This window comes from Streptomyces sp. NPDC087422 (assembly GCF_044744145.1).
In the GTDB taxonomy this organism is placed as follows: Bacteria; Actinomycetota; Actinomycetes; order Streptomycetales; family Streptomycetaceae; genus Actinacidiphila.
On sequence record NZ_JBIUXT010000005.1, the window covers coordinates 510,780 to 622,352 of the forward strand.

The 111,573-nt window shown below is 71.5% G+C and carries 104 protein-coding genes and 3 pseudogenes (2 of these 107 running past the window's edge); 59 read left to right on the top strand and 48 right to left on the bottom strand.

Features of this window, described 5'->3' with window-relative positions:
- From ACIO6U_RS19350 to ACIO6U_RS19370, 5 genes are all read right to left on the bottom strand, one after another.
- Window positions 1-431, bottom strand: partial view of a glucose 1-dehydrogenase gene (locus ACIO6U_RS19350; RefSeq protein WP_355347616.1) — the 5' portion only. The gene continues 337 nt to the left of window position 1, outside the view; the window shows 431 of its 768 coding nt (coding positions 1-431); its start codon is at window positions 429-431; its stop codon lies beyond the left edge, outside the window.
- Window positions 428-1,138 (bottom strand): nucleoside/nucleotide kinase family protein, encoded by a 711-nt coding sequence (locus tag ACIO6U_RS19355; RefSeq protein ID WP_355347614.1) that lies wholly within the window; start codon window positions 1,136-1,138, stop codon window positions 428-430. The genes ACIO6U_RS19350 and ACIO6U_RS19355 overlap by 4 nt, the downstream gene beginning before the upstream one ends.
- Window positions 1,135-1,920, bottom strand: a complete 786-nt coding sequence (locus ACIO6U_RS19360) for an ATP-binding cassette domain-containing protein (RefSeq protein WP_391128062.1) — start codon at window positions 1,918-1,920, stop codon at window positions 1,135-1,137. Before ACIO6U_RS19360 ends, ACIO6U_RS19355 begins: the two co-directional genes overlap by 4 nt.
- A gap of 137 nt (window positions 1,921-2,057) precedes the next feature.
- Complete coding sequence (locus ACIO6U_RS19365) at window positions 2,058-3,071, bottom strand: ABC transporter permease (RefSeq protein ID WP_355347608.1); 1,014 nt, start codon at window positions 3,069-3,071, stop codon at window positions 2,058-2,060.
- Entirely contained in the window at window positions 3,068-4,096 is a 1,029-nt protein-coding gene (locus tag ACIO6U_RS19370) for a substrate-binding domain-containing protein (RefSeq protein ID WP_355347605.1), read from the bottom strand. The genes ACIO6U_RS19365 and ACIO6U_RS19370 overlap by 4 nt, the downstream gene beginning before the upstream one ends.
- Before the next feature lie 178 nt (window positions 4,097-4,274).
- Here ACIO6U_RS19370 and ACIO6U_RS19375 point away from each other — a divergent pair, with 178 nt between their 5' ends.
- On the top strand, window positions 4,275-5,507 hold the full coding sequence (locus tag ACIO6U_RS19375) for an ROK family protein (RefSeq protein WP_401720582.1): 1,233 nt from the start codon (window positions 4,275-4,277) through the stop codon (window positions 5,505-5,507).
- Window positions 5,508-5,523: 16 nt separating this feature from the next.
- On the opposite strand, the gene ACIO6U_RS19380 is transcribed toward ACIO6U_RS19375, so the two are convergent.
- The gene (locus ACIO6U_RS19380) at window positions 5,524-6,078 is read right to left on the bottom strand and encodes a TetR/AcrR family transcriptional regulator C-terminal ligand-binding domain-containing protein (protein WP_355347598.1); all 555 of its coding nucleotides are present in this window, start codon (window positions 6,076-6,078) and stop codon (window positions 5,524-5,526) included.
- A gap of 75 nt (window positions 6,079-6,153) precedes the next feature.
- On the opposite strand from ACIO6U_RS19380, the gene ACIO6U_RS19385 reads away from it, so the two are divergent.
- A complete protein-coding gene (locus ACIO6U_RS19385) occupies window positions 6,154-7,452 on the top strand; it encodes an MFS transporter (protein WP_355347595.1) in 1,299 nt (432 codons plus the stop codon).
- Window positions 7,453-7,519: 67 nt separating this feature from the next.
- Here the strand turns inward: ACIO6U_RS19385 and ACIO6U_RS19390 are convergent, their stop codons facing one another.
- Genes ACIO6U_RS19390 through ACIO6U_RS19405 form a run of 4 tightly spaced genes read right to left on the bottom strand, consistent with a single transcriptional unit; the run spans window position 7,520 to window position 12,236 of the window.
- Window positions 7,520-9,124 carry a glycoside hydrolase family 3 N-terminal domain-containing protein gene (locus ACIO6U_RS19390; RefSeq protein WP_401720586.1) on the bottom strand — a complete coding sequence of 535 codons (1,605 nt, stop codon included), beginning with the start codon at window positions 9,122-9,124 and terminating at the stop codon, window positions 7,520-7,522.
- A gap of 7 nt (window positions 9,125-9,131) precedes the next feature.
- Window positions 9,132-9,968, bottom strand: coding sequence for a carbohydrate ABC transporter permease (locus tag ACIO6U_RS19395; protein WP_355347589.1), 837 nt, complete (start codon window positions 9,966-9,968; stop codon window positions 9,132-9,134).
- Window positions 9,965-10,945: a carbohydrate ABC transporter permease gene (locus ACIO6U_RS19400; RefSeq protein ID WP_401720589.1), complete on the bottom strand. Its 981-nt coding sequence runs from the start codon at window positions 10,943-10,945 to the stop codon at window positions 9,965-9,967. The genes ACIO6U_RS19395 and ACIO6U_RS19400 overlap by 4 nt, the downstream gene beginning before the upstream one ends.
- Window position 10,946: 1 nt before the next feature.
- Window positions 10,947-12,236: a sugar ABC transporter substrate-binding protein gene (locus tag ACIO6U_RS19405; protein WP_355347582.1), complete on the bottom strand. Its 1,290-nt coding sequence runs from the start codon at window positions 12,234-12,236 to the stop codon at window positions 10,947-10,949.
- Between the two features lie 264 nt (window positions 12,237-12,500).
- Here ACIO6U_RS19405 and ACIO6U_RS19410 point away from each other — a divergent pair, with 264 nt between their 5' ends.
- A complete protein-coding gene (locus ACIO6U_RS19410) occupies window positions 12,501-13,523 on the top strand; it encodes a MurR/RpiR family transcriptional regulator (RefSeq protein ID WP_401720593.1) in 1,023 nt (340 codons plus the stop codon).
- Between the two features lie 186 nt (window positions 13,524-13,709).
- Here the strand turns inward: ACIO6U_RS19410 and ACIO6U_RS19415 are convergent, their stop codons facing one another.
- Both ACIO6U_RS19415 and ACIO6U_RS19420 read right to left on the bottom strand, forming a co-directional pair.
- The gene (locus ACIO6U_RS19415) at window positions 13,710-14,177 is read right to left on the bottom strand and encodes a MarR family winged helix-turn-helix transcriptional regulator (RefSeq protein WP_401720596.1); all 468 of its coding nucleotides are present in this window, start codon (window positions 14,175-14,177) and stop codon (window positions 13,710-13,712) included.
- A 142-nt stretch (window positions 14,178-14,319) separates the two neighbouring features.
- Window positions 14,320-15,333, bottom strand: coding sequence for an AraC family transcriptional regulator (locus ACIO6U_RS19420; protein ID WP_401720599.1), 1,014 nt, complete (start codon window positions 15,331-15,333; stop codon window positions 14,320-14,322).
- A gap of 59 nt (window positions 15,334-15,392) precedes the next feature.
- On the opposite strand from ACIO6U_RS19420, the gene ACIO6U_RS19425 reads away from it, so the two are divergent.
- Window positions 15,393-16,145 (top strand): SDR family NAD(P)-dependent oxidoreductase, encoded by a 753-nt coding sequence (locus tag ACIO6U_RS19425; RefSeq protein WP_401720601.1) that lies wholly within the window; start codon window positions 15,393-15,395, stop codon window positions 16,143-16,145.
- Between the two features lie 139 nt (window positions 16,146-16,284).
- Here ACIO6U_RS19425 and ACIO6U_RS19430 read toward each other — a convergent pair whose 3' ends face one another.
- Window positions 16,285-16,473: a hypothetical protein gene (locus tag ACIO6U_RS19430; RefSeq protein WP_401720953.1), complete on the bottom strand. Its 189-nt coding sequence runs from the start codon at window positions 16,471-16,473 to the stop codon at window positions 16,285-16,287.
- An 85-nt stretch (window positions 16,474-16,558) separates the two neighbouring features.
- Window positions 16,559-17,239 carry a TetR/AcrR family transcriptional regulator gene (locus ACIO6U_RS19435; RefSeq protein ID WP_401720604.1) on the bottom strand — a complete coding sequence of 227 codons (681 nt, stop codon included), beginning with the start codon at window positions 17,237-17,239 and terminating at the stop codon, window positions 16,559-16,561.
- A 123-nt stretch (window positions 17,240-17,362) separates the two neighbouring features.
- Between ACIO6U_RS19435 and ACIO6U_RS19440 the strand changes: the two genes are divergently transcribed.
- From ACIO6U_RS19440 to ACIO6U_RS19465, 6 genes are all read left to right on the top strand, one after another.
- Window positions 17,363-18,286: a zinc-binding dehydrogenase gene (locus tag ACIO6U_RS19440; protein ID WP_401720607.1), complete on the top strand. Its 924-nt coding sequence runs from the start codon at window positions 17,363-17,365 to the stop codon at window positions 18,284-18,286.
- An 859-nt stretch (window positions 18,287-19,145) separates the two neighbouring features.
- Complete coding sequence (locus tag ACIO6U_RS19445) at window positions 19,146-20,216, top strand: LLM class flavin-dependent oxidoreductase (RefSeq protein ID WP_401720610.1); 1,071 nt, start codon at window positions 19,146-19,148, stop codon at window positions 20,214-20,216.
- Window positions 20,213-20,872, top strand: a complete 660-nt coding sequence (locus ACIO6U_RS19450; RefSeq protein ID WP_401720612.1) for an NADPH-dependent F420 reductase — start codon at window positions 20,213-20,215, stop codon at window positions 20,870-20,872. The genes ACIO6U_RS19445 and ACIO6U_RS19450 overlap by 4 nt, the downstream gene beginning before the upstream one ends.
- 135 nt (window positions 20,873-21,007) lie before the next feature.
- Window positions 21,008-21,526 carry a glutaminase gene (locus tag ACIO6U_RS19455; protein ID WP_401720615.1) on the top strand — a complete coding sequence of 173 codons (519 nt, stop codon included), beginning with the start codon at window positions 21,008-21,010 and terminating at the stop codon, window positions 21,524-21,526.
- Between the two features lie 32 nt (window positions 21,527-21,558).
- The gene (locus ACIO6U_RS19460; RefSeq protein WP_401720617.1) at window positions 21,559-21,792 is read left to right on the top strand and encodes a hypothetical protein; all 234 of its coding nucleotides are present in this window, start codon (window positions 21,559-21,561) and stop codon (window positions 21,790-21,792) included.
- 86 nt (window positions 21,793-21,878) lie between these two features.
- Window positions 21,879-22,721, top strand: coding sequence for an alpha/beta fold hydrolase (locus tag ACIO6U_RS19465; RefSeq protein ID WP_401720619.1), 843 nt, complete (start codon window positions 21,879-21,881; stop codon window positions 22,719-22,721).
- A gap of 107 nt (window positions 22,722-22,828) precedes the next feature.
- Here ACIO6U_RS19465 and ACIO6U_RS19470 read toward each other — a convergent pair.
- A pseudogene (locus tag ACIO6U_RS19470) lies at window positions 22,829-23,104 on the bottom strand (MarR family winged helix-turn-helix transcriptional regulator); the annotation flags it as partial.
- Between ACIO6U_RS19470 and ACIO6U_RS19475 the strand changes: the two are divergent.
- Window positions 23,069-23,422 carry a VOC family protein gene (locus ACIO6U_RS19475; protein ID WP_401720934.1) on the top strand — a complete coding sequence of 118 codons (354 nt, stop codon included), beginning with the start codon at window positions 23,069-23,071 and terminating at the stop codon, window positions 23,420-23,422. The pseudogene ACIO6U_RS19470 and the gene ACIO6U_RS19475 overlap by 36 nt on opposite strands.
- 100 nt (window positions 23,423-23,522) lie before the next feature.
- Here ACIO6U_RS19475 and ACIO6U_RS19480 read toward each other — a convergent pair whose 3' ends face one another.
- Window positions 23,523-24,722 carry an anhydro-N-acetylmuramic acid kinase gene (locus ACIO6U_RS19480; protein ID WP_401720622.1) on the bottom strand — a complete coding sequence of 400 codons (1,200 nt, stop codon included), beginning with the start codon at window positions 24,720-24,722 and terminating at the stop codon, window positions 23,523-23,525.
- A gap of 125 nt (window positions 24,723-24,847) precedes the next feature.
- Between ACIO6U_RS19480 and ACIO6U_RS19485 the strand changes: the two genes are divergently transcribed.
- Window positions 24,848-24,997 carry a hypothetical protein gene (locus tag ACIO6U_RS19485; protein ID WP_401720624.1) on the top strand — a complete coding sequence of 50 codons (150 nt, stop codon included), beginning with the start codon at window positions 24,848-24,850 and terminating at the stop codon, window positions 24,995-24,997.
- Complete coding sequence (locus ACIO6U_RS19490; protein WP_401720625.1) at window positions 24,985-25,500, top strand: response regulator transcription factor; 516 nt, start codon at window positions 24,985-24,987, stop codon at window positions 25,498-25,500. Before ACIO6U_RS19485 ends, ACIO6U_RS19490 begins: the two co-directional genes overlap by 13 nt.
- Before the next feature lie 33 nt (window positions 25,501-25,533).
- Here the strand turns inward: ACIO6U_RS19490 and ACIO6U_RS19495 are convergent, their stop codons facing one another.
- The 3 genes from ACIO6U_RS19495 to ACIO6U_RS19505 form a co-directional block, all read right to left on the bottom strand.
- Window positions 25,534-26,439, bottom strand: a complete 906-nt coding sequence (locus ACIO6U_RS19495; RefSeq protein WP_401720937.1) for an aminoglycoside phosphotransferase family protein — start codon at window positions 26,437-26,439, stop codon at window positions 25,534-25,536.
- A gap of 147 nt (window positions 26,440-26,586) precedes the next feature.
- A complete protein-coding gene (locus ACIO6U_RS19500) occupies window positions 26,587-27,480 on the bottom strand; it encodes a virginiamycin B lyase (RefSeq protein WP_401720627.1) in 894 nt (297 codons plus the stop codon).
- A 204-nt stretch (window positions 27,481-27,684) separates the two neighbouring features.
- Window positions 27,685-28,551, bottom strand: coding sequence for a haloalkane dehalogenase (locus ACIO6U_RS19505; protein WP_401720630.1), 867 nt, complete (start codon window positions 28,549-28,551; stop codon window positions 27,685-27,687).
- A 91-nt stretch (window positions 28,552-28,642) separates the two neighbouring features.
- On the opposite strand from ACIO6U_RS19505, the gene ACIO6U_RS19510 reads away from it, so the two are divergent.
- Window positions 28,643-29,137 carry a MarR family winged helix-turn-helix transcriptional regulator gene (locus ACIO6U_RS19510; RefSeq protein ID WP_401314568.1) on the top strand — a complete coding sequence of 165 codons (495 nt, stop codon included), beginning with the start codon at window positions 28,643-28,645 and terminating at the stop codon, window positions 29,135-29,137.
- A gap of 35 nt (window positions 29,138-29,172) precedes the next feature.
- Here the strand turns inward: ACIO6U_RS19510 and ACIO6U_RS19515 are convergent, their stop codons facing one another.
- Entirely contained in the window at window positions 29,173-29,703 is a 531-nt protein-coding gene (locus ACIO6U_RS19515; protein WP_391052441.1) for a GNAT family N-acetyltransferase, read from the bottom strand.
- 182 nt (window positions 29,704-29,885) lie between these two features.
- Between ACIO6U_RS19515 and ACIO6U_RS19520 the strand changes: the two genes are divergently transcribed.
- Entirely contained in the window at window positions 29,886-30,329 is a 444-nt protein-coding gene (locus tag ACIO6U_RS19520) for a glutaredoxin domain-containing protein (protein ID WP_355347549.1), read from the top strand.
- Here ACIO6U_RS19520 and ACIO6U_RS19525 read toward each other — a convergent pair.
- On the bottom strand, window positions 30,319-30,804 hold the full coding sequence (locus ACIO6U_RS19525; protein WP_391164260.1) for a GNAT family N-acetyltransferase: 486 nt from the start codon (window positions 30,802-30,804) through the stop codon (window positions 30,319-30,321). The two genes, ACIO6U_RS19520 and ACIO6U_RS19525, sit on opposite strands and share 11 nt — an antisense overlap.
- A 268-nt stretch (window positions 30,805-31,072) precedes the next feature.
- On the opposite strand from ACIO6U_RS19525, the pseudogene ACIO6U_RS19530 reads away from it, so the two are divergent.
- A pseudogene (locus ACIO6U_RS19530) lies at window positions 31,073-31,192 on the top strand (TetR/AcrR family transcriptional regulator); the annotation flags it as partial.
- Between the two features lie 64 nt (window positions 31,193-31,256).
- Here the strand turns inward: ACIO6U_RS19530 and ACIO6U_RS19535 are convergent.
- Window positions 31,257-32,180, bottom strand: coding sequence for an NmrA/HSCARG family protein (locus tag ACIO6U_RS19535; RefSeq protein WP_401720634.1), 924 nt, complete (start codon window positions 32,178-32,180; stop codon window positions 31,257-31,259).
- A gap of 109 nt (window positions 32,181-32,289) precedes the next feature.
- Between ACIO6U_RS19535 and ACIO6U_RS19540 the strand changes: the two genes are divergently transcribed.
- Window positions 32,290-32,856 carry a TetR family transcriptional regulator gene (locus tag ACIO6U_RS19540; protein WP_391052431.1) on the top strand — a complete coding sequence of 189 codons (567 nt, stop codon included), beginning with the start codon at window positions 32,290-32,292 and terminating at the stop codon, window positions 32,854-32,856.
- Window positions 32,857-33,094: 238 nt separating this feature from the next.
- Here ACIO6U_RS19540 and ACIO6U_RS19545 read toward each other — a convergent pair whose 3' ends face one another.
- Window positions 33,095-33,517 (bottom strand): winged helix-turn-helix transcriptional regulator, encoded by a 423-nt coding sequence (locus tag ACIO6U_RS19545; protein WP_391052430.1) that lies wholly within the window; start codon window positions 33,515-33,517, stop codon window positions 33,095-33,097.
- A 101-nt stretch (window positions 33,518-33,618) separates the two neighbouring features.
- On the opposite strand from ACIO6U_RS19545, the gene ACIO6U_RS19550 reads away from it, so the two are divergent.
- The 6 genes and pseudogenes from ACIO6U_RS19550 (at window position 33,619) to ACIO6U_RS19575 (ending at window position 41,091) form a co-directional block, all read left to right on the top strand.
- Window positions 33,619-34,470 carry an alpha/beta fold hydrolase gene (locus tag ACIO6U_RS19550; RefSeq protein WP_391052428.1) on the top strand — a complete coding sequence of 284 codons (852 nt, stop codon included), beginning with the start codon at window positions 33,619-33,621 and terminating at the stop codon, window positions 34,468-34,470.
- 350 nt (window positions 34,471-34,820) lie between these two features.
- Window positions 34,821-35,189, top strand: a pseudogene (locus tag ACIO6U_RS19555) (hypothetical protein); the annotation flags it as partial.
- Window positions 35,190-35,324: 135 nt separating this feature from the next.
- Window positions 35,325-37,202, top strand: a complete 1,878-nt coding sequence (locus tag ACIO6U_RS19560) for a chitobiase/beta-hexosaminidase C-terminal domain-containing protein (RefSeq protein ID WP_391164289.1) — start codon at window positions 35,325-35,327, stop codon at window positions 37,200-37,202.
- A 180-nt stretch (window positions 37,203-37,382) separates the two neighbouring features.
- Window positions 37,383-38,246, top strand: coding sequence for a DMT family transporter (locus tag ACIO6U_RS19565; protein WP_401720941.1), 864 nt, complete (start codon window positions 37,383-37,385; stop codon window positions 38,244-38,246).
- Window positions 38,247-38,416: 170 nt separating this feature from the next.
- Complete coding sequence (locus ACIO6U_RS19570; RefSeq protein WP_401720639.1) at window positions 38,417-39,748, top strand: NtaA/DmoA family FMN-dependent monooxygenase; 1,332 nt, start codon at window positions 38,417-38,419, stop codon at window positions 39,746-39,748.
- Window positions 39,749-39,765: 17 nt separating this feature from the next.
- The gene (locus tag ACIO6U_RS19575; protein WP_391164256.1) at window positions 39,766-41,091 is read left to right on the top strand and encodes an NtaA/DmoA family FMN-dependent monooxygenase; all 1,326 of its coding nucleotides are present in this window, start codon (window positions 39,766-39,768) and stop codon (window positions 41,089-41,091) included.
- Window positions 41,092-41,187: 96 nt separating this feature from the next.
- Here the strand turns inward: ACIO6U_RS19575 and ACIO6U_RS19580 are convergent, their stop codons facing one another.
- The 6 genes from ACIO6U_RS19580 to ACIO6U_RS19605 form a co-directional block, all read right to left on the bottom strand.
- Window positions 41,188-42,192 (bottom strand): aldo/keto reductase, encoded by a 1,005-nt coding sequence (locus ACIO6U_RS19580; RefSeq protein WP_401314591.1) that lies wholly within the window; start codon window positions 42,190-42,192, stop codon window positions 41,188-41,190.
- A gap of 48 nt (window positions 42,193-42,240) precedes the next feature.
- Window positions 42,241-43,359, bottom strand: coding sequence for an ABC transporter substrate-binding protein (locus ACIO6U_RS19585; RefSeq protein WP_355347519.1), 1,119 nt, complete (start codon window positions 43,357-43,359; stop codon window positions 42,241-42,243).
- A gap of 65 nt (window positions 43,360-43,424) precedes the next feature.
- Window positions 43,425-44,207 (bottom strand): ABC transporter ATP-binding protein, encoded by a 783-nt coding sequence (locus tag ACIO6U_RS19590; RefSeq protein ID WP_401720643.1) that lies wholly within the window; start codon window positions 44,205-44,207, stop codon window positions 43,425-43,427.
- Window positions 44,191-45,093, bottom strand: a complete 903-nt coding sequence (locus tag ACIO6U_RS19595; protein WP_355347516.1) for an ABC transporter permease — start codon at window positions 45,091-45,093, stop codon at window positions 44,191-44,193. Before ACIO6U_RS19595 ends, ACIO6U_RS19590 begins: the two co-directional genes overlap by 17 nt.
- Before the next feature lie 90 nt (window positions 45,094-45,183).
- A complete protein-coding gene (locus ACIO6U_RS19600) occupies window positions 45,184-46,797 on the bottom strand; it encodes a rhodanese-like domain-containing protein (protein ID WP_401720647.1) in 1,614 nt (537 codons plus the stop codon).
- 26 nt (window positions 46,798-46,823) lie between these two features.
- Complete coding sequence (locus ACIO6U_RS19605; RefSeq protein ID WP_401720650.1) at window positions 46,824-47,600, bottom strand: SDR family NAD(P)-dependent oxidoreductase; 777 nt, start codon at window positions 47,598-47,600, stop codon at window positions 46,824-46,826.
- A gap of 439 nt (window positions 47,601-48,039) precedes the next feature.
- Here ACIO6U_RS19605 and ACIO6U_RS19610 point away from each other — a divergent pair, with 439 nt between their 5' ends.
- The 4 genes from ACIO6U_RS19610 (at window position 48,040) to ACIO6U_RS19625 (ending at window position 53,385) form a co-directional block, all read left to right on the top strand.
- Window positions 48,040-48,969, top strand: coding sequence for a LysR family transcriptional regulator (locus ACIO6U_RS19610; RefSeq protein WP_355347507.1), 930 nt, complete (start codon window positions 48,040-48,042; stop codon window positions 48,967-48,969).
- Between the two features lie 202 nt (window positions 48,970-49,171).
- Window positions 49,172-50,380, top strand: coding sequence for an acyl-CoA dehydrogenase family protein (locus ACIO6U_RS19615; RefSeq protein ID WP_401720652.1), 1,209 nt, complete (start codon window positions 49,172-49,174; stop codon window positions 50,378-50,380).
- A gap of 247 nt (window positions 50,381-50,627) precedes the next feature.
- Window positions 50,628-51,596, top strand: a complete 969-nt coding sequence (locus tag ACIO6U_RS19620) for an SDR family NAD(P)-dependent oxidoreductase (protein WP_401720655.1) — start codon at window positions 50,628-50,630, stop codon at window positions 51,594-51,596.
- Between the two features lie 130 nt (window positions 51,597-51,726).
- Entirely contained in the window at window positions 51,727-53,385 is a 1,659-nt protein-coding gene (locus ACIO6U_RS19625) for a DHA2 family efflux MFS transporter permease subunit (protein ID WP_391052099.1), read from the top strand.
- A gap of 1 nt (window position 53,386) precedes the next feature.
- Here the strand turns inward: ACIO6U_RS19625 and ACIO6U_RS19630 are convergent, their stop codons facing one another.
- Genes ACIO6U_RS19630 through ACIO6U_RS19650 form a run of 5 tightly spaced genes read right to left on the bottom strand, consistent with a single transcriptional unit; the run spans window position 53,387 to window position 57,297 of the window.
- Window positions 53,387-54,469, bottom strand: coding sequence for a serine hydrolase domain-containing protein (locus ACIO6U_RS19630; RefSeq protein WP_401720658.1), 1,083 nt, complete (start codon window positions 54,467-54,469; stop codon window positions 53,387-53,389).
- Window positions 54,466-55,398, bottom strand: coding sequence for a DUF6895 family protein (locus ACIO6U_RS19635; RefSeq protein ID WP_401720661.1), 933 nt, complete (start codon window positions 55,396-55,398; stop codon window positions 54,466-54,468). Before ACIO6U_RS19635 ends, ACIO6U_RS19630 begins: the two co-directional genes overlap by 4 nt.
- Window positions 55,398-56,381, bottom strand: a complete 984-nt coding sequence (locus ACIO6U_RS19640; protein WP_355347490.1) for a DUF6895 family protein — start codon at window positions 56,379-56,381, stop codon at window positions 55,398-55,400. The genes ACIO6U_RS19635 and ACIO6U_RS19640 overlap by 1 nt, the downstream gene beginning before the upstream one ends.
- Window positions 56,378-57,094: a hypothetical protein gene (locus ACIO6U_RS19645; RefSeq protein WP_391164248.1), complete on the bottom strand. Its 717-nt coding sequence runs from the start codon at window positions 57,092-57,094 to the stop codon at window positions 56,378-56,380. Before ACIO6U_RS19645 ends, ACIO6U_RS19640 begins: the two co-directional genes overlap by 4 nt.
- 14 nt (window positions 57,095-57,108) lie before the next feature.
- Window positions 57,109-57,297, bottom strand: coding sequence for a hypothetical protein (locus ACIO6U_RS19650; protein ID WP_391052108.1), 189 nt, complete (start codon window positions 57,295-57,297; stop codon window positions 57,109-57,111).
- 431 nt (window positions 57,298-57,728) lie between these two features.
- Here ACIO6U_RS19650 and ACIO6U_RS19655 point away from each other — a divergent pair, with 431 nt between their 5' ends.
- From ACIO6U_RS19655 to ACIO6U_RS19665, 3 genes are all read left to right on the top strand, one after another.
- Window positions 57,729-59,948, top strand: a complete 2,220-nt coding sequence (locus ACIO6U_RS19655) for an NADP-dependent isocitrate dehydrogenase (protein ID WP_401720665.1) — start codon at window positions 57,729-57,731, stop codon at window positions 59,946-59,948.
- 223 nt (window positions 59,949-60,171) lie between these two features.
- The gene (locus ACIO6U_RS19660) at window positions 60,172-61,254 is read left to right on the top strand and encodes a Dyp-type peroxidase (protein ID WP_401720668.1); all 1,083 of its coding nucleotides are present in this window, start codon (window positions 60,172-60,174) and stop codon (window positions 61,252-61,254) included.
- A complete protein-coding gene (locus tag ACIO6U_RS19665; RefSeq protein ID WP_355347477.1) occupies window positions 61,251-62,069 on the top strand; it encodes a family 1 encapsulin nanocompartment shell protein in 819 nt (272 codons plus the stop codon). Before ACIO6U_RS19660 ends, ACIO6U_RS19665 begins: the two co-directional genes overlap by 4 nt.
- Window position 62,070: 1 nt before the next feature.
- Here the strand turns inward: ACIO6U_RS19665 and ACIO6U_RS19670 are convergent, their stop codons facing one another.
- Window positions 62,071-63,123, bottom strand: a complete 1,053-nt coding sequence (locus ACIO6U_RS19670; RefSeq protein WP_401720671.1) for a phosphotransferase family protein — start codon at window positions 63,121-63,123, stop codon at window positions 62,071-62,073.
- A 221-nt stretch (window positions 63,124-63,344) separates the two neighbouring features.
- Here ACIO6U_RS19670 and ACIO6U_RS19675 point away from each other — a divergent pair, with 221 nt between their 5' ends.
- Window positions 63,345-64,247, top strand: a complete 903-nt coding sequence (locus ACIO6U_RS19675) for a ribonuclease BN (RefSeq protein WP_391052115.1) — start codon at window positions 63,345-63,347, stop codon at window positions 64,245-64,247.
- An 11-nt stretch (window positions 64,248-64,258) separates the two neighbouring features.
- On the opposite strand, the gene ACIO6U_RS19680 is transcribed toward ACIO6U_RS19675, so the two are convergent.
- Window positions 64,259-65,821 carry an alpha-L-arabinofuranosidase B gene (locus ACIO6U_RS19680; protein ID WP_401720674.1) on the bottom strand — a complete coding sequence of 521 codons (1,563 nt, stop codon included), beginning with the start codon at window positions 65,819-65,821 and terminating at the stop codon, window positions 64,259-64,261.
- A 605-nt stretch (window positions 65,822-66,426) separates the two neighbouring features.
- Between ACIO6U_RS19680 and ACIO6U_RS19685 the strand changes: the two genes are divergently transcribed.
- Entirely contained in the window at window positions 66,427-67,584 is a 1,158-nt protein-coding gene (locus tag ACIO6U_RS19685; RefSeq protein WP_401720677.1) for a site-2 protease family protein, read from the top strand.
- A 60-nt stretch (window positions 67,585-67,644) separates the two neighbouring features.
- Entirely contained in the window at window positions 67,645-68,202 is a 558-nt protein-coding gene (locus tag ACIO6U_RS19690) for a hypothetical protein (protein WP_401720680.1), read from the top strand.
- A gap of 157 nt (window positions 68,203-68,359) precedes the next feature.
- Here the strand turns inward: ACIO6U_RS19690 and ACIO6U_RS19695 are convergent, their stop codons facing one another.
- On the bottom strand, window positions 68,360-68,983 hold the full coding sequence (locus ACIO6U_RS19695; protein ID WP_391052128.1) for a hypothetical protein: 624 nt from the start codon (window positions 68,981-68,983) through the stop codon (window positions 68,360-68,362).
- Window positions 68,984-69,464: 481 nt separating this feature from the next.
- Here ACIO6U_RS19695 and ACIO6U_RS19700 point away from each other — a divergent pair, with 481 nt between their 5' ends.
- A complete protein-coding gene (locus ACIO6U_RS19700) occupies window positions 69,465-70,019 on the top strand; it encodes a hypothetical protein (RefSeq protein ID WP_391052131.1) in 555 nt (184 codons plus the stop codon).
- A gap of 81 nt (window positions 70,020-70,100) precedes the next feature.
- Window positions 70,101-71,261 carry a cation:proton antiporter gene (locus ACIO6U_RS19705; protein ID WP_355347453.1) on the top strand — a complete coding sequence of 387 codons (1,161 nt, stop codon included), beginning with the start codon at window positions 70,101-70,103 and terminating at the stop codon, window positions 71,259-71,261.
- Window positions 71,262-71,340: 79 nt separating this feature from the next.
- On the opposite strand, the gene ACIO6U_RS19710 is transcribed toward ACIO6U_RS19705, so the two are convergent.
- Both ACIO6U_RS19710 and ACIO6U_RS19715 read right to left on the bottom strand, forming a co-directional pair.
- On the bottom strand, window positions 71,341-73,725 hold the full coding sequence (locus ACIO6U_RS19710; protein ID WP_355347450.1) for a phosphoketolase family protein: 2,385 nt from the start codon (window positions 73,723-73,725) through the stop codon (window positions 71,341-71,343).
- 280 nt (window positions 73,726-74,005) lie between these two features.
- The gene (locus tag ACIO6U_RS19715; protein ID WP_401720684.1) at window positions 74,006-75,133 is read right to left on the bottom strand and encodes a universal stress protein; all 1,128 of its coding nucleotides are present in this window, start codon (window positions 75,131-75,133) and stop codon (window positions 74,006-74,008) included.
- A gap of 325 nt (window positions 75,134-75,458) precedes the next feature.
- On the opposite strand from ACIO6U_RS19715, the gene ACIO6U_RS19720 reads away from it, so the two are divergent.
- From ACIO6U_RS19720 to ACIO6U_RS19735, 4 genes are all read left to right on the top strand, one after another.
- Complete coding sequence (locus ACIO6U_RS19720; RefSeq protein ID WP_401720687.1) at window positions 75,459-76,151, top strand: CBS domain-containing protein; 693 nt, start codon at window positions 75,459-75,461, stop codon at window positions 76,149-76,151.
- Window positions 76,151-76,582, top strand: a complete 432-nt coding sequence (locus tag ACIO6U_RS19725; protein ID WP_355347441.1) for a cyclic nucleotide-binding domain-containing protein — start codon at window positions 76,151-76,153, stop codon at window positions 76,580-76,582. Before ACIO6U_RS19720 ends, ACIO6U_RS19725 begins: the two co-directional genes overlap by 1 nt.
- 209 nt (window positions 76,583-76,791) lie before the next feature.
- The gene (locus tag ACIO6U_RS19730) at window positions 76,792-77,502 is read left to right on the top strand and encodes a response regulator transcription factor (protein ID WP_355347438.1); all 711 of its coding nucleotides are present in this window, start codon (window positions 76,792-76,794) and stop codon (window positions 77,500-77,502) included.
- A 101-nt stretch (window positions 77,503-77,603) separates the two neighbouring features.
- Window positions 77,604-78,671: an Acg family FMN-binding oxidoreductase gene (locus tag ACIO6U_RS19735; RefSeq protein WP_355347435.1), complete on the top strand. Its 1,068-nt coding sequence runs from the start codon at window positions 77,604-77,606 to the stop codon at window positions 78,669-78,671.
- Between the two features lie 127 nt (window positions 78,672-78,798).
- On the opposite strand, the gene ACIO6U_RS19740 is transcribed toward ACIO6U_RS19735, so the two are convergent.
- The 3 genes from ACIO6U_RS19740 to ACIO6U_RS19750 all read right to left on the bottom strand — a co-directional run bounded on the left by ACIO6U_RS19740 (window position 78,799) and on the right by ACIO6U_RS19750 (window position 82,310).
- Window positions 78,799-80,568, bottom strand: coding sequence for a GAF domain-containing protein (locus tag ACIO6U_RS19740; protein ID WP_401720692.1), 1,770 nt, complete (start codon window positions 80,566-80,568; stop codon window positions 78,799-78,801).
- 78 nt (window positions 80,569-80,646) lie between these two features.
- Window positions 80,647-81,270 (bottom strand): FAD-dependent oxidoreductase, encoded by a 624-nt coding sequence (locus ACIO6U_RS19745; RefSeq protein WP_401720695.1) that lies wholly within the window; start codon window positions 81,268-81,270, stop codon window positions 80,647-80,649.
- A gap of 167 nt (window positions 81,271-81,437) precedes the next feature.
- The gene (locus tag ACIO6U_RS19750) at window positions 81,438-82,310 is read right to left on the bottom strand and encodes a universal stress protein (RefSeq protein WP_401720698.1); all 873 of its coding nucleotides are present in this window, start codon (window positions 82,308-82,310) and stop codon (window positions 81,438-81,440) included.
- 388 nt (window positions 82,311-82,698) lie between these two features.
- On the opposite strand from ACIO6U_RS19750, the gene ACIO6U_RS19755 reads away from it, so the two are divergent.
- From ACIO6U_RS19755 to ACIO6U_RS19765, 3 genes are all read left to right on the top strand, one after another.
- Window positions 82,699-83,589: a D-alanyl-D-alanine carboxypeptidase family protein gene (locus tag ACIO6U_RS19755; RefSeq protein WP_401720701.1), complete on the top strand. Its 891-nt coding sequence runs from the start codon at window positions 82,699-82,701 to the stop codon at window positions 83,587-83,589.
- A gap of 207 nt (window positions 83,590-83,796) precedes the next feature.
- Window positions 83,797-84,213, top strand: coding sequence for an ATP-binding protein (locus ACIO6U_RS19760; RefSeq protein WP_355349754.1), 417 nt, complete (start codon window positions 83,797-83,799; stop codon window positions 84,211-84,213).
- Between the two features lie 305 nt (window positions 84,214-84,518).
- Window positions 84,519-85,508 carry an LAETG motif-containing sortase-dependent surface protein gene (locus ACIO6U_RS19765; protein WP_401720704.1) on the top strand — a complete coding sequence of 330 codons (990 nt, stop codon included), beginning with the start codon at window positions 84,519-84,521 and terminating at the stop codon, window positions 85,506-85,508.
- 98 nt (window positions 85,509-85,606) lie between these two features.
- Here ACIO6U_RS19765 and ACIO6U_RS19770 read toward each other — a convergent pair whose 3' ends face one another.
- The 3 genes from ACIO6U_RS19770 to ACIO6U_RS19780 are packed head-to-tail and all read right to left on the bottom strand — an operon-like array spanning window position 85,607 to window position 89,153.
- Window positions 85,607-85,957, bottom strand: coding sequence for a UBP-type zinc finger domain-containing protein (locus tag ACIO6U_RS19770; protein WP_355349748.1), 351 nt, complete (start codon window positions 85,955-85,957; stop codon window positions 85,607-85,609).
- Entirely contained in the window at window positions 85,954-87,474 is a 1,521-nt protein-coding gene (locus ACIO6U_RS19775; RefSeq protein WP_355349745.1) for an ATP-binding protein, read from the bottom strand. Before ACIO6U_RS19775 ends, ACIO6U_RS19770 begins: the two co-directional genes overlap by 4 nt.
- Window positions 87,471-89,153 carry an FAD-dependent oxidoreductase gene (locus ACIO6U_RS19780; RefSeq protein ID WP_355349742.1) on the bottom strand — a complete coding sequence of 561 codons (1,683 nt, stop codon included), beginning with the start codon at window positions 89,151-89,153 and terminating at the stop codon, window positions 87,471-87,473. Before ACIO6U_RS19780 ends, ACIO6U_RS19775 begins: the two co-directional genes overlap by 4 nt.
- A 345-nt stretch (window positions 89,154-89,498) precedes the next feature.
- On the opposite strand from ACIO6U_RS19780, the gene ACIO6U_RS19785 reads away from it, so the two are divergent.
- Together ACIO6U_RS19785 and ACIO6U_RS19790 are read left to right on the top strand one after the other, a co-directional pair.
- Window positions 89,499-90,305 (top strand): VOC family protein, encoded by an 807-nt coding sequence (locus ACIO6U_RS19785; RefSeq protein ID WP_355349769.1) that lies wholly within the window; start codon window positions 89,499-89,501, stop codon window positions 90,303-90,305.
- Window positions 90,306-90,407: 102 nt separating this feature from the next.
- The gene (locus ACIO6U_RS19790; RefSeq protein WP_355349739.1) at window positions 90,408-90,662 is read left to right on the top strand and encodes a hypothetical protein; all 255 of its coding nucleotides are present in this window, start codon (window positions 90,408-90,410) and stop codon (window positions 90,660-90,662) included.
- 143 nt (window positions 90,663-90,805) lie between these two features.
- Here ACIO6U_RS19790 and ACIO6U_RS19795 read toward each other — a convergent pair whose 3' ends face one another.
- The gene (locus ACIO6U_RS19795) at window positions 90,806-91,669 is read right to left on the bottom strand and encodes a GH25 family lysozyme (RefSeq protein WP_401720709.1); all 864 of its coding nucleotides are present in this window, start codon (window positions 91,667-91,669) and stop codon (window positions 90,806-90,808) included.
- 363 nt (window positions 91,670-92,032) lie between these two features.
- Between ACIO6U_RS19795 and ACIO6U_RS19800 the strand changes: the two genes are divergently transcribed.
- From ACIO6U_RS19800 to ACIO6U_RS19850, 11 genes are all read left to right on the top strand, one after another.
- Complete coding sequence (locus ACIO6U_RS19800) at window positions 92,033-92,566, top strand: TerD family protein (RefSeq protein ID WP_355349733.1); 534 nt, start codon at window positions 92,033-92,035, stop codon at window positions 92,564-92,566.
- Window positions 92,567-93,113: 547 nt separating this feature from the next.
- Entirely contained in the window at window positions 93,114-94,103 is a 990-nt protein-coding gene (locus ACIO6U_RS19805; RefSeq protein WP_355349730.1) for an urea transporter, read from the top strand.
- 120 nt (window positions 94,104-94,223) lie between these two features.
- Window positions 94,224-94,529 (top strand): urease subunit gamma, encoded by a 306-nt coding sequence (locus tag ACIO6U_RS19810; RefSeq protein ID WP_355349727.1) that lies wholly within the window; start codon window positions 94,224-94,226, stop codon window positions 94,527-94,529.
- Window positions 94,526-95,371 (top strand): sirohydrochlorin chelatase, encoded by an 846-nt coding sequence (locus ACIO6U_RS19815; protein ID WP_401720713.1) that lies wholly within the window; start codon window positions 94,526-94,528, stop codon window positions 95,369-95,371. The genes ACIO6U_RS19810 and ACIO6U_RS19815 overlap by 4 nt, the downstream gene beginning before the upstream one ends.
- Window positions 95,372-95,414: 43 nt before the next feature.
- The gene (locus ACIO6U_RS19820; RefSeq protein WP_355349721.1) at window positions 95,415-95,882 is read left to right on the top strand and encodes an urease subunit beta; all 468 of its coding nucleotides are present in this window, start codon (window positions 95,415-95,417) and stop codon (window positions 95,880-95,882) included.
- Window positions 95,882-97,606, top strand: coding sequence for an urease subunit alpha (ureC, locus tag ACIO6U_RS19825; RefSeq protein ID WP_401720717.1), 1,725 nt, complete (start codon window positions 95,882-95,884; stop codon window positions 97,604-97,606). Before ACIO6U_RS19820 ends, ureC begins: the two co-directional genes overlap by 1 nt.
- A gap of 74 nt (window positions 97,607-97,680) precedes the next feature.
- A complete protein-coding gene (locus tag ACIO6U_RS19830) occupies window positions 97,681-98,379 on the top strand; it encodes an urease accessory protein UreF (protein ID WP_401720944.1) in 699 nt (232 codons plus the stop codon).
- Window positions 98,380-98,459: 80 nt separating this feature from the next.
- Window positions 98,460-99,089, top strand: coding sequence for an urease accessory protein UreG (gene ureG, locus ACIO6U_RS19835; RefSeq protein ID WP_355349715.1), 630 nt, complete (start codon window positions 98,460-98,462; stop codon window positions 99,087-99,089).
- Window positions 99,086-100,150 (top strand): urease accessory protein UreD, encoded by a 1,065-nt coding sequence (locus tag ACIO6U_RS19840; RefSeq protein ID WP_401720721.1) that lies wholly within the window; start codon window positions 99,086-99,088, stop codon window positions 100,148-100,150. The genes ureG and ACIO6U_RS19840 overlap by 4 nt, the downstream gene beginning before the upstream one ends.
- A gap of 79 nt (window positions 100,151-100,229) precedes the next feature.
- Complete coding sequence (locus ACIO6U_RS19845) at window positions 100,230-101,585, top strand: ammonium transporter (RefSeq protein ID WP_391164221.1); 1,356 nt, start codon at window positions 100,230-100,232, stop codon at window positions 101,583-101,585.
- Between the two features lie 79 nt (window positions 101,586-101,664).
- Window positions 101,665-102,996, top strand: a complete 1,332-nt coding sequence (locus tag ACIO6U_RS19850; RefSeq protein ID WP_401314455.1) for an ammonium transporter — start codon at window positions 101,665-101,667, stop codon at window positions 102,994-102,996.
- Window positions 102,997-103,134: 138 nt separating this feature from the next.
- On the opposite strand, the gene ACIO6U_RS19855 is transcribed toward ACIO6U_RS19850, so the two are convergent.
- Window positions 103,135-103,341, bottom strand: coding sequence for a cold-shock protein (locus ACIO6U_RS19855; protein ID WP_188280047.1), 207 nt, complete (start codon window positions 103,339-103,341; stop codon window positions 103,135-103,137).
- A gap of 307 nt (window positions 103,342-103,648) precedes the next feature.
- Here ACIO6U_RS19855 and ACIO6U_RS19860 point away from each other — a divergent pair, with 307 nt between their 5' ends.
- Window positions 103,649-105,970 carry an FUSC family protein gene (locus tag ACIO6U_RS19860; RefSeq protein ID WP_401720725.1) on the top strand — a complete coding sequence of 774 codons (2,322 nt, stop codon included), beginning with the start codon at window positions 103,649-103,651 and terminating at the stop codon, window positions 105,968-105,970.
- An 85-nt stretch (window positions 105,971-106,055) separates the two neighbouring features.
- On the opposite strand, the gene ACIO6U_RS19865 is transcribed toward ACIO6U_RS19860, so the two are convergent.
- Window positions 106,056-107,930 (bottom strand): arabinofuranosidase catalytic domain-containing protein, encoded by a 1,875-nt coding sequence (locus ACIO6U_RS19865; protein ID WP_401720728.1) that lies wholly within the window; start codon window positions 107,928-107,930, stop codon window positions 106,056-106,058.
- A gap of 293 nt (window positions 107,931-108,223) precedes the next feature.
- Between ACIO6U_RS19865 and ACIO6U_RS19870 the strand changes: the two genes are divergently transcribed.
- The 3 genes from ACIO6U_RS19870 to ACIO6U_RS19880 form a co-directional block, all read left to right on the top strand.
- On the top strand, window positions 108,224-109,267 hold the full coding sequence (locus ACIO6U_RS19870) for a LacI family DNA-binding transcriptional regulator (protein ID WP_355349695.1): 1,044 nt from the start codon (window positions 108,224-108,226) through the stop codon (window positions 109,265-109,267).
- A gap of 274 nt (window positions 109,268-109,541) precedes the next feature.
- A complete protein-coding gene (locus ACIO6U_RS19875) occupies window positions 109,542-110,822 on the top strand; it encodes an ABC transporter substrate-binding protein (RefSeq protein ID WP_401720731.1) in 1,281 nt (426 codons plus the stop codon).
- A 5-nt stretch (window positions 110,823-110,827) separates the two neighbouring features.
- Window positions 110,828-111,573: the 5' portion of a carbohydrate ABC transporter permease gene (locus ACIO6U_RS19880; RefSeq protein ID WP_401720734.1), read on the top strand. Its footprint extends 172 nt past the window's final position; 746 of the gene's 918 nt are visible here — the first part of the coding sequence; it begins with the start codon at window positions 110,828-110,830; its stop codon lies off the right edge, out of view.

A 111,573-nucleotide genomic window follows, 5' to 3' on the forward strand; every position in this document is an offset into this window, starting at 1 on the left:
TTGACGATCGATCCGGTGCCGCGCTCGACCATCGACTCGCCGACGACCTGGCTGACCTTCCAGACCGCGTCGAGGTTGGTGGCCATCACACGGTCCCAACTGTCGTCGTCGATGGTCAGGGACTCGCCGTGGATGCCGATGCCCGCGTTGTTGATCAGGACGTCGACCGGGCCGAGCTCCGCGGTGACCCGCTCGTTCATGGCCACGATGTCCGCGCGGCTGGTGACGTCGGTCCTCGTCGAGATCGCGGTGGCGCCCAGCGCGGTGAGTTCGGCGACGGCCTCGGCGTTGCGCGCCTCGTCCCGGCCCGCGATGGCGACGGACGCGCCCGCTTCCGCCAGCGCGGTGGCGATGGCCTTGCCGATACCGCGGTTTCCGCCGGTGACGACGGCGACCTTGCCGTTCAGCCGGAACTGGTCCAGGACACTCATGCCGATTGCTCCTCGGTTGACGTCGGCGCTGACTGCGCGTCGGGCACCCGGACGATCCGGTCCGCGCGGGTGCGGGTTGCGTGAATGAGTTCTGCGTTGCGCTGGTCGGAGCCGTGCGACCGCTCGTACGCCTCCGCCGCCGACCGGCCGTACCGCATGTGCCGGGCGATCAGCCGTTCCATGCGCACGTCCTCGTCGGGGTCGACGTACCAGCACGCGTCGAGCAGCGGCTGTACGGCTCCCCACCGGGGCCCGTCGACCAGCAGGTAGTTGCCCTCGGTGACGACCAGCGGGACGTCACGGGGGACGGGCACCGCGCAGGCTATGGACTCCTCGATGGCGCGGTCGAAGAACGAGGCGTAGACGACCTCTTCGTCGCGGGCGCGCAGCCGGCGCAGGAGGTTGATGTAACCGGCCGCGTCGAAGGTGTCGGCGGCCCCCTTGGAGGCGTGGCGGCCGAGCCGGTGCAGTTCGGCGTTGGCCAGGTGGAAGCCGTCGAGGCTGACGAGCACCGCCTGGTCACCGAGCGCGTTCACCAGGGCTTCGGCGAGAGTGGACTTCCCGGAACCGGGCGCGCCCGTGATTCCGAGGATCCGGCGCTGCCCGGAAGTGATCAGCGCCCGGGCCGAGTCGATGAGGGCGTCGTAGTCCGCGCCGTCGGCCCCGGGATTGTGCTGGGGGTCGGCGGCCGGTCCTGGGGGGTTCAATTTTCGCCTTTCGAGAGATCCGTCGGTGCCGCGTGCGCGCCCTGCGGGGCGGAGTCCCCGGCGGGTGCTTCCACGCCCACGAGGGTGTCCGGCGCCTTGGCGCCGGTCATGACGGCGACGGCTTCTTCCATGCTGGTGTCGTTCTTGTCGACCAGGGCGATACGCCGCCCCAGCCGGTGGATGTGGATCCGGTCCGCGACCTCGAAGACGTTCGGCATGTTGTGGCTGATGAGCACCACCGGCAGGCCGTTGTCGCGGACGCGCAGGATCAGGTCGAGGACCTGGTTCGTCTCGCGCACGCCGAGCGCGGCGGTCGGTTCGTCCATCACCACGACGCGGGTCGCCCACGCGGCGACGCGCGCCACCGCGACGGCCTGCCGCTGCCCGCCGGAGAGCGTCTCGACCTTCTGCCGGATGGACTGGACGCGGATGCCCAGGTCGGCCATCTGCTGGGCCGAGCCGCGGCGCATGGCGCCCTTGTCCAACTGCCGGAAGACCGTGCCGAGTACGCCGCGACGGCGCTGCTCCCGGCCGAGGTAGAGATTCTGCGAGATGTCCAAGGCCGGGGCCACGCCCAGCTCCTGGTACACCGTCTCGATGCCCGCCCTGCGCGCGTCGAGCGGGCTGCGGAACTGCACTTCCTCGCCGTTCAGACGCAGGGTGCCGGAGCCGGGGACGACCGCGCCGGTCAGCGATTTGATCAGCGTCGACTTGCCCGCGCCGTTGTCCCCGATGACGGCCAGGATCTCGCCGGGCCGCAGGTCGAAGTCGGTGTTGTCCATGGCCACGACGTGGCCGTAGTGCTTGGTGAGGCCGCGGCCCTCCAGCACCTTCGGCTGGGACCCGGACTCGGCGGGCTGGGACCCGGTGGGGGTGTACCTGCCGGGAGCGGATCCGTCGGGCAGGGATGCGGAGTGCGTCATCGCGACTGCCTCCTTCGTACGAGTTGGTCGACGCCGACCGCGACGACCACCAGGACACCGGTGGCGACCTGCTGGTAGAGCGAGTCGATACCGGCCTGGGTGAGGCCGTTCTGCAGCACGGTCACGATCAGCGCGCCGATGAACGTTCCGATGACGCCGCCGCGACCGCCGAACAGGCTGGTGCCGCCGATGACGACCGCGGTGATGCTGTCGAGGTTGGCGGTCGAGTAACCGCTCGGGTCGGCGGTCGGGGTACGGCCGAGCGCCTGCCAGGCGGCGAAGACGTAGACGACCGCGGCGACCATGTACACCCCGAGGAGCAGGCGCTTGACCTTGATCCCGGCGAGTTCGGCGGCCTTGTGGTTGTCACCGAGTGCGTAGACCCGCGTGCCCCAGGAGGTCTGTCCGAGGGCGTAGGCCAGGACGGCGGTGAGGCCGATCCAGAGCATCACGCCGTAGGTGATCGTCACCCCGCCGACCGTCACACCGTTGTTGAGGCAGGTCAGCAGGCTGGAGTTGATCGGGTACGTCTGCGACGAGGTGTAGAGCCGGGCCGCCGCGGCCACCACGGACATCACGCCGAGGGTGACGATGAACGGTGGCAGTCTCAGCAGCGAGACCAGCGCGCCGTTGACCGAGCCGACCGCCACGCACACCACCAGGCCGACCAGCAGCGCCAGGGCCGGGTTGTTGTGGACGGCGATCTTGCCGATCACGACAGAACCGAGCACCATGATCGCGCCGTTGGCCAGGTCGATGCCCGACGTCAGGATGATCAGGGTCTGTCCGAGGGCGAGGGTGCCGACCACGACGGACTGCTGGGCGATCAGCGACAGATTCTCCGAGTTGAAGAACGTGCTGGTCGACAGCGTGAAGACGATCACCGCGACGATCAGGGCGGCGAGCGGTCCGGCGATCTGGTTGCCGGCGAAGGCGCGGAGCAGGCTGCCGCGCGAGATCCCCGTCTCCAGCGCCTCCGCGTCCGCGTCATGCGTCGTCGTTCCTGTCACTTCGGACCCCAGCAGTGGTCGAGGCCCCAGGCGGAGGTCTCGGAGGCGATGCCCTTGACCGGCTTGTCGGTGATCAGGACGGTGCCCGAGTCGGTGACGCCGGCCTTCGGCTTGGTGCCGTCCTTGATGTAGGCGGCGGCGGCCTCGACGGCCATCTCACCCATCTTGCTGGGGAACTGCATGGCGGTGGCGCCGATGACGCCGTTCTTCACGTCCTGGACGCCGGAGCACGCGCCGTCGACCGAGACCAGCGTGGTCTTGCCCGCGAGGCCCTTGTTCTTGATCGCGGTGTAAGCGCCGTGCGCGGTCGGCTCGTTGATCGTGTAGACGACGTTGATGTCGGGGTGGGCCGACAGCAGGTTCTCCATCGCGGACTGCCCGGTGTCGATCGTGCCCTGGGTGAGCGCGGTGCCCGCCACCTGCGGCGACTTGGCGGTGATGCCGTAGCCCTCGAGGAAGCCGTCGTGGCGTCCCTTGGCCGGACCGTCGGACAGGTCGAAGTCGAGCATCGCGATGTGCGGGTCCTGCGGCGAGGACGCCTTGGCCCACTGGCCGATGAGCTTTCCCGCGGCGACGTTGTCGGTCGCGTAGGTGGCGTCGGCGGCGCTCTCCGGCGACAGCGGCGAGTTGACGGTCATCACGAGGATGCCCTTGTCCCTCGCCTGCTTCACCACGCCGTTGAGCGCGGTCGCGTTGGCCGGGGTGAGCACGATGGCCTTGACCTTGTTGGCGATCATGTTCTCGATGGCGGTCACCTGGGTGGCGGAGTCACCGGGCACCTTGGCCTCGGCCTTCATGACCTTCCAGCCCTTGGCCTTGGCGGCGGCCTCGGTCGCCTTCTCCAGGGTGCCGAAGAACGGGTTGCTCAGGTTCAGCTCGACGATGCCGATCGTGACCGCTCCGCCGGAACTGCCGGTGGTGCTGCCGCTGCTCGAACTGCACCCCGCGACGGCGAGGGCACAGGTTCCGGCCAGGGCCATGACTCCGAGCTGTGCCGGTCTGCTGGCCCATCGGGTGATCTTCATGGGGTTCCTCCTGGATGCGGGGCCGTTAACTCGGCCAGTCGGCAGAGCACGGGGCGATGACAGAGATATTTCGCAATGTTTCACTGGCTGTCAAGCAGAAATATTTATCTTTTGTCTTTCCACCGACAAAAGAACGTGCTTCACTAAGCTCTGGCCGACGTCCGAGACCGGGAGTGAGATGACTGCGACGACCAGTACGACGACAGGCGGCCCGTCACCGTGGCGGGCCGACGAGGGGCCTGGAAGAATCCTGGAACTCATCACCACGGGCCAGGCCCGCACGCGGTCCGCCCTCACCCAGGTCACGGGCCTGTCCCGGTCCACGGTCGGCCAGCGGCTCGACGCGCTGTTCGCCGCCGACCTGATCCGCGAGGGCGCGGAGAACGTGCCCTCGCGCGGCCGGCCGTCCAAGACGCTCCAGCTCAACCACGCGGCGATGCTGATGATCGGCGTGGACATCGGCGAGGAGCGGACCCGTATCGCGGTCACCGACCTCAACACCAACATCCTGGTCGACCGGGTCGAACGACTCGCCCTCGGCGAGGGCCCCGACGTCCTGCTCGACAAGATCACCGAGACCGTGCGCGACATGATCGTCCAGGCCGGACTGGGCGACATACCGGTGGCGGGCATCGGCCTCGGCCTGCCCGCGCCCGTGGACTACGACGCGGGCAAGGTGCTCGGCTGGTCGATCATGTCCGGCTGGGACGGCTACGACATCCGCGGCCACCTGCGCAGGACCTGGCAGGTCCCGATCCTGATCGACAACGACGTCAATCTGCTCACCCTGGCCGAGCACCGGCGGTTCTGGCGCGACGAGCCGCACCTGCTCTACATCAAGGCCGGTACGGGGGTCGGCAGCGGCATGGTGATCGGCGGCCAGATCAACCGCGGCGCCCAGGGCGCGGCGGGCGACATCGGCCACGCGCACGTCGGCGGCTTCGGCGACCCCCAGTGCCGCTGCGGGAACCTCGGCTGCCTGGAGGCCCTGATCGGCGGCTGGGCCCTGGCCCGCGACCTGCGCAGCCGCCAGCACAGCGACAGCCACGACGCGCGCTATGTCGTCACCCAGGTCAAGCGCGGCGACACCGAGGCCGTCGCCAGCCTGCGGGCCGCGGGCCGCGTCCTCGGCGAGATGGTCGCCTACGCCACCAGCCTGCTCAACCCCGACGTCATCGTCCTCGGCGGCATGCTCGGCACCACCGGCGACCACCTGCTGGCAGGCGTGCGCGAGGTGATCTACCAGCGCTCACTCCCGCTGGCCACCCGGCAGTTGCGCATCGTGCCCACCCGCTACAAGTCCCGCGCCGGGATCGCGGGCGCGGGCTATCTCGTCCGCGACCACGTCCTGAATCCCGCGACCCTGGACATCACCCTGGCCGCCGGAGGCTCCCCGATCGCGGTGACGTGACCCCCGGCCCCCGCGGCTACGTGGTCGCCAGCAGCGTGGCGACCAGGCCGCGCGCCCATGCGCTGGAAGCGGGGCGGGCGCTGAAGATCGCGCGGTAGTACAGCGGGCCGAGCAGCGTGTCGACCGCGCGCTCCAAGGACGGGACCTTGCCGCCGCGCGCCTGCTCGCGCTCGATGATCGCGCGGAGCTGGTCGTGCCGGTCGGCCGTGCACGCGCAGCCGCCCTCCGGGCCCGAGCCGATCGTCGCGCGCATCAGGGCCAGCACGTCGGGGTCGGCGAGGTCGGTGGCGACGTCGCCCATCCACCGCTCCAGGTCACCGGCCAGCGAGCCGGAGTCGGGTACGACGATGTCACCGCTGAACCTGCTGGTCGCGACGTCGGCCAGGAGCTGCGCCACCGAACCCCAGCGCCGGTAGACGGTGGTGGGGTGCACCCCGGCGCGCGCGGCGACGGCGGGAATGGTGAGCGCGTCGCCCGGTTCCGTGGCGAGCGATTCCTCGACGGCTCGGTGCACTGCGGCCCGTACGCGTGCGGAACGGCCACCGGGACGGGTCTGGACTGCTTCGGTCATGAGGAAATTATCGCACCAATCGCTGCGTTAGCATGAACGTCGCTAACGCAACGATCACTGCAATCGGAGAGTCGTATGACCGGCGCGCTGACGCCCCAAGAGAAGAGCCCCGCGTCCCCGGGTGTCACGTCCCGGGGCGCCGAGCCCGTGGCGATACCGGGCGCGGGGAACGGCTCCCGGCGGCGCGGCCTGAGCCGTCCCGTCGCCTTCGCCGCCATCGCCGCGATCTTCATCCTGTTCATGGCGGCGTCGAGCGCGCCGTCCCCGCTCTACGTCGTCTACCAGCACGAATGGAACTTCTCCGCGTCCATGCTGACCACCGTCTTCGCGGTGTACGTCGTCGGCATGATCGGCGCGCTGCTGGTGCTCGGGGCGCTGTCGGACCACATCGGCCGCCGCCCCGTCCTCGTCTCGGCCATCGCGCTCGAAGCCGTCGCGATGCTGCTGTTCATCGTCGCGGGAGACGTCTCCGTGCTGCTGGTGGCCCGCTTCGTCCAGGGCATCGCCACCGGCGCGGCCATGACGACACTCGGCGCGACCCTGGTCGACCTCAACCCACCGCACGCACCGCACCGCGCCGGAGTCATCAGCGGCGCGGCCCCCACCTTCGGCCTCGGCGTGGGCGCGCTCGGCTGCGGCTTCCTCGTGCAGTACGGCCCGCACCCGACCCGGCTGGTCTACGTACTCCTGCTCGCCGGTCTGGTGCTCGCGGGCCTGCTCGTCTCCCTGCTGCCCGAGACCTCGCAACGGCGGCCCGGCGCGGCGCGCTCGCTGCAACCGCGCCTCGGCGTCGCCCCCCGGCTCCGCGCCGACCTCGTCGGACTCGTGCCGATCCTCGTCGCGAGCTGGGCGCTGGGCGGTCTGTACCTCGCGCTCGGCCCCTCGGTCGCGGTGGGACTGTTCGGCCTGTCCAGCCACGTCATCGGCGGACTCGTCGTCACCCTGCTGTGCGGACCGGCCTCGATCACCGCCTTCGCCCTGCGCGGCTGGCCCACCGAACGCACCCTCGCGCTCGGCGCCGCCCTGCTGGTCACCGGCACCGCCGTCGGCCTGGCCGGAGTGCAGGCCGAGTCGGTCACCACGGCCGCCCTCGGCACCGCCGTCGCCGGTGTCGGCTTCGGCGCCGCCGGTCTGGCCAGCTTCGGCACCCTCGCCCGGATCGCCGAACCGGCCGAGCGCGGCGAACTCTTCGCCGTCGCCTTCGTGATCTCCTACCTCGCGTTCAGCATCCCCGCCGTGGTCGCCGGATTCGCCACCACCGACGTCGGCCTCCACCGCACCGCCGTCGTCTACAGCGCGGCCGTCATCGTCTTCGGCGCCCTCGCCCTGATCGCCCAACGCGTCCGTATCAGCCGCACGGCGGCGAACGCGTAGCACCGACGCGCGGCGCCCACCCGCAGCACCCGCGGTCCTCGGCCCCACGGCCGAGGACCGACGGGCGTCAGCGGGTGAGCAGCGCGGCGACCGCCCGGGCGGTGGGGAGGGATTCGCCGTGGGTGAAGACCGCGTTGACCGCCTCGGGCAGGACGTCCTCGGTGCCCGGCCAGCCGAGGCACACGACGACGGCGCCGGGGGAGAGGGCCAACTGCCGTGCGAGCGCCGCGTCCTGGGCGGGATCGCTGCCGGGCGTGCCGACCAGGACCACATCGGCCGGGATACCGGGGGAGGCCGTACCGTCCTGCGCCTCGCCCGGTGTCAGATCCCCCTGCTGGGCCCGGCCCTCGACGGTCGCCGTCCGCGCGAAGACCGCCTCGACGGTCGAGCCGGGCAGCCGTTCGAGCAAGGCGTCCGCGACCAGGTCGGAGAGCCGCCCGGTCGCCACATTGCGCCGCCTGCGCACGTCCACGACGCGCACCGCCCCGCTCAGCGAGCCGGCGACCTGTCCGCGTACGCGCAGCGCCCGCCGCGCCGCGGCGGCGTTGGCGTCGGTCACGTCCGACGTCACCGAAGCTTCCGAGACGTCACCGCCTCGGGCCCCTCGGGCCCCTTGAGTCCAGTCCGCGAGGGCGTGGACGCGGGCCGCCGCCTCTTCGAGCCGGGCCACCGGCAGGCGGCCCTCGGCGACCGCCCGCGTCACCGCGTCCAGCACCGCGCGGAATTCCTCCTCGTCGGTGGGCGTGCCACCGGTCAGCGGCAGGCCCGGATTGCCCAGGCACACCAGATCGACGCCCGCGGCCAGCGCCCGCACCGCGCTCTCGGCGAAGCCGATGGTCTCGGCGATCGCCAGCATGCTGATCGCGTCGGAGACGATCACGCCGTCGAAGCCCAGACCGTCGCGGAGCAGGGCGACGACGGCGGGACTGACCGTCGCCATCGCGCTGTCCAGCGCGGGGAAGACGATGTGCGAGGTCATCACGCAGCGCACCCCGGCCGCCACCGCGCCCGCGAACGGCACGAGGTCCCGGCTCCGCAGCGTCTCCAGATCGACCGCCACGACCGGCAGGCCCACGTGCGAGTCGACCTTCGTGTCGCCGTGGCCGGGGAAGTGCTTGGCGCAGGCCGCGACCCCCTCGGCCTGCATCGCGGTCACGAACGCGGCCGTGTGCGTGCCGACCAGACCGGGGTCCGCGCCGAAGGAGCGCACCCCGATCACCGGGTTGGCGGGGTCGGAGTTGACGTCCGCCACCGGCGCGAGCGCCAGGTCGATGCCCGCCGCCCGTACGTCACGGGCGATCCCGCGCGCGACCGCCGCGGTCAGCGCGAGGTCGTCGGCGCGGCCGAGCACCGCAGCTCCGACGTGCGGAGAGCCGCCGCACACATGCAGCCGGGTGACACCGCCGCCCTCCTCGTCCATCGCGATGACCGCCCGCCCGGCCGCGTGGATTCGCTTTGACAGCGCCGCGGTCTGCTCGGGCGACTCCAGATTGTGCCCGAAGTAGCAGACGGAGCCCAGGCCGTCGCGCAGGGCGTCGAGCAGCCACGGCGGCGCCGACGTACCGGTGAAGCCCGGCATGAGAACGGCGTGGACCAGTCGCCGGGTCCGCTCGTCCACGGCGGGCGCCGTGCTCGTGGTGCTCCCGGAGGCCCCGGTGTTCACAGATGACATGGAGTCCTCACTTCACGGCGCCGGCCACCAGGCCCATGGTCAGCCGTCGTTGGGCCAGCACGAAGACGATCACGACCGGAATCGTCACCAGCGTGGAGGCCGCCATCAGGCCGCCCCAGTCGTTGGTGTTCTGGCCGAGGAACTCCGCGAGGCCGACGCCGACGGTCATCCTGTTCTGGTCGGACAGGAAGGTCAGCGCGAAGGTGAACTCCTCCCAGGCCAGGACGAAGGAGAACGCGCTGGTGGCGATGAGTCCCGGCACGACCAGCGGCAGCAGGATCGAGCGGAACATCCGCCACCAGGAGCAGCCGTCCAGGTAGGCGGCCTCCTCCAACTCGACCGGCACCGCGGCCACGAAGCCCCGCAGATTCCAGATCGCGAACGGCAGCGCGAAGGCCGTGTAGACAACCGCCAGGCCCAGCAGCGAGTTGAGCATCCGCAAGTCCTTCATCTGAAGGAACAGCGGGATGACCAGCGCCTCGGCGGGCAGCATCTGCACCACGAGGATCAGCACCAGCACGGTGGTGCGCAGCCGGAACCGGAAGCGCGCCATGGCGACCGCGCCGAGCAGCGCGAGCACACCCGAGGCGACCACCACGATCACGGTGACGATCGCCGAGTTGACCATGTAGCGGCCGAAGCCGCCCGAGGCCCCCGAGGACATCACCTTCGAGAAATGCCCCATCGTGAAGTGCGTGGGGAACAGGCTGTCCGTGCCCGAACTCGCCCGCCCGTTCAGGGCCGTGGAGAGCATGAAGTACACCGGGAACAGCGTGAACAGCAGGACCAGCGCCGTGGCCGCGAACTTGCCGGTCCTGACCCAGTTGGAGGATCTGGCAGTCATCGGATCTCATCCTCTTTGAACAGCACCCGCAGGTACACCGCGGTGATCGCCAGCAGTACGACGGTGAGCAGGACGGCGATGGCCGCGCCCAGCCCGTACTGGTTCTGGTTGATCGCCTTCATGTAGGACCACACACCGAGGTTGAGCACGTCCGGGTTGGAGCCCGCGCCGCCCGGCATCAGGTAGATCTGGGTGAAGACCTTGAAGTCCCAGATCGTCGAGAGCACGGTGACCACGGCGAACACCGGCCGCATCACCGGCACCGTGACGTGCCAGAACCGCTGCCAGGCGCTCGCGCCGTCCAGCCGGGCCGCCTCGTGCAGTTCCTGCGGCACCGTGGTCAGCCCGGCGAAGACGGTGATGGCGACGAACGGGTAGCTGTGGTGGATCACGTTCAGCTCGGCGATCGAGTAGAACGACAGCCGGTCGGTGAACCAGTTGTACCCGTCGGGACCGAGCAGCCCGACACTCTGGAAGACCCGCCGGGCCAGGCCCGAGTCCGGATCGAAGATCCACACCCAGACATAGGTGCCGGTGACCGCAGGCAGCGCCCACGCGATGAGCGCGGAGGCGATGACGGCGGCACGCGACTTGGGACCCAGGGTCTGGAGCAGCAGCGCCACCAGCGTCCCGAAGACGATGGTGCCTGCGACGGCGACCAGCGCGAAGAGTACGGTGTTCGGCAGCACGGTGTGCCACAGATACGAGCCCGCCAGCGCCTCGCGGTAGTTGTCCACACCGATGTACGTCGGGTGGCCGGAGATGATCTCCTTCAGGCCGTAGCGCTGGAACGACAGATAGGTGACGCGCACGATCGGGTAGAGCAGCAGCGCCGCGATCACGGCCAGCGGCGCGGCGAGCAGCAGCCACGGCCGCAGCCGGGCCACGAGCGGCGGCGTGCGCCGGACCGGACGGCACGCGTCCTCCGCGAGTGCGGGGACGGTGCGCACGCCGTCGGTCACGGTGACGTCCTCCACGTCAGCTCCCCTGGAGCGTCTTGGTGATGGAGTCAGAGGCTGTCGTGGTGGCCTTCTGCACCGAGGTGCCGGTAAGGATCGACTGGAGCATCTGCGTCACGGTCTGGTCGCCCTCGACGGCGCCCCACTGCGGCGCGCTCGGCACGTTCTTGCCCGCTTCGAGCATCGTCTTGGCGAACGGCGCCACCAGCGGGTCGGGGCTGTTGGCGTACTGCTTGAGCTGCGTGGTGGTGCTGGGGAAGTAACCCGCCTGGTCCGCCCACTGCTTGCTCAGGCCGCCGGTGGTCATCATCTTGATGAACTTCCAGGCCAGATCGGGGTTCTTGCTGGTCTTGAGGACCGCGAGGTTGGAGCCGCCGAGGAACGCGGGCGCGATGCCGCCGTCCTTGCCCGGGATCGGGAAGGCGCCGATCTTGTCCTTGAGGGTGGGGTCGGTGGCGACCGCGGTCTTCGGGGTCCAGTTGCCCTGGATCACCATGGCGGCCTTGCCCTTGACGAAGGAGTCGAGCAGGTCGGTCTCCTTCCAGGTCGAGGCGCCGACGCTGGAGGAGTCGTCCTTGAGCGCGAGGTTGGTGTAGAACTCCAGGCCCGCCCGGGCCTGCGGCGAGTCGAGGGTGCCGGTCCACTTGCCGCCGCTGTCCTTGGCGAAGTCACCGCCCGCACCCCAGATGAAGGGCGCCGAGGCGTACGAGCTGGCGCCGGCGATCGGCATGGGCATCATGTCGGGCTTCTTCTGCTTGAGCGTCTTCACGGTCTGCTCGAGCTCGGCCCAGGTGGCCGGGGTCTTCAGGCCCAGCTCGGTGAAGACGTCCTTGCGGTAGACGATCGCCCGCACACCGGCGTACCAGCCGACGCCGTACTGCTTGCCGTCGTAGGTCGCAGAGTCCTTCAGGGCGGGGATCAGGTCCTTGGAGATGCCCGCGGAGTCGATCTGCTGGGTGAGGTCGGTGAGCCCGCCCGCGGCGGCGAACTCCGGGGTCCAGGTGGTGCCGATCTCCGAGACGTCGGGACCGCCGCCGCCCGCGAAGGCGCGGACCAGCTTGTCGTGGGCGTCGGCCCACTGCACTTCCTGGATCTTCAAGGTGGCGCCGGTCTCGGCGGCGAACTCCTTCTTCGCCGCGGCGTAGAAGGCCGTCGCGTCCGGGTTGGTGCCCTTCATGACCCACCAGGTCAGCGACTTGCCGTCGGCCGAGGAGGGGGAAGAGGAGGACGAGCCGTCGTTCCCGCACGCGGTGAGCAGGAAGACGGCCGCGGTGAGCCCGGCAATGCCTGCCTTGCACATAGATCTCATCGAGCTGTGTCTCCTTCGCGGTGCGGTGCCAGAGGTGTCGGACGGGGACCCCGGCGGCGCCGTCCCCCGTACGCGCAGCCCCGCCCGCCGGGCGTACGGCATGGCCGGACGGTCCGGCTGCGGACCGCCCTTGGGCTGCGGTGATTCGGCAAGTATGGAGATGACGGCCTGACGCGTCAATAACTACCGCGAGCGGCGGTCATAGTGTTCGTTTTTAACATCATCTCCGGGCTACGCTGTCGCTGACGTCATCTGGAGGAAGCCATGGCCAAGCGCGCACTGTTGCCCGTGCCCACCGCGCAGGACGCGTCCGCCGCGGTCCCTCCGACCGCGGCGGCCCCTCCCGTCTCCGGCGTCACGGCGCACCGGGCCCCCGACGACACGCGCGCCGGTGACGTACTGGTCAGGATCCGCGGCGCCGTCCCCTCCCTCCAGCCCGCGGAGAAGCGGGTCGCGGCGGCGATCCTGAGCGATCCGGCCGGGGCGGCGCGGCTGTCCAGCACGGCGCTGGCCGGGCAGGCGGAGACCTCGGTGACGACGGTGATGCGCTTTTGCCGGACGATCGGGCTGCGCAATTACCCGCACCTGCGCGTGGCGCTGGCCGGAGCGGCGGCGCGCGAGGACGCGCAGAGCGCGGACCGGCTACGGGCCAGCGGCGACATCAGCGAGGCGGACACCCTCGCCCAGGTCGTGGACAAAATCGTGTACAACGAGGCGCGGGCGCTGGAGGAGACCGGCGCCAACCTCGACCTCGACACCCTGGAACTGGCCGTACGGGCGATATCCCAGGCCCGCAGGATCGACATCTTCGGCATCGGGGCGAGCGGCTTCGTCGGCCAGGACCTGCACCAGAAACTGCACCGCATCGGCCTCATGGCGTTCATCTGGACGGACGCGCACGCGGCCCTGACCGCCGCCGCCCTGCTCGGCAAGAACGACGTGGCGGTCGGCATCTCCCACTCCGGCGCCACCGTGGACACCGTCGACCCCCTGGAGGCCGCCGCCGAGCGCGGCGCGACCACCATCGCCCTCACCAACTTCGCGGGCTCGCTGCTCACCCGGTCCGCCGACCTGGTGCTCACCACCGCGGTCCGCGAGATGCCCCTGCGGTCCGGCTCGACCGCCAGCCGGATCGCCCAACTGGCCGTGGTCGACTGCCTGTTCGTCGGCATCGCCCAGCGGTCGTACGACCGCGCGACCGCCGCGCTCGCGCAGACCTACGGCGTGGTGCACCAGCGCCGCTCCCACCCCCACCCCGGCCGACGCGCGTCAGCCGAGGACCACTGACCCCGCCACACCGCTCGACTCGCCCGCCGCCACCGCCCTGCCGCCTTCTGCGCCGACGCCCTCCGTGCGCGGTACTGCCCTCAGCCCAGCGCTCCGGGCCCGGCTCCGCGGCCATCCGAGCACCCTTCGAAGCACCTGACGAGGCCATGGCGGCCGGGCAGGACGTGAGCTGACGGTGACGCCCGGTCAGTCCGACTGCTTCTCGATGTGGTCCAGGATTCTCTTGGAGATCAGAGCGAGCGTGCTGAGCTGACTCGGGGTCAGGGCGTCGACGAACAGGCGCCGTACGCGCTCCACGTGCATCGGCGCGGCGTCTTCGATCGCCTTGTAGCCGGCGGGAGTCGCGACGACGAATGCTCCACGGCCGTCGTCGGGGCATTCCTCCCTGACGGTGAGCCCGCGTTTCGTCATCCGCGAGACCTGGTGGGACATCCGGCTCTTCTCCCACTCCACGGATTTGGCCAGATCCAGGAACCGCATGCGCCCCCCGCCCCTTTCGGTGAGGCTGGAGAGCACGATGTAGTCGGACGCGGACATTCCGGAGTCGGTCTGGACGTGGCGGGACAGCCGTCCGATGAGGGTCTCCTGCATGCGGATGAAGCTGTCCCAGGCGGCCTTCTCTTCCGGCTCGAGCCAGCGTGGCGTCACGTCCATGCGCACAGTCTATCGATGTTGTTGACATCTCACCTGCTCCCGTGGCAAGCAGGACGCGACCCGATGTCCCCACGTCAGGCCCGCGGATCCGCCGTATGAGTCGCGAGTGCGGGCGGTGTCGGCTGAGCGTGGGACGGCTCCTTCAGTTTCCGTTCGCGGCCGAGCGTGATGACCGCCGTTCCTGGTTCCGGAACTGTGCGGGCGATGAGCCGACGACGCGGCGGAACGCGGTGCTGAACGCGCTCTCGGACCGGTAACCCGTGGCGCGCGCCAGCTCGGAGATCGACAGAGTGTCGCGGGCGAGGGCGTCGCGGGCGAGGCTGATGCGCCATTGGATCAGGTACTCCAGCGGCGGGACACCGACGTGGCTCTTGAAGGCATGGGCGAACGCGGAACGTGACATGTGGCTGATCTCGGCGAGCTCCTTGAGGGTCCAGGAGTGGGCCACGTCCGCGTGCACGGCGCGCAGGGCGGCACCGATGCCGTCCTCGTTCAGGGCGCCCAGCCAGCCGGTGGGCCGGTCGGTCTGACCGGCGTGGGCGCGGAGCATGTGCACGAGCAGGATCTGCGCGAGGTGGTTCTGCACCAGCGGGCCACCGGCGGCGGTGATCCCGACCTCGGTGGCGAGGAGATCGATCAGCCGGGCGAGCCGCCCGCCGTGAGGATCGCCGGCGCGGACGATCACGAGCGGCGGCAGAAGATCGGTCAGGAGTGCCGCGTTCCTGTCGTCGAACGCGATGTGCCCGACGCAGAGGTAGAGGTCCTCCTCGGCCTCCGGGCCGATCCGCACGAATCCGTCGTCGGCGCCCGCCCACACCGGCTCCGCGGGGCGCGGGCTTGCGTCGAGCGTGCTGGCCAGCACGTAAGGCGGCGGGTTGCCCAGCATGAAGGTGTCACCCTCCCGCAGGAGCACCGGCTCGTGCCCTTCGAGGATCAACCAGCACGTGCCGCGTACGAGGCCCCCGACCCGCACGTGAGGAAACGTGTCGAAGCGCAGAGCCCACTTTCCCGAGGCCCGGAGATTGGGCCCGATCACCGTGCGGGGCCGGAGCAGGCTGATCGCGTCGGCCACCGGATCGCCGAACCCGAGCATCGACGACATCTCCTGGACGATACGTAAACAATGGAGGACTATCCGTGATTGATCGTACTCCACTGCTCCCGCAGCATCGATGTCGTACAGATGGGCACCGGGACGGTGAGGGAGACATCCACATGGGACAACTGGAAGGCAAGACGGCGGTGGTCACCGGGGGCAGCACGGGTATCGGTCTGGCCACCGCGGTACGGCTGGCGGACGAGGGCGCGTACGTCTTCGTCACCGGCCGCCGCGCGTCCGAACTGGAGGCCGCCGTCAAGACCATCGGAGCGGACCGGGCCACCGCCGTCGTCGGCGACATCGCGAAGCCGGAGGACCTGGACCGGCTCTACGCCGCCGTCCGGGCGCGAGGCAACGGTCTGGACGTGCTCGTGGCGAACGCGGCGATCGGCGCGTTCGTGACACTGGAACAGACCACCGAGGAGCACTTCAACCAGACCTTCGGGGTCAATGTCCGAGGCACGCTGTTCACCGTGCAGAAGGCGTTGCCGCTGCTCAACGACGGAGCGTCGGTCGTCCTGGTCGGCTCGACGGCCGGCGACCGCGGCGTGGAAGCGTTCGGCGCCTACGCGGCGTCGAAGGCGGCCGTCCGGTCCTTCGCGCGGACGTGGTCCAACGAGCTCAAGACCCGCGGCATCCGGGTCAACGTGGTCTCGCCGGCATGGATCGAGACGCCCGGGGGCACCGCCGCCTTCGGCGACGAGGAGACCGCCCGGGCCGTCAAGGAGAACGTCGCCGCGACCGTGGCCAAGGGCCGCATGGGCCAGCCCGAGGAAGCCGCCGCGGTCGTGGCCTTCCTCGCCTCGGAGCAGAGCAGCTACGTCGTCGGCGCGAACATCTACGTCGACGGCGGCACCAACCAGATCTGACGTGGACGGGACGATCCCGAGGTCGCCTTCGGCGTCTCAGCCGACGAGCCCGTACGGAAGCGCCACCGGGCGTGCGATGTCGGCCCCCAAGGCCGAAGCGGCCGAGACGTGCGGCGGATCGACAGCGCGTCGGGGTCGGTCACCAGGTCGACCAGGAACGGTCCGTCGTGCGAGAGCGCCCGCCTCCGCAGTACCCCTGCATCTGCTCGGAGGTGCTGATCATCTCGCGGTATTCGCCGCACTCGACGAACAGCCGTTCCAGGTGCTTCTCCTGGAAGAAACCGGTGCCGATCTGACGGGACGGGATGGGTGAGGCGAGTGCCAGCACGGGTGCGCCGGAGCGGTGCGCGTTCCTGGTGCGAGCCGAGCCACGGGCCGGGCGGTGGGAAGGGTCGGCGTGAACGCGTGAGCGATCAGTCTTGAGGCGCCTTGAGTTCGAGACTCGCCGGGAGCGCGGCGACGGTGCGGTTGAGGAGAAGGACGAGACTCTCCGCGCTGTCGCCGTCCTCCGGGCGCCGCATCCAGACTCGTTGGGCGTCACGCGAGGCGACGAGGAAGAGGTCGAGCAGGAGCCTGGGCCTGGGATCGTCCGCATCCGAGATGCCCAGGACCGGTGCCAGGGTGCTCAGCGCCGCCAGAACGGCCTCGTCGCAGAATCGGAGATTGTGCGCGGTGAACGACGGGTGGACGGCGTCGAGCCCGAGCGCAAGGAGCGTGAGCCGGGTCCAGTTCGCGTCCCGAGCCGCACATTCGCGGATGGAGGCGACCAGGGTGTCGCGCAGGACGGAGAGGACTGTCGCGTCGGCGTCGCGGGACTGCGGCTCCGAATCCAGCCGCCGCAGGAACTCGCGCCACAGATCCTGCAACGGCGTCATCGCCGCGTCTTCCTTGCTGGTGAAGTACCGGAAGAACGTGCGCTTCGAGACGCCCACCTGAAGGCACAAGTCGTCGAGCGTGACAGCATCCGCGCCGTGAAGGGTGAAAGACTCCAGCGCATGGACCACCAGGTCCCGGCGGGTCTGCGCCTTCTTGCGCTCCCTGAGTGTCTCCGGCCGGGCTCCGCCCTGCCCTCCGACCGGTCTGGCGCCATCCACGCGTGCAGCCTACCGTGAAACCCTCGATGTGCCACTTGGTAGCATGTGCCTCTCAGGGGCACATTGAGGAGGGCTTCCGTGAGGGCACTGATGGTCGACCACACACGCGGTACGGCGCTCCGGGTGGGCGAGGCCGAACCACCTCGGCCCGGCCCTTCCCAGGTCCTGGTGAAGGTAGACGCGTTCTCGCTCAACCACGGGGAGATCGTGACCGCGCGCGAACTGCCCGACGGTGCCATTCCGGGGTGGGAAGCGGCCGGACATGTCGTCGAAGCCGCACGCGACGGCTCCGGGCCCCCGGTGGGTACGCCTGTCATCACACTCGACGAGGCGAACGGCTGGGCCGAGTACAGGGTCGCGGACACCGCGATGACCGGTGTGGTTCCCCGGGACGCGGATCTCGGCGGAGTGAGCACCATCCCGGTCGCCGCCAACAGTGCTCTGCGCGCGCTACGGCGCATCGGCCCCATCCTCGGCCGAACCGTCATGGTCACGGGCGCCACCGGGGGAGTCGGACGCTACGCGGTGCAACTCGCGCGCATGGGCGGGGCCACGGTCGTCGCCGTCACCGGCTCGGCCGCGCCGTACGCCGACGAGCTGCGCTCTCTCGGTGCCGCCGAGGTGGTCTCTCGCCCCAGTGAGTACGCCGGATCCGTGTACGGAGTCGTCGAGTGTGTCGGTGGCGCGCTCCTCGTGGAGGCGTTCGACCTTCTGGAGCGGGACGGGGTGCTCGTCGCCCTGGGGCACGTCGCTCCCGAGCCGGAGTCGTTCCCGCCGGGTGCCCTCATCGCCGGCCCGGCGCGTCACAACCGCAGCATCGTCACCTTCCACCAGCTCGACGGCGCTCCGCTGCCTCCCGACCTCAGCTGGTTGAGCGAGCGGGTCGCCATGGGGGACCTGACTCCGTCAGTGGCGTGGCGCGGCTCCTGGCACCGCGTCGACGAAGCGATCGACCGGCTCCTCACGCGCACCCTCCACGGCAAGGCGGTGGTCGAAGTCGGTCGCACAGAGGCTGACGGAAGCATCCGGCCGACCTCTGGCGCGTGAGGCGGGCGGAGTCGTTCGCGGCGCTGATGACGAGAACTCAGCCGAGCGGTGTCCCCACTGCGCGGGCCGGGGCGCCGGTCGTGTCACTGACCGCAGGGCCCCGCGTGGTCGCAGTACGGCTGGAGGCGGCTCTGACCGCAGCCGCACAACACGGCCCTGTTCTCAGCGCGCACCCCTTGCGGCGTTGTTGGCGGTGGTGATGTGCGGCAGTATCCACGCGCTGGCGGGATAGACGAGCCCGGCCGCGCCCGGGCCTCCCGGATTGGTGAACAGCACACCCCGGCGCCTGGACGGCTGATCACTGGCCAGTCTGGAAACCGCGATCTCGATCTGGCGACCGTCGGGCCGGCTGTAGTCCAGGGGGACGTGCAGGGTTCCGCACTCCAACCGCGGCGCGGCGGCTTCTTTCGGGCACGGTTCCCACTTCAGGGGTGCCGCGGTGTCCTTGGGCGTGTCCGTCGTCGCCGCGGAAGCGGCCGCGAGCGCGGTCGCCGCGATCGCGACGACGGTGAGGGTGAGAGCGAGTACCTTCCGGCGGGGCCGCAGCGGCCCCCGCCGGTGGGAGGCACGGCCATGCGGGCCCGCGTCAGGCGGGGAATCCTCGTCAGGGGCCGGAGGTCTGTGCCCGGCCTCCCCTCCATCCACTGCTGGCGAGGGTGTCGCACCGGAATCTAGTTGACATCTCAACCATGAGAGTGACATGGTTTACATGTCAACTAAAGCGACGGCGATGCGGTCGCTGCACCTGACCGGCGGGGAATCCGCGCACAGGTCGCCCGGGACGGATGTCCCGCCCGGCGGTCACGAACCACGCATCGCCATGCCCCGACCCGACGAAAGCGTTGAGCGAGTGAGCACGATGGACGTTTCGCAAATCGAGTTCGGCATCGACAGCTTCGGGGACCGGCCCCGGGACGACCAGGGCGTCATCGTCTCGCACGCCCAGGCCATCCGCGCCGCGGTGACCGAAGCGGTCCTCGCCGACCAGGTCGGTATCGACGTCGTCGCGTTGGGCGAGCACCACCGACCCGAGTACGCGATCTCCAGTCCCGAGACGGTGCTGGCGGGCATCGCGACGGCCACGAGGCGCATCCGGCTCGCCTCGGGCGTGACCGTGCTGTCCTCGGACGACCCGGTGCGGGTGTTCCAGCGGTTCGCCACGGTCGACGCGCTCTCCAACGGCCGCGCCGAGGTGATCCTCGGGCGCGGTTCCTTCACCGAGTCGTTCCCGCTGTTCGGGTACGACCTCAAGGACTACGACGTGCTGTTCGAGGAGAAGATCGACCTTTTCCATCGACTCCTGGACGAGAAGCCCGTCACCTGGGACGGCACCACGCGTGCCGCCCTGCGCGATGCCGACGTGTACCCGAAGACGGAGTCGGGACGTCTCAACACCTGGGTAGGGGTGGGCGGGACACCGCAGTCCGTGCTCCGCACCGCGCGATACGGCTTCCGGCTCATGCTCGCCATCATCGGCGGCGCTCCCGACCGGTTCGCTTCCTACGTGGATCTCTACCGGCGTGCCAGCGACGAGTTCGGCACAACGGCCCAGCCGATCGGGACCCATTCGCCCGGCTTCGTCGCCTCCACCGACGAAGAGGCCAAGGAGCTCTTCTACCCCGGGTACAGGGAGATCCGCGACCGCATCGGGAGGCAGCGCGGCTGGCCGCCGCTTCGCCGGGAGGAATTCGACGCGGAGGTGGACCGCGGGTCGCTGTACGTCGGCTCGGCCGAGACGGTCGCGGCGAGGATCGCCCATGCCGTACGAGTCCTGGACGCGGGCCGGTTCGACATGATCTACTCCGCCGCCGGCACCGTTTCGGCCTCCGCGCGCCTGCGTTCGGTCGAGCTGTACGGCACCCAGGTCATCCCTCGGGTCCGTGAACTTCTGTCCGAGCGGCCCGCGGCCTCGGCGGGAGCCACGCGATGACTGACCCTGTCACCACGGTCGGAATCCTGGGAGCCGGGAAGGTCGGCACTGTCCTGGCACGCCTGGCGGTCGCCGCCGGCTATCGAGTCCTGATCTCCGGGTCCGGCGACCCCTCCAAGGTCGCGCTCACCGCCAGGGTCCTCACGCCCGGAGCGACCGCCGTATGGCCGGCCCGGGCCGCCGATGCCGCCGACGTGGTGGTCCTGGCCCTCCCGCTCGGCAAACACCGTGACCTCCCGGTCACGGAGCTGAAGGGCAAGCTGGTCGTCGACGCGATGAACCACTGGTGGGAGGTCGACGGTCCCCGCGACGAGATCCTCCCGCCCGACACGTCGTCGAGCGAGGCCGTTCAGCGGTTCCTGACGGGCGCACGTGTCGTGAAAGCCCTCAACCACATGGGCTACCACGATCTCGAGGACGGGGCCCGTCCGGTCGGCTCCGTCGGACGCAAGGCCATCGCGATCGCCGGGGACTCGCCCGAGGATCTCGCCGTCGTCGCTGACCTGATCACCGCACTCGGATTCGACCCCCTCGCCATCGGCGGCCTTGCGGCGGGCGTCCGGCTCGAGCCGGGAACCCCCGCCTTCGGAGCCAACGTCGACATCGACCAGCTTCGCGCGCTCACCGCCGCCCCCGAGTCCGGCACGGCTGCTTGAGCACTCGTCGCAGAAGAACAGCGGCGCCTCGACCGGACCCGAAAACCGCGGTCACCTCGTCGCCTTCCGCGCGGAAGGACAGTCAGACAAACCGTCGTGCGGCGGTGCCCGACGCCGATTGCGCATGGAGGACGAATGCGGCCGATCATTCCCGACTATCGGGCAGAGGCACTGCGCCCTCTCAATCCCATGATCAACGTTGGTGCGATCACCGTGCACGCACTCGCCGGCGCGGTGAACCTGCTTCTGGCGGAGCGCGTGGCCTCACCGAGGACCCCGAGGCCGTCGTGGACGGTTGCATCCGGCAGTGTTCCGTACTCGTCACCACGCGGGGTCGGCATTCCGGCGAAGAGCGGGATGGCAGGGGGCCTGATCGGCGCGCTCCCCGGACAGATCGGCATGGCCACGTTCTCACCACGCCTGGATCGTCACGGGAACAGCGTTCGCGGGGTGTCCCTGTTCGAACGACTCTCCGGGGGCATGGGCCTGCGTGTGATGGAGGTCCCCGCCGCCGCGCGTGCGGTGGTGCGGTCCCACCATGACGTGGGCAGCGGACCGAACGCGCTCCGGTTCCTGCGACTGCAAGGCCGCATCGGCTTCGCCGCGGCCGAGAGGGTCGTTCAGAAGCCATGGCCGTTCCGCCTTCGGCCGTAAGGGTGGCCTTGGACCTGACGGGGGTCCATTCGATGGACGACGCGGCGCGGCGCGTGCTGCTGGAGGTCGTGCGTCGGCTGACGCTGAGTGGTCACGAGGTGTATCTCGCCGACCCGGAATCGATCATGTCCGATCCCGATCCCGGCGACGGTGGCCGCGTCACCGTCGTGGACACCGTGGACCAGGCCGTGCGTCCGCCGAGGGGCGGCCCGGCACGGGAAGCGGTCGGCGGCGGAGCGGGGAATCATCCGACTCGCCGCCGGTGAAACGGAGTTCTCGCACAGAAATCGAGCCATCGGGCTCAAAGACACGGGTCGGCGTTCGGTTCGTCGGCCGGAAAGGGAAAGAGACCATGGGTTACATCACCGTCGGCACGGAGAACAGCACGCCGGTCGAGCTCTACTACGAGGACCAGGGTTCCGGGCAGCCGGTCGTCCTGGTCCACGGCTACCCGCTGGACGGGCACAGTTGGGAACGTCAGACGCGCGAACTGCTGGCCCAGGGTTATCGGGTCATCACCTACGACCGCCGAGGCTTCGGCCAGTCCTCGAAGGTGAACTCCGGTTACGACTACGACACCTTCGCCGCCGATCTGAACACGGTCCTCGAGACCCTCGACCTGCGGGACGTCGTCCTTGTCGGTTTCTCGATGGGCACGGGGGAACTCGCCCGCTACGTGAGCCGGCACGGTCATGAGCGTGTCGCGAAGCTCGCCTTCCTCGCCTCGCTGGAGCCGTTCCTCGTCGCTCGCGACGACAACCCCGACGGCGTGCCGCAGGAAGTGTTCGACGGCATCGCGGCGACCGCGAAGGCGGACCGGTACGCCTGGTTCAAGCAGTTCTACGCGGACTTCTACAACCTCGACGAGAACCTCGGCACCCATATCAGCGAGGAGGCGGTGACCGGTAGCTGGAACGTCGCGGTCCTCAGCGCTCCGGTGGCCGCGTACGCCGCGGTCCCGGCATGGATCGAGGACTTCCGCGCCGATGTCGAGGCGGTCCGTGCGAGCGGCAAGCCCGCGCTGATCCTGCACGGAACGAAGGACAACATCCTCCCGATCGACGCCACTGGCCGCCGATTCCACAAGGCGCTCCCCGAGGCCGACTACGTCGAGGTCGAAGGAGCACCGCACGGCCTGCTCTGGACCCACGCCGACGAGGTCAACACCGCGCTGCGCGACTTCCTCTCGAAGTGACGGTGGCCTGACGGACGCGGCGCGGGAGCCGAGGCGCTGGAAGGCGTGGCCGGGAGCCGCGTCTCCCAGACGATGTTGCGTCAACCAGCGCCGCATGGGCCGTCGGCTTAGGTGTCGCGCAGGGAATGGATCATGCTTTGCAGGATTCGGAACGCGCCTGACTGCTCGGTGTCGGTCAGGCCGGCCAGCATTCTCACCTCGACGGAACGGACGGCCACGGTCGCCTTCTCCAGGCTCCGTCGGCCGCGCGGTGTGAGCCGCGTGGGGAGGACCTTCCCGACGGGCGCCGCCGCGGGCCTGGTCACGTAGCCGTCCCGTTCCAGGGTCTGGAGCAGCACGTTCATCGACTGCCGTGTGACGAACGCGCCGCGCGCGACCTCGGCGCCTCACAGGCGTTCTACGAGCAGTACCTCGGCCTCGTCCGCTCGCAGGCCGGACCTCCGCACGCCGTCGTCTTCGAGACGAAGCCGATCGCGTTCGCACTGCGCGACATCGTTCCCGGCACCGATCTCGCGTCCGTCGCCCAGCCCGGCATCGGTGCCGCGATCTGGCTGCACGCCACCGACGTCCAGGCCGTCCACGACGCTCTCGTCGCCGACGGTCACACCATCGTCTCCGCGCCGATTGACGGCCCCTTTGGCCGGACGTTCACCTTCGCCGACCCCGACGGCTACCAGATCACGCTCCACGACCGCGCCTGATCGGCCGCTCATCGGCGCACGCCTCAACGGCGGTACGCACAAGGCGATGCCGCCCAGCGTGTCCCCCCGCGGGCCGTCGGCCGTCGCCAGGCGGTACTGGTCAGACCGGCGGCAGGACGGCGAGGCGGCGCGGGCTCGGGGCCGGTTCCGGCAGCCGGAGCGGCGCGTCGCCCGGAGTGATCCGGCCCAGTACCCGCGGGGTCGCGGAGCCGGTCGCGCCGGGGACCACACCGGGAATCCCGTGCCAGGTGAGGAAGCCCAGCAGCGCCATCAGATACGCCTCCTTGTCGCCCGCGGGCAGCCCGCGCTCGTCACTGGTGACGAGGACCGCGGGGCTCAGCCGCTCGCGCAGCGCCGCCATCAGCGCCGGATTGCGCACCCCGCCCCCGGAGGCGACGACCTCGGTGAGCCCGTACCGGCGGCAGGCGTCCGCGACGGTCACGGCCGTCAGCTCCGTCAGCGTCGCCATCAGACCCTCGTCCGACACCGGCGGCAGCCCCGCGCACCGCGGCTCGACGTAGTCGGCCCTGAACAGCTCGCGGCCGGTGGACTTCGGCGCCTCCCGCCGGTAGTACGGCTCGTCCAGCAGCCGGGCCAGCAGGTCCGGGCGTACGGTCCCGGCCAGCGCGAGGCGGCCGTCGAGGTCGCTCCCGGCCCGGCCCCCGGTGACGCGGTGGGCGGCGGCGTCGAGCAGGCAGTTGGCCGGGCCGGTGTCGAAGGCGACGACCGGCTCGTCCCGGCCGCCGACCACCGTCACATTGGCGATGCCGCCGAGGTTCAGCGCGGCCCGGCGGGTCGGTACGGTCCCGGCACCGGCCGACGTGTCGTCCGCGAGCCACAGCGCGTCCAGCGTGCTGGCGAGCGGCGCGCCCTGGCCGCCCGCCGCGATGTCGCGGGCCCGTACGTCCGAGACCACCGGCAGCCCGGTCGCCTCGGTGATCCACGCGGGCTGGCCGAGTTGCAGGGTGCCGAGGGCGCGGCCGTCGGTGATCCAGTGGAACACCGTCTGGCCGTGCGAGGCCACGAGGTCGGCCCGGCCGCCCGAGAACCGCTCGATCGCCCTGACGACCGCCGCCGCGGACGCCTGCCCCACCAGCGTGTCCACCTCGCACACCTCGGCAAGCCCGACAGCGGACGGCGGCAGCAGCCCGAGCAGCCGCTCCCGCGTCTCGGGCGGCCACGGGTACTCCTCGGCCCCGAGCGGCCGCAGCGTCAGCACCTCCCCATCGAACCCGAACTCACCGACGGCGACATCCAGGCCGTCCATCGAGGTGCCCGACATGAGACCGACGACGATCACGTGACTTCTCCAGGAGTGCGGGGTCTGCGGTCGCCCCAGTATGAGCGGACGTGTCCTCCCCGCTCACCCGGGGCTCCGCGCCGTCACGCGGCCGACGCGCGCGGCGGCACGAGGGCCGAGGCGGCGTGGACGAGCGGACGGCGAGCGGGGAGCACGGCGCCTCGGGTCTGCTCGGCACAGGCCGCCGGGTCGCCGCGCTCGACGGCGAGGTCACCGTGTCCAGTCCGGTCGGCGGACCGACCGTCATCCAGGCGGAGTTGCCGTGCGCGTGGTGATCGCCGAGGACAACGCGCTGCTGCGCCAAGGGCTCGTCCTGCTGCCCACCTCCTCGGGGCACGAGGCGGTCGACGTCGTCGGCACCGGCCCCGAGGCGCTGCCCGCGCTGCTCGAACACCGCCCGGCCATCGCCGTACTCGACGTCCGGATGCCGCCCGGCTTCCGGGACGAGGGCCTGCGCGCGGCGTGCGAACGCGAAGTCCTCGCACTGATGGCGGAGAGCCACGACAACACCACCATCGCCAAAGCCCTCGTGGTCACCGAGCGTTCGGTCAGCAAGCACATCGGCAATGTCTTCCTGAAGCTCGGACTGCCGCCTGCCGCCTGCCGCCTGCCGCCGAGCGACAGCGGCCACCGCCGGGTGCTCGCCGTACTGGCCTACCTCGAAGGGCGGGCGGAGGGCTCTTCGACCCGGCCGCCGCGGTGGGCAGCGGACGTCGAGGACGCTGACGGGCCCTGCAGTCAGGCCGCCCGGCCGACGTCGGGCTCGTCAAACCGCTGACTCCGGTCGTAGCAATGCGGCCCTGTGCGGGACCTAGCCGGTGAGGGCCTGGGTGATCTGGCGGGTGGTCTGTGCGGCGACTCGCGGATCGTCGGCGGCGTAGGACACGTAGGCGTTCAGGCCGGTGGCCAGTGCCCAGCCGCGACCGCGTGTCCAGGTGGCGTCGTCCACGCCGAGCGTGGCGCGGAAGGCGGCCCGGCTCCCGGCCGACATCAAGGTGAAGGCGACCATCAGATCGCAGGCCGGGTCACCGAGGGCGAGGCCGCCGAAGTCGATGACCGCGCTGAGGCGGCCGTCGACGGTCAGCAGATTGCCGGTGTGGAAGTCGCCGTGCACCCAGACCGGCGGCCGGTCCCACGCGGGGGTGCGCAGCGCCGCGTCCCACAGGCCGGTCATCGCCGCCGCGTCGAAGGCGTCGCCGACCGTCGCGACGGCGGCCCGGGTCGCGCGGTCCCGCGCGGCCAACGGGCTTGCCGCAAGGCCCGTTGGCCCGTCCGCGACCGCTTCCGGCGGCGCGAATCGCTGTAGGGCCAGCAGGAACTCCGCCAACTTGACCGCAGCGCCCACCGATTCGCCGAGCCGCTCGACGGTGGCCACCTCGCCGTCCAGCCACCGGGTGACCGCCCACGGCCACGGATAGCCGAGGTCGGGTCGTCCGACAGCTACGGGTACGGGGACGGCCAGCGGCAGGTGCGCGGCGAGCCGGGGCAGCCACCGCGCCTCCTTCGCAGCCTGGCCGATGGCGCCGCGGTGGCGGGGCAGGCGGACGGACAACTCGCGGCCCAGTCGGTGGATCACATGATCGGAACCGGCCGCGCCGAGCGGTTCCAGGGGAAGCCCGGCCCACCGCGGGAACTGTCTGTCGACCAGCCGTCGTACCAGCGCGGTGTCGATCGCGGGGCGGAAGTCCGCGGCGTCCGGGGTGTGCTGCGTGGTCAGGACGGCTCCTTGAAGCGATGCGATCGATGTGGCTCGGCGGTCGCTGACGGCCGTGACTGTTCCAGCGGGCGAGGCGCGGTCCGCCGACCGGATTTTCCGCGCGGGCCGGTGACGACCCGCCCCGCCCCGCCGAGGCGGCGGTTCACCTCAGGGCGCGAGCCGTGCGACGGCTCCCACCTCCAGGGCCGCCCAGACAGCGCCGTCCGGACCCACGGTGATGCCGTGCGGCTCCGATGAGGCGGTCGGCAGGTCGTACGCGGTGATCTCGCCGCTCGCCGCGCGGTGACCGATGCGGTTGGCTCCCCATTCGGTGAACCAGCAGTCCCCGACGCCGGCCGCGACGACGGCGTGCGGTTTGGCCGTACGGTCGGGGAGCGGGAACTCCTCGATCCGCCCGTCCGTCGTGATCCTGCCGATCTGCCCCGCCGCGATCTCGACGAACCACAAGGCGGCGCCGTCACTGGCGATGCCGACCGGCGCGGCACCTGGAGTCGGCAGGGGGTACAGGTCGACCGCGCCCTCGACGGTGATCCGGCCGATCGCGTTCGCCTGGTTCAGCGTGAACCACAGCGCCCCGTCCGGGCCTTCGGTGATCGCCGAGGGACAGCCGCCCTGTACGGGAAGGGCGTACTCGGTGATCTCTCCCTCGACGGTGATCCGGCCGATCCGGTCGGTGTTCATCTGCGTGAACCACAGCGCGCCGTCGGGGCCGGTGGTGATGCCGAAGGGGCCGCTGTCGGGCGTCGGCAGCAGGTAGGACCGCAGTGCGCCGTCGGTGCCGACGCGGCCGATCGCGTTCGCCTGGTTGAGCGTGAACCACAGCGCCCCGTCCGGGCCCGCAGTGATGACCGTGGGGCGGCTCTCGGGCGAGTCCAGCGGGAATTCGCTGAATTCCCCGTCGAGGGTGAGACGCGCGACGCTGCCGCTCTGCGCGAGGGTGAGCCACAGGGCGCCGTCAGGTCCTGCCGCGATGCCGTAGGGGCCGGCCTCCTTGCCCGCCACGGGGATCTCCGTGACGGCCGGGCCTTCAGAACGCTGCACGGCGAATCCTCCTGCGGAAGCGAATGCGGGTAGCGCATACGGACGGCGGATACGGAGGGGGACGCCGATACGGTCGCGGCTCGACCGACGTCCGTGGCCGGTGCGGTCCCCGTCCCGATCACCCCCGCACCCTGCTGACACGGGGCCACCGGGCGCAACTGATTTCCTGTACGGGCCCGGCGCGGGAACGGCCGGGCAGCGCGCTCAGCGGCCGGTGACCACCGCGTGCCGCCGCGCCCACGCGGTGATCGCGTCCGCGATCGCCTGCGGCTGGTCCTCCGGGGCGTGGTGCCCGGCGGGACCGCAGTGCCGGGTCTCCAGGGCCGCGATGTTCGCCGCGCACCAGTCCGCCGTCTCCGGGCCGATCAGCAAGGTGGGCGAGGAGTCGAAGGTGAGCAGCAGTTTGGGGACCTGATCGCTGCTCGCGAGCCACTTGTCGTACTGCTCGACGCGCTCGGTGACATCGGCCGGCTCGCCGTCCAGCGGCAGTGAGCGGGCCCACGCGAGGATCGGGCGGCGGCTCTCGGGTGTCGGGTACGGCGCCCGGTAGGCCCGCAGGTCGTCCTCGCCCACCGGGTGCAGCACCCCGCCGGTGAAGGCCGACTCCAGGAAGACGTTCCGGTCGAGCACCAGGGCTTCGCCCTGCGGCCCGCGCATGGTCTCGGCGCGCGAGCGCGGTCCCTCGCCCAGTTCGCTCCAGGACATCGGCCGCACGATGGTCTCGAAGAAGGCCACACCCAGGACCCGGTCGGGGTGGCGGGCCGCCCAGTCGAAGGCGAGGGCCCCGCCCCAGTCGTGGCCGACGAGCACCACCTTGTCCAGGTCCAGCCGGTCGAACCACGCGTCCACGTAGCGCGCGTGGTCGGCGAACCGGTACGGCACGTCGGGCTTGCCCGAGCGGCCCATGCCGATCAGGTCGGGCGCGAGCAGGCGGGCGGGCAGGTCGATCGCGGGCAGCACCTTGCGCCACAGGTGGGACGAGCCGGGATTGCCGTGCAGGAAGACGACGGGAGTGCCGCTGCCCGTCTCCTCGTGGAACATCGTCGAATCGAGCACCTTCGTCACGGGCATGACGCTTCTCCGCATCGCTAGTCACACTAACGGTTATCTCGTGTCGAAGATAATCCGTTAGTGGCACTAATGCAAAGGGTATGATCGCGGCATGAGCAACGGCGCACGTGACACGGCACCCCCGACCGCACCGCAGGCCACCGTCGCGGCCACTCCGGCGCGGCTGCGGAATCTGCGGACCCGGCTCCTGTCGCTCGCCGCGATCCGCTCGGACCGCCTGGTGAACGAGGAGCTGACGCGGGAGGGCGCCCGCAAATGGCACTACGCGGTGCTCGCCACCCTGGAGGAGTTCGGGCCCGCCAGCCAGGCCGAACTGAGCGGCCGTACGGGCATCTACCGCAGCGACATGGTCGCGGTCGTCAACGAACTGGCCGAGAGCGGGCTGCTCGAACGCTCGCCCAACCCCGCCGACCGTCGGCAGAACATCATCGCGCTCACCGGGCCGGGCCGCCGCCGGCTCCTGAAGCTCGACGGACTGCTGACCGAGGTGGAGGACCAGGTGCTCGCCCCGCTGTCCGAACCGGAGCGCGCCGAGCTGGCCCGGCTCCTCACCGCCGTCGTGGACCACCACGGGCAGCACATGTGAAACCGGCCCGTGCCGCGCCCTCAAGCGGCTCCTGGCTACGGCTTCCAGTCCGCGGCCAGGAGCCCGAGCAGGACCTCGTCAAGGAACTCGCCCATCACCCACGCGGACGAGCGCAGCACGCCCTCGCGGACGAAGCCGTTCCGCTCGGCGGAGCGCAGCATCGCGTCATTGTCCGCCAGTGTCTCGATCTGCAACCGGTGCAGGCCGCGCACGACGAAACCGTACTGGCACAGGGCCGCGACCACGTCCGTCCCGTAGCCCTTCCCGCGAGCGGACGGCAACAGGCCCAATCCGATGTGCGCCGACCGGTTGTGGGTGTCGATACCCCAGAGCGTCGCGGTGCCGACCAGGGCGCCGCCGTCCAACTCCACGACGGAAAAGGCGACGTGCCCCTCCTCCTTGTCGTCCACGAACAGCCGCGGATCCTTCGACTCGGGCGAGACCGGCCGCCACGGGCCGCCCTCCGCTCGCGCGGCGTTGACCACGTCGTTGTAGAGCTCGGTCCGCAGGACCGGGATGTCATCCGCGTGCCGAGCCCTCAGCCCGACCTTGTTCCCCTTGAGCATGCACGTTTCCTATCCGAGCCCGTCGGCCGACGGCAAACCGAATACCGGCGTCATCGACCGAAGGCGACGCGTCGCGCGCGAGGCCGACTCCGGTTGTCCGGTTGTCCGGTTGTACGGGGGTACGCGGGCGAGCCGCGGTCTGGACCGCGAGGCGGTTCACCGCACCGATAAGCTGCCTGATCATGATGCGTGCGTGGTTCCTGCCGATGCTGCTGGTCCTCTGCGGCGTGGCCGCCGCGACCGGGCTGATCCTCGGCGGGAGCCCCGGCCGGGCCGCGACCTTCCTGCTGGCCTTCGTGCTGCTCGCGGGGCTGAACTCGCCTCTGGTCTTCCCCCGGTCGATCGGCGCGTCCGAGGCGCAGCGCCTCAGCGCCGCCGACGGCCGGCCGATCGTCTACTGGCGGCCGGGCTGCAAATTCTGCCTGCGCCTGCGCTTCCGACTCGGCCGCAGGGCCCGCCGGTTGCACTGGGTCAACATCTGGCGTGACCCGGCCGCGGCGGAGGCGGTGAGGGCGGTCAACGAGGGCAATGAGACCGTCCCGACCGTCGTCGTCGCGGGCCGGCCGTACACCAACCCCGATCCCGCGTGGGTGCGCGAACAGCTCTCCCCGTCCGCTACGGCGTGAGGGCGCGGCGGTACGTCAGGCCGGGGCGGCCGGAGAACTGGTGCTCGCCGACGACGGTGAAGCCCGTACGGGCCAGTACGGCTCGGGAGGCCGCGTTGTCGAGGGTGGTTCCGGCGCGCAGGACGGTCAGCCCGTAGTCGGTGGCGGCCGTGCGGCACAGTTCCCGTACCGCCCAGGTGGCCAGGCCCCGGCCCGCGGCGCGTTCGGCGATCCGGTAGCCGAGGTCGGCGCCGCCGTCGGCGACGTCGACGAGATTGATCCGGCCGAGGACGTCGCCCTCGGTGCCGGTCACGACGTGGAAGTAGCAGGCGCCGGTCTCCTGCTCGGCCAGCCGGTCACGGAGGTGGTCGTCGAAGCGGGCGAAGAAGTCGTCGCCCCGGTCGGGGATCGTCGCGGCGAAGTAGGCCCGGTTCTCCCGCTCGAAGGCGAGCAGCGCGGGGGAGTGGTCCGGGTGGAGCAGTTCGATCTGGGGCATGGCCAGGAATATAGGCAGTTGGGCCGCCGCGCGGCCTGTGGTTTTCCGCCGGCCGAGGCGCGCGGGGCCATCGCGGGTCGGTCACGGCTCACGCCGCGGGCCCCGCAGACAGGTCGCCAGGAGGCGGCGGCAGGTGCTGTCCCAGCCCGGGTCGGACCGCCGGAGCATGTGCGCTCCGGCTGGGCAGGACGAGTTCTTCGCCCTCGTCGGTGGGCCGGTCGCGACGCGGACCCAGCCGCCGCAGCCGCTCGACGCGGCGGCCCAGGCCGCTCTCCTCGCCCCGACCCTGATCGGCGCCGGCCATCTGCTGTTCGCCGACCGCGACGGATCGCCGCCGACACCCGCCGCGATCCGCAAGGTCGTCGCGGCCGTCCTCCCCGGCGCCTGAGGGGACGGCTCACCGCGGGCTCCGGCCGGTCGCGGTGCGGGCCCGCTCGCCTCGCGGGCGCGGGTCAGGCCGCGGCCACCATGCGCTGCCGCGCCCACTCCTCGAAGCCGGTGAGCGGGATGCCGAGCTCCCGCGCGTACTGCGGGCGGCCCGGCTGGTCGACCGCGTTGAGCCATTCATGCGAAGCGCCCATGGCCGGCATTCCGGCGGCGAGCGCCTCCTGCTCTGTCATGTCCGGCGCGGGCAGGTGCGTGCCCAGGGCCCGCGAGAGGACGTCGGCGATCTGAGCCATCGACAGATAGTCGCCCGCCAGCTCCAGTTCGACCCGGTCGAACCGCTCCGGATCGGCGAAGGCCGCCGCGGCGGCGCGGCCGATGTCGTCCACCGCGATCAGCGACAGATGGGTGTCCGGCCTGAGGACGCTCACCAGGCCGCCCTCGATGCCGCGCGGGAACAGGAACGCCATGGACGGAAGGAAGTTCTCCATGAAGAAGCCGGGCTTGAGCAGCGTCCAGTGGGGGAAACCCGCCGCGCGGACCGCGTCCTGGATCGCGCTCTTGGCGCCCAGGACGGGTTCCATGTAAGGCCAGCGGCCCTCGGCCCAGCCGGGCGTCTCGGTGTGCTGACCGGCGCCGGTCACGGAGGTGTGCACGAACTGCGGCACTCCTGCGGCCTTCGCGCCCTCGACGAGGTTGACGCCTTGCGTCACCTCTCCCTCGAAGTCGAAGCTCTGCGCCGTCATCTCGGGCATCTGTACGGAGAAGACGGCGCGGACTCCCTCGGCGGCCCGGACCACGGAGCCGCGGTCGCGCAGGTCGCCGGTGACCAGTTCGGCGCCGAGCGCCTCGACGGCCTTGGCCCGGTCGGCGGCCGGGTCGCGGACCAGGGCGCGGACGGGGACGCCGGACGCGAGCAGGGCGCGGGCGGTGGCGCCGCCCTGCCGGCCGGTGGCGCCGGTGACCAGGACCGGTGCGGGGCGTGCGGACATGATGCTCCTCGGGTGCTCGTGCGGGGAGACGCTAAACGGCGGGGCCCGCCGTTTCTCTTCCGGGTACGATATGGCGGACCCCGCCACTTGGCAACCATGGAGGTAGGCCATGCCGGATGGCCAGCGCGCTGATGCCCGGCGCAACTACACGCGCATCCTCGCCGTGGCCCAGCAGGAAGTCGCCGCGCACGGCGCCGACGCCTCGCTGGAACAGATCGCCCGCACGGCGGGAGTCGGCTCCGCGACCGTGCGGCGGCACTTCCCCACCCGCCAAGCGCTGCTGGAGGCGGTCTCCCGGGAGCGGATCGAGGCCCTGCGCGTCCGCGCCCACGAGCTGACCGGCGAAGGCGAGAGCCGCGGCGCGCTGCTGGAGTGGCTCGGCGACGTCCTCACCTACTGCGTCTCCGCCCGTGGCCTGGCCACCGCGCTGTCCTACAACGCCGCCGGAGTCGACCCGGTGCACAACAACAGTTGCTCGGCCACGCTCGAAGAAGCGGCGGGCCCGCTGCTCCGCCGCGCCGCGCGGGACGGCGCGGTGGCCAAGGACGTCACCGCCCTCGACCTGATCACCCTGCTGGTCGGCATCGCCCTGGCCACGGAGCACGCCCCCGACCCCGCCGCCCGCGCCCGCCAACTCTTCGACCTGTCGGTGGCGGGCCTGAGCCCCCAGCGCTGAGCAACGGCGCCTGTCACCGTCGTCCGCGCGGGCGCTAGGTCAATACGACGAGGGCGTGTCCGGCGGATCGGGAACGGCCCCTTCGGCGCCTGGCACGCACGCCCGTCGCGTTGCCGGAATACCCGAATGGCTCCGCTGTGCGGGCATCCCGGCGCCTTCCGCTCAGCGGGTCCCACCGGCCGGAGTCCGGGGGAGCACCGGTCGCCGCCTGGACCGCCCATGATCCGCCGGACAGGCCCTAGTCGGGAGACGGCCCGTCGGCGAGCCGGTTGTTGCGGTCGATCTCCGGCATGTGGGTCTCGGCCCAGTCGCGCAGGGCGGCGAGGGGGTGTTCGAGGGACAGGCCGAGGTCGGTGAGGCGGTAGTGGACGGCGGGCGGCACCGTCGGTTCCACGCGGCGCGTGACCAGGCCGTCGCGGACCAGACTCTGCAAGGTGGCGGACAGCATCTTCTGCGAGATGCCGGGGATGCGGCGCCGCAGTTCGGCGAAGCGGACCTCGCCCGGAGCCTGCTCGGCCAGCGTCTTGACCGCCATCGACGTCCACTTGGTGCCGATGCGGTCGAGCAGTTGGCGGGTCGGGCAGCGCGGATCCAGCAGGTCACCGCGGTCGCCGGGCCGCGGCCCGTACGTGCCCGATGCGTCGGGCCCGGACGTGGTCACCTGGGGCTCACCACCTGAGGGGAAAGTGCCGTCTTGGGCGGACCAGGTTAGTTCCCTAGCGTGATCTTGTCACCATTGGTTACCACTCCTGGAGTCCCGTCATGCCCGAACTGCGCCGCGTGCCCGTCAACGGTGTCGAACTGAACGTCGCCCTCGCCGGATCGGGTCCCGCCGTCCTGCTGCTGCACGGCTTCCCGCACACCTGGGAGGTGTGGACGGACGTCATGGCCGATCTGACCGGCCGCTACCGCGTCATCGCGCCCGACCTGCGCGGCTTCGGCGCGAGTGGTCCTGCCCCGTCCGGGTACGACGCGGGCACCCTGGCCGAGGACGCCGCCGCGCTCCTCGCCGCGCTCGGCGTGTCGTCCGCCGCGGTGGTGGGCATCGACGCGGGCGCCCCCGCGGCCTTCCTCCTCGCCCTGCGCCACCCCGGCCTCGTCCGCCGCCTGGTCGTCATGGAATCCCTGCTGGGCGCGCTGCCCGGCGCCGAGGACTTCCTCGCCGCCGGACCGCCGTGGTGGTTCGGCTTCCACCGCGCGGCGCCCGGCCTCGCCGAGACCGTGCTGGAGGGTCACGAAGCCGAGTACGTCGACTGGTTCCTGCGCTCCGGCACGCTCGGTGAGGGAGTGCGCCCCGCACTTCGGGACGCGTTCGTGCGCGCGTACACCGGCCGCGAGGCGTTGAGCCGCGCGTTCTCGTACTACCGCGCCCTGCCCGAGAGCGCGGCGCGGATCGGTGAGGCGGTCGCCGCCCACCGCCTGACGGTGCCGACGATGGCCCTGGGCGCCCAGCCGGTCGGCGACGTGCTCGCACGCCAACTGCGCCCGCTGGCCGACGATCTCACCGCACACCTCATCGAGGACTGCGGCCACATCATCCCGCTGCACCGGCCGCGCGCCCTGCTCGCGCTCCTGCGCCCGTTCCTGGCCCGCGACGACGCGGGCAGGGCGTGACCGGGGCGGGCGTGAGCGGGGCGGGCGTGAGCGGGGGGCAGGGATGACCGCGGACGAGGCGTGACCTGGGCGGCGAACCACGGATCCCACGTCTCCCGCACGCCCCACTCGAATCGTTCACTGTGTGAATCCGGTGCATGTGCTTGACGGCTCGCCATGGCCACTTGACACTGCCTTACGGATTCGGGATTACCGCCATCCGCAGATTGAGAGCGTTTTCAAGAGACTGAATCAAAGGGCCAAGGCGGGACCTTGGCTCTGAATGTGCAGTGCCGAGCGCGATCCACCCCCACATCTCCGCGCTGACCCTGGTGTTCACTTCGCGAACCCAGGCGAAAGGACCCCCACACATGCGCAGATCCATCCTCCCGGCCCGTACCGAGGGCACGCCGCGTCGGCAGCGACGCGTGGTCGCCCTGCTCGGGGCCCTCGTCCTCGTTCTGGCCGGGATCATCGGCCTCACCCAGACCGTCGGAACCGCCTCGGCGGACGCGTCCGACTACACGCAGAGCGTCGCCCAACTGAACTCCACGCAGGCGCAGATCACGTTCAAGCCCACCACGGCCGCCGCCTACGTCGACGTCCACTACCTGGTCAACGGCGCGAATCAGCAGAACGTCCGGATGACCAACAACGCGGGCGTCTGGACCCAGACCGTCAGCTCGCTGACCACCGGCACCGTGCTCGACTACTGGTTCACGTACGAGAAGAGCGGCCCGCAGTACGACACGCCGCACTTCTCGTACACCCAGGGCAGCGGGAGTACGACCGGAGGCGGCACCGGCGGCACCGGAACGACCGTCGCCACGCCGACGTTCAGCCCGGCGGGCGGCACCTTCAGCTCGGCGCAGAGCGTGACGATATCCGACGCCACTTCGGGCGCGAGCATCCGCTACACGCTGGACGGCTCCACGCCGACCGCCTCCTCCACGCTCTACAGCGCGCCGCTGAACATCTCGGCGAGCACCACGGTCAAGGCGATCGGCATCAAGTCCGGGTCCACCAACTCGGCCGTGGCCACCGCCAGTTACACCATCGGCTCGACCTCGGCGAGCTGCCCGACGCAGTCGGACACTCCCAACTTCGGGTCGAACGTCCACATTTACGACCCGTCGATGTCCAGCGCCACCATCCAGGCGCAGCTCGACGCGCAGTTCGCGCAGCAGAAGGACACCCAGACCGCGCAGTTCAGCAACAACCGGGTCGCGCAGCTCTTCAAGCCGGGCACGTACAACGTGTCCGACAACGTCGGCTTCTACACCTCGGTGGCCGGTCTCGGCCAGAACCCCGACGACGTCACGATCAACGGTGACGTCACCGTGGACGCCTTCAACGCCTCCGACGCGGGCAACGCGACCCAGAACTTCTGGCGGTCCGCGGAGAATCTGGCGATCAACCCCTCCAGCGGCACCGACCGTTGGGCCGTCGCGCAGGCCGCGCCCTTCCGCCGGATCGACGTGCACGGCGGGCTCGCGCTCTACCCGGCCAGCTACGGCTACGCCAGCGGCGGCTACATCGCCGACACCAAGGTCAGCGGCCAGGCCGCGTCCGTCTCGCAGCAGCAGTGGTACACCCGCGACAGCAACCTCGGGAGCTGGGCGGGCGGCGTGTGGAACATGGTCTTCTCCGGCGTCAACGGCGCCCCGGCCAACACCTTCCCGAACCCGCCGGAGACCACGCTGGCCACCACCCCGGTCTCCCGTGACGTGCCGTACCTGTACGTCGACAGCGCGGGCAAGTACCGGGTCTTCCTGCCGTCGCTGCGCACCAACGCGTCCGGACCGAGCTGGGCCAACGGCAGCACCCCCGGCACCTCGCTGCCGATGAGCCAGTTCTACGTGGTCAAGGCCGGGGACACGGCCGCGACCATCAACACCGCCCTGTCCCAGGGCTGCAACCTCTTCGTCACCCCCGGCGTCTACCACCTCAACCAGACGCTCAACGTGACCAAGGCCAACACCACCATCCTCGGCATCGGCTACCCGACGTTCGTGCCCGACAACGGCGTGAACGCCATGCAGGTCGCCGACGTGGACGGCGTACGCCTCAAGGGTCTGCTCTTCGACGCGGGCACCACCAACTCCGCCGCGCTGCTGACCGTCGGCCCCTCCGGCTCCACCGCGAGCCACGCCGCCAACCCGACCACCATCCAGGACGTCTTCTTCCGGATCGGCGGCCAGGTCGCGGGCAAGGCCACCACCAGCCTCATCGTGAACAGCGCCAACACGATCATCGACCACATCTGGGCCTGGCGCGCCGACCACGGCAGCGGCGTCGGCTGGACGTCCAACACCGCCGACACCGGTCTGATCGTCAACGGCGCCAATGTGCTCGCGACCGGACTGTTCGTCGAGCACTACCAGAAGTACGAGGTCGTCTGGAACGGCCAGGGCGGCAAGACGATCTTCTTCCAGAACGAGATGCCGTACGACCCGCCGAACCAGGCCGCCTGGGTCAACCCCAACGGGCAGAACGGATACGCCGCCTACAAGGTCGGCGCGAACGTCACCACCCATGAGGCGTGGGGGCTCGGCAGCTACTGCTACTTCAACGTCAACCCGGCGGTGAACAGCTACCACGCGTTCGAGGTGCCCAACACCTCCGGCGTGAAATTCCACAGCGCGCTGACCGTCTCGCTCGGCGGCGTGGGCACCATCACCCACGTCATCAACGACACCGGAGCGGTCACCGCGTCCAACACCACCCCCAGCAATGTCGTGTCCTATCCGTGACCCGCTGATCCCCTCACCGTGAACCCACGGTGACGGCGGCCCGGTGCTCCCGCGCAGGCGGGAGCGCCGGGCCGCCCCCGCGAACGGGTGAAGCCGGGCCCGTGACCCCCACCCGCGTGTGCGTCGGCGCCGCGCGCCGCCTACGCTGCGCCAGGGGAGTTACGTCACGGGAGGCCGACCCTGCTGGTGCTGTGTGTGTTCTTCGCGTTGCTCGGTGCGGCCAGCAACGCGGTGGGAACCGTCCTCCAGCGCAAGGCCGCGCTCGCCGTGCCGCCCAACGACGCGATGCGCCCGCGTCAGATGATCGCGATGATCCGGCAGCCGGTGTGGGTGCTCGGCATCTGCGGAGTGGCGGGCGCCGCGGCCTTCCAGGCCCTCGCCCTGGTGGCGGGACCGCTGGCCCTCGCGCAGCCCGTCTTCATCCTGGAACTGCCGCTCGCCCTGCTCTTCAGCGTGCCGCTGCTCGGGCGCGCCCTGCCGCGCGCGGGCTGGAGCGGCGTCGCCTGCATGGTCGCGGGTCTGGCGCTCGCCCTGGGCACCGCGGCGCCGGGCGGCGGCGGCGCCCAGGCGTCCATGGCGCACTGGGTGCCCGCCGTCCTGCTCTGCGTGGGCGCCATCGGCTGGGCGGTCGTCATCGCCCGCCACCGGCCCTCCGGCGCGCCGAGGGCCGCCCTGCTGGGCGCCGCCTCCGCGGTGGCCAACGCGCTCACCGCGGCGCTGATGAAGTCCGCCGCCGACACCTTCTCCGCGCACGGCGGCGTCGCCTTCCTGACCGCCTGGCAGACCTACGGCTTCGCGCTGTGCGGCGTCACCGCGATCTTCCTGCTGGAGAGCGCCCTCCAGTCCGGGCCGATCATCGCCTCGCAGCCCGCCCTCACCCTCGGCGACGCCACCGTCAGCCTGGCGCTGGGCATCACCGTCTACGGCGAGCACATCCGTACCGGCTGGTGGGTCGTGCCGCAGTTGGCGGCCGTCGGCCTGATCGCGTACGGCACCGTCCGGCTCTCCCGCGCGGTCCCGCTGATCAGGGAACTGGCGGGCTGACCGCCCGGGCCGCCCGGCACCGACCTGACATCCGCCCGGCACCGGCTCGACAACGGCGCGGCAACGGCCCCGCAACGGCCCGGCCCTGGCGCGGACCGCGAAGGGGAGCTTAAGGGAACCGGTAGCCGCTTCGGCTTCATCGCCGGAGCGGTTCGCCCAAGCATGGGGCCGTGACCGAACGATTCCTGCACCTCAACGTCAACGCCAACGGGCTGGCGAAACCGCCGAACAGCTGGCGGCACAGCTCTCCGCCCACCTGGTTCCTCGACGTCGCCTCCTGGGAGAAGCTCGGGCGGATCGCCGAGCGCGGCCTGCTGGACGCGGTCTTCCTCGCCGACCACCTCGGCGCCACCGACTTCAGCAAGCCGTGGCACGCCTTCGACCCGTTCATGCTCCAGACGGCGGTGGCCCGCGCCACCCGCCACATCGGTCTGGTGACGACCCTGTCCGCGACCTTCTACCAGCCGTGGGACATCGCGCGCCGCGCCGCGACGCTCGACATCGCCTCCGGCGGCCGGGCGGCGGTCAACATCGTCACCTCCGGCGAGAACGCGGCCGCGGCCCTGTACGGGCGGGGACCGCTTCCCGCACGCGAGGTCAGGTACGGGCGCGCCGAAGAGGTGCTGAACGCCGTCAAGCGGCTGTGGGACTCCTGGGACCCGGACGCCCTGGTCGCCGACCCCACGACGGGCGAACTGGTGGACGACGGCAGGGTCCCGACGGTGGACTTCGACGGCGAACACGTGGGCTTCAGGGGGCGGTTCCAGTTCCCGCGCTCCGTGCAGGGGCGGCCGGTCATCGTCCAGGCCGGAGCGTCGCCCCTGGGCATCGAACTGGCCGCGCAGCACGCGGACGCCGTGTTCTGCGCCTCCAACACCCTGTCGACCGGGCAGGAGTTCTACCGCGGGCTGAAGGCCCGCGCCGCCGCCCACGGGCGTGACCCCGACGAACTCCTGGTCCTTCCCGGCCTCAACATCACCCTCGGCGGCACCGAGGCCGAGGCGATCCGGCGCCGCGCCGAACTGGTCGGCCGCGTGGAGGCGGACGACGCCGCAGTGCGCGCGCTGGCCGTCCAACTCGGCGTCCCCGTCGACCTGCTGAGCCTGGACAAGGCCCTGCCCTGGGACTACATCAACTCGCCGCGGTGGAGCCCGCGCAGCGTCGGCGCCGCCAACGGCGTGCTGTCCGTGGCACGCCAGGGCGACCTCACCGTGCGCGAGGTCCTCGAACGCCGCGCGAACGCGCAGAACGCGATCGTCGGCACGCCCGAGCAGGTCGCCGACGAGATCGAGAGCTGGTTCACCCAACGCGCCGCCGACGGCTTCAACATCAACTTCGACATCTTCCCCTCCGGCCTGGAGCAGGTCGTCGACCACCTGGTGCCGGAGCTCCAGCGGCGCGGGATCTTCCGCAGGGAGTACGAGTCCACCACGCTGCGCGGCCACTACGGGCTTCCGCCCCTGGTGACCGACGCGAGCCGCGCCACCGCGCGCACGGCCTGATCAGGAGACCGCCACCAGTGAGCACACGCCGACTGCACTTGAACGTCAACGCCAACGCGCTGGGCCGAGCACCGGGGGGCTGGCGCCTGCGCGACGACCCGCTCGGCTTCCTCGACATCGACGAATGGGAGAACCTCGGCCGGACCGCGGAACGCGGCCTGCTGGACGCGGTGTTCCTCGCCGAGACCCTCGGATTCTCCCAGCAGGACTTCACCAGGCCGTGGAACGCGATCGACCCGTTCGTCGTGCTGACCGCGATCGCCCGCGCCACCACGCACGTCGGCCTGGTGGCGACCGTGTCGTCCACCTACCGCCACCCGTATCACATCGCCCGGCTGGGCTCCTCGCTCGACCTGGTCTCGGGCGGCCGGGCCGCGGTCAACGTCGTCACCACGCAGTCGCCGCGCGCCGGGGCCCAGTTCGGCCTCGACGCGCACCCCGACCGGGACGCGCGCTACGGCCGCGCGGACGAGGCGATCGCGGTGATCAGGGCGCTGTGGGAGTCATGGGACCCCGACGCGCTCGTCGGTGACAAGGCGTCAGGTGAGCTGACCGACCTGACGAAGGTGCGCGAGGTCGACCACGTCGGCGAGCACCTGCGGGTCAAGACCTGGTATCAGGTGCCGCGTTCGCCGCAGGGCCACCCCGTCGTCCTGCAAGCGGGCGCGTCGGAGCAGGGCATCGACCTGGCCGCGAAGTACGCCGACGCGGTCTTCTGCGCCGCGCACAACCTCCAGCAGGGCAAGGACTTCGCCGCCAAGGTGAAGGCCCGGGCCCGCGACGTTCACGGCCGCGACCCCGACGACGTCCTGATCCTGCCCGGACTGTGGCCGGTCATCGGCAGCACCGAGGCCGAGGCGCGCGAGCGCCGCGACCTGCTGGCCGGTCTGAGCACCGACACCACCGACGCCCTGACGTCGCTGGCGGCGCAGCTCGGCCTGCCGGTGGACAGCCTGGAGCTCGACCGGCAGCCGCCCTGGGACCTGATCAACTCGCCGGAGTGGAAGCCGAGCAGCTACGGCTTCGCCAACTCCGTGCTCCAGTCCGCCCGCAATGAGAACCTGACGGTGCGCGACCTGCTCGACCGGCACATCGCCGGCGGCGGTCACCGCATGGTGGTGGGCACCCCGGAGCAGATCGCCGACGAGATGGAGGCGTACTTCACCGAGGGCGCCGCGGACGGGTTCAACCTGAACCACGACCTCTACCCCGACGGCCTCGACCTCATCGTCGACCACCTGGTGCCGGAGCTCCAGCGGCGCGGGATCTTCCGCAAGGAGTACGAGGCGAGCACGCTGCGCGGCAACCTCGGCCTGCCGATCCCGGCGGCCACCCCGGTCTGAGGCCGGACGGCAGCACGGCGCGACGGAGCCGCCCGGCGTACCGACCCCCATCCCACGGGGCCGGTACGCCGGGCGGCTCTTCGGGCTGCCGCCGGATCAGGAACCGGCGGCGTCCGGCAGGCGCGCCTCTGCCCCGATGGCGCCGGGCCGCAGCGCCCTGTCGCCCTCGACCCGCTCGGCGATACCGGCCAGCCGCGCGGCCTGCTCCGGTGTGAGCGTGACGTCGAACGCGCCGACGTTCTCCCGCAGATACGCGGCGTGCCGGGTGCCGGGGATCGGCACGACGTCCTCACCCCGCGAGAGCACCCAGGCGAGGGCCACCTGACCTGGCTCGGCGCCGAGTTCGGCCGCGACGGCGACGACCTCGTCGGCCAGCTTCACATTCGTGTCGAAGACCTCCTCGGCGAACCGCGGGTGCTCCAGCCGACGGCCCGTCAGATCCGCACGGCTGCGCAGCCGACCGGTCAGCCACCCGCGGCCCAGCGGCGAGAACGGCACGATGCCGATGCCCAACTCCCGCGCGATGGACAGCGTTTCGGCCTCGATGTCGCGGGTGAAGAGCGACCACTCGTTCTGGATCGCGGTGACCGGATGTGTGGCATGGGCGCGGCGCAGGGTCCGCGGACCCGGCTCCGACAGGCCGATCCAGCGGACCTTGCCCGCCTCGACCAGCTCCTTCAGCGCGCCGACCGTCTCCTCGATCGGCACCGCCGGATCGACGCGGTGCTGGTAGTAGAGGTCGATGTGGTCGACGCCCAGGCGCCGCAACGAGCCCTCCACCGCCGACCGTACGTACTCCGGACGGCCGTCGATGGGGCGGGCGTCGGGGTTGGTGGCCCGGTCGAGCGGGTTGCCGAATTTGGTGGCGATGACCAGGCCGTCACGGCGGCCCTTGACCGCCTGCCCGAGCAGCGTCTCACTGATGGCCGGGCCGTAGATGTCGGCGGTGTCGAAGAAGTCGATCCCGAGGTCGATCGCCTCGCCCACCAACGCCGACGCGCTGTGCCGCTCGTCGGCGTCGGTGGACCGCGCGAAGCTCATGAAGCCCAGGCCGAGGGCCGAGACCTCCAGCCCCTCGGTGCCGAGCCTGCGTCGAGTGATGTCGGTCAATGGTTACTCCTCAGCCGGTGGTTCGGGAGCGGCGCCGTGTCAGCCGGTCGTCACGTCGTCCAGCGCCGTGGTGTAGTTGAACCCGAGCTTGGACGTGACATTGGTCTTCAGCCCGCCGTACTTGTACGCGGCCTCGACGGTCGCCTGCTGGATCCGCAGGAACTCCGGGTCACCGATCTTGTAGAAGGTCGAGTGCCGGGCGTTCTCCCAGTTGACCTTGGCCACGTCGGGCGTCTGGCTGAGGACCTGCTGCTCGACCTTCTCGTACGCGGTCTCGTGACCGGGGATCCACTGCTCGTAGAAGGTCCGCAGCCGGCCGTAGAAGTCCTTGAGCGCCGCCAGCTTGGCCGGGTCGTCGAGCACCTCGGTCCTGGCGATCCAGCCGCTGCCGCCGAGGATGCCGAGCGTCGCGTTGTCGGCGATCTTGATCGCCTTTCCGGCGTCGACGGGCTTCTTCACGTTGCTGTAGCTGGTCACCACCGCGTCCAGGCGCCCGGCGTTGAAGGCGTTGGCCGCGGCCTGGTTGCTCGGGAACTGCACACCGTGGACGTCCTTGGGGCCGAAGCCGCCCTTCTCCAGCGCGACGACGTAGGCGGCGTAGATGTTGCCGCCGTAGTTGTAGCCGATCTTCTTGCCCTTCAGCTCGGCGAGCGTCGTGATGCCGGAGCTCTTCGTCACGTACACGGCGGCCGGGTAGGGCGCGTCGGGCGTCCAGGTCACCGCGAAGCCCTGGATCGGGGCGCCGGTCTTCGTCCAGTCGGCCGAGGCGTTGGCGGCCTCGAAGGCGGCGGTGTTCTCACCGACCTGGCCGACGTCGATCTGCTTGCCGTACAGCGCCGCCAGTTGGTTCGCCGGGCCCGCGATGATCGGGACCTTGTACTTGTACGGAGTGTCCTCGAACAGGCCCGACTCCTTCAGCAGCGCGGGGAAGTCGGCGGTCTGGTAGCTGATCGTGAGATTGACGCCGGACAGGTCGACCGCGGCGGCGGAGGAGGAACCGCCCGTCGAGCCGCCGTTCGACCCGGAACCCGCGTTCTTCGCGGAGGTCGAGGCGCCGCCGGAACCGCCGCAGGCGGTGGCGACCATGGCGAGGGCGACGGCCGCGAAGGCGGTGAACGTGCGCTGGACGAAGGGGGAGTGCTTGCCGGTGCTGTACATGTGCGATGACTTCCTCGGGATGTGTCGGGTGAAGACGGTTCGTGGTGCTCTGATCTGACGGGCCGTCAATGGCCGGCGGCCACCTCCTCGTCGCCGCCGCCGACCGTGCGGGCCACGCCGAGCTGATCGAGCAGCGCCGCCCGCAGTTCGAGGAACCGCGGATCGTCGCGGTGGCGGGGCTTGTCGATCTCGACCCGCTGGTCCAGGGCGATCGAACCGCGCGAGAGGACCAGGACACGGTCGGCGAGCAGGATCGCCTCGTCCACGTCATGGGTGACCAGGACGACGGCGGGCTCGTGCTTGGCACACAGCGCCGCCAGCAGGTCGTGCATCTTGATCCGGGTCAGCGCGTCCAGGGCCGCGAAGGGCTCGTCGAGCAGCAGCAGATCGGGCTCGGTGACCAGCGCGCGGGCGAGCGCGACACGCTGCGCCTCACCGCCGGACAGCGTCCGGGGCCAGGCTTTGGCGTGGCTCTCGATACCGACCTCGGCCAGCGCGCCGAGCGCTTTGCCGTACGCGGATCGCGGACGCCGCGCGCCGAGCACGACATTGCGCCACACCTTCTGCGCGGGAACCAGCCGCGGCTCCTGGAAGACGGTCGACCGCACGCGGGGCACGACGACATTTCCCTCGTCGGCGGTGTCGAGTCCGCCGACGATACGGAGCAACGTCGTCTTACCGGTGCCGGACGCTCCGAGCAGCGCGACGAACTCCCCCTTCCGCAGCCGGAGATCGACCCCGTCGAGCACCGCACGGCCGTCGAAGACCCGTCGGACCCCCAGCGCGGTGACGGCGTATCCCGCGCTGTCCGCGGCGAGGTCGCCCGGCGATTCAGTTGATACCGACACGGGCCCTCCAAGGCAGGACGAGACGCTCGACGCCGCGCATGACGAAGTCGATGAGGATGCCCAGCACGGCGTAGATCCAGATGCCGGCGATGACGATGTCCGGGCGCTGGTTGTTCTGGGCGTTGATGATCAGATAGCCGATCCCGGCGGTGGAGTTGACCTGCTCGGCCAGCACCAGCGACAGCAGCGAGAAGGAGCAGGCGAAGCGCAGACCGGTGAGGATGCCGGGCAGCGCCGTCGGGAAGATGATCCGGCGGGCGATCCGGAAGCCGCTGAGCCCGAAGGTCCTGCCCGCCTCGATGAGCTTTTGGTCGACGCCCTTCACGGCGTGGAACGTGTTCAGGTAGAGCGGGAACAGCGCCGCCGCGGTGATGAGGGCGAGCTTGGACGGCTCGTCGATGCCGAACCAGGTGACGAACAGCGGGACCAGCGCGATGAACGGCACCGTCCGCAGCATCTGGAGGGTGGCGTCGAAGATCTCCTCGCCGATCTTCCACAGACCGGCGAAGATCCCGAGCACCAGCCCCGCGCTGCCGCCGAGCAGCAGCCCCTCACCGGCCCGCCGCAGCGACACCGGTACGGCGGCCTGGAGCGAGCCGTTGTTCCACAGGTACTGGTACGCCTCGACGATGGTCTTCGGCGAGGGCAGCACGTCCTCGGTGGTCCAGCCCCAGGTCAACGCGAGCTGCCAGAGGGCGATCAGTGCGACGGGCACGCCGACGCGCAGGGTCCAGCCGCTCCAGAAGCGGACCCGCTTGCGCACGCTCTCGCGCCCGCGGTTGCGCGGGCTGAGGTCGATGAGCCCCGCCGCGCCCCGCGGAGTCCTCGTGGCGGTCGGCGCACCGGGCGCGGGCGCGGTGTCGGTGACGGAAGCGGCGCCGGTCAACGCGTCACCTCGGCGGCGGTGTCGACCGGCCGGGTGGTGAGGGGCCTGGCGATGGCGGTCATGAGCGTGTCCTCACAGGGGGTCAGTGCCTCAGGCGAACTTCTTGAACGGAACGGTGTCGTCCTGCGCCAACTCGGCGACCAGGCCGAGCTCCCAGGACAGATAGCGGCGGAATCCGGCCTTGCGGTCCTCGGGGTCGCTCTCGCGCCAGCCGGAGGCGACGACGTCCTCCGGCGCGTGCAGCCACTCGGCCCGGTCGGTCTCCACGGGCAGACCGGCCGCGCGCCACGCCGCCGTGCCGCCGTCGAGCACCCGCACCGGACGGCCGGTGGCCGCCGCGAGGTCGGCGGCGGCGTAGCGCGCGAGCACCCCGTCGGAGGAGGTCAGCACGACCGGCCCGGTGCCGGGCAGCTCGGCCGCCGACGCGGCGAGGCGGGCGCGGATGGCGAACCGGGCGCCGGGGACGTGGCCGGTGCGGTACTCCGGGCTGGGCGCCACGTCGAGCACGAGCCGGGTGTCGGCCGGGGCGCCGTCCAGCTCCTGCGCGGTGACCGTCTCGAAGCCGCCGGACGGCGGGTCGAGGAGGGGCCGCGGCACCGGGCCGGTCTCCAGGTCGACGCCTTCCAGGGCCCGGTCGAGGACGAACACCTGCGCCCAGCCGATCTGGGCGATCCAGGAGGCGGCGACCGCGGCCCGTACGCCGTCGTTGTCGACGAGGACCACACGGGAATGGTGCGTGCCGACGTGCCGGAACACCCACGGCGCGACATCCCAGCTCGGCGCCGACAGGGAGCCGGGCAGGTGACCGGCCTCGAACTCCTCGGGCGTGCGCACGTCCAGGACGTACAGCGAACGCGTGTCGTCCTTGCCGAACGCCGCGAGCGCCGCCGCGTCGATGTGCTCGATCCCGAAGCGCTCGCCGAAGCGGACCGCGCTCTCCCGCGCCGCCTCCAGCGCCGCGCCGGTCGGCGGCGCCACCGAGGACGTCTCGCCGTGGTCGAGTTCGTGCCCCTCCAGCACCCACGACTGGGTGCCGCCCTCCAGCGACACCACCCGGTTCGGCAGGCCCGCGTTGATGAGCACCTGGGCGCCGAGGATGCTCCGCGTGCGCCCGGCGCAGTTGACCACGACGAGCGTGTCGGGCGAGGACACCGCCTCGGCCGCGCGGTAGACGAGTTCGGCGCCAGGTATCGACGTCCCGCCGGGCAGGCTGTGGTCGCGGAACTCGCCGATGGGGCGGCTGTCCAGCAGCACGATGTCCTCACCGGCCGCGCGGCGGCTCAGGAAGTCCGGCACGCTGATGTGCGGCGTCTGGTAGACCTCCTCGATCCACTCGCCGAAGGCCTGCCCGATGACGTGATCGCCGCCGCTGTGGACCTTGTGCCCGGCCGCGGCCCACGCGGCGAGGCCGCCGTCGAGCACCCGGACGTCGGTGTAGCCGAGCGCGCGCAGCCGGGCCGCGCCCCGCCCCGCCAGCTCCGCGTCGCCGCCGTCGTAGACGACGACCGGCGTGTCACGGCGGGGGACCAGCGCCCCCACCTTCAGCTCCAGGACGCTGAGCGGGATCGAGACGGCGAGCAGGATCGACCCCTGCGCCGCCGTGACGCCGGACTCACGGACGTCGACGAGCGCGTACTCCTGGCCGCCGTCGAGCAGCGCGCGCAACTCGTCGACGGCGATGGCGGGGGCCACGGATTCGGTCATGGGAACTCTCCTGGACTCTGGTCGGATCAGTAGTGGATGGCGCCGGGCACGCCGCCGCCGGCGTAGACGCCGTCGCCGACGACGGCCACGCTGCGCGGTGAGGCGAGGAAGGCGACCACCCACGCCACCTCGTGCGGCTCGATCACCCGGCCGATGACGTTGCCCGGCGCGGCGGGCGCCGCGCCGTCGGCCGCGCCCCCGCTCTGCAGCTCGACGTACCGCTCGGTGCGGGTGGGACCGGGGTGGACGACGGTGACGTTGACGCCGTGCGGGCCGAGTTCGTCGGCGACGTTCTTGGTCAGCGCGATCACCGAGGCGTTGCGGACCGAGCCGATCACCGAGACGGTCGAACGGGCCCCGGTGCCGCTGATGTTGATGACACGGCCCCAGCCGTTCTCGATCAGCAGCGGCGCGACGGCCTTGATGGTGCGCAGATAGCCGATCACCTTGACGTTGAGCTGCCGTTGGAACCAGGCGTCGTCGGCGTCCTGGAAGCTCGGCCCCTTCTGCGCGGGCTGCTCGGCGGCGTTGTTGACGAGGATGTCGATACCGCCGAAGGCCGTTCTCACGGTGTCGACCAGCTCGCGCACCGAGTCGTCGTCACCGGTGTCGGCCCGCACGGCGAGCACGTCGGCGCCGGTCGACTCCCTGATCCGTACGACCGCGTCGTCCAGGACGTCCCCCCGCCGTCCGGTGATCGCCACCCGCACGCCCTCGCGCGCCAGTTCCTCGGCGATGGCGTAACCGATGCCCGTGCCGCCCCCGGTGACGACGGCGCGTTTTCCTTCGAGTTCGAGACCCATGGACTTCCCCGATCGAGTGCCCGACGGCGACGCCGAGCTGCGAATAGGGCCTCAGCCTGCGGGGACGGGAAGGGGCGAACAAGAAGATCTGGCTACAGCAATAGCCGGGACCTGGCTTAACAGTGGGGTGGGCGAGGGCGGCCGGGGCGGCACTGTGCGAATCGACACGATCTAGGACGTGGTGGGAATCGGGGTGGGTGTGCGATCCTCGGTGCGTGACCGGGACGGACCTCTTCGCGCGACGCCATGTCGATCTCATGCGCGTCTGCGTCGCCGCCTGTCGTCGTTGATCCGCACCACGCCGTTGGTGCCGAAGCGCGGCCTGCCCTCCTAGGAGCGCCGCCGCTCGTCAGAATCGAACCCAGACCGCCGCCGCCGGTACCGGCCGCGCCGCGCCTGGGTGTCGTGGGGGTCAACTCGACAACATCTGAGGTCAACCATGAGCATGCTCGACCTGCGTCGCATGATGCTGCTACGCGATCTCGCCGATCTTGGCACGGTCACCGCCGTCGCCGAACGGCGCAACATCACCAACTCCGCCGTCTCACAGCAACTCCGGGTCCTGGAGGTCGAGACCGGCTCGATCCTGTTCCGCAGGGACGGGCGCACCCTGGGCCTCACCCGCAGCGGCCGGATCCTCGTGGACCACGTACGCGTCGTGCTCGGCGCCGTCGATGACGCGATGAGCGCGCTCGCGGCCACCCGCGACCAGGTCTCGGGACAGATCGCGATGGTCTCCTACAACCTGGGCATACCCGTCCTGGCGGCGCCGCTGATCCACCTGCTGAGCGCCGAGGAGCCGCACTTGCAGATCCACCTCCAGCAGGCCGAGGCCGATGACGCGCTGCGCCTGCTGCGCCAGGGCGAGGTCGACGTGGCCGTCACCTACCGGTGCGACTTCGAGGCGCAGGACCTGCTCAACGGGCTGAGCCGGGAGGTGCTGCTGGTCGAGCCGTTCGTGCTCCTTGCGCCGACCGGGCTGCACGCCCGGGTCCGCAGCCTGGGGCTCGCCGCGCTCGCCGAACAGGTGTGGGTCACCGGTCTGGCCAACTCCACCCTGGACACCGCGCTGCTGCGGGCCGCCGAGCGGGCCGGGTTCACCCCGCGGATCACGCACCGGCTGGTGACCGCCCAGATCGTCTGCGACCTGGCCGCCACCGAGGTCGTCTCGGCGATCGTGCCCCGGCTGTCCGTACCGGCGCACCTGGAACACCTCATCGTCGAGGGCGTGCCGATCGGCTACCGCACGATCAGTTCGGTCACGCGCACCACCCGCAGGAACGACCCGAACATCGCGCTCGTCCTGCGCACGCTGCGCTCGATCGGTGAACAGGCGCTGCACAGACGGGTCCTGCGGGTCGCCTCCTGACCGCGCCGCCAGGACCGCGTACCGCGCCGCGCACCCGCGCGGTCCGGGACCGGGACCGCGCCGCGGTGACGAGCGCACCTCGGCCCGACAGTTAAGCGCAGCCGCAACGACGCCGTAGCCGAACCTTGTTGATCGGCCACGCCGCCGGATCGACGCTGAGGTGCCACAGGAACCGGGTGCCACAGTGAGCAGGGGAGCACGCATGACGGAAACAGCCGAGGCCACGAGCGGTGTCACCTTCGGCTCGGCGCGACTGCGGGAGCTGATCGAGCACATCGGCGACGGCGCGATCGGGCGGGACGAGCGCGACGAACTGCCGTACGCGGCCGTCGAGGCGGCGAAAAGGGCAGGGCTCGGCGCCCTGCGGGTGCCGGTCGAACGGGGCGGGGGCGGCGCGAGCCTCACCCAGCTCTTCGAGGTGTTCATCGACCTGGGCGCCGCGGACTCCAATGTGGCGCACATCCTGCGCAGCCACTTCGGTGTGGTGGAGGGGCTGCTGCGCGGCGCCCGCCCCGAGGACGCGGTCTGGCTCGACCGTGTCGCGCGCGGTGAGCTGATCGGCTCCGCCTCCACCGAACTGGGCGCGAAGGCGGGGGCCACCGACTTCCCGTACCGGACCACCGTCAGCCGCACGGACGGCGGCCTGCGGCTGAACGGGACGAAGCACTACACCACGGGCAGCCTGTACATGGACTGGCTGGTCGTCGGCGTCACCGACGTGGACGGTGGGAGGGCCCAGGTCATCGTCCCCACCGACCGCCCCGGCGTGCTGCGCCCCAACGACTGGGACGGCTTCGGCCAGCGCTTCACGGGCAGCGGCACGGTGACCTTCGACGATGTCGCCATCACACCCGAGGACTACTTCGTCCGGGCGACCGACGCCCGCGAATCCGTCCCGTACCCCGCGACGTTCTTCCACATCCAGCTCAACGCGATGATCGCGGGCATCCTGCGCCGGGTGGCGGCCGACGCCGTCGCACACGTCCGCGCCAAGAAACGGGCTTTCTACCACGCGCCCGCCGACGCGCCGACCGAGGACCCGATCGTGCAGTACAGCGTGGGGCTGCTGCACAGCCAGGCGTTCGCCGCGCAGGCCCTGGTCCTGACCGCCGGACGCGCGTTGGAGGACGCCTACGCGGCGCGCGGCACCCCCGAGGAGGCCGAGCTGTCCGCGCGCGCGTCGCTGCTCAACGCCAAGGCCAAGGTCGTCGTGGACGAACTCGCCAACCGCGCCGCGTCCGAGCTCTTCGACATCGGCGGCGGCTCGCTGGTCCGCCGCGGCGCCCACCTCGACCGGCACTGGCGCAACATCCGTACGATCGCCGCCCACAATCCGAAGACGCTCAAAGCGGTCGCGGTGGGCCGCTACGAACTCAACGGAACGCCGCTGCCGAACCAGGGCTTCTTCTAGGAACCGCCCCGACACGTCCGGCGCCGCGGCGCTTGCGCTGGAGTTCACTCCAGCTCCTAGGGCGCGTCCGCAAGGTCTCGTCGTCCGCCCGGAGGGCGGGGCTGGGGGTGTCTGGTGCGTGCGATCGCAAGGCGGAGGGTCGTCCTCATAGTGGGCCTATTCGGATGAGCCCGACAACGCAGCGAGCCTGCGTGCCAGGCGCCGCCAGCCAGACGAGACTTTGCGGACACGCCCTAGCGTGTGAGGCATGACAACGACTCAGCACGCGATCGGCTCGGGATTCGGCGCACAGACCACCGCGCGGGAGGTGCTGGAGGGGATCGACCTGACCGGCAGGCTCGCCCTCGTCACCGGCGGCTACTCCGGCATCGGCCTGGAGACCACCCGCGCGCTGGCCGCGGCGGGCGCCCACGTCGTCGTACCGGCCAGGCGGCCCGCGACCGCCAAGGACGCGCTCGACGGCGTCGACGGCGTGGAGGTCGACGAGCTCGACCTGGCCGACCTCGACAGCGTCCGCGGTTTCGCCGAGCGCTTCCTGGCCACCGGGCGCGGCATCGACATCGTCATCAACAGCGCCGCCGTCATGGCCTGCCCCGAGACGCGGGTAGGACCCGGCTGGGAGGCGCAGTTCGCCACCAACCACCTCGGGCACTACGCGCTGGTGAACCGGCTGTGGCCGGCGATCGAGGACGGCGGCGCGCGCGTCGTCGCGGTCTCCTCGGCCGGTCACCACTACTCCGCCATCCGCTGGGACGACCCGCAGTTCGCGCGCGGCGGCTACGAGAAGTGGCAGGCGTACGGCCAGGCCAAGACGGCCAACGTGCTGTTCGCGGTGCACCTCGACCAGCTCGCCGCGCGGCGCGGGGTGCGGGCCTTCGCGCTGCACCCCGGCGGCATCCTCACCCCGCTCCAGCGCCACCTGCCCCAGTCGGAGCTGATCGAGCGCGGCCTGATCGACGAGAACGGCGAACCGCTGGAGTCGGCCGGGCTCAAGAGCACCGAGCAGGGCGCCGCCACCCAGGTCTGGGCCGCCACCTCGCCCATGCTCGACGGCAAGGGCGGCGTCTACCTGGCGGACTGCGAGATCGCCGAGCCCGCGCCCGCGGACGGCACCAGGATCGGTGTGAAGGACTACGCGGTCGACCCGGACCAGGCCGCCCGGCTGTGGACGCTGTCGGCCGAACTGACCGGTGTGGACGCCGTCACGCCCCGGTAGGCCGCCCGCTCACGCCCCGCCCGCACCCGCGACCCCGCACTCCCCAGCAGCCGGTAGGGGGTCGCGGCACCGGGCGGCGTAATGTTGCCCAAGGCAAACAGAGCAGCATTACGGGAGAGGAAGCAGCACCATGAGTGCTCAGGCAGACGCCGCGCCGGCCGGCACCGCGGCGCCCCCGACGGAGTACACACACCGGCAGATCATGGTCATCCTCTCGGGGCTGCTGCTCGGCATGTTCCTGGCGGCACTGGACCAGACGGTGGTCTCCACGGCCATCTACAAGATCGGTGAGAGCCTCAACGGCCTGACCGCCCAGGCGTGGGTGACCACCGCCTTCCTGATCACCTCGACGATCAGCACACCGCTGTACGGCAAGCTCTCCGACCAGTACGGGCGCAAGCCGTTCTTCCTCTTCGCCATCGCGATATTCATCGTCGGCTCGGCGCTGTGCATGCTGTCGACGTCGATGTACATGCTCGCGGGCTTCCGCGCCCTCCAGGGCATCGGCGCGGGCGGGCTGTTCTCGCTCGCGCTCGCCATCGTCGGCGACATCATCCCGCCGCGCCAACGAGCCAAGTACCAGGGCTACTTCATGGCCGTCTTCGGCACGTCCAGCGTGCTGGGACCGGTCATCGGCGGCGCGCTGGCCGGGCAGGACTCGCTGCTCGGCATCGACGGCTGGCGCTGGATCTTCCTGATCAACGTCCCCATCGGCATCCTCGCCCTGTTCGTGGTCGCCAGGGTCCTGCACGTGCGCCAGGAACGACGGCCGCACCGGATCGACTACCTCGGGGCGACCGCGCTGATCGTCGCCCTCGTACCGCTGCTGATCGTGGCCGAACAGGGCCGCGAGTGGGGCTGGGGCGCCGCGTCCTCGCTGTCCTGCTACATCATCGGCGCGGTCGGCATCGTCGCCTTCCTGCTGGCCGAGCGCCGGGCGGGCGAGGAGGCGCTGCTGCCGCTGCGGCTCTTCCGCAACGGCGTCTTCGCGGTCGGCTCCGCGCAGTCCGCGATCATCGGCATCGGCATGTTCGGCGGCATCACGCTGCTGCCGCTCTACCTCCAGCTCGTCAAGGGCAACTCGCCGACCAAGGCCGGTCTGCTCACCCTGCCGCTGGTGCTCGGCATCATGATCTTCTCGATGGTGTCCGGCCAGATCACCTCGCGCACCGGCCGCTACAAGATCTTCCCCATCATCGGCTGCGCCCTGCTGGTGGGCGGCATGCTGATGCTGTGGCAGATGTCGGCCGACAGCAGCCTGTTCTACGTGGACGTGTCGATGTTCGTCGTCGGCGCCGGACTCGGCCTGAACATGCAGACGATCGTGCTGGCCATGCAGAACGCGGTGCCGCCGCGCGACATCGGGGTCGCCACCTCCTCGACGACCTTCTTCCGGCAGATGGGCGGCACGCTCGGCGTCGCCGTCTTCCTGTCGATCGTCTACTCCGTCGTGGGCGGCAAGATCGGCTCCGCCTTCGCCGCCGCCAAGGGAGGAGAAGCGTTCCAGCAGGCCGCCGCCGCGCACCCGGACCAGCTCAAGACGCTCACCTCGGCGTCCTCGGGCAGCACCGGCACGCTCAACGACACGTCGTTCCTCAGCCATGTCGACCCGGCGCTCGCCCACCCCTTCAAGACCGGCTTCACCGACGCGATCAACGTCGCCTTCCTCGTCGGCGCGGGCGTCCTGGTGATCGCCTTCGTGCTGTCGCTGCTCATCAAGGAGGTCCCGCTGCGCACCACGGCGGGGGACTTCTCGCAGGAGGAGAAGGTGGAGGCGGCGACCTCCTGAGTCAGGGCGTGTCCGTCGGCTCACCGCACAGCCGGTACAGCAGCGCGTAGGCCGTCTTGACGATGCGGCAGCCGCGGTCGTGCCGGGTGGCGCATCCGGCCACCGCCGTACCGGTCGCCGGGTGGAAGCCGAGGAACGTCTGCTGCCCGAAGGTGGCCCCCGCGTGGAAGAGCAGGGGGCCACCCGGCGCCGGATGGTGGTACCAGGTCAGCGTGTGCGTGTTCCGGTGACCGAGCCCCCGGCGCAGTTGCGGGACCTGGACGTCGCGCAGCGCCGCCTCCAACGCCGTGCCGCCGGGCCGCAGGTGCGCCTCGGCGTAGCGGAGCAGGTCGGTCGGTGTGGACCGGACCCCGCCCGCCGCCGTGAAGGCCGCCATGTCGGTCGGCGGCAGCGGCGTACGCCCGTCGGTCCGGTAGCCGACCGCCGCGAGGACACCGCCCGGCCCCGTCGTCGTGCCGTGCAGCCCCAGGGGCGCCAGCACCCGCCCCGCCAGCAGCGTGCCGTAGTCCGTTCCCGTGGCGTGTTCCATCGCGGGTCCGAGCAGCGCGATGCCGAGGTTGGAGTAGTGCCAGCGGCTGCCGGGGGCGTGGCGGGTACGAGTGTCCGCGAAGGCCCGCAGCAGCCGTCCGGTGTCGTAGCGGGCGTAGCTGTTGGTGTACGGCCGCAGCACCGCGCCCGCCACCAGGTCACGCGGCACGCGCGGCAGCCCCGAGGTGTGGGTCGCCAGGTGCCGCAGCGTGATCCGCCGCGCGTACGGGTGGGGGAGCGGCAGGTCCGGCAGGTGCGCGGCGAGCGGGTCGTCGAGACCGAGTACGCCGTCGCGGGCGAGTGCCGCCAGCAGCAGCACGGTGAACGTCTTGGAGAGCGAGCCGAGTTCGTACCGCGCCTCCTCGCGCGCCGCCCGCGGCGGCGCGCTGCCGCCGCCCACCAGCGTCCGCCGTCCCGCGCGGGAGACGGCCAGCACGACATCGGGCGCCCTGACCTCGGTGACCGCCCGCTCCAGCAGGTCGCGGACCGGCGCGCCGTCGGCCGTACGGTCCTCGGCCTCGTCCGGCGCGAGGCGGTCCACCGCTGTGGCGCTCACGCGACCGCGTCCGTGTCCGCCGACAGCGCGCGGGAGGTGGCCATCGCGGAGGCGAAGGCGGCGACCAGCGTCGGGTGGTGCACCTGGTCGAAGACCTCGGCCGCGTCCCCGTCCGGCATCCCGTTGCGCACCGGCATCGCACCGCTGTCGGACTGCGCGGCGGCGTACCGCTCCCACACCTCGCCGTCGAGCGCCGGGCGCGGCAGACAGGCGTCCACGACCAGCAGTTCGCCGAGCAGGTCCCAGTGGGCGAGGTCGGCCCAGTCCTCGGTCCAGGCCGGGAGATACCGCGTCAGGTAGTCGACGATCGCGGGCGGGATGCGGTCCGGCGCCTCGCCCCAGTTGGTGAGGTGGAAGACGGTGTGGGTGAGGTCGTACGCGATGTGGAACTGCACCGTCCAGGGCTCCGGCGTCTGGCCCAGCCAGGTGCGCTCCACGGCCAGGTCGAAGTCGCCGCTGGGCACCAGGCCCAGCTTGCGCTCGGCGTTGAGCAGGCCCAGGCGCCGGTTGGGCACCATCTCCAGGGCCCGCCAGGACGCCGTGCGGCGCGAGAGGGCGACGGCGTCCTCCACACCGGGGTGCCGGTGGCCCAGTTCGTAGAAGGTCGCGTAGATCTCCAGCGGCACGGGGGAGAGCGGTTCGTCGCGCTGGAGCGCCGCCAGTACGTTGCCGCCGTCCAGCAACTCGCGCCAGGCGAAGTCCAGCAGCCGCAGCGACCGGTCGCGCTGCCGTGACCCGGCCACGCCCTCGCGTGAGAGCACCCGCATGTTGATCGCCAACTCGCCGATGGGTTTGAGGCGTTCGATGACCGCGCCGCTGGTGGCGCGGTCGTCGTCGGTGAGCCGGAAGTGCTCCCGGTTCGCGTCGAGCCAGGCCAGCGCGCGCTCGCCCACCTGGTGCAGGAGCGCGGGGGATGCGGCCGTCGTCATCACGATGCTGCCTCGCTTTCCAGGACCGGGCGCCGTACGCCCGCGGTCGGGCCCGCCGGCCGCGTCGGGCCGATCCGGGCCAGGGTGGCCGCGAAGGCGGTCACCAACGTGGAGTGGTAGCAGGCGGTGAACGCCTCGGCGGCGGCCGTGCCCGGCGGCGGCGCGGCGCCGATCTCGGGCACCGCGCCGTCCGCGCCCTGCGCCCCGGCCAACAGCCGCCAGGCCGCCGCGTCCGGGACGGGCGCGGGCAGGCAGGCCGCCACGGCGAGCAGTTCGCCGACCAGATCCCACAGCTCCTCCTCCAGCCAGCTCTCCAGCCAGGACGGGATCCACAGCCGCAGATACTCGGCGCGGTCGGCGGGCATCCGGTGCGGGGCGCGGCCCCAGTCGGTGAGGTGGAAGACGTCGTGCGTCACGCCGTAGGCCGCCTTGCGGTCCAGCGTCCACGGCTCGACCGCCCGGCCGAGTCCCGTCATGGCCAGCACCGCGTCGAAGTCGGCGTGGTGTCGCAGCCCGATCCGCCGCTCGGCGTTGAGCACGCCGAGGGTACGGGTGTGGTCCTCGCGCGCCACCCGCCAGCCGCGCAGCCCGGTCATGGTGCGCACCAGTTCCTCGACGCCCGGATGGCTCAGCCCGGTCTGCGCGAAGACCCCGTACAGCTCGACCGGGTAGGTCGCGCGCGGCTCGCCGCGGATCAGGTCGCCGAACAGCTCACCGTCGCGCGTCTCACGCCAGGCGAAGCGGAAGAGGCCGTCCGCGAGGTCGCGGACGGCGGGCAGCGGGTGGTGCGTACGGATGAGGTGGCTGAGTTCGGCCAGCTCGCCGAGGGGTTTGAGCGTGGTGTTGGGATCGGCGTCGGTCGTCACGTCCGGGGGCAGCCGGAAGCACGGGCGCATGCCGTCCAGCCAGGTGAGCGCCGAGACGGCCATGCGGTCCAGCGGCTCCGGACCGGCGCCCGCCGCGGGGACCCGGCCGCCGGTCACGAACCGCGCCCGTGGAAACGCGCCGCCGCGGTGATGTGCAGCGCCACGCGGGGGTCGTCGCCGCTCATCTGACGGACGAACACCAGGCCGCTGTCCAGACCGAGCGAGTCCGGAACGTCCGGCAGGCCCGCCAGCCAGCGGCCGATCCCGGCCGCCTGGAGCCAGTCCCGACGGCGGACCGCGCGGACGAAGCCGCGGGCCAGGTCGTCGGTGCGCTCCGCCAGGCACCCGGCCAGCGGGGTGTCGAGCCCCGGCAGTGACAGCGAGGCCAACTGCGAGGCCCGGTGGGCCAGTCGCGGCCACGCGTCGGTGGCGGCCCACTGCGTCGCGGCGGGCGGCTCCGGCGGCCGGCCGTCGGCGTCCGCGGGCAGGAAGGCGCGCGCCGCCGCCGCGAGCCCCCGGTAGCTCCACACCGACACCTCGGAGGCGTCGGCCCCCGGCGGATAGGCGGCGAGCGCGGCGCGGACGAGGGCCTGATCGGCCGTGCCCGCCGCGCCGCCCGTGTCATGGGCGGGGCCGCGGTCCAGCGCGTACGGCGCCAGTACGTCGGCGCCCAGTACCCGGATCGCGGCCGATGCCACCGCTTCGCCCTGCGGGAGTACGCGCGACAGCGCATAGGAGCCGCCCCCGCCCCGAAGGGCGAGGGCGACTGCCTGTGCGACGTCGGCGACCACAGCGCTCAGCGGGGATGTCCCCTGCGCCTGCTCTGCCAACGTGACCCCTCAGTTCAGGACGCGTCCGTCTTCGTCGGACGGGGGGTCGGGGGCGAGATCAGCAGAAGTCCTACGAGGAGCAGACCGCCGCCGCACTCGCGCGTGTCGCGGTAGATGCCCTCGGGTTCCGCGGAGTCCAGCAGTCCTTCGACCTCAGCGGCGAGGACCGCCGACTCGACCGGGGCTGTGAGATCCGAGTTCATGGAATCATCTCCTTGTTCGGCTGGATCTCCTTCAGCATGGCCGAGGTTCCAAAGTGCCGCAAACGGAACAAATCGCCCAAGTGGCGACCCGTATCGCGGCCGTGCGACACCGGCGCGTACGGCCCGGTCCGCGCCCCGGACGCCGCGGCTCTTTCCTCGCCCGCGCGGCATCCGTCGTGGCCCGACGCTCCCGTACGACCGCGCGGGGAAGGGGAGTTCACGGCCATGAATATTGTCTGACAAGTGAGGTCGGGTGCCCGGCGGTGCCCGACGCGGGACCTCTGACCTGCGCCGGGACGTCGTCATGCGGCGCGCGTACGGCGGTATCCGGGGCGTCCGCGCGGGGCGCGGAGGTGGGGGCGGGTAGGACACGGGTCGGTCACGGGATATCTTGATGTCGAGCAATGTTGCAGACCTGGACGGAGTGACCGGTGGCTGACTCGACCATCATCTACACGCATACCGACGAGGCTCCGGCCCTGGCGACGTACTCGCTGCTGCCGGTGATCGAGGCGTACGCCTCCACCGCCGGGGTCACCGTCGAGACCCGCGACATCTCGCTGTCGGGGCGGATCATCGCCGTCTTCCCCGAGTACCTGCGCGAGGACCAGCGGATCGACGACGCGCTCGCCGAGCTGGGTGAACTGGCCAAGACGCCCGCCGCGAACATCATCAAGCTGCCGAACATCTCGGCGTCGATCCCGCAGCTCAAGGCCGCCATCGCCGAGCTGCGCGAGCAGGGCTACGCGCTGCCCGACTACCCGGACGACCCGAAGTCCGACCAGGACAAGGACGTCCGCGCCCGCTACGACAAGGTCAAGGGCAGCGCCGTCAACCCGGTGCTGCGCGAGGGAAACTCCGACCGCCGCGCCCCCGCCTCGGTGAAGAACTACGCCAAGGCGCACCCGCACCGCATGGGCGCCTGGACGCCGGAGTCCAAGACGAACGTCGCGCACATGGACGGCGACGACTTCCGTTCGACCGAGAAGTCCGCGGTCGTCTCCGAGGCCGGATCGCTCCGCATCGAGCTGGCCGGGGACGACGGCAGCACCACCGTGCTGCGCGAGTCCGTACCCGTACTGGCCGGTGAGGTCGTGGACGCCGCCGTCCTGCGGGTCGCGGCGCTGCGTGAATTCCTCACCGCCCAGATCGCCCGCGCCAAGGCCGAGGGCGTGCTGTTCTCGGTGCACCTCAAGGCCACCATGATGAAGGTCTCCGACCCGATCATCTTCGGCCACGTCGTACGCGCCTTCTTCCCCAAGACCTTCGCCGAGCACGGCGCGACGCTCGCCGCGGCCGGTCTCACCCCGAACGACGGCCTCGGCGGCATCCTCAAGGGCCTGGAGTCGCTGCCCGAGGGCGCCGCGATCAAGGCGTCCTTCGACGCCGAGCTCGCCGAGGGCCCCGAGCTGGCCATGGTCGACTCCGACCGCGGCATCACCAACCTGCACGTGCCCAGCGACGTCATCGTGGACGCGTCCATGCCCGCCATGATCCGCACCTCGGGTCACATGTGGGGGCCTGACGGCCAGGAGGCCGACACCCTCGCGGTCATCCCGGACCGCAGCTACGCGGGCATCTACCAGGTCACCATCGACGACTGCCGCGCGCACGGCGCTTTCGACCCGGCCACCATGGGCTCGGTGCCCAACGTCGGCCTGATGGCCCAGGCCGCCGAGGAGTACGGCAGCCACGACAAGACCTTCGAGATCCCCGTCACCGGTACGGTGCGCGTGGTCGACGGAGCCGGCCGGGCCGTGCTGGAGCAGGCCGTCAGCGCGGGCGACATCTTCCGCATGTGCCAGACCAAGGACGTGCCGATCCAGGACTGGGTCAAGCTCGCCGTCACCCGCGCCCGCGCCACCGGCACCCCCGCGGTGTTCTGGCTGGACGAGGACCGCGCGCACGACGCCAACCTGATCGCCAAGGTCGAGCGGTACCTGCCCGAGCACGACACCGACGGCCTCGACATCCGGATCCTGCCGCCGGTCGACGCCATCGCCTTCTCGCTGGAGCGGATCCGCCGCGGCGAGGACACCATCTCCGTGACCGGCAACGTGCTGCGCGACTACCTCACCGACCTCTTCCCGATCCTCGAACTCGGCACGAGCGCCAAGATGCTCTCGGTCGTCCCGCTGATCAACGGCGGCGGACTGTTCGAGACCGGCGCCGGCGGCTCCGCGCCCAAGCACGTGCAGCAGCTCGTCAAGGAGAACTACCTGCGCTGGGACAGCCTCGGTGAGTTCCTCGCCCTCGCGGTGAGCTTCGAGCACCTCGCGCAGAGCACGGACAACCCGCGCGCCCAGATCCTCGCGGACACCCTCGACCGGGCGACCGGCACCTTCCTCAACGAGGACAAGTCGCCCAGCCGCCGCCTCGGCGGCATCGACAACCGCGGCAGCCACTTCTACCTGGCCCTCTACTGGGCCCAGGAGCTGGCCGCGCAGACCGACGACATCAAGCTCGCGGAGGCGTTCGGCGCGCTCGCCACGACGCTGGCCGAGCAGGAGCAGGCCATCGTCGGCGAGCTGATCGCGGTCCAGGGCTCGCCGGTCGACCTCGGCGGCTACTACCGGCCCGACGCGGCCAAGGCCGCGGCCGTCATGCGGCCGTCGCAGACGCTGAACCAGGCGCTGTCGACCCTGGGCTGACGCCGCCGCCACCGGGCTGACCTGTACGGATCGACCCCGGCGGACATCACCGCATCGCACATCCCCGCGCCCCGACCGGCATGTCCGGCCGGGGCGCGGGCACGAGTCCCGGTGCTTTGCGATAGTTGAGATGTCCCGCTTGTACGCGGACCCCTTCCGATCCCCGGGGTCCCTGTCCGATCCGAGCCTGGTGAGGAACGCATTGACGACACAGGAGAGCGGCGTGCCCGCGGCACCGTCCCCGGCGGCGGAACCGCAGGCGGTGCTGAGCCCGCTGACCACCGCGGCGACCTTCCTGGTGGTGACCGTCGACCCCGGCGGCGAGGCCGTGGCGCGCGACCTGCTGGCCGACCTCGCGGGCTTGCAGCGGTCGATCGGCTTCGGCAGCCCCGAGGGCAGGCTGAGCTGTGTCGCGGGCATCGGCTCCGAGGCGTGGGACCGGCTCTTCGCCGGACCGCGCCCCGCCGGGCTGCACCCCTTCGAGGAACTGCGCGGCGCCCGGCACCGGGCCGTCTCCACCCCCGGCGACCTGCTCTTCCACATCAGGGCCACCCGGATGGACCTGTGCTTCTCGCTCGCCACCGAGATCATGAACCGGCTGCGCGGCTCGGTCACCCTCCGCGACGAGACCCAGGGCTTCGTCTACCGCGATGCCCGCGACCTGCTCGGCTTCGTCGACGGCAGCGAGAATCCGGTCGGCCCGGCCGCCCACCGGGCCGTGCTCATCGGTGACGAGGACGCCGACTTCGCGGGCGGCAGCTACGTCATCGTGCAGAAGTATCTGCACGATCTCGACGCCTGGAACGCGCTGCCCGTCGAGGAGCAGGAAAAGATCATCGGCCGCCGCAAGCTGAGCAATGTGGAGCTGGACGAGGACGCCTCGCACGTCGCGCTCAACACCATCACCGAGGCCGACGGCACCGAGCGCAAGATCCTGCGCGACAACATGCCCTTCGGCAGTCCGGGCAGGGGCGAATTCGGCACCTACTTCATCGGTTACGCGCGCACCCCCGACGTCACCGAGCAGATGCTGCGGAACATGTTCCTCGGCCTGCCGCCCGCCACCCACGACCGCATCCTGGACTTCTCCACGGCCGTCACCGGGACCCTGTTCCACGCCCCGGCCGCCGGTTTCCTGGACGACCTCCCCGACCCGCCCGCCCGCGCGTCCGCGCCGGGCACCGCGACCCCGGCCGCACCCGCCCCCGGCACGGTCCCCGTCGAATCCGCCACCGTCGAATCCGCCCCCGCCGTACCCGACGACTCACTGGGTATCGGCGACCTGAAGAGGAGCACCACGCCGTGAACAACCTGCATCGTGAACTGGCCCCCATCTCCGCCGCCGCCTGGGCCGATCTGGAGGACGAGGCGCGACGCACGTTCAAGCGCAACGTGGCGGGGCGCCGGATCGTGGACGTACCGGAACCGGCCGGATCCGAGCTGTCCGCCGTCGCCACCGGGCACCTCGACGCCATCGAGTCGCCCGCCGACGGCGTCGCCGCGCACGTACGGCGCTCGCAGCCGGTGGTCGAACTGCGGCTGCCCTTCAGCGTCGACCGCCGCCAGGTGGACGACGTCGAGCGCGGCGCGAAGGACGCGGACTGGCAGCCCGTCAAGGACGCCGCCCGGCAGCTCGCCTTCGCCGAGGACCGGGTGATCTTCGAGGGTTACCCGGCCGCCGGTATCGACGGCATCCGCGCCGCCTCCTCCAACCAGGCGATCACCCTGCCCGACGACGTACGCGACTACCCGAACGCCGTCAGTCAGGCGATCACCGCGCTGCGCCTCGCGGGCGTCGACGGCACCTACCACCTGGCGCTCAGCGCCGACGCGTACACCGCGGTCAACGAGACCTCGGACCACGGCTACCCGATCCACCAGCACCTGGCGCGGCTGCTGGACGGCGACATCATCTGGGCGCCCGCCATCGACGGCGCGTTCCTGATCGCCGGCCGCGGCGGCGACTTCGAACTGCGCCTCGGCCAGGACCTGTCCATCGGCTACCTGTCCCACGACGACACCAGCGTGCGGCTCTACTTCCAGGAGACCCTGACCTTCCTCGTCCACACCGCGGAAGCCGCCGTCTCCCTGAAGTCCGCCCCGCGCGCCATCGCGGTCTGAGTCAGGGCGACCGGGTCCGGTCGGGTTCCAGGAACGCCAACGACTCCCGGAGGTTGTGCTCGACGATGCCCAGCATGAAGTCGCGGTCGGGGAAGTCGCCGTCGAGCAGGCGCAGCGGCCCGGCGACGAGCGACAGCCGCATGGCGAGCGCGTAAAACCGCAGCCGCCGCCCGTCCAATTCCGCCCCGCCCCGGTCCGGACCTCGGCCGGGCGCCGGGCGGCCGGGCAGCAGCCGGGCGTAGTGGTCGCCGAAGCGGATGCGCAGGAAGGCGTGCTCCCACTCGACGTCGAAGTACATCAGCCCCTCGACGTCGATCAGGACCGGCCTGCCTCGGGCGTCCACGAGTACGTGGTCGGGACCGAGTTCGCCGTGCACGACGGCGAACCGCTCGCGCGCGGGCACCGCGGCGTACGCCGTCCGCACGACGTCCTCCAGCCGGTCGCGGACGACGGCGATACGGGTGTCGCGCCGGGCGGCCTCGTACAGGTCGTCGAGGGCACGGTCCAGGACGGCCCCCTCGCACGAACCGCCTTTCGACACACCGCCGTTGTCGACCAGTGCGACCTTGCCGAAGCCCGGAGCGGTGTGGTCCGCCATCAGGCCGAGCGCTTCGGCGAGGCGGTCCATGACCGGGGCCGCGCTCCGGGGGTCGGCGCGCAGCATCTCCTCAAGGGTCGGGCCCCGCACGTCCTCGACCACCGCGATGTCGGCGGGGTAGTGCGCCTTGCTGGTATCGGTCAGACGGATCCGCGGTGAGCGGACGCCGAGGTCGTGAAGGCGCCCGTGCGCGGCCTCGAAGAGGTCGATGCCGGAGGCGTGCGAGAACGGGTCGGTGTGGTCAGCGTCCGTGCCGTCGCTCGGCCAGTAGTTCTCGGTGTCGTCCCAGATGTAGACGATGACCGTCGAGTCGTCGTCGAGCGTCAGCCGGTAGACGCCCTTCTTGCTGCCGCCGCGCAGTCGGTCGACCCGTGCGATGCGGCGGCCGGGTCCGAGGGCGGCCCGTGCCACCCCTTCCAGCCGCTCGCGGTCCGGAAATCCGCGTTCCGTGTGCATGCCCCACCCCTCGTGATCGACCGTGCAGTCTCCCACGGGCGGCGGTGACGATGCGTATTCCCTTGTCCCCGTACGCCCGTGCCGCGTCGCGGAGACCTGGCCCATCCCGGATAGCCGGCCGTGCGCGGGGGCATACGCCGAACACAGGAGCGACGAGGACGGCGTACGGGGAACGGTGACAGCGACCGCACGGGGCTGAACTCCGGCTGAGGAGGGGGACGATGGTGGATCTGCGCCGGGTCTGGGAGGGCTCGGCGGCCGGACGCGTGTGGCGCAAGGGCGCCGAACTGGAGCTGCTGCAACGCTCGATGGGCTTCGCCGCGCTCGGCCTGGTCACGTTGATGCCGCTGCTGATCGTGGTCGCCGCGGCGGCGCCCTTCCAACGCACCGGCTTCGCCCAGTGGGTGGTCGACGGCATGGGCCTGTCCCCGCACCCCGCCGAGTCCGTGCAGCGCCTGTTCGCCACACCACGGCGGGTGTTGAGCACCACCAGCGCGCTCAGCCTGGCCTCGCTCGCGATCTTCGGACTGTCCTTCGCGGCCAGCGTCGAGACCGGCTACCGCAAGGTCTGGGAGCTGCCCGCCAGCCCCTGGCACAGCGTGTGGCGGCGCGCGGTGTGGCTCGCGGGCCTGACGGCGTATCTCTTCGCCGAGGCCCAGAGCGGCGCCTTCCTCAGCCACGGCTGGCGGCAGGCCGTCGTCCGCATCACCCTCACCCTCGTCTTCGGCGTCCTCTTCTTCTGGTGGGGCCAGCGCTTCCTCCTCGGCGGCCTCATCACCTGGCGCGCGGCCCTGCCCGGCGCCGTCCTCACCATGGCGGGCCTCGTCGGCCTGCGGGGCTTCTCCTGGCTGGTCTTCTCGCCGCTCATCGTCACCAACGCCGTCACCTACGGCTCGGTCGGCACCGTCTTGATGGTGCAGTGCTGGCTGATCGGCGTCGGCTTCGTCTTCTTCGGCGGCCCCCTCATCGGCTGCGAGATCCAGCAGACCCGCGCCCGCCGGGCGGCCGGCCCCCAGCAGACGGGGACGGAGGCGGAGACAGCGACGGAAGCGGAGACGGAGACGGAAGGAGAGGCGGTGGCGGACGGGGAGGGCCGCGTCGCCGGGTGGCGGCGCGGCCCGTAACGTCGGACGGTTCAGCCCCAGGGCTGGGAGACGACCCAGCTCGTGTCGTCGCTCCAGGACGTGGCGCTGTCCCAGGCGTTGGAGCCCCCGTTGCCGCCGATGTAGACGGTGTTGTTGTAGTGGCGGATGTCCTTGTCGGTGTAGTTGACGGACTGGAAGGTGTTGCCCTGGCCGTTGTTGCCCGGCTGCGGGCAGAAGGTGGCGTCCTGGGCGTAGAGGGAACCACCGTCATTGGCATTGAGCTTGAGCTGGAAGTTGGAGTGGCGCAGGTACTGCCCCGAGGTGTTGGCGGACTCGAAGGAGAGGCAGGCGCTGTTGGCCAGACCCGCCCGTACGATCCAGGTCGCGTCGGCCTTGTCGGTCGCCGAACTGGACGCGGACACCGGGGAGATGACCACATTGGCGTCGCTGTCGTCGTGCCGGATGTAGTCGGTGGTGCAGCACGCGGTCGTAGCCCGCAGCGAGATCCGCGAGCCGGGGGTCAGCGAACCGGAACCCGACGACTGCGTCGTGTACCCGACGGAGGCGATGTTGGTCTGCACCGCGTTCTCGGTGGCGTCGGAGGGGTAGCCGGACGTCATCACGCCCTCGTAGAACGTACCGGCGGAGCCCTTGCTGTTGTCGCCGCCGATGCCGAGGATGATCGCGCCCTCCTTGTGCATCGGGTTGTAGCCCGAGACGTTGGGGCGTACGCCGCTGTAGTACGTCGACAGGCCGCCCGACTGCGCGTTGCCGCCGCGGATCGCCCACTGGTTCGGGCCGCCCTTGACCATGGCGGTCAGGTAGCGGAAATTCACCGTCGGGTCGTTGGCGTTGTAGTGCTGGTTCACGCCGGAGAACAGGCCGTTCTCCAGGTCGGCCATGACCCAGGGGCCGTTGCCCGCGCCGTAGCCCCAGACCTTGATGTTCCCGAAGTAGATGGCCTCCATGTGGCCGTTGCCGGTGTCGTTGTTACTGGTCTCGGCGTTGCCGTAGTCGAAGCAGCAGCCGCCGTTGTAGTGCGTGCCGTCGAGGATCGCGTACATCCCCTCCGGCTGGTCGCCGGTCGCGATCCCGCTGGTGTGGTCGTTGCGGTAGCCGGTGCCGGGCGCCACGTAGACGCCGTACGCCTTGTGGCCGCCCACCGTGGTCGGCGCCGCGGTCGCGTTCGCCAGATTGTCGGGTCCGCCCGCGGCCCCGCCGCCGGGCGCCTGGGTGAGGTTGTTGCCGCGTCCCGACTGGTCGTAGATGACCGTGATCACGCAGGTCGTCCCGGAGCAGAACGAGTCCTGTGCGGCGGCGTTGGCGTATCCGCCCGTGCTCAGCACGCCGATGTTCTGTGTGGCGTTGTCGGAGGCGCGCCTGACCTGGTAGAGCGAGCCGTTGTACGTGGAGTACAGCGCCCGTGTGGTGCTGTGGGCGGCCACGCAGGGGGTGCCGCCCGCGCTGTACGCGTCGCAGGGGAGCGAACCCGCCGCGTGGGAGGTGCCCGTGCCGCCGATCAGGAGACCCGCGACGAGGGTCGCCGCGGCGGCGAGGCAGAGCGCCCATTTCCTGAAGCGGCCCGCTAAGGGATTCGTTGCGGTCAGGGACATGAATGTCCTCCTCGATGTGAGTGGGGGGACCGCCGCCCGGCAGCGGGCGGCGGCGCATCGCACCTGGCCGCACGGCGGATCCGTGACGGTTGCGGTGGGCTCGTATTGTGATCGCTAACAACGCGACATGGTCCTGTGCTGCGGCAACGCGAAGGCGGCACGCGGCGGGTCCGGCACGCCGAGGCGCGCCGACCGTGCGTGAACGGTCCTGGCCCGCGCCGTCCCTGGCGGCGGCGGGATACCGGAGGGCCGTTCGCCCCTCCGACGCGCTCCCGACTCCTGGGCCCGTCCGTGGCGGCTCGGCCTGGACGCAGAGCGCGAGAGCGCGTCACGCGGGGGTCTGACCCTCTATCACTTGGCCGTTATTGTTAGCGCTCACTGTGGCGGCGTCAAGGCGTTGCGCAGAAGAAATCCCGCCCAGGGCGCCCCGGCCTCCGTTCGTCGGGCGCCTCGGGGGACGGGGGCGGCGGCGCATGGGAGACGTCAAGATCCCGCCCCGGAGTCGGCCGGGCCGCACGCTCCGGGGCGCGGGGGAGGACCATGGAGGGGAGGGCGGCTTTTGTCGCGATTCGCGCGGTGCGCGGTGGGCGGGGGCTGGAGGTGCGATGAACGGATCGGTGCGGTTGGGCCGGATCGCCGGTGTGCCGCTGCGGATGCACTGGAGCGCGCCCCTGCTGATCCTCTTCGTCAGCGTCGCCCTGGGCGGCGGCGTGCTGTCCGCCTGGGCGCCGGGCCACTCCGCGGCCGCCTACCGCACCGGGGCGCTGATCGGCGCCCTGGCGCTCGCCGTGAGCCTGGTCGCGCACGAGGCGGCCCACGCCCTGGCGGCGCGCCGCGCGAAGATCGAGGTCAAGGACGTGACGGTCTTCGCGCTCGGCGGCGTCACGCGGATGGGGTCGGCGACCACGCCCCGCGACGAGGGCTGGGTGGCGGCGATCGGGCCGTTGACCAACCTGGTGCTCGGCGGGCTGTTCCTGGCCGCCGCCGTGGCGGTCGACGACACGCTGCACTGGGCCGTGGCCGCGGCCGTACTCGCCTGGGTCGCGTGGGCCAACGGACTCCTCGGCGTCTTCAACCTGCTGCCCGCCGCCCCGCTCGACGGCGGCCGGGTCCTGCAAGCGGTGATCTGGCGGATCCGCGGCGACCGCGAGCGCGCGGCCAGGATCTCCGGGCGCTGCGGCCAGGTGTTCGGCGTCGCGCTGCTCGCCGGCGGCTGGCTCGAAGTCCTCATGGGCCAGGCCGCGGGGCTGTGGCTGGTCCTGCTCGGCGCCTTCATCTCCTTCACTGCCTACGCGGAGGTCCGCCGCTCGGTGCTGTACGAGACCCTGCGCGGCGTCCGTGTCACCCAGGCGATGCACCCGGCCGTCGCGGGCCAGGACTGGCACACCGTGGACGAATTCCTGGCCACCTCGGCCTCCGGCGTCGGTGTCCGTACGGTGATTCCGCTGACCGACCTCGACGGCCGGCCCAGCGGCGTCGTCACCGCGTCCGCGCTCCTGTCCGTCCCGGCGGTGCGCAGGCGGGACACCCGGGTACGGGACGTCGCATTGCCATTGGACCGCTGCCTGCTGGTCGACCCCGACGACCGGGTCACCGACGTCTTCGACCGTCTCGCCACCACCTCGGGCAGCCCCGTTCTCGTCCTGCACGACAACCGCGTCGTCGGCGTGGTCACCGCCGAGGACATCGCCGGGCTGACCCGGCGCCACCCGCACCCGCCGGCCCGGCCCCCTGCCGCCCACGGAGCGGGCCACACCACCTGACCGAAGGCCGCACCCACGCGGCGGCACGGGGGAGAGGCGACGGAAAGAAGGACTTCTGCCATGGATCCTGAACGCATCGAGCGCATGGTGACCGCCCTGCGCGCACGAGGCGTCATGGCCCACCGAGCCGACGCGGGCGTCTACGAATTCGGCATCGGCGTGGCGCTGGGGGACGGCAGCGAGGCTCAGTGGAACCTCGGCGGAGCCGCCGGGCTGGACGCGGTGGTGACGCGCGACGGCGTCCTCATCGGCTTCCTCCCGCACGTCCTCGGCGGCGCCGCCTTCACCGACGACCAGATCGTCGATGCCATCGCCACCGCCCGCTACCCGGAGGAGGGCCTCTACCCGGCCCAGGACGCCGGCCCGCGGCCCGACGCGCCGACGCCGCCAGGCCCGCCTACGCCGCCCGGCCCGCCTACGCCGCCCGGCCCGCCCGCGACCTCCCGGCCGTCCACCGCGGACCGCCGACCCTCCACCCCGCCCGCGAATCCCCAGCCACCCCCCGCGGACCCTCGGCCGTCCCCCGCGAAGAACGTGCCGACCGCACGGCACCGCACGCTCCTGGCCAGGCTCCGCCGCCTGCGGCGCCTACAGCGGCTCCGCCGGGCCTCGCGCTGACGACGGCCGCTGACCGGCCGCTGACCGGCCACTGACCGACCGCTCACGAACGCTGTCGCCCGCTGACGGCGCCCACGACGGACATCGAGGGCGCGCACGCGTGCGACGGGGCACCGCCGTGGTGGCGGTGCCCCGTCAGGCGCGGGTGGTGCGGGGCTCACACGAGCCAGCGGTGGCGGGCGACGAGGGGGACGCGGGCCCAGGCCCGGCCGAGCCCCCAGGTGGTGCCCGCCGCGGCGAAGGCGAAGAGGATCATCGCCAGGGCGTAGATGAGGTGGTAGTCCACGAACGGGTTGGAGGACATGCTCGGCGCGCCGGTGGACAGGTGCTGCGCGGGCGGCCATTCGGCGGCCCACATCATGGCCATCAAGACGGTGCCCGCGGCGGCGGTCAGACGCAGGGCGACGCCGCTCATGAGGGCGACGCCGATGCCGAGCAGGCCGAGCATGAACAGCCAGTCGGTCCAGCCCTTGCCCGCGATGTCGTGGAAGAACGACTCCAGCGGACCGGCGGAGACACCCGACAGGAACCCCTTGGTGGGCGACCCGCCGTCGATCCAGCCCTTGCCGGAGCCGGTCGCGTAGTGCCAGCCGAAGGTCTTGTCGAGGAAGGCCCACAGGAAGACGAAACCGGTCGCGATCCGTACGGTGGCGAGCGACTTGGCGACGAGCACGGAGTCGGTGCCGACGGCCGTCGCGTCGCCGCCGCGGTCGGCGGACGCCTTGTTCCGAGCGGGGAGGCGGAACCCTGCGTGCTGCCGGGTGTGGTCGTGGACTGCCATGACGGCTCCCAGTTCAATGGGGGTTGACGTTCGGTCAGACACCACTGTGCCGCGCGGTGTTGGCCGCGCGCTGGGGGCTCACGGCCCGACCCGCAGGGCCGAACGGCTCTGCCCGGCGGCCCGGTTGGGCCGAGAGCCCCGAGGCGTCACGTGCCGAGGCGTCGAGGCTTCGGGGCGGCAGGCGTCCCACGGCGGGCCCGGCGGCCACCGTCCGCCGCTGATGCCTTCCGGCGCCCCGACAGACCTCACCCGTCCGGCCATCGCGCGACCACTCACCGTGTGCTCATGCCTGCTCCGTTTCGGTGACGGGTGGGCGAAGCACTCATGCGGTCCGGCCGCGGAGCCCGGCGGCGTCCCACGCGGTCCGGTCCACCCACCCGACAGGGCCGTTCGGCCCTCCGCAGACGGCGCGGGAGGCGGGAGCGTGGAGACACGGGGTCAGTCGGCCCCCGTCGTGTCGCTCGACGAGGAGGGACCGACCATGGAACGCGGAATCTGGCTGTGGCGTCTGCGGAAGAATCCGCTGCGCCGACGTTCGTACGCCGTGGAGGCGTGGGCCTTCCTCGCGGCGGCCCTGGCCGCGCTGGTGGTAGCGGTGCTGGTCGGAGTCTCGACCGCGCACGGTCTCGAGCGCGAGTACGCGCAGCAGCGTCTCGACCGGCACAGCACCAGCGCGGTCCTGACCCAGAAGGCCCCGGACGGCTACCGGCTGTCCCGGGTGGACGTACCGGCGCAGTGGAAGGCGCCCGACGGCACCGTGCTCACCGGCATCGTCACCGCCAGTCCCGGCACCTCCCGCGGCGCCGTCGTTCCGGTGTGGACCAACAGCCAGGGTGTCGAGGTCGCGCAGCCGCTGTCCCCCTCCTCCGGGGAATTCCAGGCCGATGTGATCGGCGCGGGAGCGGCCTTCGCCATCTGCGTCGGCGTCCTGATCGGCTGCGGGATCACCACCAAACTCCTCGACCACCGCCGGTGTGCCCGCTGGGACGCCGAGTGGACGGACGCCGACTCGCGCTGGGGCCACCACAGCGTATGACCGACGGTGCTGGCCCGGCCACGGTCCCGCCAGTACGGTGAGTGACCCGCCGGTCCTTCCGTCTGCCAGGAGACCCCGCCTGTGAGCTTCGCGACGCTGGCCGTCCTGTCCCTGGCCGCCCTGCTGGGCCCGCTGCTGGCCCTGCCGAAACAGTGGCACCTGCCCGTCGTCCTGGGCGAGCTGGCCGCCGGTGTCCTGCTCGGACCCACCGTGATCGGCTACCTGCACGCCGACGATCCGACGTTCGCCTTCCTCGCGGACATCGGCTTCGCCCTGATCATGTTCGTCGCCGGCGCACGGGTACCGGTGCGTGACCCGCAGTTGCGCGCGGGACTGGGCAGCGGGGCCGGGCGCGCCCTGGCCGTCGGCGTCCTGGCGGCGGTCCCCGCATTCCTCCTGGCGCGGGGCTTCGACACCGGGCACACCGCTCTCTATACGGTGCTGATGGCGTCGTCGTCCGCCGCGCTGATCCTGCCGATCGTCGACTCGCTGTCGCTCGGCGGCCCGCAGATCCTGCGCATGCTGCCCCAGGTCGCGGTCGCCGACACGGCCTGCATCGTCGCCCTGCCCCTGGTGATCGACCCGCGCCACGCCGCCCGCGCGGCGCTCGGCGCGTGCGCGGTCATCGCCTGCGCGGCGGCGCTGTTCCTGGTCCTGCGCCGGTTCGAGCGCGACGGCCTGCGGCGCAGAATGCACCGGCTCTCCGAGGAGCGGCGCTTCGCCCTGGAACTGCGGATCAGCCTGGTCATCCTGTTCGCACTGGCCGCGCTCGCCGTGCGGACCCACGTCTCGATCATGCTGGCGGGCTTCTCCTTCGGCCTGGTCGTCTCCGCGATCGGCGAACCCCGCCGCCTGGCGAAACAGCTCTTCGCCCTGACCGAGGGCTTCCTCGGCCCGCTGTTCTTCCTGTGGCTGGGGGCGTCCCTCGATCTGCGCGCCCTGGCCGGTCACCCCTCCTTCGCGGTGCTCGGCGTGGCGCTCGGGCTGGGCGCGGTCGCGGTGCACGCCGCGCTGCGGGTCACCGGCCAACCCTTCGCCGTGGGCGTCCTCGCCTCCGCCCAGCTCGGCGTCCCGGTGGCCGCCGCGACCCTGGGCACCCAACTGCGCCTGCTCGAACCCGGTGAGGCCGCGGCCCTCATGCTCGGCGCCCTGGTGACCATCGCCGCCGCCACCCTCGCGACCTCCCTCACCGGCCCGAGCACCCCGAAGGACCACGGCCTCGCGGCACCGGCCGCCCCTTGACCGCGAGCCCCGCGCGGCGACGGCGGGCCTCCCGGAATCCGGAAGGCCCGCCGTTCCCACCTCTGGTCGTTCCCGGCCCTCAGCCGGTCCAGGACCAGTCGGCGACCTCGGGGAGGTCGACCCCGTGTTCGCGGATCCAGTCGTGGTGGCGCAGCCGGGTGTCCTCCATCTTCTGACGGACGGGCGCCGCCGCCACCGCGAGGCCGGGAACGCGGTCGATGACGTCCATGACCAGCCGGTAGCGGTCGAGGTCGTTGCGGACCACCATGTCGAACGGCGTGGTGGTGGTGCCGTTCTCCTTGTAGCCGCGCACATGCATATGGGCGTGGCCGGTGCGGCGGTAGGTGAGCCGGTGGATGAGCCACGGGTAGCCGTGGTACGCGAAGATCACCGGCTTGTCGGGGGTGAACAGCGCGTCGTACTCGGCGTCGGGCATGCCGTGCGGGTGTTCGTCCTTGGGCAGCAGCCGCGCCAGATCGACCACGTTGACGACCCGTACCGACAGGTCGGGAAGGTGCTCGCGCAGCAGGGACACGGCGGCGATGGTCTCCTGCGTGGGGACGTCACCGGCGCAGGCCAGGACCACATCGGGTTCCGCGCCGTCCTCGGAGCTCGCCCATTCCCAGATGCCGGCGCCGCGTGCGCAGTGCGCGCGGGCGGCCTCCAGATCGAGCCAGTCGAAGCAGGGCTGCTTCCCGGCGACCACGACGTTCACGTAGTCCTTGGAACGCAGCACGTGATCGGCCACGGACAGCAGGGTGTTGGCGTCCGGCGGCAGGTAGACCCGCACGACCTCGGGGGACTTGTTGAGGACGTGGTCCACGAAGCCGGGGTCCTGGTGCGAGAAGCCGTTGTGGTCCTGCCGCCAGACATGCGACGTCAGCAGGTAGTTGAGCGACGCGATGGGCCGCCGCCACGGCAGCGGCCGTGAGGTGCGCAGCCACTTGATGTGCTGGTTGGCCATCGAGTCGACGATGTGCACGAACGCCTCGTAGCACGAGAACAGGCCGTGACGGCCCGTCAGGAGATAGCCCTCCAGCCACCCTTGGCAGGTGTGCTCGGAAAGGATCTCCATCACCCGGCCGCCGCGCTCCAGGTGCTCGTCGGTGTCGAGTACCTCGGCCTCCCACGCCTTCCCGCTCACGTCGTAGACGGCTTCGAGCCGGTTGGAGGCGGTCTCGTCCGGGCCGACCAGCCGGAAGTCCCGGTGCTCGGCGGTGTCGGCCATGATCTGCTTGAGCAGCCCGCCGAGCACCCGCGTGGGCTCGTGCAGATTCACCCCCGGCTTGTCGACCGCCACCGCGAAGTCCTCCAGCGGCGGCACCGGCAGGTCGCGCCGGAGCAGACCGCCGTTGGCGTGCGGGTTCAGACCCAGCCGCCGCTCGCCGTCCGGCGTGCAGCTCAGCACCTGGGCGCTCGGGCGGCCGTCCCGGTCGAAGAGCTCCTCGGGGCGGTACGAGCGCAGCCACTGCTCCAACTGGCGCAGGTGCTCCGGGTTGTCACGGACCCCGGCCAGCGGCACCTGGTGCGCCCGCCAGGTGCCCTCCACCGGCAGCCCGTCGACCTCGGCGGGTCCCGTCCAGCCCTTCGGCGTACGCAGCACGATCATCGGCCACCGGGCCCGCTCGCCGTCGTCGCCCGCACGCGCCGCGTCCTGGATGGCGGCGATACGGTCCAGCGCGGTGTCCATGGCCGCGGCCATCGCCCGGTGCACGTCGTGCGGGTCGTCGCCCGTCACGTGGATCGGGTCGTGGCCGTAGCCGCGCAGCAGTTCGTCCAGCTCGTGCTCGGGGAGCCGGGCCAGCACCGCCGGGTTGGCGATCTTGTAGCCGTTGAGGTGCAGGATCGGCAGGACGGCGCCGTCGTGCACGGGGTCGAGGAATTTGTTGGAGTGCCAGGAGGTGGCCAGCGGACCGGTCTCCGCCTCGCCGTCGCCCACGACACACGCCACCAGCAGGTCCGGGTTGTCGAAGGCCGCGCCGTACGCGTGGGACAGCGAATATCCCAGCTCGCCGCCCTCGTGGATCGAGCCGGGCGTCTCGGGCGCGACGTGGCTGGGGATGCCGCCGGGGAAGGAGAACTGCCGGAACAGCCGGGCCATGCCGTCCGCGTCCCGCCCGATGTCGGGATAGGTCGCGGAGTAACTGCCGTCGAGCCAGGAGTTGGCCACCACCGCGGGGCCGCCGTGTCCGGGGCCCCACACGCAGAGCGCGTCCAGCCCGCGGGTCCTGATCACCCGGTTGAGGTGGGTGTGCACGAGGTTGAGGCCGGGGGAGGTCCCCCAGTGGCCGAGCAGCCGCGGCTTGATGTGCTCGGGGCGTAGCGGCTCCTCGAGCAGGGGATTGGCGAGCAGGTAGATCTGGCCGACGGACAGGTAGTTGGCCGCCTTCCAGTGGGCGACCAGGGCGGCCAGTTCGGTGTCGTCAAGAGCGCTGCCCGGCTGGGCCGGGGGTGCCTGAGACATGTCTTCCTCCGCGGAGTCGAAGTCGTCGTCCCAGACTCGGAGGTCTCGCCCGCGGTCCGACAGAGCCGACCGGGCAGCGATCGGGGGCCGTTCGGGCCAGCGCCCCCGGGTCGGGACACGGCGTTCCTCGCGCGAGTCTGCCACGAGGTGCCGGTCGGCCGGGGTAACCGCCCGGGGCGTGTGGCGCGATCCGGGCGGACACGCCTTCCGCATCGCTCCCGGAGCAACCGCCCCGGCCGCGTGGTGCCGACGCCCCGTCGGGCGGAGCGCCGCGCGTGACTCAGCCGTCCTGCCTGGTCTGGTGGCTGCGGAGCAGCCGGCCGTGGGCGGCACGGGAATGGGTGACGACGCATACGTCGATGTCGTCGCCCGAGCCCTCGACGATGATCTCGCCGACACCCCGGCTGAACAGCCTCTGGAGGCGGGTGCGCCGGGTGGCGCCGATCAGGATCTGGCTGGCGCTGACCCGCCGGGCGAAGTCGAGGACGGCGCGGGCCGGGTCGCCGCTGGTGAGCGTGTGGTACGTGCCGCCGAGCTCTTCCACCAGCGCGCGCTGTTCTGTCGGCAGGTGAGCGGAAGGGGACGTCGACGCGTCGTCGGGCTCGACGTGGACGGCGAGGAATTCGCCTCCCGCGCCGCGGGACGCGGTGCGCTTGGCGCGCCGGATGAGGGTGTCGCCCTCGGCGCCGCCGGAGAGGGCGACCAGCACCCGCTCGCGCGCGCACCAGGGCTGCTGGATGCCGTGGCCCTCGCGGTAGCGCTGAAGAGCCTCCTCGACCCGGTCGGCTGCCCACAGCAGGGCGATCTCGCGCAGGGCGGTGAGGTTTCCGGCGCGGAAGTAGTTGACCAGTGCCAGCTCGGCCCGCTCCGGCGGATAGATGTCGCCGTCGGCCATCCGCTGCCTCAGCGCCTCGGCGGACATGTCCACGAGCTCGATCTGGTCCGCGCCGCGGACCACGTCGTCCGGAACGGTCTCGCGCTGTTTGGCCCCGGTGATGTGCTCCACCACGTCGTTGAGCGATTCGAGATGCTGGATGTTGACGGTGGAGATCACGTTGATGCCCGCGTCGAGCAATTCGTGGACGTCCTGCCAGCGCTTCTTGTTCCGTGCGCCGGGGATGTTGGTGTGGGCCATCTCGTCGACCAGCGCGAGCTGCGGGCGGCGGGCGAGGACGGCGTCGAGGTCCATCTCCGTGAAGGCGCAGTCGCGGTATCCGACGGTCCGGCGCGGCACCTGCTCCAGGCCCTCCGCCATCCGGTGGGTCAGCGGCCTGCCGTAGTCCTCCACGAAGGCGATGACCACGTCGGTGCCCTGGTCGGCACGCAGGTGGCCCTCGCCGAGCATCGCGTACGTCTTGCCCACCCCTGGGGCCGCCCCGAGATACACCCGCAGGCTTCCGCACGCCATGGCCGTTCCCTTCTCGCCGCCGAGGCCGAACCGGCCCGCACATCGACCGGACGCCCCGAGATCTCACCGTTTTATCCTTTATCTTCCCATTCTCCTGGTTATACATATAAAAGGAGGTTTCGCCGCGGGCTCCGTGCCGGTACCTGGCCGACGTGGAGCGGAACCGGGCGGCGGCGCGAGCCGGCCCACCGGCCCCGGCGCCGGGACCTCGCGAGGGCCGGTCGGCCGGGGCGGCCACCCCTTGTGGCCCTGGAACACGGAGTGCGCGCGCCGCACCGTGAAGGGAGAGGGGCGGCAGGCGAGCGCGTCCGCGGAGGAGTGGGTCATGAAGCAGCGTGAGGTCGGGATCGTGATGACGAGTGACGTCGTCAGCGTCCGCCCCGCGACACCGTTCAAGGACATCGCCGGGCTGCTCGGGAAGCACCGGGTGAGCGGTGTGCCGGTGGTGGACGACGACGAGAAGGTGATCGGGGTGATCTCCGCGACCGACCTGATGTTCCGCCAGGCGGAGCAGGCGTGGAACGTCCCCGCGCGGCGCATGTTTTTGAACCGTGCCGCGTACCGGAAGGCGGCCAAGGCCCGCGCCCGCACCGCGGGTGAGCTGATGTCGGCCCCGGCCGTCACCGTCCAGGCGTACGAGTCGGTCGTCGGCGCCGCGCGCACCATGCTGGAGCACGGGGTGGAGCGGCTGCCCGTCCTCGACGAGGAGAGCCGCCTGGTCGGCATCGTGACCCGGCGCGACCTGCTGCGGGTCTTCCTCCGCCCGGACGACGAGATCCGCGCCGAGGTGATCGACGAGGTCTTCGTCAAGACCTTCTGGGCGCCGTCGGACGCGGTGGGGGTCACGGTCTCCGGCGGCGTGGTCACCCTGGAGGGCCGGCTGGAGCGGGCGGACCAGGTGCCGGTGGCCGGCTGGATGACCGGACGGATCGACGGGGTCGTCGGCGTCGTCAACAGACTCACCTCACGCTTCGACGACTCCCTCGCCGAAGCGAAGCGACCGGAAGGGGCACGGTGATGAGAACCGCTACCACTGGCCTGTTCAGCTCGCTCCCGTCCCCCGGACGGCAGCGGCTGGAGAGCCTTGCCCGAGAGGTGTCGTTCCCCGCGGGCACCCGGATCTACGAGGAGGGCGAGCGGGCCGACCGGTTCTGGGTCGTGCGCACCGGCGCCGTCACCCTCGACCTCCGGCGGCCCGGACGCCCGGCCCCCGAGGTGGAGATGCTGGGCCCCGGAGACCTGCTCGGCTGGTCCTGGCTGTTCCCGCCGTACGTCTGGCAGATGGGCGCCCAGGCCCAAAGCCCCGTGCGGGCACAGGAGTTCGACGCCACCGTCGTACGGGCGCTGGCCGAAGCGGACCCGGTGTTCGGACGAGCCCTGGCGATGAAGGTCGGCGAGGTCGTCGCCCACCGGTTGCAGAGCACCCGGGCCAGACTGCTCGAGCGGTGAGCAGCCCGTGAGCCGCGGAGAACGCGGAAGCCAAGGAGGCTGAGCGGCCTCCCGGCCGTGGGCCCGCGATGGGCGACAACTGCGCTCCAGACCCTGCCCCGACGTCCGATACCGGCCAAGGGACCGTTCGGCCCTAGCAACGGGTCCGTACGACCGTTCATGATCGGAGGACCGGGCGCGGCACACGACAGGGCGAAGGATCGGCGCACATGACCGAAGTACGGCAGTTCTCACCGCAGGCGCCGATCAGGGTCTTCCTGCTGGACGACCACGAGGTCGTCCGGCGCGGCGTCCACGACCTGCTCGACTCGGAACCCGACATCGAGGTGGTCGGCGAGGCCGCGACCGCCGCACAGGCCGAGGCCCGCGGACCGGCCCTGCGGCCGGACGTCGCCGTCCTGGACGTCCGGCTGCCCGACGGCGACGGCATCACCGTCTGCCGCGAGCTGCGGTCGCGGATGCCCGGTCTCGCCTGCCTGATGCTGACGTCCTTCGACGACGACGACGCGCTGCTCGACGCGATCATGGCGGGCGCAGCAGGCTATGTGCTCAAGCAGATCAAGGGCTCCGACCTGGTCGCCGCTGTGCGGACCGTCGCCTCGGGGCAGTCGATGCTCGACCCGGCCACCACCTCCCGGCTGATGAGCAATCTGCGCGGCGGCGGCCCGACAGCGACGGCGGAACCCGAGGTCGAGGCGCTCGCCTCGCTGTCACCGCGCGAGCGCGAGATCCTCCAACTCGTCGGTGAGGGACTCACCAACGGCCAGATCGGCAAGCGCCTGTACCTGTCGGAGAAGACGGTCAAGAACAACGTCTCGCGGCTGCTGGCCAAGCTCGGCGTGGAGCGCCGCATCCAGGCGGCCGTCATGGCCACGCACGACACCGCCCAGCACTCCGGGCCGGAGCACGGCCGCCGCTGAACACGGGGCCGACCGGCCCTCCGGCCGGGCACCAGACGGCCCCTCCCGCCGCCCGTCGTGCTCCGTCAGCCTGGAAGCAGGACGGCCGGGAGGAGAACACGATGCGGACCGCACCACTGGACGCGGAGACCCTGGAGAAGCTGATCTCCGCGGCGGGCGCGGCGCCTTCGATCCACAACACTCAGCCGTGGCGGTTCCGGCTCGACCCCGACACCAGCACGCTGGAGGTACGGGCGGCCGTCGACCGCGGGCTGCGGCACGTCGACCCGATGGGACGCGCCGTCCACCTGTCGGTCGGCGCCGCCCTGTTCAACCTCCGGGTCGCGGTCGCCCACTTCGGCTGGGACCCGGTGCCGCGGCTGCTGCCCGACCCCGCCGAGCCCGACCTGCTGGCCTCCGTACGCCTGGCCGGACCGCTGCCGACCGGTGCCCGCCGCGACCGGCAGGACCTGTACGACGCGATCTGGCGGCGGCACAGCAGCCGTCTGCCGTTCTCCGAGCAGGCGCTTCCCGCCCAGGTGCTGACCGAACTGGCCGAGGCCGCGGACGCCGAGGGCGCCCGGCTGGTACGGCCCGCCGCGGAGGAGACGGCCCGCCTGCTGGAGTTCACCACGGAGGCCGAGCGGCGCGGCATGAGCGATTCCGACCGCCGGGCCGAGAGCCGGAGCTGGATCCGTGAGGGGAGCGCGGACGGCCTGCCGGGCCGGGCGCTCGGCCCGCAGGACAGCGCGGGCCGACTGCCGCTGCGGGACTTCTCCGCGCTCCGCCCGGAGAACTACCAGCCTTCCGCGGCCTTCGAGCGGCACCCGGTGATCGCGGTCCTGTCCACCTGCCACGACCGCCCCGCCGACTGGCTGCGCGCCGGTCAGGCGCTGGAGCACGTCCTGCTCGTCGCGACCGCTCACACTGTCCGCGCGTCACTGCTCCATCAGGCGCTGGAATGGGACGACCTGCGGTGGCTGCTGCGCGACCCGCGCGGCGGCATGGAACACGTACAGATGCTGATCCGCCTCGGCTACGGACCGGAGGGCCCGGCCACACCCCGGCGCCCCGTCGCCGACGTCACCGATGCCGGAACGCACACGCCCGAGGGCCTGTCCGGCGGATCACGAACGGCCCCTTCGACCCCTGGCACGCACGCCCGCCGCGTTGCCGGAATACCCGAATAGCTCCGCTATGAGGCCATCCCGGCGCCTTGCGCTCGCACGCGCCAGGCGCCGCCTGGACCGCCCATGATCCGCCGGACAGGCCCTAGCCGTATTGACCCGGAGGGTTGTTGACGCGCCCGGCGCTCGGCTACGCCTTGGGCCCCGCCGAGGGCGGGGCGGCCGGCACCCGCCAGACCAGGCGGGTGCCGCCGCGGGGGCTGGCGGAGAGGGTCAGTTCGCCCCCGAGCCGCGCGGCCCGCTCCTCCAGATTGCGCAGCCCGCTGCGGTGCCCGCCGGAAGGGGCGCCCACGCCGTCGTCGTCGACCGTGACGGTCAGGGTCCCGGACGCGACGACCAGGGAGACCTCGGCGGAGGTCGCCCGGGCGTGCCGTCCGACGTTGGAGAGGGCTTCGACCAGGACGGCGACGGTCTCCTCCGCGACCGGCGTGGGCACATCGGTGTCGATCAGCCCCTCCATCCGCAGGGCGGGCGTGAAGCCGAGCGTCGGGACCGCGTCCTCGACCGCCATCGAGGCACGTATCCGAAGGCCGCGCGCGGTCCGCTCCCGGTCGTGCGAGCGCAGCCCGAAGATCGTCGAGCGAATGATCTTGATGGTCTCGTCCAGGTCGTCCACCGCGCGCAGCAGCCGCTCGCTCGCCTCCGGGTGCTGGACGAAGCGCACCGCGCTCTGCAAGGTCATCCCCGTGGCGAACAGCCGCTGGATGGCCAGGTCGTGCAGGTCACGGGCGATCCGGTCGCGGTCCTCCAGCAGCGCGAGCTGCTCGGCGCCGCGCCGCCGCTCGGCCAGCTCCAGCGCCAGCGCGGCCTGCCCGGCGAAGCTCAGCAGCGGCGAGGACTCCGCCTCGGTGAAGGGGACAGAACCCAGCTCGCGGGCGAGCAGCAGCACACCGCGCACCGCGCCGCCCGCCATCATCGGCACGGCGATCGTCGGCCCCAGGCCGTTCCAGCGCGGCGGCCCCGACGTCACCCGCGGGTCCTTGGCGATCTCCACCGTGGTGATCGGCCGCGCCGCGGCCATCGCGGCGCCCATGAACGAGCCCTCGCACGGCAGCACCAGACCGCGGTGGGTCTCGGCGTCCACCCCCACGGCGATCATCACCTGGAGGTCGGTGGTCCCCTCGACCGGCAGCGCCACCACGCCCAGGTCCGCGGCCAGGATGTGCCGGCCGTGCTCGACGATCAGCCCGAGCACATCCATCTCACCGGCGCCCGACAGCAGCTTGCTCACGATCTCCGCGTTGGCCGCCATCCACCGCTGCCCCTCGCGGGCCGTCTTGTACAGCCGCGCGTTCTCGATCGCGACACCCGCCGCGACCGCCAGGGTCGACAGCAGCGTCTCGTCGTCGCCGTCGAACTCCCGGCCACCGCGCTTCTCGGTGAGGTAGATGTTTCCGAAGACCTCGTCGCGGACCCGGATCGGCACCCCGAGGAAGGAGCGCATCGGCGGATGGTTCGCCGGGAAGCCGTACGACGCCGGGTGATCGGACAACTCCGCGAGCCGCAGCGGCTCCGGGTGGCGGATCAGCTCGCCGAGCAGACCGTGCCCCGAGGGCAGCGGCCCGATCGCGCGGGCCTCCTCCTCGGACACCCCGACGGTCAGGAACTCCGAGAGCCGGGCGTCGTCGCCGATCACGCCCAGCGCGCCGTACTCGGCGTCCACCAAGGCGACCGCGGTCTCCACGATCCGCCGCAGCACATGCGCGAGGTCCAGCTCCCGGCCCACCGACAGCACGGCCTCCAGCAGGCTGTGCACCCGATTCTGCGTGCCGCGCACCGCCCCGATGCGGACCTGCAACTCGTCCAGCAGCTCATCGAGCTGCAAACGGGGCAAGCGCCCGCCCGAGCTGTCGCCGTCCTCTCCCACCGGTCCTCCACGCGCACCGCGAACCCCGAGCATCAGCCCCTGCCCACACCGTATCGGCTGAGGTGCCCTGACGGCGGCCGAGTGCCGAGGCGAGAATCGGCGTACGAGCGGCTACGAGGGCTGTGCTGCGTCTCGCGGCTCCCGCGCGGGCACGCTCACGGGCGCCTGGTCCGCCGTGCGGGTGAGGAATTCCCGCACGCCCGCCACCAGGTGTTCGACCGCTACGTGCGGGCCCGCGCCGGTGTCGGCGGGCGTTCCCGTCGCGGCGCCGATGGCGAACACCTCGGGAGCGGCGCGGGACTGGAGGGTACGGGGGTCCACCCGGACGAGACCGCACGCGTCGCCGAGTCCGGCGGAGCGTACGACGTACCTGGCGCCGCCGTACAGCACACCGTCCGGCGTCGGTACGGGCCGCGCTCCGGTGGCCACCACGAGGACGTCGTAACCGATCGAGGAGCCGTCGGTGCAGCAGACCTCCCGCCGGGCCACGTCGACACTGCCGATCTCCGTGTGACGGAAGTCGATCCCGGCGCGGAGCCGGCCGTCCTCCGGCGGCAAGAGGGTGCGCGAGCCGAGGACACCGATGGCCATGAGAAGTTCGATTTCGTGGTCACGCGTGTCGTATTTCCCGACCACGACGATCTGGAATTCGCTCTCGTCGTACCGGCGGCGCAGTCTGTTGGCCGCCAGGATTCCGGTACTGCCGTTTCCCAGGATGACGATTCGCTTCTTCATACCCGCACTGTCCGGCAGCCCCGGTCACGTCCACCACGGGCCAACCGGCCTTCCCCCCGAGGCCGTTCGGGCACCGGCTCGACGACGCGATCCGGTCGGCGGCCGACCGAACCGGGCGGCCAGGGGCCGCGCCGCTCGCGGGGCGCGGCGGCGACGGACCAATCGCCTCAGGTGGCCGCCGGGGCGTGCGGCACGATCGCCACCGGCAGCGTCACCCGGCGGAGAACGGCGTGCGCGGTCGAACCGAGATGCGCGCTGACCGGGGTGGTACGGGGGCGGCGGCCCAGGACGAGGAGCGCGGCGTGCGATGCCGCCGCCGCGATCCGGTCGGTGGCCCCCGCGACCACGGCCTCGGTGACCACCGGGGTACGGGGGTGCTTCTCGGCCCAGGGGCCCAGGGCAGCCGCGAGCGCCTCATCGGGATCATCGGGACCGGCGCCGTCGCGGAGCGGCTCGCTCCAGCCGTGGACGACGCGCAGCCGCGCGCCGCGCCGGGCGGCTTCGTCGAAGGCGAATTCGACCGGTCGGCCGTCCGGCGCGGCCAGATCGAGGCCGAGGATGACGTCACCGGCGCCGTCGGCTCCCGGCGGAGCGCCCGTGCCGGAAGCGGCGCTCACCAGGACCACGGGGACCAGTGCCCGGCCCGCGACGGTGAGCGCGGTCGAGCCGAGCACAAGCTCCTGCACCGCCCCCGCGCCTCGTGTGCCCAGCACCATCAGCTCGGCGCTGTCGGCGGCGGAGAAGAGCACCGGAAGCACCTGCTCGGCGATCTGGTCGACGGTGACGGACAGGTCCGGATGCCGGCGGCCGATCTCGTCCGCGGTCGGGTGGGCGGACCACGCGGGACGCGGCACGCGCTCACGGGGAGCCGTCGGCCTGACCGGTCCCGTACGGACGTGTCCGGGCGGGACCGCCTGTACGAGACGCAGCGGGAGTCCGCGGCGCACGGCGTCGTCCGCGGCCCAGTCCGCCGCCGCGAGGCTCTCGGCCGAGCCGTCCGTCCCCGCGACGACGGCGCCCGTGACGATCGCGCGTGTCATGAGTGGACCTCCTTGGCGTGTTCCGTCCCCCTGCCTCCAGCATCCCCGCTTTCGGCGCTCGGCGTGAGGGACCGACGGCCCCGTACCCGGACCGAACGGGCCGGAGCCGTGCGATTGCGGCGGGGTCGGCCGAGATTCGCCGACGAGAACGCCGGATCAGAATGTCGGATCAGTACGCCGGATCAGGACGCCGGATCACATGGTCGGATCAGAAGATCGTGCTACGCCGATCCGCCGGAACGTACGGCGTGCGGGTGAATTGGTCGTCGCGCGTACATCCATCGGGTCCGCCCGCGCATCCCCTGGTCGAGTCGCGTTCTTGAACGCCCGCGCAGGGTTGACCGTTGGAGTATTCGTCGTGAAAACCGGCAGTAATATCATTCGTCGCATGTCCGTGGCGGCCCTCACGGCAGGGGCCGTTCTGGCGTCCACCGGGCTCGCGGTCCCGGCCCGCGTCGAAGCGACCCCGGCGCCCGAGGCGACGGCGTCCCGGACCGCCGCCCCCGCGATCGTCGCCAAGGGCGGCTTCGCGATGGACGACGGCACCGGCCGGACACTGTTCACGAAGGCCGCGGACACCCGCCGTTCCACCGGATCGACCAGCAAGGTCATGACGGCCCGGGTGGTGCTGGCCGACAGACGCCTCGACCTGAACGCGCAGGTCACCGTCCAGAAGGCGTACCACGACTACGTGGTGGCCAAGCGCGCGTCGTCGGGCGGTCTGGTCGTCGGCGACCGGCCCACCGTCCGGCAGTTGCTGTACGCGATGATGCTGCCGTCCGGCTGCGACGCGGCGTACGCGCTGGCCGACACCTTCGGCAGCGGCCCGACGCGGGCCGCCCGCGTGAAGTCGTTCATCGCGAGGATGAACTCCACGGCGAAGGGCATCGGTCTGAGGAACACCCACTTCGACTCGTTCGACGGCGTCGGCAACGGATCGAATTACTCGACTCCGCGCGATCTGACGAGGATCGCGAGCAGCGCGATGCGATACCCCACGTTCCGTGCCGTGGTGAAGACGAAGTCGGTCCGGCAGAGCGTCGCGATGAAGAACGGCGGCCACCGCACCATGACGTGGACCAATACCGACACGCTGCTCGGGAGTTATCGCGGCGCCGCCGGGGTCAAGACCGGATCCGGGCCCGTGTCCCTGTTCTGCCTGGTCTTCGCGGCCACCCGCGGCAAGAGGACCGTCATCGGCACGGTGCTCGCCGCCCCGACGCAGGCGGCCCGCACGGCGGACGCGCGGAAGCTGATGGACTACGCGCTGAAGGGGTAGCGGTACGGGGCGGGAAGCCTCCCGCCACCTGCCCGGCATGGCGTTCGCGGGCGGGGGTAGGGGACGTTCATCCCCCGCAGGGGACTCGCAGGGGACCGCGCCCGGCCGCCCATCGCCCCACCGGCATGGCGGCCGGGGGCCCCGACCGTCACCGGAGCCGGGGCTCGGTCGGCGAGCACACAACGACTCGGTGCGGGAGCGTGCGAGATGTCCGTGAAAGCAGTCGGCTGGGCCAGGTCGTTCCCTGTCTCGTACGGCGTCAGGGCCGGGCGCGAGTGGGCGCGCGAGCACCTGGACGTGCTCGGCTGGAGCACGCAGGCGCCCGACACGGCGGACTCCGTCGTCCTGACCGTCTCCGAACTCGTCACCAACGCCCACGTGCACGCGCACAGCGAGGCCCAGGTCGTCATGGTCTGGGACGGCTGCTGCCTGCACCTGAGCGTCAGTGACTCCTCCGACATGCTGCCCGCCGAGAAGGCGCCCGACGAGGAGCGCACCCACGGCCGGGGCATGGCCATCGTGGACGCGCTCGCCGACGAGTGGGAGGCCCACCCGCGCCCCGACGGAAAGACCGTCACCGCCTGCTTCCACGCGCCCGGCGGCACCTGCACGCACTCCTGGTGAAGCGCCCCGCCGCGGGTGAACTCCAGTCAACTCCTGGGAACTCCCGTGAACGCCGCCCCATTTCGGTATCAGTGCGGCGACACATTCGCAGGGCGATAATCCGACCGCAAAGCCGCGAAAACGGCGTTTTCGCGCTGTACAGACCGTCCCCCGCACGGGCATACTCGGTCACCGGCCAACAGGCCGATCATCGTCGGCGGCGAGACTCCATCGCAGGCCACCGGGCACGAGTCTCGCGCACGGCGTAGGGTCCGACCCGCTCCGCCTGCCTCCGCTGCCCGTTCACAGTGCAGGGAGCAGATTCAGTGCAGCGTTCCATCACCAGACGAGCCATAGGCGTGGTCGGCCTCGGCTCGCTCACCGCCGCCGTCACGCTGGCGGGCGTCGGTACGGCGCAGGCGTCCGGCAACGACAAGAACAACTGCGGCCGGTCGCACATCGAGCACTCCGAGGACGGCGGGAAGACCTGGTCCGACAACGGCCGGATCAACGACCCGGCCCCGACGAAGATCACGGTCCGGCTGACGGACAAGGTCAACAAGGGCTGCACGTACGTCGTCTCGCTCGCCTCCTACAGCGCCGAGGGCCCCACCTGGGACACCTCGGGCACGCAGGCGTTCCTCGGCTGGGACACCACCCAGCTCGACCACAAGAACACCCGGGCCACCCTGGACGTCAGCGCCTACGCGCCGTCCTGCTTCGGCCAGATCGACCTGTACGGCAACGGCATCAAGTACGACGGCGGCGAGGGCAAGGGCCACGGCAAGCTGCCGCGCTACCCGTACTCCGCGACCCCCGAGAACCTGATCACGGCGTGGAACGGCAGCGCGCCGTGCTCCACCCCGTCCCCGTCGCCCAGCGACTCGGTGACCGACTCCCCGTCCCCGTCCCCCAGCGAGACGACGGACAGCCCCGAGCCCAGCGACTCGACCACCACCTCGCCCGAGCCCTCGGACAGCGAGACGACCAGCCCGTCCCCGACGGACTCCGTCACCGACACCCCGTCGGAATCGCCGTCGGAGACCCCGTCCGACACTCCGTCGACGACGCCGAGCTCCAGCGCCCCGGTCGTCGACGACACCACGTCACCGACGGCGTCGCCCACGAACTCCGCGGGCCCGGTCGGCTCGCCGGTCGTGGAGCCGGCCTCCGACACCTCCAGCGGTGACCTGGCCGAGACCGGCGGCAACGGCTCGCAGACCGTGGCCTTCGCGGGCGGCGGCGCCGCCCTGCTGGTCCTCGGCGCGGGCGCGGTCTACTTCACCCGCCGCCGCAACAGCAGCGCCCACCGCTGACGGATCCGGCGTACGCGGGCCGGGAGCACGCCGTGACGACGTGCTCCCGCCCGACGTACGCCGGTCCGCGCGGTACGCCGACTCGGCGCGTCCGCCGCTCAGTTGAGGTGGGCGCGCCAGTCCGCCGGGACCCGGCCGGCCGGGCCCGGCACCGGCTGGTCGGCCGGACGGCTCTGCGGCGGGGCCAGCGCCACGTCGGTCTCGACGTACGCGTCGGTCGTGAAGTCCCAGAACCAGTCCTCGCCCGGCTCGAAGGTCCGCATGATCGGATGGCCGGTGGCCGCCGAGTGCGCGCTCGCGTGCTGCGCGGGCGACGAGTCGCAGCAGCCGATGTGCCCGCACTGGGCGCAGCGGCGCAGATGGAACCACCAGCCGCCCGCCGCGTCGCAGTCGGCGCAACCGGCCCCGCTGGGCCGGGCGGTGGGGTCGATACCTGGGGTGGTCGTCATGACGGCTCCCGCTGATTGTCGGACGGACTGTCGGAGCTGGCCTGCGGTGCCGCCTCCGGCCGGGCGTCGGACGCGGCATCAGGTGCGGCCTCCGGCTGCTCCGCCGTGAGCGGCAGGCGGACCAGGAAACGGGTGTCGCCGGGCACCGACTCCGCCTGGAGGTCGCCGTGGTGCTTGTTCACCACGATGCGCCAGGAGATGTCGAGTCCCAGCCCCGTGCCCTCGCCCACCGGCTTGGTGGTGAAGAACGGCTCGAAGATCCTTTCCCGGATCTCCGGAGCGATACCGGCTCCGGTGTCACGGAACTCGACCAGAAGCTGCTCGCGGTCCAGCGCCGTACGCACCGTCAGCGTGCCCGTCCCCTCCATCGCGGCCACCGCGTTGTCGATGAGATTGGTCCACACCTGGTTCAGCTCACCCGGATAGCCGGGGATCTTCGGCAGCGTACGGTCGAAGTCCTTGACCACCTTGATGCCCGGACCGAATTTTCCGGTCAGCATGTGCAGCGTGCTCTCCAGCAACTCGTGCACGTCCACCACCTGGTACGGCGCCCGGTCGAGCTGCGAATACTGCCGCGCCGCGTTGACCAGGGTCGAGATCCGGGCCGTGGAGTCCTGGATCTCGTTCATCAGCAGCTCGGTCTCGACGGTGTAGTTCAGCCACCGCATCGCGCTGTCGAGGGTGTCGGGCGTGACCGTCGCGGCCACCCGCTCCAGCCAGTCCGTGTCGAGCCCGGCCTGCACGAAATTCGGCGCGAGGTCCCACCCGGCCGTCACGCCGTGGTCGTCGAGCCAGTCGGAGATGGCGTCCTCGCGGTCCGAGGTCTCCATCGGGGTGAGCTGCACGGCCTTCGCGGACTGCTCGACCGCCCGCTCCTGGAGCTCGATCAGCGTCGCGAGCGTGGCCCGGTCGAGCGGCCCCCCGGCGATCATGCCGAGTTTGTGCCGCATCCCGGCCACCCGCTCGCGCAGCGTGGCCGTGGCCCGCAGCGCCGCCGCGGCCGGATTGTTCAACTCGTGGGTGAGACCGGCCGACAGCGACCCCAGGGCCAGCAGCCGCTCACGCTGGCCGATGGCCTGCTTGGTGCTGCGGTTGCCGAAGAACAGCCCCTCCAGCATGTGCACGGCCATCGGGAACCACTCGCGCATCAGCTCGGCGAAGTGGTCCGCCGACAGCACGTAGAAGCGCGACGGCTCGGTGACCCGCAGCGAGCTGTTGTAGACCTGCGGCACCCGGTCGCCCAGATACGACTGGAAGGCGCCCGCGTAGACCCCGCGGTCCGAGGTGCGCGAGACCTCCACGTCGTCGGCGCCCACCCGGCGCGACATCACCACCGTGCCTTCGAGCAGCACGTAGAAGCAGGTCGCGGGCTCGCCCTCCAGATAGACGGCGCCCGGCTCCTCCATCTGCACCCGGCCCTTGCGGCACAGCCAGTCCAACTGGTCGTCGGTCAGCTTCTCGAACAAGAAGAGCGAGCGCAGCTCGGCCACGTCGCACGGCAGGTACTGGACGCTCATAGCCGCTCCAGGTATCGGTGGACGAGCATGACGGCCATGGCGCCCTCGCCGACCGCGGACGCCACCCGCTTGGCGGACTCGGCGCGCGCGTCACCGGCCACGAACACCCCCGGCACGCTGGTCTCCAGGTGGTACGGGGGCCGCTCCAGCGGCCAGTCCACCGGGCGTTCGCCCGGCGGCGCCAGATCGGGACCGGCCACGACGAACCCGCGTTCGTCGCGCAGCACCACCCCGTCCAGCCAGTCCGTCAGCGGGGCGGCGCCGATGAACACGAAGAGCCAGCCCGCGTCGACCGTCTCGGTCAGGCCGGTCGTGGTGTCGCGCAGCGTGATCCGCTCCAGATGGTCCTCGCCCTCGGCGGACACGACCTCCGTGCGCGTACGCACCTTGATCGCCGGGGTGGCCCCGATCTGCTGCACCAGATAGTGCGACATGGACGAGGTCAGCGAGTCGCCCCGGACCAGGATCGTCACGGACTTGGCGCCCCTGGCCAGATACACCGCGGCCTGCCCGGCGGAATTCGCCCCGCCGACGATGTACACGTCCTGCTCCTGGCAGCGGGCCGCCTCGGTCAGCGCGGAACCGTAGAACACACCGCGGCCCGTCAGCTCCGACACGCCGGGCGCGTCGAGCTGCCGGTAGGACACGCCGGTCGCCAGGATCACCGTGTGCGCCGAGACCGCGGAGCCGTCGGCGAAGGTCACGGTCCGCGCCGAGCCGCTGACCTCGAGCCCCGTGACCTCGCACGCGGTCAGGATCTCGGCGCCGAAGCGGGTGGCCTGCCGGTGCGCGCGGTCGGTGAGCTGCCCGCCGGAGACCCCGTCGGGGAAGCCCAGGTAGTTCTCGATCCGGGAGCTCTGCCCCGCCTGCCCGCCGGTCGCGGTGCGCTCCACCAGCACGGTCCGCAGCCCCTCGGACGCGCCGTAGACCGCGGAGCCGAGACCGGCGGGGCCGCCGCCGATGACCACCAGGTCGTAGAAGCGCGCCGAGGGCGTCGTCGCCAGACCGACACTGCTGGCCAGATCCTGGTCGGTGGGCTCCACCAGCGGCTTGCCGTCCGGGGTGATCACCACCGGCAGCCGTACCCCGTCCTCGTCCGCGGCGGCCAGCAGCTTCTGGCCCTCCGGCTCGTCCGAGGCGTACCAGTGATACGGCACCTGATTGCGCGCCAGGAATTCGCGGACCCCGGACGACCGCGCCGACCAGCGGTGGCCGATGACCTTCGTCTCCCGCACCGGCCGGTGGTCCGAGGCGCGCCAGGCGTCGAGCAGCGCGTCCACCACCGGGTACAGCTTCTCCTCCGGCGGGTCCCAGGGCTTGAGCAGATAGTGGTCGAGGTCCACCACATTGATGGCGTCGATGGCCGCGCCCGTGTCGGCGTACGCCGTCAGCAGCACCCGGCGGGCGCCCGGATACACATCCATCGCCCGTTCGAGGAATTCGATGCCGTTCATCGCGGGCATCCGGTAATCCGCCAGGATCACCGCGACCGCGTCACCGCGCAGCCGCATCTCGCGCAGCGCCTCCAGCGCCGACTCCCCGGACTCCGCCCGGACGATCCGGTGCTCCTCGCCGTAACGCCGCCGCAGGTCGCGTGCGACCGCACGCGACACCGAGGGATCGTCGTCGACGGTCACGATCACGGTCCGTGTCGCGCCGCTGGGCTCTGTCCCCAGCATCCATGCCCCCATTCGTGCGGATCACCGGTGCCGGGCCACGGCATGGCGCCGGGGCCCGCCACTCCCATCCTAGGTACGCGGCCTGCCACCCGCAGTTCCACCGTGTTCGCCCTCGGAGGACGCGCCCGGCGGCGCCTCGGAGACCCCCGGCCGCCGCGCCGTACGCGCTCACTGTCAGGCGCCGGGCACCACGGAGCGTGACGGTCCGACCGGCTCGACAGGAGGTCCGGGCCCATCGACGGCACACTGAGGGACGGACCAGGACGATCCGCCCCGCCGACCCGGCGGCCCGCGGGAACGCGTCCGGCCCCGCGTCGAACCCGTCAGGTGGTGATTGCCGTGTCCATGCGCCAGAGCCCGCGCCCCGGGACGGGCGCGACATCCAGCGACGCCGTCTTCGGCGCGCCGTGCTGGGTCAGCCTGACCTCGCGCGACCTGGCCGCGACCCACCGCTTCTACGCGGCGGTCCTGGGCTGGACCTACCGCGGGACGAAGCTGGGCGGCCGGTTCAGCGTCGCGCTGGACGACGGCAGGCCGGTGGCGGGCATCGCCGAGCTGGCCTCCGCCTGGCAGGTGCCCGTCGCCTGGACGCCGTACTTCGCGGTCGAGGACGCCGACGAGACCGCGGCCAGGATCAGGGAGCGCAGCGGCACCGTCGCCGTCGGCCCGATCGCCTTCGAATCCGGCCGCGCGGCCCTGGCCGCCGACCGCAACGGCGCCGTCTTCGGCATCTGGGAGGGCCTGCTCTCCGAATCCTGGCCGCGCTGGCGCGACGAGCAGCCGGTGTGGCTGCGGCTGCGCACCCCCGACCCGTTCGAGGCGGCCATCTTCTACGGCGAGGTGCTGCTGTGGGCCAGCGACCGGCCCGGCGCCTGCGAGGTGGCGTACGAGGGCGACGAGGTGGTGCTTCGCAGCGCGGGGCGGGTCGTGGCCCGGCTCGGCCGCGGTGCCGTCCAGGCCGCGCCCGACCCCGTCGAGCGCCCGCACTGGGAGGTCTTCTTCACCCTGCGCGACCTGCCCGCCGCGCTGCGGGCGGTCCGCGCCAACGGCGGCGGTGTCGTGGCGCACCACGCGGGCCCCGCGGGGGAGTCGGCGGTCGTCCGTGACCCGGACGGCGGACTGTTCACGCTGACCGCGCCGGAGGTCACGTAGCCCGTTCGGGGCCGTCCGTCAGCCGTGTGCGCGCGACGAGGTGCGGGCCGGGCGGTACCGGGTCACGGTGAAGGCTCACCCACCAACACACAGGAGAGTGACATGCTTCGTCGTATCGCCATCACCGTCGCCGCCGTTTCCGCCGCCGGGCTCATGTCGGCTGTTCCGGCCGCCGCCGCCGTCTCGCACGACGGCGGTCACGCCGGGATGGGCGGCTTCCACACCGCGGGCGGCTTCGCCGGCTTCGAGAAGACCAACCTCGGCGGCCCGTACGGGATCACCACCGTCAAGGGTGAGATCGGTGGCTTCGAGGCCGGTGGCGGCTACGCGTTCGAGGGCCACCACAGCTCCCACTGACGTCGCGGCCGTCCGCTGACGGCCCGCGTCCGCGCGTGCGGCGGCCCCGCGCCCACGGTTCCTCCCTGCCGTGGGCGCGGGGCCGCCGTCGTGCCCGCTCGGGTGCCGCCCGCTCGTACGTCGTGCGCTCGTGCGTCGTGCGCTCAGGTGTTGTTGGCGAGATTGCGCAGTCCGCTCAACGCCCCGTTGAAGTAGTCCTGGTCACCGGGGAAGACGCCGGAGTCGGCGTGCTGCCAGAAGGTGTAGAACGGCCAGCCGGCCGGCAGGGTGCCGACGCTGGAGGCGTACCGCGCGATGAACAGCGGGTCGTTGGCCGAGTAGGCGGAGGTGTTGCCCGTGCAGGTCGTCCACCAGTTGGTCGTGGTGTAGATCGTCGCCCAGCGGGTGGTCTTGGCGTGCACCTCGTTGATGAACGACGTGATCCAGGTACGCATCGCGGCCTGGCTCAGCCCCCAGCAGGTGGACGACGGCCCGTACTCGATGTCCAGCATGGGCGGCAGCGTCTTGCCGTCCTTGGACCAACCGCCGCCGTGCGCGACGAAGTAGTCGGCCTGGGCCGCGCCCGTCGAGGCGTTGGGGTTCGCGAAGTGGTAGGCGCCGCGGATGAAGCCCGCGTTGTACGAACCCGTGTAGTTCGCCGAGAAGTTGGGGTCACGGAAGGTCGTGCCCTCGGTGGCCTTCATATAGGCGAACCGGGCGCCGTTGGCGTACGCGCCCGCCCAGTTGACGGCGCCCTGGTAGTGGCTCACGTCGAAGCCGAGGGTCTGGGCGGCGTTCGGGGTCACCGTGCCGCCGCCGCTCGACCGGCCCTCGTGGGCCGCGACGGTCGAGCCCATCCAGTCCAGTTCGGGGTGTGCGATGGGGCTGCCGCCGCCGGAAGGGGAGGCCGCGGTGGCCGCGCCGGGAGCCGCGACGAACAGGGCGAGGAGAGCGGTCAGCGTGCCGATCGCCGCGAGCGCGCGGCGTGGCACCGACCCGCGCCGGGAGTCGTGTCCGGCGTTGTCCATGTGCGCCTCCAAGGGCGAGGGGGTGGTTCCTTGGTGGTGTGGCCATGACAATGAAGGAGGTTACGCGCGTAGAACCCTGGGGCGGAAGGGGCTCCGGTGACCGTCATTGGTCTATGCCAGTACGCGGGGCCGGGAGCTGCGGCGCGCCCCGGCGGTGAAAGTACGCAGGACGCCGCCGGAGGCGGTGTGGACAGCGTGCCCGGCGGTGTGGTTAATCGAGGCATGGACCCCGGCGGTCGGCGACGCGGCCACGGCCGGGGCGCGGACGACCGGGCGGCGCGGCCCGTGCATCCGGCGCGTTCGCTTCCGGCACGATCGGTACGTTCTCGCACGTCGGCGCGGTTCCAAGGAGGGGGAGACCCGGTGAGCAGCAGCCTCAACAAGGGCAGCGGGAAGATCGAGGTCCAACTGCGGTGGGATCCGAGTCCGTTGGGCTCGCCCGACACCGATCTCGACCTGATCGCCGCGACGTTCGCCACGGACGACCGGCACGGCGAGCCCGCGTACCTCGTGTACTTCGACAGCCGCTCGCCCGACGGCACCATCACCTTGAACCGCGACAGCAAGACCGGCAAGGGCTTCGGCGCCGATGAGAGCATGACCATCGAACTCGACCGGCTGTCGGCCTCGTACGGCCGCGTCGTGGTGGGCGTCGCCATCCAGCAGCGCGACGGCCGGCTCACCTTCGGCCAGGCGGCGAACCCCGACATCCGGTTACTGGAGGGATACAACGCCCTCCTGGAGTACGACTTCGCCGACGTGGCCGACGCCACCGCCGCGACCGTCGCCGAATTCACCCGCGGGGACGCGGGGGAGTGGCGGTTCCACCGGAACGTCCGCGGATACGACGCCGATCCGGCCGCCTTCGGACGGCTGATGGGCGGCGGGGCCGCCTAGGGCCTGTCCGGCGGATCACGAACGGCCCCTTCGACCCCTGGCGCGCACGCCCGCCGCGTTGCCGGAATACCCGAGTAGCTCCGCTATGAGGCCGTCCCGGCGCCTTGCGCTCGCACGCGCCAGGCGCCGCCTGGACCGCCCATGATCCGCGGCGTTGCCGGGGGTGAGCCCCGCGACCAGGGCCGGACGCCCGTGCGGAGCGCCCCGCGCCGCTCATCCGCGACGAGCCGGGGCGCGCGTCGGCCTGCCCGCGGATCGCGGGAGGTGGCCGCACGCCCGGAGAAGGCGCGAGCGGGACGGCAACTGGCGTCCTGTGGGCGGAAATTACGCGCGGCCGGTCAGCGGACACGTCATCACATAAGTCGCCGAATGGGTGAAGACGCCATCATGTCGGCGCCGGGCGCGGCTCCGGCGCTGCTAGCTTCCGTGATGTTGGTCTGATTACACCGATTCGTCCTTTTGTGGACGGATCTGTGCTGATCGGTTGTCCGGATGCACGGCGCACGGGTCGCACCTGGCCGTTCTGACCGAAGGCGTGGAAATCTGCATGTCCGACAAGGCCGGACCGAGCGATGGCAGCGGCGGCGGCACGCTGGGGCGTCTGGAGAACCGCCCTCCGGTGTCGTTCGGGATGGAGGTGCTGCGCGGCATCGCGCAGGTGGACTTCATGCCGAGCGCGCTGTGCGGGGCGGTGTTCCTCGCGGCGCTGTTCGTCTCGGGCTGGCAGCACGGGGTGTACGGGCTGCTGGGCGCGGCGGTCGCCACCGCGACGGCCCACGCGCTGGGCATCGAGCACGCGCTGGTCGGCGCGGGGCTGCGGGGGTTCAACGGCTGCCTGGTCGGCACCGGCTTCTCGGTCTTCCTCGGCCCCGGCCACTGGTCGACGTTCCTGCTCGCCGTCTTCGCCTCCAGCCTGGTGGTCGTGGTGACGACGGCCCTGGCGATCATGCTGGGGACCTGGGACGTACCGACGTTCACCATTCCGTTCTGCCTGGTCACCACCGTCATGACCGTCGGGGCGCCGGGATTCGAGAAGGCGTGGCACCAGGGGCACAGCCTCGCCGCCCTGCCCGCGACCGCGAGCGGCCGGACCGCGCTGACGTGGGATCAGACCTGGCACGCCTTCCTCTCCAGCTTCGGCCAGATCTTCTTCATGTCCCAGTGGTACGTCGGCCTGATGTTCCTCATCGGCATCGCGCTGGCCAACCGGCTGGCGGCGGCGATGGCGTGTGTGGGGAGCGCGACCGCGCTGGCCGTCGCGGTCCTGCTCGGCGCACCGGCGGCCGAGGTCGGCCAGGGGCTGCTGGGGTACAACGCGGTCCTGGTGGCGATGGCGCTGTGCGGGGTGTTCATCGCGCCCGGTCCCTGGAGCCTGGTCTACGCCATCGGCGGCGCAGGGGTGGCGACGGTGGTGACCGCCGCCCTCGACAACATCGTCGCGCCTTTCGGCGGACACGCCCTCACCTGGCCGTTCGTGCTGACCGCCGTGGTCTTCGTCGCCGCCGTCCCCTCGATCCCGCGCCTGCGCCGCACGTGACCGCCCGTATGTGACCGCCCGTATGTGATCACCCTCGGGCGGCCTCCCGCCCCCTGTCCGTACCCCTGAAGCCGAAGAGCCCAACCGAAGAGCCGAAGAGCCCAAGAAGAGAGTGAACGGATGAACCTCGCCCCTCGCGAAGTCGACAAGCTCCTCATCTACGTGGTGGCCGATCTGGCCCGCAAGCGCCGTGACCGCGGTGTGAAGCTGAACTACAGCGAGGCATGCGCGCTGATCAGCGAGGCCATCCTGGAGGCCGCGCGCGACGGGCGCTCCGTCGCGGAGTGCATGGAGCTGGGCAAGCAGGTCGTCGCCGCCGGTGACGTGATGCCGGGCGTACGCGACATGCTGCCGCTGCTCCAGGTGGAGGCCGGATTCGTCGACGGCACCAAGCTGGTGTCCTGTCACGACCCGGTCGGGGCATGACGGCGCCGAGCCCCGTCACTGTGCGCACCCCGGCCGCCGCCGCGAGCGTGGTGCTCGTCGGCGGGCACGAGAGCGCCGCCGCCCGCGACCTCGCGCCGTGGGCCGGGAGCGGCGCCGGGGACACGTACACCGTGGTGCCGGCAGGCGCGCCCCTCACCCAGGCGGTCGCCCGCCTGCTCGCCGAGCGTGACGCACCGGTCTGCGTGATCCCGATGACGCTGGGCCGCGACCGCGCGCTGGTCGCCGAGGCGGCGCGGTCGCTGCGCTGGGCGCAGGAGGGCGGCGGCAGCGGACGTACGGTGCTGGGCGCGCCCTTCGGCACCCAGGACCACCTGGTCGGCTGGCTGCGCGCCGCCGCGGGCCGGGGCGCGGGGGACGCTACCGCCGTCCTGGTCACCGCGCCCGCCGCCGACCCGTTCGCCGACGCCGAGCTGTTCCGGGTGGCCCGGCTGGTGCGCCAGTACGGCGGCCACCGCTGGGTCGAGGTCGCCTTCACCGACGGCGACCCCGATGTGCCGCAGGGCGTGGAGCGCTGCCGACGGCTCGGCGCCGAGGACGTGCTGCTGCTGTCGGCCGGGTTCGGGCCGCCCGCCACGTCGTCCCCGCCGGTCGCGGGCGCGGTCGACGGCGGCCCGCTGCTGAGCCGGGCGGCCGTCGAGGGGGTCGTCGCGGCCCGCCGCACCGAGGCCCTGCACCGGCTGGCGCACGGCGACGACGGCGTCGCCGCGGGCCTGGACGCCGAACACGGCCACGGCTTCGCCCACACGCACGCGGACACCTCCGCACCATCCGCACCAGGTGCGCACACCCACAGCCACCCGCACGCCCATCTCCCGCACTGAACCGACCGGTTGCCGCCGTTCCCGCGAGAAAGAGAGACCAGCCATGCCGAATTACTTGTACGGCGATGATCCCGTCGAGATCAACGCCGGCCGCGCCACGGCCACGGTCACCGTGTCGAACACCGGTGACCGCGGGGTCCAGGTCGGCTCGCACTACCACTTCTTCGAGGCCAACCGGGCCCTGGAGTTCGACCGCGAGGCCGCGTACGGAATGCACCTGGACATCCCCGCGGGCACCTCGGTGCGCTTCGAGCCCGGCGACTCACGGGAGGTGACGCTGACCGAATTCGGCGGCCACCGGCGGCTGGTCGGCTTCAGCGGCCTCGTCAACGGCGGCCTGAACTCGGCCACCACCCGGATCGCCGCCGAAGCCCGCGCCGTCGCCCTGGGGTTCAAGGGCGCGACGGGGGACACCGCGGGCGGCGCGGGCAAGAGCGCCGCCGCCGACGGCGCCGCGAAGAACGACAAGGGCGCGAAGAGCGCGAAGAACAAGACGAAGGGTGACCGGTGATGGCGACGCTCCCGCGCAAGCAGTACACGGACCTGTACGGCCCGACCGTCGGCGACCGCTTCCACCTCGCCGACACCAACCTCGTCGTCGAGGTCGAGAAGGACTTCAACGAGGGCCTCTACGGCGACGAGGCCGTCTACGGCGGCGGCAAGAGCATCCGTGACGGCATGGCCCAGGACCCGCAGGCCACCGCCGCCCAGGGCGCGTTGGACCTGGTCATCACCAACGTGGTCGTGCTGGACCCGGTGCTGGGCGTGGTCAAGGGCGACATCGGCGTCAAGGACGGCTTCATCGCGGCGGTCGGCAAGTCCGGCAACCCGCACACCCAGAACGGCGTCCACCCCCTGCTGACCATCGGTCCCGGCACCGAGGTCATCTCCGGCGAGCGCCTGATCGCGACGGCCGGCGGCATCGACACGCACATCCACTTCGTCTCCCCGCAGCAGGCCGAGGCGGCGCTGAGCAACGGGATCACCACGCTGGTGGGCGGCGGCACCGGACCCACCGACGGCACCAACGGCACGACCTGCACGCCGGGCCCGTGGAACATCGGCCGGATGTACCAGGCGGCCGAGGATCTGCCGGTCAACATCGGGCTGTTGGGCAAGGGCAACGGCTCGCAGCCCGACGCGCTGGTGGAGCAGGTCGAGGCCGGGGTGTGCGGTCTGAAGGTGCACGAGGACTGGGGCACCACCCCGGCCGTGATCGACACCGCGCTACGGGTCGCCGACGAGTACGACGTGCAAGTGGCCATCCACACCGACTCGTTCAACGAGTCCGGGTTCTTCGAGGACACCCTGTCCGCGATCGACGGCCGTACGATCCACACCTTCCACACCGAGGGCGCCGGCGGCGGGCACGCCCCGGACATCATGCGGATCGCCGGTGAACCCAACGTCCTGCCGTCGTCCACCAACCCGACCCTGCCGTACACGGTGAACTCGGTGGACGAGCTGCTGGACATGGTGATGGTCTGCCATCACCTCAGCCACGACATCCCCGAGGACGTGTCCGTCGCCGACTCGCGGGTCAGGGCGGAGACGATCGCGGCCGAGACGGTGCTGCACGACGAGGGCGTCATCTCCATCTTCTCCTCCGACTCCCAGGCCATGGGCCGGGTCGGCGAGTCCTTCACCCGCGCCTTCCAGACCGCCCATCACTGCAAGGACCAGCGCGGCAAGCTCGACGGCGACAGCGAGCGCAACGACAACCTGCGCGTGCTGCGCTACCTCGCGAAGATGACGATCAACCCGGCCATCGCGGCGGGCATGGCCGAGCACATCGGGTCGCTGGAGGCGGGCAAGCTCGCGGACATCGTGCTGTGGCCGATCAACGCCTTCGCGGCCAAGCCGAAGATGGTCATCAAGGGCGGCCTGGTCAACTGGGCGCAGATGGGCGACCCCAACTCCTCGCTGCCCACCCCGCAACCGGTCTACTACCGGCCGATGTTCGGCGCGAAGGGCCGCGCCAAGCAGGCCACCCGGGTCTCGTTCATGTCCCAGGCGGGCATCGCGGGCGGTGTCCCGGAGCGGCTCGGCCTGGAGAGCAGGATTCTGCCCGTACGGCACTGCCGCTCGGTGGGCAAGCAGCACATGGTCCGCAACAACTCCCTGCCGAAGATCACCGTCGACCCCGAGACGTACAAGGTGACGCTGGACGGAGTCCCCACGACCATCGACCCCGCCCGCGAACTGCCGCTCACCCAACTGTTCTTCCTGGCATGACGTCTTCGAACGGCGCGTACGCCTCGAACGACGCGCACGCTCCGGCCGCCCCGCACGCTCCGGCCGACTCCGTCATGGGGCGGCCGGGGCGGCTGGGGGCGCTGCTGGTCAGCCTCCAGCTGACCGACTCGGCCTTCCCCAGCGGCTTCTACACCCTCTCGCACAGCCTGGAGGGCTTCGCCCAGGCCAAGGCCGTGACGGCGGCCGACGTGCCGGGGCTGCTCGCCGATCTGCTGCGCCACGGGATCGGTCCCTGCGACGCCACCGCCCTGGTGCTCACGCACCGGGCGGTGTGCGCGGGGGACTGGGACCTGGTCGCGCGGGTCGACCAGCGGTTGCACGCGGCCAAGCTCAACCGCGAGATGCGGGTGGCCTCCACCCGCGTCGGGCGCCAACTCCTCGACATCGCGGGCACCGTGATCGGCGGACCCGTGCTGGAGCGCTACGCGGCGCTCGTGGTGGGCGGCGGTGCGCCGGGGTCGCAGGCGGCGGTCGCGGGCGCCGTCTACGCCGCCGCCGGGGTGGACGCGGAACAGGCGGTGACCGGGGACCTGTTCGCGCTCGCGGTCAGCTTCGTCGGCGCGGCGCTCCGGCTGCGCCTGACCGACCACGTACGGGCCCAGGTCGTCCTGCGGGCGACGGCGCCGGTGATCGAAGAGGTCGTCGCGCGGGCCCTCACCGCGGAGTTGGCAGACCTCGGGGGCTGCGTACCGATGGCCGACGTCATGTCGGGCCGCCACGAACGCGCGCAGGCCCGGCTGTTCATGACCTGACGATCCGTCATGTTCTGACTCCGGCCGCACGGCCGGACCCCACCACGACACACACATTCAGCGACGGAAGGCAGCACCCCATGCACAACGAACGCCACGTCCTGCGCGTCGGCATCGCGGGCCCGGTGGGATCGGGCAAGACGGCGCTGATCGAGGCCCTGGTGCCGATCCTCACCAGCCGCGGGCACCGGCCCGCCGTCGTCACCAACGACATCTACACCCAGGAGGACGCCCAGCACGTCCGGCGGACCCTGGAAGGCGTGCTCGACCCCGAGCGGGTGGTGGGCGTGGAGACCGGAGCGTGCCCCCACACGGCGGTGCGCGACGACCCGACGATGAACCTGGCGGCGGGCGCGGAACTGCTGGACCGTTTCCCCGACGTGGACACGCTGCTCTTCGAGTCCGGCGGCGACAACCTCACCCTCACCTTCAGCCCGGTCCTGGTCGACCTCTTCCTGTTCGTGCTGGACACCGCCGAGGGCGAGAAGATGCCCCGCAAGCGCGGTCCCGGCATCACCGAGTCGGACCTGCTGGTCATCAACAAGATCGACATCGCCCAGTACGTGCGGTGCGACCTGTCGGTGATGGAGGCCGACGCGCACCGGGTACGCGACGGCGCGCCGGTCATCCTCACCAACTGCCTGAGCGGGCAGGGTCTTGAGGAGATCGCCACCTTCCTGGAGACGTACCGCAAGGTCGCCGCCGTATGAGCCTCACCGGCGCCGCTCGTGCCCGGGCGCCGCGGCAAGCGCCGTCGCCGGCCGTACGGGTGGCCGAACCGGAGGGCCCCGAGCACCCGGTGCGTACCAAGGGCTCCGACGACCGGGCCGTCGCGCCGTCGCGCCCCGCCCGGCTGGACCCGGCGCACTACGAGCCCGCGCGCGTCCCCCGGGAGGTCCGCCGGCACGCGGCCGTGCCCGACACCCTGCCGGTCGGTCACGCGGGCAAGGTCGGGCTGCTGGAGCTGACCTTCGAGCGCCGCGCCGAACGGACGGAACTGACCGGCCACTTCCAGAAGACCCCGCTCCAGATCATGCGGCCGCTCTACTACGACCCGGCCAGGCCCGACCTGCCCATCACACAGGTGATGTCGACCGGCGGCGGCATCCTGCAAGGCGACCGGCTCCGTATCGACGTCACCTGCGGACCGGGCGCGGCCACCCACCTCACCACGCAGACGGCCACCAGGGTCCACCGCATGGAGTTCGACTACGCGACCCAGCAGGTCGCCGTCGACGCCGGAGCCGACTCCTACGTCGAGTACCTGCCGGACCCGACGATCCCCTACGGCGGGGCCCGTTACTACCAGCGCACCACCGTCACCGCCGACGCCACCGCGACCGTCCTGGCCGCCGAGACGCTCTACGCGGGCCGCCTGGCGCGCGACGAGCGCCACGCCTACGAGGTCTTCGCCTCCGACGTCGAGATCCGGCGCCCCGACGGCGCGCTCCTCGCCGTGGACGCCATGCGGCTCGAACCGGGCGCTGCCCCGGTGACCGGCCTGGCCGTCCTCGGCGGCCACGACATCGTGTCCACCTTCTACGTCGTCACCGCGCGCGCACCGGCCGCGGCCGTCGCCGACACCCTGCACGAGGCCCTCGCCGACAGCCCGGCGCTCTTCGGCGTGAGCGTGCTGCCCGGCGACAGCGGGGCCTGGCTGCGGCTGCTCACCGACGACCCGCGGACCGCCGCGAGCGCGCTGCGTCTCGCGTGGGACGCCGTACGCAGGCTGCTGATCGGCGTACCCGCGCCCGCGATGCGCAAGCCCTGACCCCCGCACGCCCCGCCGACGACGACAACGGCGCCGACCTCGACCGATCGCCGTACGTTCACAGGAGTTCCCCTTGCTCATGGCCGCCACCGCCAACACGGGCGACACCGCCTGGCTCCTGGCGAGCACCGCGATGGTGCTGCTGATGACACCCGGCCTGGCCTTCTTCTACGGCGGCATGGTCCGCACCCAGCACGTGCTGGTGATGCTCAAGATGAGCTTCGTCTGCCTGGCCCTGGTGACCGTGCTGTGGCTGGCGGTCGGCTACACCCTCGCCTTCGGCCCCGACCTCGGCGCGGGCCTGCTCGGCAACCTCGACCACGCCTTCCTGCGCGGCGTCACCATGACCGACCTGCACGGCAGCGTCCCCACGCTGCTGTTCTCCTGCTTCCAGATGTCGTTCGCCATCATCACCGTCGCGCTGATCAGCGGTTCCATCGCGGGCCGCGCCACCATGCGCGGCTGGCTGGTCTTCGTGGCCGCCTGGACCCTGCTGGTCTACGTACCGCTGGCGCACTGGGTGTTCGCCCCCGACGGCTGGGTGTCCGCGCATCTGAAGGCGCTGGACTTCGCGGGCGGTCTCGTCGTCGAACTCAACTCCGGCGCGGCGGGCCTGGCCGCGGCCATCGTGCTGCGCAAGCGCAAGGACTTCGAGCGCCAGCCGGTGCGCCCGCACAATCTGCCGCTGGTCGTGATCGGCCTGGCCCTGCTGTGGTTCGGCTGGTTCGGCTTCAACGCGGGATCCGCGCTGCACGTGGCGGGCGCCGCGCCCACCGCCTTCCTCAACACCCAACTCGCCGCCTGCGCGGCCATGATCGGCTGGCCGCTGATCGAGAAGTGGCGGCTGGGCAGCGTGGACATGCTCGGCGTCACCTCCGCGGCCGTCGCGGGCATGGTCGCCATCACGCCGTCCTGCGGTGAGGTGTCGCCGCTGGGCGCGGTGTGCATCGGCTTCGCCGCGGGTGTGGTGTGCGCCTTCGCCATCAACCTCAAGTTCAAGATCGGCGTGGACGACACCCTGGACGTGGTCGGCGTGCACGGCTGGGGCGGCATCGTCGGCACGGTGTCCATCGGCCTGTTCGCCACCTCGGCGATGAGCGGGCGCGAGGGCCTGTTCTACGGCGGCGGTCTCGATCTGCTCTGGCGCCAGATCGTCGCCGTGCTGGCCTGCGGCTCGTTCTCCTTCGTCGTCACCTGGCTCATCGCCCAGGCCGTCAACCGCACGGTCGGCTTCCGTACCGAGGCGGAGTACGAGGACGTGCCGGGCCGGGACGAGGAGATCGCGTACGACAACGCGACGCTGGACGAGGTCAGGGCCCGGCTGGACGAGCCGCGCCACCCGGCGCGGGTGGGCGCCCCGGCGGCCCCGGACGACGACATGGCCCGCGTCAACAAGATCCTCGACGTCCTGGAACGACGCGAGCGCGACCGATGACCGCGCCCGCGTACCCCTCCGCAGCCGTACTCGTACCCGAATCAGCGGCCACGCCCGGCCGTCCGTGTGAGGACCTGTCATGAACCAGCACTTCGACTCCGGCAACACCGCGTGGCTGATGATGGCCACGGCCATGGTCCTGCTGATGGCCCCGGGACTCGCCTTCTTCTACGGCGGCATGGTCAGGACCAGTCAGATCATCGCCATGCTCAAGATGTGCTTCGCCTGCGTCGCCGTCGTCACGCTGATCTGGTGGGCGGTCGGCTACTCGCTCGCCTTCGGCCCCGACGCCGAGGGGCTGGGCATGATCGGCACCCTCGACCACGCCTTCCTGCGCGGCATCTCCCTCAACAGCGCGACCGGTGACGTGCCCACCGTGATCCACTCCGTCTTCCACATGAGCTTCGCCATCGTCACCGTGGCCCTGATCAGCGGATCGGTGGCCGGGCGCGCCACGATGCGCGGCTGGACGGCCTTCGTCTGCGCCTGGACGCTGCTGGTGTACGTGCCCATGGCGCACTGGGTGTTCGACAGCGACGGCTGGGTCGCCAAGGAGGTCGGCGCCGTCGACTTCTCCGGCGGCACCGTGGTCGAACTCAGCTCGGGCGCCGCGGGTCTCGCCCTGGCCATCGTCGCGGGCAAGCGCGAGGACTTCGAGCGCCAGCCGATCCGTCCGCACAATCTGCCGCTGGTCGTGATCGGCCTGGCCCTGATGTGGTTCGGCTGGTTCGGCTTCAACGCCGGTTCCTATCTGAACGGGCCCGCCAGCACCACCATGGCGTTCGTGAACACCCAGTTCGCGGCGGGCGCGGCCATGATCGGCTGGGCCGCGACCAGCTACTGGCACAACCGGCGCGTCACCCTGCTCGACATCTCCATGGGCGCGGTCACCGGCCTGGTGTCCATGACGCCGCTGGCCGCCGGGGTCAGCCCGGTATGGGCCACCGTCATCGGCTTCCTCGCCGGGCTGACCTGCGCCTTCGCGGTGAGCTGGAAGTACCGGCTCGGCGTGGACGACACCCTGGACGTCGTCGGCATCCACGGCTGGGGCGGCCTGTTCGGCATGCTGATGGCCGGCCTGGCCGCGACCGGCGCGGTCACCGGCAAGAAGGGCCTGTTCTACGGCGGCTCGTGGGGGCTGCTAGGCGACCAGCTCGTCGCCGTCCTCGTCCTGGGACTGTTCTCCTTCACCATGACTGCCGTCATCGGCAAGGTCGTCGACAAGACCGTCGGGCTGCGCCAGCCCGGCGGCATCGTGGAGCACGAGCAGGCGTACGACACGGACGTCGCCAGCCAACTCCAGGACGTCACCGACACGTTGCGCGGTCCCGCCGCCCCGACGGACGACAACGACCCCAGTCATCTCATCGCCCAACTGCGCACTCTGCTCGCCTCCCACGAGCGGAACTGACCTTCGTACGGACCGCCGCGCGGGGGGCCGGACCCGAGGCATCGCATTGGATGCGTCACAAACGTGGCGGTCGCCCGCAAACGGACGGGTCCGGGCCCGCCATGACGGCGGACCCGGACCCGGAGGACCGTGTGCGGCTCAGCCCGCGCGGACGATGTTCTCCGCCTGCGGACCCTTCTGGCCCTGGGTGACGTCGAAGGTGACGGGCTCGCCTTCGGTCAGCTCCCGGTATCCGTTGCCCTGGATGTTGGAGTAGTGGGCGAAGACATCGGGGCCTCCGCCTTCCTGGGCGATGAACCCGAAGCCCTTCTCGGAGTTGAACCACTTCACCGTGCCGTTGGCCATGCGTGTGAGTCCTCTGCGTCTGTGGTCTGCACCGGTCGCGGAACCTGGTGGATCCGCGGCCTGTGGACGCCCGCCTACGGGCACCCGCAGCCGTACGTACCCCATCGCGGCGCGCCGCATGCACGCCGATCGCGCGGATGACCGCGGAGGGCGAACATGCGCCGCGCCGCGGCCGGAAACCGGCCCTCGACCGACCCGTCATCCGGAGCAACACTGACCCGTCCGGGGGTGGGCGGTCGCACCGGCCGGGCACGCTCGTGGGATGCTGGGTCGGGATCCGATCTTGACGAGGGAACGCGGCGGCACGATGAGAACGGCACGGAGGATCCGCCACAGGGTCTGGGACCGCTACTCGGCCTCCGACCCCGGCCTGCTGCGGCTGATGGCGGGACTGCGGACGGTCGGCTCGATCGGTCTCGCGCTGCTGATCCTGTCCCTGCTGCACATCTCCGTGACCCATATGGTCGCGGGCGCCATGGCCGCCATGGTCTCCACCTTCGCCATCCGCGAGAAGCGGGTACGCGACCAGGCCGTCACCCTCGCCCTCGGGCTGCCCACCGCCTTCGCCTCGGTGTCGCTCGGCGCACTGCTCAACCCGCACATCGTCATCGGCGACCTCGCCTTCATCCTGCTGATCTTCGGCGCCGCCTACGCCCGCCGCTTCGGCGAACGCGGCACCGCGCTCGGCATGATCGGCTTCCAGATCTACTTCCTCTCCCTGTTCGTCCACGCCACCGGCGCCGGCCTGCCGTCGCTCTACCTCTCGCTGGCCGTCGCCTTCGCGTGCAGCGCCGTCATGCGCTTCGCGCTCGTCCCCGAGACCCCGGAACGCACCCTGGGGCGGCTGCGCCAGGCGTTCCGCGCCAGAACCGCCCAGCTCGTCGCCACCCAGATCGACCTCCTCGAAGCCGACTCCGACCGGCTGGAGAGCGTCATCGGCGACCTGCGCAAGGACGTCGCCCGGCTGCACGAGGCCGCCCTGATGATCCAGAGCGCGCTGGAGGTGGGCACCGAGGACGAGGCCACCGCCGCCCTGCTGCAACGCCGGGTCGCGGACGCCGAGATCGCCGTCGAACGCCTCGGCCTGCTGCTGCTCACCGCCCGCAGCGCCGAACGCGCCGACACCCTGACGCTCCACCTGCCGAACGCGCCGCTGCCCGCACCCGCGCGCCGCACCGACGACGAGGACGACGCGCTGCGCAAGTTGCGCGCCGAGCTGCGGGCGCTGCACCTGCTGGTGACCCGGCTCGGCACCGACGACCCCGGCACCGCCGTCACCCAGGTGCGCAACCGCCTGCTGGCCTACCGCGACGACGAGAATCTGCCGCGCGCCTCGCTCGCCGTCCAGGACGCCTTCCGCGGCATCGGCGAGGCCGCGCGCGCCGTCCTCGGCCTGCGGCTGGCGCTCGACGGGCCGGGCGACGAGTCCGACGACACACCCGAGACGATCCGCTCCCGCGAGGAGTTCGAGGCCGAGGACCTGGCGCTGGCGGGGGAGGGCGAGAGCGAGCAGGACCGTACCGGCCTCAAGCGCCGCACGACCCGCGCCGCCGTCCAGGTCTCCGCGGGGTCCGCGCTGGCCATCCTCGGCGGCGAGTTCCTGTCCACGCAGCGCTGGTACTGGGCGGTCCTGACCTGCTGGGTGGTCTTCCTCAACACCTCCTCGACCGGCGAGATCCTGGTCAAGGGCTACCGGCGGCTGATCGGCACGGTGTGCGGCGTGGTGGCCGGTGTGCTGCTCGCCGGGGCCGTCGGCAACCACACCTGGACGGCGTTCACCCTCGTCCTGGTGCTGATCTTCGCGATGTTCTTCACCGCCCCGGTGTCGTACGCGCTGATGTCGTTCTTCGTCACCGCGATGCTCGGCCTGCTCTACAGCCTGCTGCACACGTACAGCGTCTCGGTGCTCGTACTGCGCATCGAGGAGACCGCGCTCGGCGCCGCCTGCGGGGTCATCGCGGCCGTGCTGATCTTCCCGGTCCACACCGATCTGCGCACCGACGAGCAACTGGTCACCGTCCTGGCCAAGCTCCGCGACGTGGCCACCGCCGCCGTCGCCCAGCTCAGCGGCGGCCCGGCCGTCGACCTGCTGGACCTGGCCCGCGAACTGGACACCGCGCTGGACGACCTGCGCCGCTCCACCCACCCGCTGACCCACCCGATCACCCCGCTGCGGGGCCGCAGGCGCACCGCCCGCTATCTGGTCGCCCTGCTGGAGACCTGCGCCTACCACGCGCGCTCGCTCGCGGCGACCGCCGAACTGGTCCCGTACAGCAAGAGCATCGCCGCCGACCCCCGGCTGACGGCCGTCGGCGTACGCCTGGAGCACAACCTCGACGTGCTCATCGCCCATGTGGAGGAGATCAAGGACGACAAGGGCGGGAAGGGCAGGGCCAAGGACGGTACGACGGCAGCGGACGGGACGGCGCAGGGCGCGATCCGGACCGAGCCCAGCATCGCCTCCATGCTGGAGGGCTCCGGCTCCGCCGTACCGCGCTCGGGCTCCGTCACCTTCCGCGTGCTGCGCCACCTCCAGCGGCTGGACGAGGGCGTGGCGGGCCTGGCCCGGCCGCTCGGCGTCACGGTCGAGACGCCGGCCGGCAGGACCGGCAGCCGCCGGGCGGCCTGAATCGGTCGCGCGTGAGCCTTGGCAGCCAGGGCCCGGTGGTACGGGGCTCGCGCTCCCGCACCACCGGGCCTCGGCGCCGCCGCGGTCAGTTCAGGGCGAACTTCTGCGCGGCCGTGCCGTTGCAGTCGTGGATCCGAAGGCGGGCGCCGTTGGCCGTGGCGCCGTCCGGGGAGTCCAGGCAGCGCCCGGACCGCGGATTGAGCAGCGATCCGTCGGACCGCTGGACCCACACCTGGCCGCCCACCGCGGTGTCGCAGTCGTACAGCTCCACCAACGAGTCCTGCGCGGTGCCGTTGCCCGCGATGTCCAGGCAGCGGCCGAGCGTGGTGAGCCGGTTCGTGGACGTGTGCACCCAGTGCTGGTCGCGGGCGTAGGACTGGCAGTCCCACAACTGCGCCGCGGACAGATTGCCGCCGATGTCGTCGCCCGTGATGTCCAGGCACTTCGCGCCGGGCCCGGCGATCATCGATCCGCCGTTGACGGTGAAGACCTGGGCGGCCGTGCCGTTGCAGTCGTGGATCTGGAGGCGGGTGCCGTTCGCGGTCGCGCCGTCGGTGGCGTCCAGGCAGCGGCCGGACTGCGGGTTGAACAGCGAGCCGTCGGCCCGCTGCACCCACTTCTGCCCGCCGACCCCGTTGCAGTCCCAGAGTTCGACCTGCGTGTTGTTCGCGGTGCCGTTGCCGTTGATGTCCAGGCAGCGGCCCAGCGTCCGCAGCGAACTGTCGGGCTCGTGCACCCAGTGCTGATCTGCGGCGCCGCTCTGGCAGTCCCAGAGCTGGACGGCGGCGCCCTTGCTCGCGACGTCGTCCCCGGTCACGTCCACGCACTTCCCGCCGGGCGCGGCGACCGTCGCGGGAGCGACCCCGGCCGTGTCGCCCGCGTAGCCGGCCGCCACGACGTTCGCCTGTACGGCGTTGTCCGCCGCGTCGGTGGGATAGCCGGAGGTCATGACGCCCTCGAAGAACGACCCGACCGCGCGGTTGCTGTTGTCGCCGCCGGTGCCGAGCACGATGGAGCCCTCCTGCCTCATCGGCGCGTAGCCCGGTGGCAGCGCGCCGTTCCACCAGGTCGTGAGCCCGCCGGACTGCGAATTCCCGCCCTTGAGAGCGAAGGACGTCTGGCCGTTGTTCTTCAGCACGGCCGTGACGAAGGGGCTCGCATTGCCGCCGTTGACGCTGTGGGCGTTGGTGTCCGCCTGGAAGATGCCGTTCTCCAGGTCGGCCTGCACCCACGGACCGTCGCCGGAACAGGGGCTGCACGCGCGGGCCAACGACATGTTGAGCGCGTCCATGTGACCGGCGCCCGTGTCGTTCGGGACCGCCTCGACATTGCCGAAGTCGAAGCAGCAGTCGCGGTTGACATGGGTGCCGCTGGTCACCATGTACATCCCCTCGGCCTGCCCGTTGACGGCGACACCCGAGCCGACGGCATGGCGGTACCCGACGCCCGGCGGCACGTAGACGCCGTAGACGGAGTGCCCCGCCACCGTGACGTGCAGCGCGTTCGCCAGGGCGCCGACATCGGCGGCCCCGGCGGTGCCCGAACCCTCGATGGTCAGGTCGTTGTGGCGCGGCGACTGGTCGTAGATCTTGGTGATGACGCACACCGCGCCGTTGCAGAAGGCGTTCTGCGCACCGGCGTTCGCGTAGCCGCCGGTCCCGGTCGGCCCGATGTCGAGGGCGGCGTTGTCCCGCACGCGGGTGACCTGGTACAGGCCGCCGTTGTACGAGCCGTACAGCGCCCTGACCGTACTGAAGGCGCCCACGCAGGGGGTGCCCGCGTTGCCGTAGATGTCGCACGGCTGGTTCGCGGCGGCGTGCGCGGGACCGGTGACGCCGACCAGCAGGCCGAGGGTCAGGGTCAAGGTCGCGCCCAGGGCGAGCAGGACGCCGCGTAAGCGCCTCAACAGGTGGCGTGCGGATGGTCGGTGGTCGCGAGCGGTCGTCGTCGAAGCGGTCATCGTCGACCTTTCTCCGTGGGGGGATGGCACGGAACACGGTGAGAGATGCGAACTGCTCATACGATTCAGCGACTTCGAAGCTAGAGGCGTCTCGTAGTGCCCGTCAACCCTCGGAACCTGCGGTCATAAGGCCGGACAATCTTGTCCCGAAGGCTTGACGAGCGGTTCGGCGTGACTTAGCGTCCGAGGCGCTGAATCGTTAGAGCAACCCTTGGCGCACCACATCCGGCCGGTATCTTCCCGACGGTGGTTGCCTGCTTCAGGCGGTGGCTTCTTGCTGAGAGGGGTGCCATATGGCGTCGGCGGACAAGCGCGCCACCGTCACGCTCAAGGACGTGGCGACGGCGGTCGGGATCTCGCAGAGCGCCGCCTCGATGGCGCTGTCGAACCATCCGCGGATCAGCGAGACGACCAAGGAGGCGGTACGGGCCGCCTCGGCCAAGCTCGGCTACGTCCCGAACTCCGCGGGGCGGGCGCTGCGGGCGGGCCGTTCGACCTCCATCGCGGTCGTCGTGCCCAACACCGGCCAGCACGTCTTCGGCCACCCCTACTTCATGCACCTGCTGGTGGGGGTGACCGCGGAGGCCAACACCCGCGACGCCGCGCTCATGGTGTCGACCAACCCCGACGAGACCCACGGCGTCGCGGCGTACGAGCGGGTGCTGCGCTCGCAGGCCGCGTCAGGGGCGATCGTCGCCTCGGCCTCGATCAGCGACCCCAACGTCAACCGCATGGTGGACTCCGCGCTGCCGGTGGTCCTCATCGGGCGGTTCGTCCACCTGCCGCACGCGGTGAGCGTCGGGGTGGACGAGATCGCGGGCGCCGCGGCCATCACCCGCCACCTGGTGGAGGACCACGGGCTGACCCGTATCGCCCACATCAGCGGACCGCTCAACCACCAGACCGCGGTGGACCGTTACGAGGGCTTCCGCACCGCGCTCGCCGATTCGGGACGGCCCTGCACCCACACCCTGGCCGTCGGCGACTTCAGCGAGGAGTCCGGCAGGCTCGCCGCACGGCAGGTGCTGGACAGCATGTCCGACGTCCAGGCGATCTTCGCCGCCAACGACGAGATGGCCTACGGCGCGATGCTGGAGATCCGCTCCCGCGGGCTGCGCATACCGCAGGACATCGCGCTCGCCGGATACGACGACTTCGGCGTCTCCCGGCTCACCACGCCGGGGATCACCACCGTCCACGTCCCCGCCGAATCGCTCGGCCAGAAGGCCGCGGCCATCCTCTTCGACCTGGTGGACGGGACCGCACCCGACCCGGTCCACACCGTGCTGCCGTTCGACCTCGTGATCCGGGAGTCCTGCGGAAGCCACCCCGGCTGAGCGACCGCCCCGCCCAGCCACCGGCCACGGCCGAAGGCCAACGCCGTACCCAACACCCCCGCCCGGACGGGCGGTTCACGCCCAGGACCGGCGGTACGTGGCCGGTGACGGGTGGTCCACACCCGCACGCGGCTGACGCACGCCCGCGGACGGGTGATTGACGCCCGGAGACGGGCGGTGCGCGCCCCCGGACGGGCGGTGCGCAGAAGGAGACATCCACATCGACCCTCCGACCCCGCAGCGACGGGGCACCGAACGGAATGGAACGATCGGTATGTACGTCAGATTCGGGAGAACGGCCGCGGCACTCGCCGCCGCCACCACGGTCTCACTCCTCCTCGTCGGCTGCGGCGACAACGGCGCGGGCGGCGGTACCTCCGGCGGCGTGGTCAAGCTGACCATGCTCACCGGCTTCACCGGCCCCGACGCCCCCTCGTACCAGGCGCTGATCAAGGAGTTCAACGCCGGCCACCCCAAGATCCAGGTCACGATGACGGCCGAACCCTGGGCCACCATCGGTCAGAAGCTGCCCGCCTCCTGGGCCACCGGCCAGGGCCCCGACCTGGCGACCCCCAGCTCCGACCCGGGCGCGATCTTCACCTACATCAAGACCAACTCGGTGCTGCCGCTCGACCCCGCGGTCGGCGCCGGCACCGGACAGATCGACTCCGCCGCCTTCCCCGCCGCCGTGAAGTCCGCCTTCACCGTCGACGGCAAGCTCTACGCGGTACCCGCCAACATGGCCACGCTCGTGCTCTATTACAACAAGGCGATGTTCGCCGCCGCGGGCATCAGCCGGCCGCCCGCCACCGAGGACGAGTTCATCGCCGACGCCAAGAAGCTCACCAAGGGATCGGGCGGCAAGCCCAGCCAGTACGGCCTCTCGCTCGCCGACAACAACACGATCCAGATGTGGCCGATCCTCCAGTGGATGAGCGGCGGCGACATCGTCGGCCCCGACAACTGCGCCGTCGTCAACAGCCCCGCCAGCGTCCAGGCGCTGACCCGCTGGAGCCGCCTGGTCAGCCAGGACCACATCAGCCCGGTCGGCCAGGCGGGCGCGGACGCCGACACGCTGTTCTCCGCCAAGAAGGCCGCGATGGAGATCAACGGCCCGTGGGCCGCCGCGGGCTTCACGTCCGCGGGCGTCGACCTCGGCATCGCCCAGGTCCCGGTCGGCTCCGCGGGCCCGGTGACACTGGCCTCGACGGTCCCGCTGATGATCGCCCGCACCTCCAAGCACCAGGCCGAGGCCAAGGAATTCCTCGCCTGGTATACCGGCAAGGCAGCCCAGACGCGGTTCTCGAAGGTCTCCGGCTTCCCGCCCGCCCGCACCGACCTCGGCGGCGCCGTCAACGGCGATCCCACCGTCGCGCAGTTCGCCGCCGCGCTGCCGCACGCCAAGCTCTACCTCGCGGGCCAGCAGAACTCGACCCGCATCGACAGCGACGTCTACGTCCCGCTGATCCAGAAGATCGAACGCGGCGCCGACGTCCAGTCCGCCGCCGACTCGGCCGCCAAGGCGATCAATTCGCTCAGCGGCTGCAAGAAGTAGCCCTCATGTCGAGCACACCCTTCCCCTCCGCCGGGAAGCCCGCACCCGTACGGCGGCGCAGGCCCCGTATCAACAGCGCCTATCTGTTCATCCTGCCGAGCGTCCTGCTGATCGGGGTGTTCATCGCGGAGCCGATCGTCCAGTCCGGCTGGATGAGCCTGCACGACTGGACCGTCGGCGAGGCCCACCACAAATTCGTAGGTCTCGACAACTACACGGCGCTTTACCACGATTCGCGGTTCTGGAACGCGCTGCGCGTCACGGTGATCTACACCGCCGCCGTCTCCGTCGGACAAGTGCTGATCGCGCTGGCCATCGCCTCCCGGCTGCGCAGGACGACCTGGTATTCGGCGCTGCTGCGCACCGCGTATTTCTTCCCTTTCATCGCCTCGCTCGTGGTGAGCGGCATCGTCTGGAAATTCCTGCTCGACCCGCAGGTCGGCCTGGTCGACGCCTGGCTCTCCGGAATCGGCGTCACGCCTCCCGAATGGCTGCAATCCACCTCGCTGGCGCTGCCCACCGTCATTGCCGTGGGCATCTGGAAGAACGTCGGATTCACCATGATCGTGCTGCTCGCCGGTATGCAGCAGATCCCGCCCGACCTGTACGAGGCGGCGGCGCTCGACGGCGCGGGCGCGTGGCAGCGATTCCGCCATGTGACCCTGCCCGCGCTGCGCCCGGCACTGCTGTTCACCACGCTGATCGCCACGGTCACCGGGCTGCAACTGTTCGACCTGGTCTTTTCCATGAC

What these genes read in the sequence shown, in the direction of transcription:
- ACIO6U_RS19515 (WP_391052441.1), bottom strand. Translation starts at nt 29,703, where the DNA reads ATGCTCAAGGGGAACAAGGTCGGGCTGAGGGCTCGGCACGCGGATGAC.
- ACIO6U_RS19620 (WP_401720655.1), top strand. Translation starts at nt 50,628, where the DNA reads ATGACAACGACTCAGCACGCGATCGGCTCGGGATTCGGCGCACAGACC.
- ACIO6U_RS19600 (WP_401720647.1), bottom strand. Translation starts at nt 46,797, where the DNA reads ATGACCGAATCCGTGGCCCCCGCCATCGCCGTCGACGAGTTGCGCGCG.
- ACIO6U_RS19650 (WP_391052108.1), bottom strand. Translation starts at nt 57,297, where the DNA reads ATGAACTCGGATCTCACAGCCCCGGTCGAGTCGGCGGTCCTCGCCGCT.
- ACIO6U_RS19375 (WP_401720582.1), top strand. Translation starts at nt 4,275, where the DNA reads ATGACTGCGACGACCAGTACGACGACAGGCGGCCCGTCACCGTGGCGG.
- ureG (WP_355349715.1), top strand. Translation starts at nt 98,460, where the DNA reads ATGCACAACGAACGCCACGTCCTGCGCGTCGGCATCGCGGGCCCGGTG.
- ACIO6U_RS19510 (WP_401314568.1), top strand. Translation starts at nt 28,643, where the DNA reads ATGAGCAACGGCGCACGTGACACGGCACCCCCGACCGCACCGCAGGCC.
- ACIO6U_RS19715 (WP_401720684.1), bottom strand. Translation starts at nt 75,133, where the DNA reads ATGGCGTGCGGAAGCCTGCGGGTGTATCTCGGGGCGGCCCCAGGGGTG.
- ACIO6U_RS19690 (WP_401720680.1), top strand. Translation starts at nt 67,645, where the DNA reads ATGGATCCTGAACGCATCGAGCGCATGGTGACCGCCCTGCGCGCACGA.
- ACIO6U_RS19840 (WP_401720721.1), top strand. Translation starts at nt 99,086, where the DNA reads ATGAGCCTCACCGGCGCCGCTCGTGCCCGGGCGCCGCGGCAAGCGCCG.
- ACIO6U_RS19720 (WP_401720687.1), top strand. Translation starts at nt 75,459, where the DNA reads ATGAAGCAGCGTGAGGTCGGGATCGTGATGACGAGTGACGTCGTCAGC.
- ACIO6U_RS19675 (WP_391052115.1), top strand. Translation starts at nt 63,345, where the DNA reads ATGGTGGATCTGCGCCGGGTCTGGGAGGGCTCGGCGGCCGGACGCGTG.
- ACIO6U_RS19810 (WP_355349727.1), top strand. Translation starts at nt 94,224, where the DNA reads ATGAACCTCGCCCCTCGCGAAGTCGACAAGCTCCTCATCTACGTGGTG.
- ACIO6U_RS19585 (WP_355347519.1), bottom strand. Translation starts at nt 43,359, where the DNA reads ATGTACAGCACCGGCAAGCACTCCCCCTTCGTCCAGCGCACGTTCACC.
- ACIO6U_RS19670 (WP_401720671.1), bottom strand. Translation starts at nt 63,123, where the DNA reads ATGCACACGGAACGCGGATTTCCGGACCGCGAGCGGCTGGAAGGGGTG.
- ACIO6U_RS19625 (WP_391052099.1), top strand. Translation starts at nt 51,727, where the DNA reads ATGAGTGCTCAGGCAGACGCCGCGCCGGCCGGCACCGCGGCGCCCCCG.
- ACIO6U_RS19535 (WP_401720634.1), bottom strand. Translation starts at nt 32,180, where the DNA reads ATGTCCGCACGCCCCGCACCGGTCCTGGTCACCGGCGCCACCGGCCGG.
- ACIO6U_RS19860 (WP_401720725.1), top strand. Translation starts at nt 103,649, where the DNA reads ATGAGAACGGCACGGAGGATCCGCCACAGGGTCTGGGACCGCTACTCG.
- ACIO6U_RS19505 (WP_401720630.1), bottom strand. Translation starts at nt 28,551, where the DNA reads ATGCCCGTGACGAAGGTGCTCGATTCGACGATGTTCCACGAGGAGACG.
- ACIO6U_RS19830 (WP_401720944.1), top strand. Translation starts at nt 97,681, where the DNA reads ATGGGGCGGCCGGGGCGGCTGGGGGCGCTGCTGGTCAGCCTCCAGCTG.
- ACIO6U_RS19865 (WP_401720728.1), bottom strand. Translation starts at nt 107,930, where the DNA reads ATGACCGCTTCGACGACGACCGCTCGCGACCACCGACCATCCGCACGC.
- ACIO6U_RS19455 (WP_401720615.1), top strand. Translation starts at nt 21,008, where the DNA reads ATGCGGCCGATCATTCCCGACTATCGGGCAGAGGCACTGCGCCCTCTC.
- ACIO6U_RS19750 (WP_401720698.1), bottom strand. Translation starts at nt 82,310, where the DNA reads ATGACACGCGCGATCGTCACGGGCGCCGTCGTCGCGGGGACGGACGGC.
- ACIO6U_RS19820 (WP_355349721.1), top strand. Translation starts at nt 95,415, where the DNA reads ATGCCGAATTACTTGTACGGCGATGATCCCGTCGAGATCAACGCCGGC.
- ACIO6U_RS19610 (WP_355347507.1), top strand. Translation starts at nt 48,040, where the DNA reads ATGAGCATGCTCGACCTGCGTCGCATGATGCTGCTACGCGATCTCGCC.
- ACIO6U_RS19725 (WP_355347441.1), top strand. Translation starts at nt 76,151, where the DNA reads ATGAGAACCGCTACCACTGGCCTGTTCAGCTCGCTCCCGTCCCCCGGA.
- ACIO6U_RS19730 (WP_355347438.1), top strand. Translation starts at nt 76,792, where the DNA reads ATGACCGAAGTACGGCAGTTCTCACCGCAGGCGCCGATCAGGGTCTTC.
- ACIO6U_RS19760 (WP_355349754.1), top strand. Translation starts at nt 83,797, where the DNA reads ATGTCCGTGAAAGCAGTCGGCTGGGCCAGGTCGTTCCCTGTCTCGTAC.
- ACIO6U_RS19875 (WP_401720731.1), top strand. Translation starts at nt 109,542, where the DNA reads ATGTACGTCAGATTCGGGAGAACGGCCGCGGCACTCGCCGCCGCCACC.
- ureC (WP_401720717.1), top strand. Translation starts at nt 95,882, where the DNA reads ATGGCGACGCTCCCGCGCAAGCAGTACACGGACCTGTACGGCCCGACC.
- ACIO6U_RS19790 (WP_355349739.1), top strand. Translation starts at nt 90,408, where the DNA reads ATGCTTCGTCGTATCGCCATCACCGTCGCCGCCGTTTCCGCCGCCGGG.
- ACIO6U_RS19700 (WP_391052131.1), top strand. Translation starts at nt 69,465, where the DNA reads ATGGAACGCGGAATCTGGCTGTGGCGTCTGCGGAAGAATCCGCTGCGC.
- ACIO6U_RS19770 (WP_355349748.1), bottom strand. Translation starts at nt 85,957, where the DNA reads ATGACGACCACCCCAGGTATCGACCCCACCGCCCGGCCCAGCGGGGCC.
- ACIO6U_RS19405 (WP_355347582.1), bottom strand. Translation starts at nt 12,236, where the DNA reads ATGAGATCTATGTGCAAGGCAGGCATTGCCGGGCTCACCGCGGCCGTC.
- ACIO6U_RS19685 (WP_401720677.1), top strand. Translation starts at nt 66,427, where the DNA reads ATGAACGGATCGGTGCGGTTGGGCCGGATCGCCGGTGTGCCGCTGCGG.
- ACIO6U_RS19395 (WP_355347589.1), bottom strand. Translation starts at nt 9,968, where the DNA reads ATGACTGCCAGATCCTCCAACTGGGTCAGGACCGGCAAGTTCGCGGCC.
- ACIO6U_RS19780 (WP_355349742.1), bottom strand. Translation starts at nt 89,153, where the DNA reads ATGCTGGGGACAGAGCCCAGCGGCGCGACACGGACCGTGATCGTGACC.
- ACIO6U_RS19450 (WP_401720612.1), top strand. Translation starts at nt 20,213, where the DNA reads ATGACTGACCCTGTCACCACGGTCGGAATCCTGGGAGCCGGGAAGGTC.
- ACIO6U_RS19550 (WP_391052428.1), top strand. Translation starts at nt 33,619, where the DNA reads ATGCCCGAACTGCGCCGCGTGCCCGTCAACGGTGTCGAACTGAACGTC.
- ACIO6U_RS19805 (WP_355349730.1), top strand. Translation starts at nt 93,114, where the DNA reads ATGTCCGACAAGGCCGGACCGAGCGATGGCAGCGGCGGCGGCACGCTG.
- ACIO6U_RS19605 (WP_401720650.1), bottom strand. Translation starts at nt 47,600, where the DNA reads ATGGGTCTCGAACTCGAAGGAAAACGCGCCGTCGTCACCGGGGGCGGC.
- ACIO6U_RS19815 (WP_401720713.1), top strand. Translation starts at nt 94,526, where the DNA reads ATGACGGCGCCGAGCCCCGTCACTGTGCGCACCCCGGCCGCCGCCGCG.
- ACIO6U_RS19520 (WP_355347549.1), top strand. Translation starts at nt 29,886, where the DNA reads ATGATGCGTGCGTGGTTCCTGCCGATGCTGCTGGTCCTCTGCGGCGTG.
- ACIO6U_RS19540 (WP_391052431.1), top strand. Translation starts at nt 32,290, where the DNA reads ATGCCGGATGGCCAGCGCGCTGATGCCCGGCGCAACTACACGCGCATC.
- ACIO6U_RS19850 (WP_401314455.1), top strand. Translation starts at nt 101,665, where the DNA reads ATGAACCAGCACTTCGACTCCGGCAACACCGCGTGGCTGATGATGGCC.
- ACIO6U_RS19615 (WP_401720652.1), top strand. Translation starts at nt 49,172, where the DNA reads ATGACGGAAACAGCCGAGGCCACGAGCGGTGTCACCTTCGGCTCGGCG.
- ACIO6U_RS19845 (WP_391164221.1), top strand. Translation starts at nt 100,230, where the DNA reads ATGGCCGCCACCGCCAACACGGGCGACACCGCCTGGCTCCTGGCGAGC.
- ACIO6U_RS19460 (WP_401720617.1), top strand. Translation starts at nt 21,559, where the DNA reads ATGGACGACGCGGCGCGGCGCGTGCTGCTGGAGGTCGTGCGTCGGCTG.
- ACIO6U_RS19525 (WP_391164260.1), bottom strand. Translation starts at nt 30,804, where the DNA reads ATGCCCCAGATCGAACTGCTCCACCCGGACCACTCCCCCGCGCTGCTC.
- ACIO6U_RS19795 (WP_401720709.1), bottom strand. Translation starts at nt 91,669, where the DNA reads ATGGACAACGCCGGACACGACTCCCGGCGCGGGTCGGTGCCACGCCGC.
- ACIO6U_RS19415 (WP_401720596.1), bottom strand. Translation starts at nt 14,177, where the DNA reads ATGGACGTGACGCCACGCTGGCTCGAGCCGGAAGAGAAGGCCGCCTGG.
- ACIO6U_RS19695 (WP_391052128.1), bottom strand. Translation starts at nt 68,983, where the DNA reads ATGGCAGTCCACGACCACACCCGGCAGCACGCAGGGTTCCGCCTCCCC.
- ACIO6U_RS19735 (WP_355347435.1), top strand. Translation starts at nt 77,604, where the DNA reads ATGCGGACCGCACCACTGGACGCGGAGACCCTGGAGAAGCTGATCTCC.
- ACIO6U_RS19710 (WP_355347450.1), bottom strand. Translation starts at nt 73,725, where the DNA reads ATGTCTCAGGCACCCCCGGCCCAGCCGGGCAGCGCTCTTGACGACACC.
- ACIO6U_RS19740 (WP_401720692.1), bottom strand. Translation starts at nt 80,568, where the DNA reads ATGCTCGGGGTTCGCGGTGCGCGTGGAGGACCGGTGGGAGAGGACGGC.
- ACIO6U_RS19745 (WP_401720695.1), bottom strand. Translation starts at nt 81,270, where the DNA reads ATGAAGAAGCGAATCGTCATCCTGGGAAACGGCAGTACCGGAATCCTG.
- ACIO6U_RS19775 (WP_355349745.1), bottom strand. Translation starts at nt 87,474, where the DNA reads ATGAGCGTCCAGTACCTGCCGTGCGACGTGGCCGAGCTGCGCTCGCTC.
- ACIO6U_RS19465 (WP_401720619.1), top strand. Translation starts at nt 21,879, where the DNA reads ATGGGTTACATCACCGTCGGCACGGAGAACAGCACGCCGGTCGAGCTC.
- ACIO6U_RS19445 (WP_401720610.1), top strand. Translation starts at nt 19,146, where the DNA reads ATGGACGTTTCGCAAATCGAGTTCGGCATCGACAGCTTCGGGGACCGG.
- ACIO6U_RS19855 (WP_188280047.1), bottom strand. Translation starts at nt 103,341, where the DNA reads ATGGCCAACGGCACGGTGAAGTGGTTCAACTCCGAGAAGGGCTTCGGG.
- ACIO6U_RS19870 (WP_355349695.1), top strand. Translation starts at nt 108,224, where the DNA reads ATGGCGTCGGCGGACAAGCGCGCCACCGTCACGCTCAAGGACGTGGCG.
- ACIO6U_RS19390 (WP_401720586.1), bottom strand. Translation starts at nt 9,124, where the DNA reads ATGTCATCTGTGAACACCGGGGCCTCCGGGAGCACCACGAGCACGGCG.
- ACIO6U_RS19370 (WP_355347605.1), bottom strand. Translation starts at nt 4,096, where the DNA reads ATGAAGATCACCCGATGGGCCAGCAGACCGGCACAGCTCGGAGTCATG.
- ACIO6U_RS19360 (WP_391128062.1), bottom strand. Translation starts at nt 1,920, where the DNA reads ATGGACAACACCGACTTCGACCTGCGGCCCGGCGAGATCCTGGCCGTC.
- ACIO6U_RS19425 (WP_401720601.1), top strand. Translation starts at nt 15,393, where the DNA reads ATGGGACAACTGGAAGGCAAGACGGCGGTGGTCACCGGGGGCAGCACG.
- ACIO6U_RS19755 (WP_401720701.1), top strand. Translation starts at nt 82,699, where the DNA reads ATGTCCGTGGCGGCCCTCACGGCAGGGGCCGTTCTGGCGTCCACCGGG.
- ACIO6U_RS19410 (WP_401720593.1), top strand. Translation starts at nt 12,501, where the DNA reads ATGGCCAAGCGCGCACTGTTGCCCGTGCCCACCGCGCAGGACGCGTCC.
- ACIO6U_RS19680 (WP_401720674.1), bottom strand. Translation starts at nt 65,821, where the DNA reads ATGTCCCTGACCGCAACGAATCCCTTAGCGGGCCGCTTCAGGAAATGG.
- ACIO6U_RS19385 (WP_355347595.1), top strand. Translation starts at nt 6,154, where the DNA reads ATGACCGGCGCGCTGACGCCCCAAGAGAAGAGCCCCGCGTCCCCGGGT.
- ACIO6U_RS19785 (WP_355349769.1), top strand. Translation starts at nt 89,499, where the DNA reads ATGCGCCAGAGCCCGCGCCCCGGGACGGGCGCGACATCCAGCGACGCC.
- ACIO6U_RS19380 (WP_355347598.1), bottom strand. Translation starts at nt 6,078, where the DNA reads ATGACCGAAGCAGTCCAGACCCGTCCCGGTGGCCGTTCCGCACGCGTA.
- ACIO6U_RS19635 (WP_401720661.1), bottom strand. Translation starts at nt 55,398, where the DNA reads ATGACGACGGCCGCATCCCCCGCGCTCCTGCACCAGGTGGGCGAGCGC.